Source organism: Candidatus Magnetaquiglobus chichijimensis (genome assembly GCF_045865675.1).
GTDB classification, from domain to species: Bacteria; Pseudomonadota; Magnetococcia; order Magnetococcales; family Magnetaquicoccaceae; genus Magnetaquiglobus; species Magnetaquiglobus chichijimensis.
On sequence record NZ_BAAFGK010000002.1, the window covers coordinates 1 to 115,343 of the forward strand.

Sequence of the window (115,343 nt, forward strand, 5' to 3'; positions counted from 1 at the left end):
AAAATGCAATCGATGTGATTTTTCCTGTTGACCTGCACGCTGGAATTTCCTATATTCGGGTTTCCCTGGAGGGCATGGTCCTGACAACGGGAATCGATCTTTGACAATTCAATAACGATCATCGGCGTGGACGTTGGAGTCGCGAATCGGGTGTCATCGGCAAGCTGAAAGTTTGTCGAGGATGTCTGGGGAAGCGCAAGCAGATCCAACATCACGCTGAATGAATCACGCAAAACAAGTCAGCGCAAGCAACAAGCTTGAAGCAAGCCTGGAATACAATTCCAAAATCAAGCAGTAAATAAAGTCACGATTCAACAGAACCGTTGATTCAGATCCGGAAGGATCTCGAAATATTCGGAGAGTTTGATCCTGGCTCAGAACGAACGCTGGCGGCGCGCTTAACACATGCAAGTCGAACGGCAGCGGGACCTTCGGGTCGCCGGCGAGTGGCGAACGGGTGAGTAACGCGTGGATACCTGTCCTGTGGTGGGGAATAACGTTTAGAAATGAACGCTAATACCGCATAAGCCCTACGGGGGAAAGATTTATCGCCACAGGAGGGGTCCGCGTCGGATTAGCTAGTTGGTGGGGTAACGGCCTACCAAGGCGACGATCCGTAGCTGGTCTGAGAGGATGATCAGCCACACTGGGACTGAGACACGGCCCAGACTCCTACGGGAGGCAGCAGTGGGGAATATTGCGCAATGGAGGAAACTCTGACGCAGCGACGCCGCGTGGGTGAAGAAGGCCTTAGGGTTGTAAAGCCCTTTCAGTGGGAAAGATTATGACGGTACCCACAGAAGAAGCCCCGGCTAACTCCGTGCCAGCAGCCGCGGTAATACGGAGGGGGCCAGCGTTGTTCGGAATTACTGGGCGTAAAGGGCGCGTAGGCGGTTGATCAAGTCAGGAGTGAAATCCTCGGGCTTAACCCGGGAACTGCTCCTGAAACTGGTCGACTAGAGTACGGTAGAGGATGGTGGAATTCCCCGTGTAGAGGTGAAATTCGTAGATATGGGGAGGAAGACCGGAGGCGAAGGCGGCCATCTGGACCGAAACTGACGCTAAGGCGCGAAAGCGTGGGGAGCAAACAGGATTAGATACCCTGGTAGTCCACGCTGTAAACGATGAGTGCTAGTCGTCGCGGGTATCGACCCCTGCGGCGACGAAGTTAACACGTTAAGCACTCCGCCTGGGGAGTACGGCCGCAAGGCTAAAACTCAAAGGAATTGACGGGGGCCCGCACAAGCGGTGGAGCATGTGGTTTAATTCGATGCAACGCGAAGAACCTTACCTGCTTTTGACATCCCGCGAATCCCTCAGAGATGAGGGAGTGCCCTTCGGGGAGCGCGGAGACAGGTGCTGCATGGCTGTCGTCAGCTCGTGTCGTGAGATGTTGGGTTAAGTCCCGCAACGAGCGCAACCCTTGCCTTCAGTTGCCATCATTAAGTTGGGCACTTTGGAGGAACCGCCGGTGTCAAACCGGAGGAAGGTGGGGACGACGTCAAGTCATCATGGCCCTTATGGGCAGGGCTACACACGTGCTACAATGGCGAGTACAGAGGGGGGCGAAAGGGCGACCTGGAGCAAATCTCAAAAAGCTCGTCTCAGTTCGGATTGCAGTCTGCAACTCGACTGCATGAAGTCGGAATCGCTAGTAATCGCGGATCAGCACGCCGCGGTGAATACGTTCCCGGGCCTTGTACACACCGCCCGTCACACCATGGGAGTTGGTTTGACCCGAAGCCGGCGGCCCAACCCGCAAGGGAGGGAGCCGTCTACGGTCGGATTAGCGACTGGGGTGAAGTCGTAACAAGGTAGCCGTAGGGGAACCTGTGGCTGGATCACCTCCTTTCTAAGGAGCCCCGATCGTCACCTGACGATCCATCAAGGTTCATTAGAGGTCGAAACACCCAACAAGAACACACGATTGCGTGTCGTGTTCTTTCTTGAAAAACGCTTTTCGAAGCGTATCTCGGACCCCAGCGTCCACACCGATGATCGATTGTTGAATGACAGAGGACACGAATCCGACAACGGGTCTGACAAAGACTCCGGGAGATGTGATCTTTGACAATTGAATGGAACAGGCATGCATGTTCGTAAGGACATGTCGAAGTGTGAAATGAAGAGGACAGATGAGAATCTGTCCACCTTGTAGGTTATAAAGCAATCAAGGGCACACGGTGGATGCCTTGGTGTCGAGAGGCGATGAAGGACGCAGCACGTTGCGAAAAGCTTTGGGGAGCCGCGAGCAGGCTTTGATCCAGAGATGTCCGAATGGGGAAACCCGGCGGCTCATGTAGCCGTCATCACATTCTGAATACATAGGGATGTGAAGCGAACGTGGGGAACTGAAACATCTCAGTACCCGCAGGAAAAGAAATCAACCGAGATTCCGTAAGTAGCGGCGAGCGAACGCGGACCAGGCCAGCGTCATCAATCTTGTTTCGTTAGTTGAACAGCTCTGGAAAGGGCGGCCATAGACGGTGATAGCCCGGTAGACGAAAACCAAACAAGAGGAACGCTAAAGAGTAGGGCGGGACACGTGGAACCCTGCCTGAAGATGGGAGGCCCTCCTTCCAAGCCTAAATACTCCTCGACAACCGATAGTGAACCAGTACCGTGAGGGAAAGGTGAAAAGTACCCCGACAAGGGGAGTGAAATAGTTTCTGAAACCGTGTGCCTACAAGCAGTGGGAGGGGGTTCGTCCCCTGACCGCGTACCTTTTGTATAATGGGTCAGCGAGTTGATCTGTGCGGCGAGCTTAAGTCGATAGACGTAGGCGTAGCGAAAGCGAGTCTTAAATGGGCGCCAAGTCGTGCGGATCAGACCCGAAACCGGGTGATCTATCCATGATCAGGGTGAAGGTGCGGTAACACGCACTGGAGGCCCGGACCCACCCAAGTTGAAAATTGGGGGGATGAATTGTGGATAGGAGTGAAAGGCTAAACAAACCCGGAAATAGCTGGTTCTCCTCGAAAGCTATTTAGGTAGCGTCTCGTGCATGTTTATCGGGGGTAGAGCACTGGATGGGCTAGGGGGACTTCCCGTCTTACCAAACCCAACCAAACTCCGAATACCGATAAGATGATAGCACGGGAAACAGACGGCGGGTGCTAAGGTCCGTCGTCAAAAGGGAAACAGCCCAGATCGCCAGCTAAGGTCCCCAAATCAGGTTTAAGTGGGAAAGGATGTGGGAATGCATAGACAGCCAGGAGGTTGGCTTAGAAGCAGTCACCCTTTAAAGAAAGCGTAATAGCTCACTGGTCGAGTGGATCTGCGCCGAAAATATAACGGGGCTTAAAACCTGTACCGAAGCTGCGGGTGGCCGACGGTAGTCGGTCGCGGTAGAGGAGCGTTCCGTAAGCCTGTGAAGCTGTGCTGTGAGGCATGGTGGAGGTATCGGAAGTGAGAATGCTGACATGAGTAGCGAAAAATCAGGCGAGAAACCTGATCGCCGTAAGCCCAAGGTTTCCTGCGCGAGGCTGTTCCGCGCAGGGTTAGTCGGCCCCTAAGGCGAGGCTAAAGAAGCGTAGTCGATGGGAAGCCGGTCAATATTCCGGCACCGTTGTTCATTGCGATGGGGGGACGGAGAAGGGTAGGTCTACCGGGCGCTGGTTGTCCCGGATTAAGCGTGTAGGCGTGGCCTCGCAGGCAAATCCACGAGGTCGTTAAGCCAAGGCGTGATGACGAGCCGTAAGGCGAAGTGATTGATCCCATGCTCCCAGGAAAAGCCTCTAAGCTTCAGATGAATGACGACCGTACTGCAAACCGACTCAGGTGGGCGAGGAGAGAATCCTCAGGCGAGTGAGAGAACCCGGGTGAAGGAACTCGGCAAAATTGCCCCGTAACTTCGGGAGAAGGGGTGCCCCCAATACCGTGTAACACCTCGCGTGTGAAGCGGCTGGGGGCCGCAGTGAAAAGGGGGGAGCGACTGTTTACCAAAAACACAGGGCTCTGCGAAATCGAAAGATGACGTATAGGGTCTGACGCCTGCCCGGTGCTGGAAGGTTAAGAGGAGAGGTGCAAGCTTCGAATTGAAGCCCCAGTAAACGGCGGCCGTAACTATAACGGTCCTAAGGTAGCGAAATTCCTTGTCGGGTAAGTTCCGACCTGCACGAATGGCGTAACGACTTCCCCGCTGTCTCCACCCGGGACTCAGCGAAATTGAATTCGCAGTGAAGATGCTGCGCACCCACGGCAAGACGGAAAGACCCCGTGAACCTTTACTATAGCTTTGCATTGGCGCTAGGAATGATTTGTGTAGGATAGGCGGGAGACTGTGAACAGGGGGCGCCAGCACCCTGGGAGTCAACCTTGAAATACCGCCCTGATCCTTTTTGGCGTCTAACTCCGGCCCGTGATCCGGGTTGAGGACAGTGCATGGTGGGTAGTTTGGCTGGGGCGGTCGCCTCCTAAAATGTAACGGAGGCGCGCAAAGGTCCGCTCAGGTTGGTCGGACATCAACCGAAGAGTGCAAAGGCAAAAGCGGGCCTGACTGCGAGACTGACAAGTCGAGCAGGGACGAAAGTCGGCCTTAGTGATCCGGCGGTTCCTTGAGGAAGGGCCGTCGCTCATCGGATAAAAGGTACTCCGGGGATAACAGGCTGATCTCCCCCAAGAGTTCACATCGACGGGGAGGTTTGGCACCTCGATGTCGGCTCATCGCATCCTGGGGCTGAAGTCGGTCCCAAGGGTATGGCTGTTCGCCATTTAAAGCGGTACGCGAGCTGGGTTCAGAACGTCGTGAGACAGTTCGGTCCCTATCTGCCGTGGGCGTTTGGAGAATTGAGAGGGGCTGCTCCTAGTACGAGAGGACCGGAGTGGACATGCCTCTAGTGTGCCGGTTGTCCTGCCAAGGGCAGTGCCGGGTAGCCACGCATGGAAAGGATAACCGCTGAAAGCATCTAAGCGGGAAACCTGCCTCAAGATGAGTTCTCCCTACGAGACCCGTGGAAGACCACCACGTTGATAGGCTGGGTGTACAAGTGCGGCAACGCACGTAGCTTACCAGTACTAATTGGTCCATTGGCTTTATACACCCGCTTCGACATGCTCCTCGAACCTACATGCCCGTTCCCTTCAGTTGTCAGAGTCTCATCCACCGATTTGAAATTCACGAATCTTCCTGGTGGCGATGGCGAGGAGGAAACACCCGATCCCATGCCGAACTCGGCAGTTAAGCTCCTTTGCGCCGATGATACTTCGTCTCAAGACGCGGGAAAGTAGGTCACTGCCAGGAAGTTTTTTTCAACTGTTTGCGCAGAACTCCGTAAGGGGGTCTGAGATGGTGTCGAGACAGACTCCACCATCAGGCAAACATGGTAGGGCGCGGTCAACGCGCAACGCGGGTATCGCGGGATGGAGCAGTCAGGTAGCTCGTCGGGCTCATAACCCGAAGGCCGGAGGTTCAAATCCTTCTCCCGCAACCAAGATGTCAGGGGCAGCCCCTGAAACGATCAAGCCGGTGGACTTTTGTCCGTCGGCTTTTTTTGTTTTTGGCGGTTTTGGCGGGAGCCCTCCGTAGATCGGGGCAGCCCCTGAAACGATCAAGCCGGTGGACTTTTGTCTATCGGCTTTTTTTGTTTTTGGATGTAGCCCTCCTGGATCGGGGCAGCCCCTGAAACGATCAAGCCGGTGGACTTTTGTCTGTCGGCTTTTTTTGTTTTTGGATGTAGCCCTCCTGGATCTCCGTTTTTTTGGACAACCAGTCGTGCAAGAAGTTCGGGATCGCGTCAAAAGGGATGTCGCTGGTCGGGTTGGAGAAGAACCCGGCATTGAGTTCAATGTCGAAGAACCTGGCATTGTGAACTCAATGTCGAGTTGTCGGTCCGGCCAGCCATGGGGATTCATCCCCTCCAGGCGGTTCTGGGCCTCTTTCAGTCGGCTTTTCGGAATCTTGCCCTGTGATGCCAAGGTGTCGTGTCAAGGTGCCGTGGAACTCCTGTCGGGGAGGTTCACGGGGGGCAGGGGGGAGAGACCCCCCATCCTTCTGAATCCGGCTGTTGCGGGTGATTGAATGTGCGAACAGGTTGGTCGAGGGTGAATCGTCGCCTCATCGCCTCCTGGGTAAGAGACCGACGTGACTTTTCTGGTGATGAGGCATTCTTTCCGATCTGCCATGGCTCAAGAGGTACCATGGGGATGGGGGCTTGCGCCGCCGGAGCCGGGATTACAGCTGCTTTTTGCGGCGGTAGTAATCCAGCAGACCGTGCAGGGTGACGAAACCGCGAAGCACGCCGTGGTGGCTCACCACGGGCAGGGCGTGCAGGCGATGCTCCATGATCAGATCCGCAGCTTCGGCGATGCTGCCATCCAGGGAGATGGTGACCGTCCGCTGGTTGGCGTTGATCTTGCCGAGGGGCAGGTTGCAGAGTGCCTTGTCGCGCTGCGTCATCGCCTTGGTGCCGAAGAACGGCCCCATGATCTGACGCAAGTCACTGTAGCTGACCACCCGCAGTAGCTTTCCACCCTTCTCGATGCCGATGTAGCGATAGCCATCCGTGCGCATGGCCATGATGGCCACAATCACCCGTTCATCGTCCCGCAGGGTGAAGGGGAATTCGGTGATCAGGCTCTTGACGCTGCCCTTGTCGTTCGGTATGGGCAGGGAGTCCTTGGCGTACTGGATCTGGGGGAGTGGACCGAACACCTCGCCCATGGCGATGGAGGCCTTGCCGCCCGACTTGCCACCAGGGGAGCGACCACCGCGCGTCGTGTTCACGCCGTCGTCGTCGAGCACCGCGTTCATGACCTCCCGACCGGTCTCTTCCGGTTGATAGGGGTCCAGGAAGGTCAACTCCCCTTCGTCCGAGTTTCCGCTCGCCATCCCTTTGACGCCACCCTTGCCAGTTCCGGCAGAGCCCTTGCCCGCAGGTTTGGCCGGCGGCGGGGGAGGCGGCGGCGGTGGAGGCGGAGGCGGCGGCGGTGGAGGCGGCGGCGGAGGCGGCGGCGGAGGTGGAGGCGGCGGAGGCGGCGGAGGCGGCGCTTCCACGGGCGCGGATTTGGTCGCCTCTGCGGCACCACCGGCACGTTGCGTGTCCGCGGCGATCTCGGCGTCGGTACCCGGAATTTTGACCTTCAACAGGGTCTCGGCAAATCCCCGTGACAACACCCAGTAGGCGGTCTGGGGCGGAAAATCCGACACCTGGATCTGAACGGCCACCGAAAGATAGGTGGTCCCTTCCTTGAAAGTCTTGGGAAAGTCGCCGTAGGTGACGTGGGTGGTGCTTTCGAGAAACAGATGGCCACCCTCGGGGAGTTTCTTCTCCACCAGGTCGTTGAGCGCGCCAACCACCTGGTTGGCGACCTCTTGGAAGCCCTCCTGGATCTCTTCGTTGTATTCGCGGTTCTTGACCTGACTCTGAATGACGGAGGCACCCATCATCATCATCAGGCCGCTCAAGGCAATCGAGGTGGCGATGTCGAAGATGAGGTGGATGTCGCCGGAGTGCAGGCCATCTTCCGTGACATACGCCACGCTGCGATCCGATTCGAACAAAAGCTCCAGGTCATCCCGACCTCGGTTGAGCTCGATCTCCTGGAGCGTGCAGACCACGGGAGCCGCGGTAAGCGTGTTCAGGTCGTTGCCCAGTTTCGTGAAATAATTCAGGAAAAAGGGTCGTGTCCGTTTGGCGATATCCGGAGGGGTTTCCATTGCTTAAAGCTCGCTCGCATCTATCAGCATGGGTTTTGACCAAGGATCTGGCGAGTGTTGTTCAGCAATTTTTGCGCCATGATGGTTGCTTAGGCGCATTTTGACACCTGTGGGGGATGCGGGCATCAGGATTTGATCCGACGCACAAACACCCCGGAATGCGATGCGATCGACACTCCAGGGTGTTCGTTCTGTGGCGTTTCACTGAAGTTGTTTGATGAGAGAAGATCTCTCATCCTCCACCGTGGAGCGCTTGGGAGCGTTCCACGACGTTGTGTGGAGGCTCTACTTCAGAAAACGCTCGAGTTCGGCTTGCAAGGTCTCGGGCGTGAACGGTTTTTTGATGTGGCCGTTGGCCCCGGCTTCCATGGCCGCGCCGACCTTGGTCTCGCCGCCTTCGGTGGTCACCATCACGATCGGAATGTTCTTGATCGCCGGAGAGCCGGCACGCACCGACTTGACGAAGTTCAAACCATCCATGACCGGCATGTTCCAGTCGGAGAGGATGAGTTTGAAATTGGTGTCGGTCGCGAGCAGATCCATCCCTTCCTGGCCGTTGCCCGCTTCCAGGATGTCCGTGATCGTGAAACCGGCCTGACGCAGGCCGCGAGCCACGATTTTCCGCATGACGCTCGAGTCGTCAACGATCAGTACGCGCATATTTCCTCTTATTGAAATCGATCAGGCTGGTTGAAACAATACACACATGAGTAAACATTCATGATGGAGGACGAACCGATTCACCCCCATCCGTGACACCCGCCAGGGATGTTTCACGGTAAAAACGTAACCATCGCAAAAAACGTCTCTGGGTTCAAGGTTTTTTTCGCGCAACAGCCATTACAGGCTTGCGTAGACCTTCAAAATGCCCTCTTCCATCTGAAACGTGAACAGCGTGGTCGGGCGATTGGTCTTCCATTGGGCGGTGTACTCCTGTCCGACGACGGCAACCGGTGGCGACAGATTGACGTCTCCGATCTGGGCTTTGGTCTTCATGCCTCCGCAAACCATGTTGGCCAACTCTGCCGCGCCGTCGAGCAGATCCTCCATGAACAGCTCCTCGGGCGTCAGGCCCACGATGCGCGACACGATTTCGCGTAGCAGCTCCTTGCTGCATGAAACGCCCACCATGCCATGCATCTTGCCATCCAGACGAACCAGTCCTACCACCTCGCTGGAGATCGAAAAGGCATTCACGCTCTCCTGCCCGGCAAAGACCACCTCGGACATGGCCATGGCGGTCATCATCTCCGTGACCGCCAGGCGCAGACCGTTCAACAGTTTGTCCATCAATTCTGGGGCGTTGGCTACGCTCATGCGCGGCTCCATGTCGTGGGTGTCGGTGGAAGGGGTGGATCGATCCGGCTCACAGACCACCCATTCCCAGGGCTTCCATGATGCGGCTGGCCATCTCCTCCTGGGTGAAGGGTTTGGTCTGGTAATGGATGGCTCCGGCCTGGATCGCCTTGATGATGTAATCCTTTTCACCCTCGGTCGTGACCATCATCACCGGGATGTGCATCCAACGAGGATCGGCTTTGATCAGCTTGAGCACCTCCAGGCCGTTCATGCCCGGCATGTTCCAGTCCAACAGGATCAGCGCGACCTCTTCGCCCTGATTTTCGAGGACCTTGATGCCCACGTCGCCGTTTTCCGCCTCGAGGACCTCGAAGCCGATCATGGCGCCGACGCCGCTGATGACACGCCGGATGGTTCTGGAGTCGTCAATGGTGAGTAGTTTCATGAGGTTTCACTTTAATTCAAACGTGTATCCGATTTGCGACTCAGCCTGTCCTGCCTGCATGACGGTTTTTTCACCCGTCTCCCTGCGCGTGGAGTCTCCGATTGGGGCGTTCCACGAACAAGGGAATCAGCTGGGTTTGTACATGGCGGCAGAGCCCATCATCACCTGTTGAAACGAGGTGGTGTAGCCACGCGGCGATTCCGAGGCCCCGATGGCCAAAACGCCATCCTTGTTCAGGCTGTCGTGCATCTTGCCATAGATTTGACGCTTCAATTCATCCGAAAAGTAGATCAGCACGTTGCGACACATCAGAAAATCGAACATCCCATGTTCCTTGAAGGAACTCATGAGATTGAACTGCTGGAACTTCACCAGATTGCGCACCTCGGGGACCACTTCGAAGACCATGCCGTTCTTTTTGAAGTAACGTTCGAGAAAGTCCGGACGCATGCCACGCGAGATGGCCAACTGGCTGTAGCGTCCCGACGAGGCGAGCACGATCGCCGAGGGGGAAAGATCGGTGGCCAGGATGGAGAACTTGGAGATCGGGGGAGGCGCATCCACCTTGCGCAACTCCTCGTGGATCAGCATGGCCACCGAGTAGGGCTCCTGACCCGTGGAGCAGGCCGCCGACCAGATGCGTATCTGGGCGGCGGTGCGAGCCTTCTTGACCAGCATGGGCACGACATGATCGCTTAACGCGGAGGCAAACGAATCGTCGCGAAACCACAACGTTTCGTTGGTGGTCATTGCGTCGATCACTTTGGCGCGCAACGGGCCGGTATCGGCCTTGAGCTTGTCGTGGAGCTGGATGAAGTTCTCGCAGCCGTTCTGCACCAGGAGAACCGTCAGTCGGTTTTCGATCAGATACTCCTTGCCGGGATTGATCTGAATGCCGCTGTGTTCGTTGATGAAGTGGCGGATGAGGTCGAATTCTTCTTGTGTAATGGCCATGGTCAGCGGGCCACGGATGGGTTGCAGAGTTGAATGATCCTGGGCCCGATGGTTTCCAGAGACAACGATTCGTCAGAAAGACCTTTTTCTTCAACGGATCTGGGCATGCCGTACACCACGCACGAGTTTTTATCTTGGGTGATACACCAGGTTTTACCGCCCCGCTTGAGAGCATCCACGCCATTGGTGCCGTCGCGTCCCATCCCGGTGAGAATAACACTCAATATGTTGCCCGTAAAGGATGCGGCGACGGACATGAACAAAACATCCACCGCCGGGCGACACTCGTTGACCTTGGGACCGTCATTGAGGATCAGTTTGAGGCTTCCATCGCGATTTTGCAAGGTCATATGTCGTCCGCCCATGGCAATGGTGACGCTTCCGGGGGTCAGGGGTTGTTCGTCCCGCGCCTCCTTCACCATCAGTCCGGAGGCTCGACTCAGTTGCGCGGCCAGCGAGGTGGTGAAGACCGGTGGCATGTGCTGCACGATCAGAGTTGGGATCGGCAACTTCTCACGAAGCATGGAGAATATGGTTGTCAGGGCCGCCGGTCCACCGGTCGAGGAGCCGATCAGGAGCAGATCCGGATGGGGCGGTCCCTTCATCGAGATGGCACTGCGGGTCGGGGCCACGATGGGTGCGCTGGGCAGAGGCGCCATCCGACCCGGAGGCGGGGGCATGGGCGAGGTGCGCGGCGGTGTGGACGGCATCGGCATGCGCGCTCCCGGCGCGGGCATGGCGAACGCCTGTGGCGCATGGGAGACCGGGGGCGGGGAAGAGGGGGCAGATCCCGACCCGCCGGATCCTCCCTTGTCGTTCTCCAGATTCTGCTGCAAAACGGTCAGGATCGGCTCCAGACTCTGCCGCAGCGTGGTCTTGGCCTTCTCGACGTTGTTTTCCAGAGGCTTGGTGATGAAATCCAACGCCCCGGCATTCAGACACTCGACGATGATGTTGGCATTCTGCCGCGACGTGGAACTCACCATCACCACGGTCAGCTTCGGATAGCGTTTGCGCAGCTCCTTGAGCGTGGTCAAACCATCCATGACCGGCATCTCGACATCGAGCAGCACCAGATCCGGACGCTCGGGATCGTTGGCGGTGAATTGCGCCACGATCTTGTCGAGGGCCAGCTTGCCATTCGAAGAGGTAGCCGTGACGCGAATGCCCGGAATGCTCTCCGCCACATTCTTCATGATCATGCGATAGGTGATGGTGTCGTCCACCACCATGGCCTTGATGGGCTCAGCCATGCATCCGCTCCATCATGATTTCGCCTCTCCTAAAGGGACCATCGGTAGATCGCCTCGGCCCGGTTGCCGCGGCCATGATATTCCAACGAATGGCACAAGGAACGCAAGAGCGCGATTCCCCGGCCTCCATGTCCAAGATTTCCCGTCAATTGGGAGTGGATCTGTTCCAACTCGAAACCCGCGCCGCTATCCTCGATGGCGATGTGGATCTCTCCACCTGCCGGTTCGCCGTTCCCCGGATTCTCCGCACGCGGCACATGGTCCAGCTCGATGCGGATGCTCCCCTCTTCCAACCGCGCCAGACGCTCTTCCCTTTGGGTGTAATACTGGACGAACCCTTCCGGTGTCTTTTTGGTGCGCGTGTCCAGCTTGAGCAGACCATGATCCAGCGCATTGGAGAAGAGTTCCGCCAGAATCGTGTAGAGCCGCTCCCGATGACCGATGGGCGCCTGGAGATTCATCACCGCGTTGATGATCGTGGGCAGGGGATCCACGGACTTCAAGGTCTGCGCACTGAAAAAGAACGAGGCTTGCCAGGGGTTGGGGGCGATGGCGGCATGCTGACGACCTCGGGCGCTCTCGCGCGGTTCCTGACTGGCCTGCTCGCAGACGATCTCCAACAGACTCACGTCATCCGATTGGCGTGCATCCCCCCGGAACGCTTCCAGATCGTCCAGAATGGCGTGGAAAAGGGTTCCTGGAGCGTGCGAACCATCGAAATGGGCCTCCAACCGCTCACTGCCGTACATTTGATCCTCGGCGTTGGTCGCCTCGGTCACCCCATCGGAAAACAGAAATACCCGGTAGTCCGGGTGCATCTCCAGAATTTCCACCTTGCGATCTTCGCGGGTCATCGGCGCGATGCCCAGGGGCATCCGGGTCGAGACGACCCGATGGGCCAAACGTCCCGATCCATCGATCACCAGTACGTCCGGAAGACCGCCATTCCAGATGTTCAGACTCTTCTGACGATGGTCCACCTCGATCAGACAGGCGGCGCAGAACATCCGCCGCGGCATGATCGAGAGCAGTTTCACGTTCATCGCCTCGGCCATGTCGCCGATGGAGAATCCTTGGGCGGTCATTTCGTAGAAGATGTCCGCCACCGGCATGGCCGCCACCGCCGCCGACAACCCGTGCCCGGTGAAATCGCCGAGCATGATGTGCAGTCCGCCCGCCGGGTTGTAGCTGGCCACCAGCAGATCCCCGTTGAACAGCGTCATCGGGACGGTCCAGTGGTTCAGGCAGGGGGCATCGAGCAGATTGCCGGAACGCACGATGTTGGCGAAGATGTGCTGGCCGACCTCGAGTTCCTGATGCAACCGCTCCTGATGCTGCTCAAGCTCCTCCTTCTGTGCGCTCAGGCGCGCATGCAGACGCCGGATCCGCTCCATGGCGCTGATCTTGGCCTGGAGAATGGTCCGGTTGAAGGGCTTGGTCAGAAAATCGTCGCCACCGGCGTCGATGCACTGCACCAACCCCTCTTCGTCGGTCACCGCCGTCAGGAAGATGATCGGCGTGAACCGTCCGGCGTGGCTTCGTTTGATCTCCTGGGCCGCCTCGTAGCCGTTCATCATCGGCATGCGGATGTCCAGCAACACCAGATCCGGTTGGTGCAGACCAAATTGTTCCACGCCGTCACGACCGTTCACCGCCGTGAAGACTTCATGTCCCTCCTTGCCCAGCAACCGTTGCAGGATGGTGCGGTTGATCGGGTCGTCATCGACGATCAGAATCTTCATGCCAATGAGGTTGCCTCTTCAATCCGCGGGCGTGCTGTTGCCAGACTTGCCTGATGGGGCGGGAACCCTCACCCCTCCGAGCGTGGAACGTCCTGACGGGCGTTTCACGGTAAACTTGTCAACCCTCTTCCCCCTGACCGTGGAACGTTCTGACGGGTGTTCCACGGCCTGTGAGCGTCGTGTCAGGCAATCTTGAAGAGGCGTTGGAAATTGGCCGTTTCCAGGATCTTGCGGATTTCCGGACGGGTGTTGATGATCTCGATGTCCGACTCGTTGGCGCCGGCCTCTTCGCGCAGCAACAGCAGCATGCCCAGGGCAGAGGAATCGATGTACTCGGTGCCGGCCAAGTCGATCACGAAACGCCGACCCTGGTTGTCGTCACCACCCGCATCGTTCTGATAGGCGGCACGGAACTGGGAGTGCATCTCGAAGTTGAACCGCCCCTTGACGCCGATGATGGTCTCCTTGTCGTTGCGGGTGACGTGAATCGTTCCTGACATATCGTTCTCCTGTCTTCAAAGAAGGATGTTTGAAAAACAACAATCAATTCCATGCCGTCAGACCAAAGCCATCAAGACCTGCATGGAGATCAGAACAGCTCGATATCCCCTTCGTCCATGTTGGTCTGCTGCACGGCCTGACGATCGGCGATGTCGAACCGCTCCACCTGTTCAGCCAGGGAGGTGCGGATGTGCATCTCTCCCTTGGCATCGAAATCGGGCGGAATGATGGAGGCCATCTGCTCGAGCACCGCGAACTTTCGCTCCATGCTCTGGGTCAACTGGGTCACCATGTCCTCGAACTGCAACGACATCACCGCGATTCCCACGCGCATGTTGATGTCTTCGGTGATCGCCGCGACCTGGGTGATGGTGCGGCTCGTCATCTCGTCGATGGCGTTCACCTCGTCCATCATGAAATCGACCCGCCCCTTGGATTCGATCGCGAAGCTCATGTCCTTGGAGGCCATGTGCTCGATGATCTCCTTGGTGCTGACGATGTTCTCCCGTGCCTGATCGATCACGTCGCTGATCTTGCTGGAGAACTCGTGAGAGTTTCCGGCCAGCTTGCGCACCTCGTCGGCCACCACCGCAAACGAGCGTCCCGCCTGTCCGGCGCGCGCGGCCACGATCCGGGCATTCAGGGAGAGCACATGGGTCTGCTCCGCGATGCCGTTGATGTCCTTGATCAGCAGGACCACCTCCTGCATCTGCGTGGAGAGCGCATCGATCCGATGGACCATCTCCATGCTTTGCCGGCTGACCAGAATGATGTGATCCACGAAGGTACGCAAGATTTTGTCGGTTTCGGAGACGAATTTGCGCACGCTGATGGTGGACTGCTCCGACTCCTTGTTGGAGACATCCATGGAATGGGTGAGCGAGGCAACCAGATCGTGCTGTTCGTTGGACTTGTCGCGCAGACCGTTGAAGCTGTCGGTCAGTTTGACGATCGCGTCCTGGACGAGCGAGCGGATCTGATGCATCTCATGACGCATGCTATCGGTTTCGCGCGAAATTTCGGCGCGAATATCCCGGATCAGTTGTTCGTTCCCGCCGGTCATTACACTCAACTGGATGCCTGGTTGTTGAGCCCCAGAACCGTGGCGACGTCGAGGATGATCAGAAGGTTGCGTTCAAACTCCACCACCCCATGCACGAAGTCCGCGGCGATACCGGTCAGATTGGCGGGCGGCGGCAGGATGTTGTCGTCCACGATGTCGCGCACGTCCCCCAGTTGATCGACCGCCAGACCGACCGGATCCTCCCAGGGACACTTGGTCATGGCCAGTTCGTGATCGATCTTCATCACCTCGTCACGGGTCTTCATGATGACGTTGTACTGTTTGACCCGTGCTTCCCCCGAATCGGGCTTGGACCAGCAGAGTCGGGAGCGCAGATCGAACAGGGTGATCACGCGACCGCGGATGTTGAGCATGCCGCGAATGTAGTCCGGCGAGCCCGGAACCGGGGTACACTCCATGGAGCGGTTGATCTCCCGGACCAGGAGAATGTCGATCCCCAGATAGAGGTCGCCCAGGGTGAAGGTGCTGACGAGCATGGCGCAAGATTCTCCGATGGCTCAAAGGCGTTCGGTCGGGACCGAAGCGCCGGCGCGGGTCAAGTGTGGCCCGCCAATGGGCAAAGCATGGCGCGACCCGGGCGCGAAGGCGATTCGAACCGGGGTCGTCGGGTGACCCGGCGGAGGCGTCACCCGATACCCTCGCGGGTGTTGTGTCGCGTGCCCGATCCTCAACGAGGCCGCAAGGTGGAGACCACCTTGAGCAGGCGATTCTTGTCGATGGCCGGCACGCAGCTGACGAACCCGGCACGGGCGCAGCGATCTTCCAGCTCCGAGGAGATGGAAGAGGTGGTGGCGATCATCGGGATTTCGGCGTGGGGCGTGCCATTGAGTTCGTTGGCAAGCTCGAAACCATCCATCACCGGCATGTTGAGGTCGGTGACCAGCAGGTCGTAGTCGCCGCGGTTGAGCATGCCGATGGCCGCCTGACCATCCTCGGCCTGATCCACGTCGAAGCCCACGGAGCTGAGGTAGTTGCTGGTCAGCACCCGCAGGAACGGGGTGTCGTCCACCACCAGGGCGCGGAATCCGGCCCCCTCGACTTGCGGCGGCATCCATGGCGGACGGATGCCGGCCATTTCGAACACCGCGTTGACATCCGGGAAGAGCACCACCCGGTCGTCGATCTGGGCGGATCCGAACAGTCCCGGCGCCTGGATGGCGCGGCAGTCGAGATCGATGTTGGTCTCGCGGGTGTCGATGATGCGCGAGAAGATCAGACCGGCCTGGATGTCCGGGATGTTGGGCACCACCATGCAGAGGTTGAGATCCTCCTCCTCTTCCGGATCCATGGTGTTGCGGGAGAGTCCCATCCCCTCGAGCCCCAGGACGTGATCCGGGTAGATGGCACGGAAGGTCTTGCCGTCGTAACGGACATAGGGGAGACCACCGATGGTGTCGAGCAGCTTCGGGGAGATTTTTTCCACGCGCCGCACCATGGAGTGGACGATGCCCATGATGAGTCCGGTGCCGGTCTCGAGGAGGATGATGTTCTGACGTTCGCGCAGCGCGGCCCGGCGCTCCTCGTCGAGGTCCATGCGCGTGGCCCGTTCCACGTTGCTGAAGTTGATCTTGGCCTGCTCCATCAGACCGGCGTAGTCGATGATCAACGACACGCTGCCATCGCCGAGGATGGTGGTGGCCGAGAAACAGGGGTTGTCCTTGAAGAACGAGGGGAGCGGCTTCACGACGATCTCTTCGCTGTCGAGCACCTCGTCCACCACCATGCCGAACTCGTTGCCACCCACGTTGAGCACCATCACGTAGGCGACCAGGGTGTGCGGATCGCGGCGATCCGAGGCGGGCGGTATGTCGCGACGACCGTCCTTGCCGTCCGCGGCGTCCTGGGCCTTGCGCTGGCCGTTGCGGCGATCGGAGAACCGTTCGCGGCGGTCAGGCGAGGCGCCGTCCGGGAGGACGCGGGGGATGTTGAGGACGTCGGTGAGATCGACCAGGGGCAGCAGCATGTTGCGCAGCCGCAGCACCGGGGCGCTGCCGACGATCTCGATCTGCTGGGCGCGCTCGGATTCGGCCACGCGCACGATCTCCACCAGACCGATCTCCGGAATGGCGAAGCGTTGATTCCCCGCCGAGACGATCATCGCCGGGATGATGGCGAGCGTCAGGGGGAGCTTGAGGATGATGTTCGTGCCTTTGCCGACCTTGGAAAGGATCTGCACCGTGCCACCGAGTTTTTCGATGTTGGTGCGCACCACGTCCATGCCCACGCCGCGCCCCGAGACGTCCGAGACCTTCTTGGCCATGGAGAAGCCGGGGGCGAAGATCAGGTCGAGGGCATCCTCCTCGCTCATGGTATCGGCCTGGCGTTCGGTGATCAGACCGCGTTCCAGGGCCTTGGTTTTGACCCGTTCGGCATCGATGCCCGCGCCGTCGTCGGCCAGCGAAATGTTCACCATGCCGTTTTCGTGATAGGCGGCCAACTCCACCTGACCGGCCTCCGGCTTGTTGCTGGCCAGACGATCCTGGGGCATTTCGATGGCGTGGTCGGCCACGTTGCGGATCATGTGGGTCAACGGGTCGGAGAGGTGCTCGATCACCGATTTGTCGAGATCGACGTCGCCGCCGCGCAGTTCCAGATCGATTTTCTTGCCCAGCTTGTGGGCCAGGTCGCGCACGATGCGCGGGAACTTGTTGAACACCACCGACACCGGCTGCATGCGGGCCTGCATGACCCGTTCCTGGATGCGGCTGGTGATGGAGTCGAGGTTTTGCACCAGGGGGCCGAAGTGGGGGAACTTGGCCTGGACCTCGACTGCGGCGCGGGAGAGCTGGTTTCTGGCCAGCACCAGCTCGCCGGCGTTGTTGATCAGTTCGTCGAGCAGCGAGACGCTGACGCGCAGGGTCTCCTCGACCGTCGGACTCGAACTCTTGTTGGCCGGGGTGCCGGGCTTGGCCGCCGCGCCGCGCTTGGCGGACGGGGCGTATTTGGGCTTCTTGAGGCGTGGGGTATGGGCCTCCTTGGAGTGAGGACCGGCGTCGTCGTCATCGTCGTCGTCGTCGCGCGGCTTGGCAGAGGCCACCGCCTTGACCGGAGCCGGAACGGGCGCGCCCTGCTTGGCCGCCTGGGCCACGGAGGCGGAGATCGCCTGTTTCTGGATGTGGTCGTTGTCCACCTGCAACAACGAGAGCAGCAGGTCATCCTCGAGCACCGTGGAGAGCAGTACCGACAGGGAGTTGGCGCTCAGGGTTTCGAGTTCCTTGTTGCTCTGGAACGGCGGATCGGTGGCCACGATCGAGCCCACCGACTCCATCAGCGACTTGGTGGTGTTGAACAGATCCACCCGCTCGTCCTTGCCCTCGGGCAGGTCGATGGCGATCGAGAAGAAGCGTCGGCCATGGGTGACCGCCTCGTTCACCGCGTCGGGATGACGGGTCAGATCGAAGGTTTTGATTTCCGACTTTTTGGCCGTGCCACCGGATGCGGATGCGGCATGGACTTCCGGTTCGGGTTCGGGCTCCGGCTTGGGCGGGGGAGGGGGAGGCGCGGCAGGCGCCGGGGCTGGGGGGGGCGCTGCGGGCTTGGGGGCCGCGCCTCCGCTCCCCTCCAGGATGGCCTGGATGGTGGCGATCTGTTCGCTGGCATCCACCGATTCGCTGGCGGAAACGTCGTGGATCATGGTTTGCAGCTTGTCGAGACCCGACAGCAGGCTGTCCGTGACCGCCGGCGTCACCGTCATGGATTTCTCCCGGACCTTGCCCAGAAGGTTTTCCATGGTGTGGCTCAGCTTGGTGATGCTGGAGAGACCGAAGAATCCGGCGGAACCCTTGATCGAATGGACGCTGCGGAAAAGCCGGTTGATGATCTCCGGATCCGTGTTGTCGCCTTGTTCTTCCAGGGTCAGAAGATCCGGCTCGATGGTTTCCAAATGCTCGGTGGCTTCCTGCACGAACATGCCCAAAAGTTCATCATCTTCCTCGGCCATGACGACATTTTCCCCTGAACGGCGACAGGTGTTGCGTAAGTTGTTACGGCCTTGCCAACTGGCGACGGCACATATCAGTGTATCGGGAACGGGCCCGATAAATCAAGACGAACGAAGGAGGAATCCTCCGTTCCGCGCCATGGCGCATGAAAATGGATCGGAACGAAAATTTCTATATCATTTTTGCTTGGATTCGGCTATGATTAACGCGCTTTGATTGCATTTTTTCCCATTGACGCTATGTTACAAACGGGGTGCGGAGACGGAGCCGGATTTTTCCATCGTCATGACCGCTCCCTCCAGGGTTCGCCGGAAGGATGCCGGAATGCTTGCGGGCTTCATGGTGTCGCGCTTCCCATCGGGCGTTTTCTTGTTCAATACTTCTATAAAATGGGCCTTCCGGTCCAACAGGGAGAGTTGCACGATGAACAAATCGGTCGTTTCCGAACTTTTGCATGAGCCTGCCGTGGACAACAACGACACCCACCTCTGGATGGCGGTCATGGATCGCGCGGTCCGCGACCTGGTTGCCCTGGAGCGCTACCGTCAGGATCCTGCCGTGATGGAGGATCCGGTCTTTCGGTACGATTATCGCACGCTGCGGAAATGGTTTCACTCTTCTTCCATGGAGCCTGGTTCGTTCAACTGGATCTGTTCCCTGGTCAACATCGATCCCAAATGGGCCCTCAATCGTCTTGAGGAGCGTCTCAAGGTCTGCATCGGCCCCTCCTCCGGCAAAAAGACCGTTGCCCGTGGCGCCATCTCTCTGCCGGACGACGCGGATGATCTTGATGACGACCTGGATGCCATCGCCGCCGCCGCATGATCTCGGTTCGAGAAGTTAACGCAAGAAACGTGCCTTGACTTTTTGACACCGTGCTCGCGCCGTGGCGTCGGGCAGGTGGCATGATCGAAAAGGGACCGGGCCTGAGTGCCCGGTCTTTTCGTGTCAACGGGGCGATATAACGTTGAACCCGGTCGATAGGACCGGCGTTCATCACGTCGGTGGATCGATCATCGTTTTGTTCGTGGGGAGAGCGCAAGTATGACCAACGCGGCAGTTTCCGACTCCTGGAAGCGAGGGAGGGATTTTCTGGGTGTCCGACAGGCCGTTCTGGGAGGGGCCATGTCGTGGCTCTCCGAGCGTCATCTGGTGGCGGCCATCTCCAATGCCGGCGGATTCGGGGTGCTGGCCACCGGGAGCATGCCGGTCGAGCTGGCCCGCGCCGAGGTGCGCGCCACCCGCGCCCTCACCGACAAACCGTTCGGCATCAACCTCATCATCATGCATCCCGCCCTGGCCGACTATGTGGCCATGGTCGTGGAGGAGAAGGTGACCCACTGCGTGCTGGCCGGTGGAATGCCGGGTCGCGAGACCGTGGAGACGTTGCGGGCCGGTGGGGTGAAGGTGATCCTGTTCGCGCCGTCGTTGGCCCTGGCCAGGCGGCTGATCCAGCGCGGGGTGGATGCGTTGATCATCGAGGGGCACGAGGCGGGTGGTCATGTGGGGCCGGTATCGACCCTGGTTCTGGCGCAAGAGATTCTTCCGCATGTTCACGAGGTGCCGGTTTTCGTGGCGGGCGGGATCGCGGACGGGGTGATGACCGCAGCCATGGCCTCCCTGGGGGCCGCCGGGGTGCAGGTGGGAACCCGCTTCGTCTGCGCTGGGGAGTGCGTGGCCCACGCCAATTTCAAGCAGAAGTTCATTCAGGCCCAGGCCCGCGACGCGGTGGTGACCGTGCAGTTCGACCCTGCTCTGCCGGTGATCCCGGTGCGGGCGCTGGTCAACAAGGGGACCGAGCGGTTCAACCAGTTGCAGTTGGATCTGGTGCGCCAGGTGCGCGAGGGAAGCAAGCCGCGCGCCGAGGCCCAGCTGGAGTTGGAACACTTCTGGGCCGGAGCCCTGCGTCGCGCCGCCATCGACGGGGATGTGGAGCATGGTTCGGTGATGGCCGGGCAGAGCGTCGGCATGGTGCGCGCCATTCAGCCGGCGGCCACGATCATCGAGGATCTGGTCGCGCGGCTGGAGGGATGATGCAGGGCGGGGGTGGGAAGCGCATGCATCCGACCCGTTTCGAAACCAGGCCGTTTGTGATGGGCGGTCCGTGGTCAGTACCCCTCCTGCAAGCGGTGGATGGCCTCCGTCACCTGGGAGGGTGGTTCGGTAAAGTATGGCCGCAGCAAGGGATCGCAATCCATCCCGATGAATTTTTCGCAGAAGGTGCGCAGCAAGGGGTTGCTGGATGGCGGAATGGGCGTGCGTCCGATCCAGAGGTCTTCAGGCGTGTCGCCACTCTTTAAGTCCCACCAGAAGATGGGATAGGAATCACCGCCCAGGACACCCTTGAGCGGTGCGGATCCTTCGTGAAACAAGGGAAAGAGCTTTTCTTCCGGGTCACAGGCCAAGGCCCAGACCACCTCAGCCGAGAGCACGAATTTGCGGCTGGTGGCAAAGGCGCCAAGACGGAATCCGGTATCGATGGCTTTTCCGGCAAAATCGATGGTTTCGTTTGCCCAGGGTCGCTCAGGGCGTGTTGGATCGAGGATGCCGTCGGGGATCACCATCTCCAGATTGTTCAGGGGGAAGTCCGCCAGCCAGGCGCGCGGTTTGAGTCGCAGCCTGAGAACTTCTCCTGCCGGAGAAAAGATCTGCTGATCTGATTGTGCCAGTTCGGCATTGTAGGCTTTGACCGCCTTGCCGAATGCCGCCAGATAATGTTTGAGATTCGGCAAATCGCCTGGATTGACGGTCAGAATGATTTCGTCGCCGAGCGCCTTCCAGACCCTGGGTTGATCCCTCCTCCTTGACGCGCTCAACAGGTTGATTTCCTCGACGAAGTTCCGGATCAGACCTTCATGGAAATTGCGTAACATTTTTTTCCACTCAGGCATTTTATTGCGTGAAAATCGATATTTGATCGCGGTTGAATTCTGCATGTCCGCTGCCAGGAAGAGCAACAGGCGATACTCGGTTTTTCTGTCCCGGGGTTCTGATGGGGGTGGTGTCGGTGGGTATTCTTGTTTTTGGAGTAAGTCTTGCATATTGGTCTCCATGAGTGAAGTGAGGAATATGGTGTCGTGTAGGCCATGCCTGTCAACGTGGTTCCACGGTTGGGCAGAAATCACGGATTGGAGAATAGTCTGTTGATTGCTTGCGGTGGCTGTGATAAGTTTTAAGCCAAGGCATGGTGGCATGGTGCGCGTCATGTTCCGGTTCGTCAAGGTTGAAGCGGAGGTCGCTTCGTTGCTTTGGACGCGGGATGGACACGATGGAAGCGATGTCAGCCGTAATGCGCTGGACCAGGAGTCAATCAGATGTCTGAAAATTCGAAACTCAAAAGCGATACCGTTGTGATGCCGCGTGTGCGTGTGGGCCGGCAGGTCACTGCGTCGTCTGAATGGCGCAAGCCGATGACGGAAGAGGAGTTTGCGGATTGGATGTATCTTTCCAATACGGGTCTCGATCCCAGCAAGGTCACCCCGCGTCGTGCTGGCCGCTCGTCCTTGCTCTCCTTGACCGAGGCGTAAACACGCCCCACCCGTATGTTTTTTACCAATTCTGGTCCGAGATCATCCCAAGGCTGCTTTGGGTATGATCTCGGATTTTTTTTGCCTTGGGCCAGGGGGTGTTGTTGTGATCAAGGGTTGATAAAAGCAATACGATCGGTTATGCTTGACTGTTTCTTGTTTGTTGGATCGAGATTAGGGTTAGGGGACAGGCATCAATGAGCGGCAATCACGCCGGGGTTTTGCAACTGTTTGATCGGTTCTGGAAAGGGTTCGTTCAAATCGAGGCAGACGAGTTGATTGCGAGAAGCGATAAAAGACTGATGTTTGCTCTTGATGCCGAACGGAATGTTCGTGAGGCATTTGAGGGCTTTTGTGAAGACATACATAAAAGAATGCAGAAAATTCATCGAGATGTGTCTCCGTCTTCCACGGTTGGCTGCAAATTGATGGATCGGCATAAGATCGCCGCTTGTTTGGCAGCGGCGATTCTGCAAGCCGGAATATGCGAACGTACACGGGATGTCCCGTCGGACCGCCAGTCTGTGGAAGTGCGGCTTGCCAACGAAATTCTGGCTTTCATATGTTCCTTGCATGTTTTGTATTCGTATCTGAGTCATGAAAATGGTTATCGGTTGGATGATGTGGCGCAGTTGGACAGCAAAGTGCTTGAAAAAATCGGACAGGAGGGTTTTCTGATGCCGTCCACCTACGAAGGGGCGGAATCCTATGAAATGCATCTTATCAAGGCCATGCGCATCTCCAAAGGCATGAGACCTGACGAAAAGATTCCTCCGATGGATATCTTGTTGTATTCTGCAATTTTATACCATATCGAACTGCATAATTTTGAGAAACCGTTGTTGCCGCAGGTGCTCTGAGAGCGTTTTCGGAACACGAGGTTCAGAACCATCGCCATCCTGACGCGCCATCCCGTACCGTGGAACTCCCGCCAGGGAGCCCCACGGTACGGGGGTGAGGGGGTTCTCTCCCCCCCATCATGCACGTTACTTTGGATCATTCGGCAAAAACGCCCGAGGCCTGATCGGGCAGAAACTGCCGGGCAGGGAGCTTCTTGCCTGCTGTTTCACTCCGTGACATTCCGCGATAAAACCCGCAATCCTCCTTCCTGCCCCCTTTTGCCCCCCTGAACGCCTCTTGGCGCTTCATACTGGTCTGGCACGACGCTTGAATGCATGGGTTTCGGATGCTTTATCCTTCATGAATCCGAACCGGATGCGGAGTGTTACAGACCATGACCTTGTCGCAACTGTTCATGCCCCGGGTGGAGTCCCGTCCGCCCGCGTCCGCCGAGCGACCCTCGGTTGCCAAGAGTGCCGAGGAGGGGAGCCGTAGCTTCTTCGAGGAGGCGTTGCAACGGGCCGAAACGCGCAAATCCACCCTGAACGCCGAGCGGGAGGAGGCGCGTGCCGAGACGGTCCGCACCCGGGCCGAGGATGCGGACCGCGAGGCCCGCGAGGCCGAGGAGACCGCCGAGGTCGCCGACGCGCGCGAGGCGGGTCAGGCGCGAAAATCCCAGGAGTCCCAGAAGAGCGATGCCGAAGCGGCCAAGAGCGATGAGGAGTCCGGCGCCGCGGATGCGGAAACGTCCGAGTCTGCCGTGACGGTGGGGGAAAAAACGCTTCGGGAGTTGGCCAATGCCAACGGCAAGGGGCGTTCGACCCGCAAGAAGGGAGAGGAGTTGGCCTGGCTCGCCATGCCCCATGCCGCGCTTCTGGCCGTCAACGCCAGTGCGCATGCGCCGGTGATGGCGGCTGGGGAGTCGCTGCCGCAACCTCAGGCCGGCATATCCGCCAATATCCCGTCGCAGGGCGGCCAACCCGGCATGCCGATGCCGCCGGTGGTCGAGGCGGGTGGCAATCCGGGTCAACCGGGTCAACCGGGTCAACCCCTCCTTGAGGCAACGGTGGCCGGCAACAATCCGGCCCGTGGGCTGGCGGAGACGCTGGCCAGCCGGACCCAGGCGCGAGCCGATCTTAATCTTCCTTCTTCCCTGACGCCAACGGACGAAAAAAACGATTTTGCCATGGCCATGCGTCTGGTTTCCGACGGCGCGCGGGGCGTGGGGGAGAAGCCGGGCGTTACCTCCGGGAACACCCTTTCGCCCCAGTCGCCGGCGTTTGGCGACGAGTTGGCCGGGGAGGTGGGGCGGATGCGTTTCATTTCCCGTGCCGGTGGCGCGGAGCAGATGCGTATCTCCCTGAATCCGCGCGAATTGGGCAATCTCGATCTGCGCGTGGCCGTGGACAACGATCAGCGGGTGCATGTGATGATCACCGCCGAGTCGGACGCGACGCGGGATCTGCTGAACAAGCAGATCCCGCAGCTGCGCGAGGCCTTGGCCCGTCAGAATCTGGGCATGGGCGAAGTGATGGTGCATGTGGACGATGGACGCGGTGGCGACGCGGCGGCGCAATGGGGTTTCCAGGGGGGCAATGGCGCCACCGAGGAGCGGCGTGAGGGGCTTGCCTGGCGCGCGTCAGGACGTGGCCAGTCCGAGAGTCCGGTCCCGATCGCGGAAACGGTGCGTTCCGCGCCGGCTGCGAGCGGAGGATTGTCGGGATTGAGTCTGTTCGCCTGATGCCGCCTGATCGTGAAGGGCCCGACGTGAGGCCCACGGTTGGGAGGTGAGGGGATGTCTTTCGTGCGGGTTTGGCGCGAATTTTGAATAAAGTGTTTCAGGGGTCTATCCGTCGCATGGGCGATGACGCCTGAATGGTTCGGACGTTTTTTGGGAGTACGATGATGACCACTACCGCGGCTTATGGCGTCTCTTCGGCAAGCACCAGCACCTCGACCGCCAACAAGACATCGGCGCAGAGCGCTGAGGAGTTGCGGACCGACTTCTTGAAGCTCCTGACCGCCCAGTTGCAGTATCAGGATCCCCTCGAGCCGGTGCAGAACACCGAGTTCACCAGCCAGATGGCCCAGTTCACCGGCCTTGGCGAGCAGCAGAAGAGCAATACGCTTCTGGAAAAACTGATCGCGGCCCAGGGCGTCAATCAATTGAACCAGGCGGTCTCCTACATCGGCAAGACGGCGGTGGTGGATGGCGATCAGACCATCCTGACCGGTGGAGCCGGCACGGTGCGCTTCGATATGCCGAGCGCCGGCAAGGCGACCATCAACGTCTACGACGCCAATGGCCGGGTGGTCGAGTCCATGGAGCAGACCTTCACCAGCGGCACCCAGAAGGTCAGTCTTCAGGGTTCGGATCTGCCGGATGGCACCTACCGGTTCGCCGTCACCATGACCGACGCCTCCGGAAACGTGAAAGCGGTTCCCACCCTGGAGGCCGGGGTGGTAAAGGCGGTGATCAACGACTCCAGCGGCGTGGTTCTGGAGATGAACGGGCGCAAGGTCAACATCGCCGACGTTCGCCAGGTCGAGCAGGGCTGATCGCGAACATCCATACCAAAATATCTATAAGACCACTGGGTCGAATTTTCACGGAGAGCCATTCATGTCCATCTTGCAAGCGATGTATTCCGGTTCGAGCGCCTTGATCAACTTCGGCGAGGCCATGACCGTGATCGGCAACAACCTGGCCAACGCCAACACCACCGCCTTCAAGGGGAGCACCTCCTCGTTTCAGGACGTGCTGATCCAGACTGTGGGCACCAACGGCCTCGGCAGCATGAATCAGGTGGGTACCGGCGTGGGTCTGGCCGACATCCAACAGAACATGAAGCAGGGGAGTTCGGTCTCCACCGCCAATGTCACGGACATGAGCATCGACGGTCGCGGATTCTTCAAGGTGCGCGACAACGCCCTGTCGAGCAAGCTGAACTCCCTGGCTCTGCCGATGGATACCTTCTACACCCGTGCCGGCGCCTTCGAGAAGAACAAGGACGGCTATCTGATCACCTCGGGCGGCGGTCTGCGCCTTCAAGGTTGGAAACTCGACGCGGATGGCAACCATCTGGTCTCCGGCGAGGCCGGGGTGCAGGACATCCTGTTGCCGACCGCCGACGAGAATCTGGCCGCGGCCAGCACCAGCGTCACCCTGCCGGTCAATCTGGACGATCGTCCCACTGCGTCCCTGCCGTTCCACACCTCGGTGCGCGTGTACGATTCGAAGGGCAACCCGCACAGCCTGCGCATGGAGTTCAACCGCACCGCCAATGCCAACGAGTGGTCCTGGAGCGCCCAGGAGCAGGATATGTCCACCGGTGATTTGATCGGCACGGCCACCACGGCCAGCACTCTGAAGTTCGACACGAGCGGTCAGTATCTATCCGGAAGCCCGGTGAACCTGGAGTTTGCGCTTACCAATGGCGCCACCACCCCCTTGAAGCTCGCCTTCGATCTTTCGGCCAGCACCCAGGTGGCCAGCGAGTCCTCCACCGGCAACTGGACCGCCGATGGTTATCCGCCGGGGAATCTCGATACTCTGGCCATTGATCGCGATGGCATCGTTTCGGGTCACTACACCAACGGGCAGACCCGCAAGATGTATCAGATCGCGCTGGTGGATTTCACCAACGAGAACGCCCTGGAGCAGATCGGCGCCAATCTTTACAAGCCGACCGTCCAGTCCGGACAGCCGATGATCGGCATTCCTCAGAGCAGTCGGTTGGGCAGCATCGCCTCCAACTCGCTGGAGCAGTCCAATGTGGACATCTCCAACGAGTTCATCCGCATGATCACCACGCAACGCGGCTTCCAGGCCAACTCGCGCATCGTGTCGGTTTCGGATGGCATGCTCGAGGAGTTGATTTCGCTCAAGCGGTGACGCGATTGATTGAAACGTCATCCGGGTCAAAAGGCTTTGTGCATGGCGTCGCGGTTTGTTAACGTAAAACCGATCCCAACACACTCGGTATGAAAACAAAGGAAGGGTCTCATGGCGGACGAAGCGGAACAGGAATCGGGGGGAGGCAAAGGGGGAATGTTGAAAATCATTCTCCCGGTGGTTGCCTTGTTGTTGGGTGGTGGTGGCGGCTATTTTCTCGGCTCGTCCATGGGCAGCAAGCAGGTCGCGGAGACCGAGAAGCTGGAACCCACGCCCGAACAGAAATCCAAGAAGCCCGAAGAGATGGTGGGCGCCATGTTCAAGCTTGACCCGTTCGTGGTCAACCTGAACGAGCCCAAGGGCAATCGCTATCTCAAGACCACCATCCAGTTGGAGATGGATGATGGTGGCAAGAAGAGCGACAAGGGCGAGAAGAAGGATGCCGGTGGCGGTGGCGGGGGACACGGCGGTGGTGGGGAGGCGGCGGGCAAGGAGGCCGCCAAGTCGCCGCTGGAGATGGAGTTGGAACGGCGCAAGCCTCAGTTGCAGGATGTGATCCTGGCGCTCCTCACCTCCAAGTCCTCGCGTGAACTCCAGGCCCTGGAAGGCAAATTCCGTCTGCGCGAGGAGTTGCTGGCCCGGATCAACGCGCTTTTGGTGAACGGATCCATCACACGGGTCTATTTCACGGAATTCGTCATTCAATAACCGCCGGGCCTTTTGCTTCGGATTGGAAACACGATGACTCAGATCCTTTCCTCAGAAGAGATCGACGCCTTGATGGCGGGTCTGGACGACGGATCTCTCAATTTCGAAGAACCCGAGGATGCCAAGGAGGAGAAGGAGGAGAAGAAAGTCACCTCCTTCTTCTTCGGCCAGAAGACCGCCATCCGGGTGGGTGCGCTGCCCGGTCTGGACCTGATCAACGAGCATCTGGCCTCGCAACTCTCCTTCAAGCTGACCCAGAAGGTGGGACGGGAGGTGCATGTTCAGCCGAAATCGACCACCAACCAGATTTTCGGTCGGTTTCTGCATGGTCTGGATCCGCCGATCTTCATCAACATCCTGCGGGTCGAGCCCTCCCAGTCGATGAGCCTGTTGGCCATCGATGGCGAGGTGATGTACCACATTCTCGAGGGTTTTTTTGGCGGGTCGGGGGATTCGGAACGACCGTTCCGCAACTTCTCGCCCTTCGAGATGAAGGTCATCGACCGCATCATGGACGTGACCCGCGAGCAGATCGAACTGTCGTGGAAGAAGCTCGACAACTCCTTCAAGCTGGTGTTGACCCGCTGGGAGAATCAACCGCAGTTCGCGGCGGTGATGCCGCTCGACGAGACGGTGTTTTTGATCTCCTTCGCGGTGGAGGTGGGCGACTCGGAAGGGACGTTGACCATCTGCTACCCGGCGGTGATCCTGGAGTTGTTCAAGCAGCAGTTGAAGGTCGGCTTCCAGCAGAAGGATCTGGTCGAGGGTTCGACCGCCTGGATCGATGCGCTGCATCATCAGCTGGGACTGGTGCCGCTGGCCCTTTCGCCGGTGGTCTCCCGCGAGCAGATGTCGGTGCGGGAGATGCTGGATCTCCAGATCGGCGACGTGCTGCCGCTCTCCCACGAACTCTCCGAGGAGATGGACGTGGAGGTGGAAGGCGAGGCCAAATATCGATGCCTGGCCGGGATCGTGGACGGGAAGCGGGCCATCCGCATCACCCAGATCCTGCCGCTCGACAAGTGACGCGTTAACTTACTCGATGGGGAGAGGCTCCCCTCGCCCTCCTTGACGTGGAAGGCTCTTCGAGTGCTTTGCGCCAAGAACACGGATCATGATTGCAGACGAGGTGGCTATGGACGATACGGGTGCGTTGTTGGATCCCAACATCCTCAAGGAGCTGGAGCTGGGTGGCGGCGGTGGCGGTGAGCGCGCCTCGTCGGGCTCGAGCAGCACGGTGGTCAATGAGAAGAACATGGAACTTCTCATGGATGTCTCTTTGGAGATCTCCGTGCGTCTTGGCCAGGTGAAGATGCAGATCCGCGATCTTTTGAAACTGAACAAGGGATCCCTGATCGAGTTGGGCCGCGAGGCGGACGATCCGTTGGAGATCCATGTGAACAATCGCCTGCTGGCCTACGGCGAAGTGGTGATGATCAAGGATAAGCTCGGCATTCGCATCACCGACATCGTGTCGTTGAGCGAACGGCTGGAGAATCTGCGTCGATGAGACCGGCGCTCGGTGCCATGTGGACCGGCGCGGCTGTCGCGCTGGTCTGGATCGGTGTCGGAATTTCGACGGTCTGGGCCGGAGAGGGGGCGGAACCGGTGGATCTGCTCGGCGAAGCGACCCGCGTGGCCGGATATCTGCTGCTGCTGATCGCCCTGGGCGCGGTGGCCGTGCGGGTGGGGCGCAAGTATGTCCCGCAGATGGGCGGCACGGGTCCGATCCGGGTCGAGGATGGTCGCAATTTCTCTCCGGGTGTCGGGGTGCGTCTGGTGCGCGTCGGATCGCGCGCCTGGCTGCTCGGCGTCTCCCGCGATCGGGTGACGCTGCTGGCCGAGATGACGCCCGAGGAGCTTGTCAATCTGAAGGGGTCGCAACCGTGAAATCCAGGGCGCGCATTCTGGCGTTGGGTACGCTGCTGGTCGCGGCGGCAGGCGTGTTGGCCTGGCCGGGTCTGGTCGATGCGGCCTCCATCGCCCTGCCGGGGGTGAAACTCTCCACGGGTGACGCTGCGGGTCGGGCCGATCCGGATCAGGTCGGGGTGGGGCTCCAGATCCTGGGGTTCATGACCCTCTTTTCGCTGGCCCCGGCGCTGCTGATCATGGTGACCTCCTTCACCCGCGTGATCGTGGTCATGTCCTTCGTCCGCCAGGCCATGGGCTTGCAGGGACAACCCCCCAACCAGGTGCTCATCTCCCTGGCCCTCTTCATCACCTTTTTCGTGATGGGTCCGGTCTTCGACAAGGTGAATCAGGAGTCCATCCAGCCCTACATGGCCAAGTCCATCAGCGAGGAGCAGGCGTTGGAGAGGGCCATCGCGCCGGTTCGTTCCTTCATGCTGCGTCAGACCCGGGCCAAGGATCTGGAGTTGTTCATGCGTCTGTCCGGGATCAAACAGGCCCCGAGTCCGGCGGATACCCCGTTGCGCCTCATCGTGCCGGCCTTCATGATCTCGGAGTTGAAGACCGCCTTCCAGATTGGCTTTATGATCTATCTGCCCTTTCTGATCATCGACATGGTGGTGGCCAGCGTGGTCATGTCCATGGGCATGATGATGCTCCCGCCGCTGGTGATTTCCATGCCGGTGAAGCTCATTCTTTTCGTCCTGGTGGACGGGTGGGCGCTGGTGGTCGGTTCGCTGGTGCAATCGTTTAAGTGATGGCGAGCCGTCAAACGTCCAAGTGGTTTCGTGCCGGTGACGTGGGGCGACCGGTCGGGTCGTGATGGGTGTGAATGGGTTCTGAATGAAAAAGACCGCCGCGAGGCGGTTTTTTTCATGGAACGTTCCAAGAGAGGTTCACGGTCGGGGGGGAGGGGGTTCCTTCCCATTCTGAAGGTCTGTTTTCGTATCACTACTCAGGACTTCTCTGTTTGGCGGGGTTCTGGGGCCAATGGCCCCCGGTGGGATCCAAAGTCAACAGCCAAACCTGGGAGAGTCTGTCTCCGCACTTAAGCCGGGAACCTTCGGTCCTTCGTCCCCTGCCATGGTGGGGGTCGTGAATCGTTACGTTTTTGTTCACCATGCCGGTTGTCCCGGATTAGTCGGCGCGCGGACAAACAAACGTTTGCGTGCATACTCGGGTGGTGGTAGCATGCGCCCCATTGTTGAAATAACTTTGGGGAGCGTTTCGCATGGCAATCCGCACTCATCTTCACATTCACAGCAATAAATGCACAACATTGCATGAAGATGTAATCGTTTTGATGACGATCTTCTTGTTCGTCCTGCTTGCTGGTGTGCCGTTGGCCCGTGCGGCGAGCCTGTCAGACTCCAGTCCCAAAGGAAATATTTCTTTGTCCGGGCAACAGGAGAAAACCAACAACGATCCTTTTTTCATCCTGCACAACCGGCCCATGTCCGAAAACGGCGTGCTGATTCCCCGGCTCGAGGCCGACGCCAACACACTCCCTCCGCTCTACATCGTCGAGCTGTCCCGGCGCCTTTGGCCCACCGACAAGTCCAAGGCCATGGAGTGGTTCGTGGTGGGCATGGCGCGCGCCGAATACGATGCCCTGCGCTGCCGGGACAAAAGCGCCCGTCAGGGGGTCGGACTGCTCCCGGCATTCGCCCATGAGGTGGCCTCCGGTTCCCGACAGAATCGCAAGGTCTTCAGCGAGGCCGGCAGACGCGCCTTGCAACGCGCGGATCTCTATGTGGACGAGATCTCCCCGATGTGGGTTTGCAAACAGGGAGCCGGTCTGATCGATGCGGCTCTCAACGACAAGAGAGTCTCGGAAGGCGAACTCATCCGATCCGCATCCGAATGGGCGCCGTTGCGCGAGGAGGTCAGCCAGAAGATCGAAAAACACCTGATGGAGCAGGAGAAACTCCCCGATGAACCACCGCCTGTCAGTCAGGATGCCTTGACCGCGGTGGTCGTCAAGGGGGAGGTGGATGCGCTCGCCAAACCGGACAAGGGGTTCGCGCACGACGGATTGCTCAAGATCGGCATCGAGTCGCGTACCATCCGTACCATCGACAGTCTGATCCAGCCGGACGGGAAGATCGTCGTGGCGATGCATCTGACGGACAAGAAGTTTCAGTCCACCATCGGTCTGGCCCGCATCCGGCCTGACGGCAGACTGGACGGGACGTTCGGAACGGGTGGGATCGTCGCCACGCGCATCGGACCCACGGGCAGTCCGAAGGATATCGCGGTGCTGAACGATGGCGCCATCGTCGTGGCCAGTCATGGATACCTCAGCCACGAAAAACAGGGCATGGCCCTGGCCCGGCATCGGCCCGATGGTTCCCTGGACGAGGGGTTCGCGGAGCAGGGGGTGTTCATTCAGTCCACGGGGAGCGGATCCTTTCCGCACGCCCTGGCGATTCAGCCGGATGGAAAGATTCTCATCGGCGGAAGCCACCTGATCCAGGTGCAACGACCGGATCTGGGGGCGGGATTCTTCTCCAACAAGGGGCACTTCTTTTTGCTGCGCCTCACCGCAGAGGGATTGCCGGATCCGAGCTTCGGCGAGCAGGGCATGGTGGCCACCGATGTGGGCGGCAGTGCCGAAATCACCGGAGTCGCGGTTCAAGCCGATGGCAAGATCGTGGCCACCGGGACCCGAACCGATGAGAGCCATTCCGGGTTGGTGGTGGCCCGTTACGCCGCGGATGGCGCGTTGGACAAGGGGTTTGGCAAGGAGGGTCTGGTGATTCGTCTCATGGAGAAGAAGCGGGTCTATGATCGGCCAACGGTGTCGATCCTGCCTACGGGCGGCGTGCTGATCAGCGTCGCGATCCGTCCAACCCCCAATCAACTGCTCATCCTGCGTCTGCTGCCCGATGGCGGCGCGGATGGCGCCTTTGGAACCGATGGCACCCTGATGCTGGCCACCGGTCCTCTGCGTCCCCAGACGCCGCCGGTGCCTCTGCCGGATGGCAAGGTGCTGGTGGCCGGGGATGTGGACCGTGAGCGCAAGGAGGGGCGGATTGCTGGCGGGGGATCGTCTTTCTACGCCATCGGCATCGCGCGATTTTTCGCCGATGGCCGGCCTGACACCAGCCTGGGTCCCGAAGGGCGACGGGTGGTCTCCGTCGGCGCGGTGACCGACCATGTGGCCAGGGTGATGGTGGAGAAGCGTGGACGGATCATCGTGGTGGGCAACTCGAGCAATCACGAGGATCCCCATGCCAGGGACACCCATCTGGTCGTGCTCAGGTTGCTTCCCTGATACTCCGTCCGGGACGTTCCTTTCCCATGGAACGCCCGAAGGGCGGGCCATGGGAAAGGGGGGGTGAGGGGGTTCTCCCCCCATCCTGTCAAGTTTCCATGGAACGCCCGAAGGGCGGGCCATGGGAAAGGGGGGGTGAGGGGGTTCTCCCCCCATCCTGTCAAGTTTCCATGGAACGCCCGAAGGGCGGGCCATGGGAAAGGGGGGGGTGAGGGGGTTCTCCCCCCATCATGCAAGTGACAGCGATGTCTGCATGCGCTACAGCGATGTCTGCATGCGCTCCCGATGAAACGCCTCCAGACGTGCCGGCAGCCCCTCGACGCGCGGATGGAATCCCCAGGCGATGCGCGGGAAATCGTGTCCCAGATAGCCCGGATGCATGCGGATGAACTCGTGACTCAGCCGACCCTTGAGCAGATAGCTGGCCATGAAGGGGTAGTGGGGATAGTGGTCCGGGGTGAGGGTGTGCTGACGCCACAGATGGGCCTTTTTTTGGATCTGCTTGACCCGCGCGTGGGAGAGTTCCGCCTCGTCGCGGAACGGATAGCGGTCGTTGAGCCGCGACTCCATCTCCCAGACCGCCGCGAAAATCTCGGTGGAGGCGTTCTCGATCACCTCGATCTCCGACTCCTGATAGAGATAGAGCCGATTGAAGTCGAGGATCGGGCTCATCAGGATCTCCTCATAGGTCAACATCCGTCCCAGTTGGTGCGAGTAATACTTTTTGGGGATCATCATGTCCCCCTCGTTCTCCTCCGAGGCGCAGGAGAGCGGGACGTTGGTGAGCAGTTGCGGCACGCCGAAGGCGCCGGCCAGAGTGTTCGGTCCGGAGAGCATGCCCAGATAGAAGTCGCTGCTGGCAATGAAGTAGGGGTCGAAGAACGGCTCGTACTCGGGATGGAAGGGGGCGTCGATCAAATGGTTCGGAAAGTCGCTCAAGGGGCGCATGGAGCGATCCCCGAGACGGACCACCCAGTAGCCGCGCTTGATCAGATAGATGAGGGCGTAAAAAAAGTTCTGGATGTCGGCGTTGCGGTAGCCGTGATAGGACATGTCGGCCTTGTGATCGAGATAGCCGGCCTCGCGCACATGGCAGGTGACGATCCGGGCATTGCGCGGCATGCCGAGTTTCTCGCGCAACCGCCACCCCTTTTCCACATCTTCCCGGCCCAAGGAGGCAAAATAGCTCCTGGGCTGGTCGTGAAAGCGGTTGAGGTATTCGACGTAGTTGGCCGCGGGATCCGGATCGACCCAGACGGCACGCGGATCCTCGGCCTTGGCCTGTTGGTGCATCGCGCGCGCCTCTTGTTCGCTGGCGACATGCTTCACCCGAACCCCTCGACAGAGGATATCGATGACCGCCTGATTGGCGGTGGGAATCTGGGTGTCGGGCAGCAGGATGGTCAGGTCGTATTCGCTCTCCGGATAGAGGTTGCGCGCCTTGGGAATGCGCATGGCGATCTCGCCGATCCGTCCGACCTGGAAAAAGGGATAAAAGGCCTGGGGTTTCGACATCGGGCGCACTCCGATCAGCGGGCGGGAAGAGAGAATCGGGCCGGGAGATCGGGCGGGCAGCGGGGTGCAGGGGATCCGAACGGTGCCTACAAACGCAGATCGGTCTGGTCCGCGTCAAAGAGGTATTTCAGATCGTAGATCACATGTCCCGGCTTGCCGAAACCGCGAATCGTGGCGATGCCCATCTCCTGGAATTGACGGTGAGACACAGCAAGGATAATGCCATCGTAAGCGTGCGGTTCCGGATGGGCGATGGGCGCGATGCCGTATTCGTGATGCGCATCCACCTTCGAGACCCACGGATCGAACACCTCGACCTGGCATTGGTAATCGTGCAGCTCGCGCACGATGTCCACCACGCGGGTGTTGCGCAGATCGGGACAGTTCTCCTTGAAGGTCAGTCCCATGACCAGGATCCGCGCGCCGCTCACCTGAAGACGGCGTTTGGTCATGGCTTTCACGAACTGGGCCACCACATAACCGCCCATGCCGTCGTTCAGGCGCCGACCCGCCAGGATGATTTCCGGATGGTGGCCGACGCTTTGCGCCTTGTGGGTCAGATAATAGGGATCCACGCCGATGCAGTGTCCGCCCACCAGACCAGGCCGGAAGGGGAGGAAATTCCATTTGCTGCCCGCGGCCTGGAGCACGGCTTCGGTATCGATCTCCATCTTGTTGAAGAGGATCGCCAGTTCGTTGATCAGGGCGATGTTGACATCCCGTTGGGTGTTTTCGATCACCTTGGCCGCCTCGGCGACCCGGATGCACGAAGCCTTGTGGGTGCCGACCGAGATGATCTCGTTGTAGAGGGCATCGACCAGATCGGCGCAGGCGGGGGTGGACCCGGAGGTCACCTTGCGGATGTTGGTGACGCGATGGGCGTGATCACCCGGATTGATGCGCTCGGGTGAGTAGCCGGCGAAGAAATCGATGTTGAAGCGCAGTCCGGAGAACTTTTCCAGGATGGGCACGCAATCCTCTTCGGTGCAGCCGGGATAGACGGTCGATTCGTAGATGACCAGATCACCGGGTTTGAGCACCCGGCCCACGGTTTCGCTGGCCTTGATCAAAGGGGTGAGATCGGGACGCTTGTGGTCGTCGATCGGGGTGGGCACGGTGACGATGAAGGTGTTGCAGGCGGCAAGCGCCCCGGTTTCCGTGGTAAAGGTCAGATGTTTGGCGGCCAGCAGATCGTCGCGGGTGGTTTCGAGGGTGCTGTCGTGGCCGGCCCGCAGCTCGTCGATGCGCGCCGGATTGATGTCGAACCCGACCACCGGGCGCTTTTTGCCGAACTCCACGGCCAGGGGCAGGCCCACATAACCGAGACCGATGATCGCCAGTTTGATCCCTTCGATGCTCTGCATGGTGTGATCCGAAGCTGCGTGGTTGAAGATTCGTTGGCGGTCCGGTCAACCCGTGTCCTGGATCCCGGTGGAACGCACCGGACGGGACGCCACGAAGGGGGAGGGGGGGACGTTCTCCAACAGGCCCAGGAGTGGATCATGCCTTTTGCCATGGCGTGGTGTCAAGCGTCGGGAGAGGGGGGCGCGGTTCGGTGTCCGAATGGGCTGGGACGGGATGCGGGCGCTTGCCGCCACAGGGTTCGTCTCCCTCGCAATCGGACGCATCTTTGATAGAAAAATGGCCGGGTTGTCTTGTCTTTGTTTCAGTTTTCCCCCCTTTCTCCGCTCAATGGCGGGGGAAACCGAGCTGGGATCGCGCCGGATCAATCTAAGGATTCAAGCCGCGCGAAGATGGCCAAACGGTGGCGCAAAAGCCCAAAGTGCGGCACAATGTCCGCTCCACCTTATACCCATGCAACGGAGATCACGCATGTCCGAAACGTGCATTTTTTGCAAGATCATCAAGGGCGCCATCCCCGCGAAGAAGATCTATGAGGATGAACAGGTGCTGGCCTTTCACGACATCCAGCCGCAAACCCCGGTGCATGCCCTGGTGATCCCCAAGCGGCATCTGGCCAGCCTGGATGATCTGACGGTCGAGGATCGCGTCGTGGCCGGGCATCTGTTGGAGCGGGTGGCGCATGTGGCGCGCGAATTGGGCGTGGCCGAGAGCGGTTACCGTCTGATCGTCAATACCCGTGAGCACGGCGGCCAGGAGGTGGATCACCTGCATGCCCATATCCTCGGCGGACGTCGGGTCGGCCCCATGGTGAGTCGCTGAGATTCTTCCGCCATGGAAGATGTCCGGGTCGAAAAATCGGGTCCGGGACTTGACAAATTTTCTCTGGCGTTGTCAAATAAAATGTTATGCCGAAACGTCCGGATCCCATGGGTTCGGATGGTTCGGCATGGGCATGGAGGACCGCTGGCGTACCCAAGGTGGACGACGGCAGGGGGAAACAAGCCTGTCCTCCCGCCCACCTTTCGTATCATGATTGCATGGCGTCCGTGGATGGCCCGATGGCCCGGTATCCCGACTCTCTCATCGATCTGATCCGTGACCGGGTGGATCTTTTGGATCTGATCGGGCGTCGCGTTCCTTTGAAAAAACAGGGGAGCGCGTGGCTGGGTCTTTGTCCGTTCCACAACGAAAAGACCCCTTCGTTTTCGGTGCGACCGGACAAGGGATTCAAGTGTTTTGGCTGTGGGGAGGGGGGCGACGCCTTCGGCTTCGTGATGAAGACCAGGGGGGTCGGCTTCAACGAGGCGGTCGAGGAGTTGGCCGCCCTGACCGGCATCCCACTGCCGCGCGAGACGCATGAGGATCCCGAGTCCCTGCGACGCGCGGAGCAACGGAAAAAACTGTTCGAGACCCTGGCCGCGGCGCGGGAGTTCTATCGCGCGGCTCTGCAGGCTCCGGGAGGAGCCGCGGCCCGACGCTATCTGACCGGACGAGGCTTGCAGCCCGAGATCGTGCAGCGCGAGGGGTTGGGATACGCACCACCGGGTTGGAGCGCGCTTCTGGATCATCTGGGGGGTGGCGAGGCGGCGGGCGATCTGTTGGAATCTGTCGGACTGGTGACCCGCAAGGGGCCAGGGGAACGGCCCTATGACCGTTTTCGGGACCGGGTGCTGTTTCCCATCCACGATATCAAGGGGCGCTGTGTCGGCTTTGGGGGACGCCTGATGGTGGCGGGCGAGCCGAAATATCTGAACTCGCCGGAAACCGAGCTGTTCCAGAAGGGCAAGCTCCTCTACGGACTGGATCGGGCGCGCGCGCCGATCGCCAAGGCCGGCGCGGCCATCGTCGTGGAAGGGTACATGGATCGCCTCGCCCTGGTGGAACACGGCATTGAGGCGGTGGTCGCCACCCTGGGCACGGCCATGACGGCGGATCACCTGCGGCTGTTGTGGGGACAGACACGGCGCGTCGTCTTTTGTTTCGATGGCGACACGGCGGGCGAAAAGGCGGCCTGGCGGGCGTTGGAACTCTATTTCGATGGCCTGGAGGCGGATCACCATGCCAGTTTCCTGTTCCTGCCCAAGGGCGAGGATCCGGATGAGGTGGTACGACGCGAAGGGGCGACGGGTTTCAACCGGCGCATCGAAACCGCCATCGCGCCGGTCGATTTTCTGATCCGCAAACTCGGCGATGGCTTGAACGCCGCCGACCCGGAAGGCCGAGCCGCCGTGCTGCATCGGGCCAGGCCGCTCGTATCCAGGGTGAAAGACCCGTTATTGCGGGAACTTTACCTGGAAACACTCAGTCAACGGCTGCATATCCCGCTGTCATTCTCCCAGGCCGGAGAACACGCGGAAGCCGCCAGGCGTCGTGTCGCCACTCCGGTGCCGTCCATGCCGTCGCGTGGACGATACCCGTCCTCTTCCGCGCCGAGGGCGCGGGTCACGACGCAACGGGATCACGAACAGGCCTTGTTGGCGTTGGCGTTGCGTCATCCGCGCCTGGTCCGGGAACGCGAAGAGGCGTTGAGTCGCCTGACGTTGGAAAATGCTCAACTCGGCCTGCTGTTGGCCGAATTGATCGAATGGAGCCATCTCTTCGAGGAGTCCCCCAAGGCGTGGCCCATGGAGTGGATTTCGACTCCCGGCCTGGCCAGCCTGGCCCGGGAGATCCTGGTCGCGGAGGAGATCGCCCTGGAGCGGATCGACGAAGAGTTCGACGGTTGCCTGATCAGCGTGCATGTGCGCGCCCTGCGTCGTGAACGGGATGCGTTGATGCGTCGCATCGAACTGGAAGGGGATCCGGACGATGGTCTGACGAGCCGTTGCCGCGCCTTGAAACTCGAAGAACGCCGGGTTCTGGAACAAAAGGTGCCTGGCGCCCGTTAGAGCGTGTTGACACAGGAAGGCAGCGAGCCTTCAGAACAAGGCGCGATGACCCTTCGCAGCGCAGCATACACGGGAGTATGTGCGCAGCGAAGGGGCGTCGCAACGCCGTATCAAGGCCGCTGACGCACAGGTCAACACGCCCTGGGGCTCTGTTTGGCAAAGGCCAAACAGTCTCTTAAGATCGATTCGATCTCGGTGGGTGGGGCGTAAGGGGTGGTGGCGTCACGGTCGGTCACGGGCCGAATCGGATGGCCATGCCTTTCAGGTCGGGGATGGGACGGTGCCGCGCGCGCCGTGCGGGGGGAATGAGGTCGGCATCACGGATATGAACGCTCGGGAGATGGATGCATAGCATGGGTGATGATTCCAAGCTGGACCAGATGAAACATCTGATCGCTCGGGGCAAGGAGCGTGGCTTCTTGACCTACGACGAAGTCAACGACGTGCTCCCGCACAATGTCAACATTCCCGAACAGATCGAGGACGTGGTGAACGTGCTCGATGATCTGGGGATTCATCTGGTGGAAGAGCCGGAGGTGGTCTCCTCCATCAAGTCGATCCCCCTGGGCGACGTGGACGTGGATGTCGAGATGGATGTGGATCTCGGCGACGTGGACGTGGACGACGTGGACGATGCCGACGATCTGTTCGGCAAGCGGGGCGGTTCGGATAGCGGCATCGAAGATATCGACCTGGGCAAGACCGACGATCCGGTGCGCATGTATCTGCGTGAGATGGGGTCGGTGGATCTTTTGACCCGCGAGGGTGAGATCATGATCGCCCAGAGGATCGAGGCGGGTCGCAATGAGGTGATTTCGGCGATCTGCGATTCGCCGGTGACCTTCCAGGAGATCATTCTGCTCGCCGAGAAGCTGCGCAACGGCCAGGTGAGTCTGCGGGATATCCTCGATATTCCGGCGCCTTCCCACGAGTTGGGCGAGGACGAGGAGGGAGATGAGGACGAGGACGAGGATGATCTGGACGAGGACGACGATCTGGATGACAAGTCCGATGAGCTGTTGGATGACGAGGATGGTCCCGAGCTGGAAGGGGCGGATGGGCTGATCAAGAAGAGTGTGGAGGAAGAGAATCTCCGCATTCAGGAGTTGCTGGAGCAGACCCAGGCGGTCTTCGATTCGATCGCCGCGGACAACGTGGTTCTCAACGAGATCCGCGTCGAACAGGAGAAGAGTCGTCTGGCCGGCGATGCCGCCGGGGTGAAGCGGTTGCGGCGTCGTTATCGGGATCGGCGCGAACGGATCGTCAAGGCGGTGGTGGGGATCAAGTTCTCCTTCAAGCAGATCGATCGCATGGTACGTATTTTGAAGAAATACGTCGAGCGGGTGCGCGAAGTGGAGATGGAGATTCTTAAAATCTCCGAGATCGCCGGCGTGCCGAAAAAGACCTTCTTGAAGGAGTATCAGGGCAGCGACGGCAACAAGGCGTGGGTGGACAAGTTCTCCACCCATCCGTCCGCCTCCTGGCAGCGTTTTTACGAGCGTCGCGAGGAGCTGTACGCCCTGCGGGATCGCATCACCGAGATCGAGGCCGAAGCGGGGCAAACGGTCACGGATTTGAAAAACACCAACAAAAAGATCATCTCTGGCGAACGCAAGGCGAGCTGGGCCAAGAAGGAGATGGTCGAGGCCAACCTGAGGCTGGTGATTTCGATCGCCAAGAAGTACACCAATCGCGGCTTGCAGTTTCTGGACTTGATCCAGGAGGGGAACATCGGCCTGATGAAGGCGGTGGACAAGTTCGAATGGCGGCGCGGGTACAAGTTTTCGACCTATGCCACCTGGTGGATCCGTCAGGCGATCACCCGTTCGATCGCCGATCAGGCGCGCACCATTCGTATCCCGGTGCACATGATCGAGACGATCAACAAACTGGTGCGCACCAGCCGGCAGATGGTTCAGGAGATGGGTCGCGAGCCGACCCCGGAGGAGATCGCCGAGCGCATGGAGATGTCGCTCGACAAGGTGCGCAAGGTGTTGAAGATCGCCAAGGAGCCGATCTCCTTGGAGACCCCGGTGGGCGACGAGGAGGATTCGCATCTGGGAGATTTCATCGAGGACAAGTCCATGCTCTCTCCGTCGGAACTGGCGATCATGGCCAATCTGCGCGATACCACGGGTCGGGTGTTGAAGACCCTGACCGATCGCGAGGAGAACGTGTTGCGCATGCGTTTCGGCATTGGTGTGCATACGGACCACACGTTGGAGGAGGTGGGCAAGCAGTTCCACGTCACCCGTGAGAGAATCCGGCAGATCGAAGCCAAGGCGTTGCGCAAACTGCGCCATCCGACGCGCTCCCGGAAACTCCGCAGCTTCCTGGAGTCATGATCTCCGCAAGTCAGGGCCTATAGCTCAGCGGTCAGAGCCGCCGGCTCATAACCGGTCGGTCCCAGGTTCGAATCCTGGTGGGCCCACCATTTTGATTTTCATAGGTTTTCTCGTTGTCGGGAGTGAGTTTCGGGGTTGCCTGAACAGGAGCGAAAAAGTCCAATGTTTCCAATGGTTACGCGGGACGGTTCGAAAACGCACTTGGTCGAATTTCGGACTTGCGGGAGTCGAAATGGGCGGTTTCCATTCTCTCTCCGGACCCATTCTCCAAAACCTGTGGACCCGCTATGGGTGGGTCCGGAAATTACGGACCCACTTAACGACATGATATTGGGAGAATATTATTGACTCCTGATGTTGGACTGGTTCGATGTGAAAGTTGGTTGCGGAGAATGGCGGAAAGATTCGAACCTGGGTCCACACTGGGTCTATGGCATTTCCGAGGGTGCGTTCTGGTAAAAGCAGAGAAAATTTTTGTAGATATATTCTGAGTTGTTATGACGATATTGGTGAAGAAATAAAAATACATTCAATAGCCTTGGATTGTAGCTGCATGTACTGCACCCAGATTTCGGCGTACTAAATATGTTATCACAGAGCTTTCCTATAGCAGATCTTGCTGTAGCCAGCAACAGACACGATGTGCTAGATTTGCAGTCCCGCATTGCGCGCATTGATTGGAGCTTTGCAGACAGACAGCACGCACCGGCTATCGAGGCTATTCATCCATATCCAGCAAAGTTTATCGGTGATATCCCGCGTGCACTGCTCGACGTGCTTCCAGTACCAGTTAACACTTTCGTATTCGATCCGTTTGTCGGCAGTGGTACTACTTTGCTAGAAGCGCAACGTCGCGGTATACCATCAGTTGGTGTTGATCTTAATCCAATTGCTTGTCTTATCTCTAGGGTTAAGACGGCGAAAAATCCGGTTGGGCTTCTGGATAATGCGGAGTTAGTGAACGCCGCAGCACAAAAAAATATATCTCCTACACGATCGAGCATCTCGAACATCGATCACTGGTTTAAGCGAGACGTTCAACTCGCCATCTCAGCGTTGCTCGAAGAAATCAACGGCATCCACACAGGAGAAATCCTTGACGCTTTACGCCTAGCGCTCTCGTCGATTTTGGTGCGAGTCTCAAACCAAGATAGCGATACTAGATATGCCTACGTTGAGAAGGAAGTCTCTAAAGAAGATGTTTTTGAGCAGTTTATTGCTGCTGTGAAAAAATTGAACAAAGCCCTTCTCGCCAGGAACTGGCCACAGTCATCGGTTACGGTCATTGAAGCGAATACGCTCAGATTGAAGCCAGAAGACTTGCCCGGACGTATCGGCTTGGTTATCACATCTCCACCGTACCCTAACGCATACGAGTACTGGCTCTATCATAAGTATCGGATGTGGTGGCTTGGGTACGATCCTCTAGCGGTTAAAGAGCAGGAGATTGGCGCACGAGCGCATTTCTTTAAACGTAAGTGCCACACTGAAGAAAACTTTTGGGAGCAGATGCGAAGCACCTTTGATCTAATAGACCAAGTACTAGTGAAGCGCGGATACGCTTGTTTTGTTATAGGACGCTCTAAAATCCACGGTCGCATCATCAATAACGCCGACATCATTCAAGCTGTCGCGGGCGAGCATGGCTTCGGCGTTGTTTCTCGGGTTGAGCGCGTCATCTCGTCGTCTCGCAAGTCATTCAATCTGGCACACGCCAATATTAAAACAGAAACAGTACTTATCATGCAGAAAAACGAGGCATGAGATGGTGGAGCTTGTCCGGCACTCTTACCGCTACTACCCCTACGAACTTGATTTAGCACGTCGCGAGGTGAGTACCCTTATTCCTAAGGCAGAGCTGTTTGACACAGCCAGGGGAATCTTGCTGCAGGGAAGTATTGACATGACCGTTGCTGAGCGCTTGGTGTACTTCGCAGCAACCAAGGAGGGTGATGAACTTTCCCCCACGATGCAGGCAAAGCTTGAACGTATGAACGGCAATGGGATGAACCGTCAATCTACCCGTTATTCAGCCCACGGGATCCATGAATACAAGGGCAAGTTTAATCCGCAGATAGCTAGAGCTATTTTGAACATTCTCAATGTGCAGTTAGGGGCCCGTGTCATTGATCCCTTCTGCGGTTCCGGTACTTCGTTGCTGGAATGTGCACACATGGGAATGCAAGCGGTTGGGACCGATATAAACCCGCTCGCTATTTTTATTGCTAATGCCAAACTTGATGCGGTGCGTTTGCCTACAGGTGAGTTGCGGCGCGAGTTGGCAAGCGCAGTGAAGCGGCAGTTATCCTTCAAGATATCAAAGACGTCACCGGATGATGCACGCAGGGACTATTTACTATCGTGGTTCGATGTCGAAATTTTTTATGCCATCGAAAGTCTGCGCTTGGCCATTGAGTCAGTAGCTGAGCCAAGTAGAGCAATCCTGTTGACCATTGCAAGCAACTTACTCCGCGAATACTCGCTACAAGACCCGCACGACCTTCGCATCAGGCGGCGGAAGACGTCTCTCCCTGAGAAGCCGTTTATCGAAGCTTTCGAGGAGGCCGCACTGCAGTTTCTAGCCAAGATCGATGATGCACAGTCGATCCTGCATCGTCCATCTGCCGATTGCAAAGCTATACTTTTGGACAGCAGGGTACTCAATACCAAAAAACTGCATGTTGGGGGGGGGCTGTTTGACTGTGCGCTAACGAGCCCGCCTTATGCCATGGCTCTCCCATACATCGATACGCAACGTCTTAGTCTGATCTGGCTTAGGCTTGTATCTCCCATGGAGATACTTCCACTGGAGGCTTGCCTTGTTGGTAGTCGAGAGGTGCGCGGCTCAAAGCGAGTCCTTCTTGAAAGCTTGATGGCGAATAACTCCAATCTGCCATTGGCACAGTTGAAGTGTTGCCAGATCCTACAAGAAGCATTATCAGAGAGCGATGGTTTTCGTCGTCAGGCGGTTCCTCTCTTGCTTTATAGATATTTTGCTGGAATGGCTGATGTTTTTAAATCTCTTCGTTCGATCATGAAGGATGGAGCGCCTTTCGCTCTCATTGTCGGCAAAAACCACACGGTACTGAGTGGGAAACGTTTCGATATTGACACCCCGCAGCATCTGGCTGATTTAGCGGAGGTCAGCGGGTGGAAACACATCGAAACAATTCCACTACAGACATACCAAAGGTATGGCTATCACATAGGGAACGCTGTACACTCTGAAGGGCTAGTCATCGTGAGGGCCGCATGAATGAGTTAACGCTACATCCTAACGTTTACGCTACAGGCCACAGTAAAGGTTTGGTCAACCTCTTGGAGCGTGTTTGGGTGCGTGAGCACACTCCTGGTGATGGCACTATTTTCGTTGTATCCGGTTTCGGTAATTATAATGGGGGGGTTCGATTTTTTGAAACCTTCCGAAATCACAATCTGCGAGGGGGTAATATCATCGCTGTTTTCTCCGGGAGCACGAACTCCCGGCTCACCAGCAAACAGGTTGTCCGTGAGATGTTGGAATGTGGTGCAGAGGTTCATATAGTCAATCGAAAACGACTGCTGCACGCGAAGTGCTACGGAGTATACAGCAAGCGGGGCGATTTTCTTGTGGTTACGTCGGGCAACTTCACCGGCCCCGGTATGTCCCAGAACGTTGAAATGTCTGTGCTCCTTGATCAGGCTTCGACAAAAGCGATGAACTTTTCTTGGCACGCATTGTTACAAAGTATGCTCGCCCAACAATGGAAGATGTATCAGCCTACACTCGCGGACCTTGATGCACCAGCTTGGCAGCTTCTTTACGACGAACAATCCGCAGACATCGTTCTTGACGACACGGACGAAGTGACCTTGCTTCTTCGGCTGAGCCACTCTGACACGGCACGTGTCAATGCGGATAGAGGCACTAAAGCGGCTAAGGGCACGCAATACTTTTGGCTGAGCAAGGACTGCTATGACTTCTTTCCTCCGTTGACTATTAGGAATAGAAGAGGTCAAAAAGCAACTTACTCTTGCTTGGTATCGATGACATACATCGATCTTGACAGTGTGGTCGAAGAATGCCGCGTGACATTTGAGGCCGAGAACAATCTTGATTTCCGGCTCGGTACTGGATCACTTAGGCACTCTGGTCTTGCGAGGGAAGGCGACCTTGCGGCGATAAGTCGCGTTGGTGAAGCCAGTTACGAACTTAGGCTTTTTCGCCAAAGATCGCCTCAATACCAGTCTCTCTTCCCTTATGCAGTCAACTTTATAGGTCATCAGGGAAAGCAGTACGGTTACATGTCAAATACAGAGTTCAATGCAGTTGCTGGCGTGCATGCAGGCATTAAAACTAAATTAAAATAATTTTAATAACATCTAAAGTTAAAAATTGGACGTATATCAATTGCCAAGGTAAGTCCCGCAACGTCAGCATCCTGCAAGAATTGATTCTACCCGACAGGCATGCCCGGTCCACTCCTGAGCGAACTCATGACCTCCTCGATCTTTTCGAGTTCATCGACGATCACCTGCATGACCATGAAGAGGGATGCGACGGGCGGCAGATCATCCGGGGCGGGCCGGGCGGCGCTACCGCACTCGGCAACCATGCGTGCCACGGCCAGGGATTTGTCTAGGCTCAGGTTGATGGTGTCAACTTGTTGCAAACTCAGGGAATGTGTGCTGTCCATGGTGAGCTTCCTGTGCGACTGGGTTACGGGAACGCACACCATGGACCGGCTTTTTAAATGACTCAAGTAAATTAGCTCGGACGAGCGGTGGGTTGGCAGAAACCCCACTTCTCCCTTTGCTGCTCCCATTCCATCGGAAACGGGTTCTTCAACTCCCGCCACGTCAGCACGTCCGGTTGCCGTCCGTCCAGGATCGCGACGATGATGTCCGGAGCGAGCAGTGTCAGCCGCAGCACCCGGGCAAGATAGGAGTCGTCGATCTGCTCCTGAGCCGCCAGATCCTTGATGGAGCGGTACTGGCCGCTCTCCATCATCCGCAACCACCGGTGCGCCTTGGCCACCAGTTTTCCCAGTGTCTCTTCCCGTGGCGGTGCCTCCACGGCACCTTCCGGCGCGATGATCAATTTACGACCGCCACGCCGTTTCAATTGCAACGGGATGGTCACCACGATGATCTCGCCGTTCTGCCTCATCTCTGTCTTCATGCCACAGCCTCCTGAGTGCCGATGTCGTTGAGTTCGCGGGCCAGGGTGTCGAGGCCCGCCGCACGCAAATGAACCTGAACGTCGCCTTTGCTGTATTAGGCAAGACTTAATCTGACATTTCTGGTAGGATGGTCTCAAACCAACCAAGGAGGATGTCAGCGATGAATGCCGAAGAGAAGATCATCAAGAACAAGGTGGGATTGTTGAATCTGGCCGAGATGCTGGGGAGTGTGTCGCAGGCGTGCAAGGTGATGGGCTACTCCAGGGATAGCTTTTACCGTTTCAAAGCGCTTTACGACAAGGGCGGCACACGTGCACTCCAGGAAATCAGCCGTAAGAAGCCTATTCTGAAGAACCGTGTTGACCCAGATGTCGAACAAGCGGTGGTACGGATGGCTATCGAATTTCCGGCCTATGGACAGTTCCGCGTATCTAACGAATTGAAGAAGAGAGGAATATTCATCTCTCCTGGCGGGGTTCGGTCGGTCTGGCTGCGGCACGATTTGGAAATTTTCAAGAAGCGTCTCAAGGCTCTGGAGGTCAAGGTAGCCCAAGAGGGCGGCATTCTGACGGAAGATCAACTGAAGGCTCTGGAGAAGGCCAAAGATAGAGAAGGAAGCCCATGGTGAGATCGAGACCGAGCATCCTGGCTATCTTGGTGCCCAGGATACCTATTACGTCGGGACGATCAAGGGCGTGGGACGCATCTACCAACAGACATTTATCAATACTTACGCCAAGGTAGCATTCGCCAAGCTCTATGACCGCAAGAACGCTCTGGTGGCGGCGGACATGCTCAATGATCGCGTGATTCCGTGGTATGAAGAGCAGGACGTGCCTCTATTGCGCATTCTGACAGACCGAGGAACCGAGTACTGTGGCAATAGAGAACACCATGAATTTCAACTCTATTTGGCTGTAGAGGATATAGACCACTCCCGAACCAAAGCACGATCACCGCAGACCAACGGTATCTGCGAGCAATTTCATAAAACGTTACTGGATGAGTTCTACAGCGTCGAGTTTCGTAAGAAACTCTTCACCAGCCTTGATGAGTTGCAAGCGGACCTGGACGCCTGGATCGATCTATACAACAATGAAAGAGTCCACTCTGGTAAGTACTGCTACGGCAAGACCTCGATGCAGACATTTCTGGATAGCAAGAAACTGGCCCAGGAAAAGATCCTGGAACGACTTCACCAGACAGACAAACGAGCTGTCGTATAGGTCGAGTTTGTCAGATCAAGTCTTGACAAGTACAACGCAGAGATTGCCGAATTGACCCGGCAATCCGCGTAGCGTGGTTTGCATGAAGCGGTTTCCTCTGTGCGACACCCACACGCCAGGGATCAATGAGCCCGAAAGATTTTATGGCATGAGTCGCATGAATTGCGCACACTCTTGATGGCACCGGCAAGCGGTTCGCGGTTGCCTTTCATCCACTGTTCGGATGCCTTGACCAGTTCCTTGGTGGCTTTCAGACTTTGTTCCACCTGGGCATCGAAGCTTTTGGGATCGTTCCAAGGGGCATCGACGCCGGATTTGGCGATTCGGTTACCCGGTGGGTCTGGATAGACGTGATCCAAGAGTTGGGCACTCGATTTCAAGGCGCTAGCGTGACGTAACATATTCTCTGAGTATGGATGTTTCTGGTTGGCTGCCAAGGTTTCGATCGCCTTGAGATGCAAGCGAAGAATCGACATGACAGCCATTTGATATTCTCCGAGATCATCACCAAATTCTGAAGCTGAGTTTGCGTATCCTGGAATAGACAGAATTGAAATCAATGCCAATGTTGCTCCGATATTCTTCATAATGACACCTCAAGCATGTAAAATTTGATAAGGTCTGATTGAATCATCAAGATCTTTTCTTGATGTGCTCAACACTACCATGCTCGCGGAGCCGAGAGAAATAATTAATCATCATTATATAATGACAAATTCGTTTTCAATATCTGGATTTGGTATTATATTATCTCCAATCATCTTGATTGTTGAGTTTGTTTGATCCTGTCTGAATGCCCTGGGGAGATCCAGCCGAATTGATTCTCAGATCAAATTGATGATGTTTTTTGACAGAATGCCTGAATATGATGAACCAATTCGTCCGAGACTTTGGATCGAATCCGTTTGGCATCCAGAACCAAATGGATCGAGCGTGTGAGCCTGCCTTCATGGAGGCGTCGAATGACCAATGCGTGCAGAAGTTCCTCTTTTCGAACCGACAGACGAGAGATCAGTGAAAAGCCAATCCCGTGCTCCACCGCGCATTTGGCTGCCTCTGCGGTATCCACCTCCAGCACCGTTTTCAACTGCCCGAGCTGCAATCCTGTCTGCTCCAGAAACGCCGCGATCACCGCGCGCGTCCCGGATCCCTCCTCCCGCGAGACGAACGGATAGGCCAATAACCGCTCCAGGGGGATGTTCTCCTCAGCCGCCAGGGGATGGCCTGGAGCCAAGATGACCACCAGTTCATCCTCCAGACAGGGGATGACCTCGATGCCGGACTGGTGGACCGGTCCTTCGACCATGCCGATATCAATAGTGGTGTCACGCACCTTCTGGACCACGGTGCAGGTGTTGTGCAGGCTCAAACGGACTTTCACCCCTGGATAGACCTCCCGATACCCGCACAGGATTCCAGGCAGCAGGTATCCGCCGGGTGTGGTCGTGGCCCCGAGTCGGATCATCCCGCGTGACAGCCCGGTCACCTCATTGAGCCGTTTTTCCGTCTCCTGGTACAGATCGAGAATACGACTGGCATAAAGATAAAAGAGCCGTCCAGCATCGGTCATGGAGATGCGATTGTGCTGACGCTCGAACAGACGGGTGTTGAAATGCTCCTCCAACTGCCGGATCTGAAAGGTGACGGCAGGTTGGGTCAACTCCAACTCCTCGGCGGCGCGGGTAAAGGAGAGATGCTTGGACACGGTATGAAAGACCAGGACGCGCGTAGAATCGTAGAAACTCATGGCACACTCGCTAAGTTCATGGCGTGACGACAAAATCGGGAACCGTTTCCGCTCGCGGAGGGCACGGGGTCGCCGCAATCGCCGAACCCGGCGCAATCGTCGTACCCGGTGCTTCGGACGGATTCAGCAGACAGGCCTCGATGGTGGCGCGCGTTTGACGCGGGGCCAGAAGTTCGATGAAATCGATCACATAGCGCGCCGGATGCGACCCCTTCTTGATGCCGACACGGGTGGTATGCACGCCGAACAGCTCCCCGGCGCCGATCGCCTCGATCCCCTTGTCGCGCATCGGATCGTAGGCGATCTCGGCCACGATCCCCACGCCCATGCCCAACTCGACATAGGTCTTGATCACATCCGCGTCGATGGCCTCCAGCACGATGTTCGAGGTCAGACCATGCTCCTGGAACACCCCGTCAATACGGCGACGACCGGCAAATCCCTGATCGTAGGTGATCAGCGGATAGCAGGAGAGCATGTCGATGCGTAACGGCGATTCGCGCGTCAGCGCATGACCGACCGGGGTGATCACCACATGTTGCCACTCCAGGCAGGGGATGCTGACCAACTCCTTGGATTCGGCGATCGCTTCCGTGGCAAAGCCCAGGTTGGCCTGTCCCGAGGCGACCATCTCCACCACATGGGTGGGATTGCCCTGATGCAGGCGCAGACGCACATTGGGATATTTTTGCGCGAACGCCGGAAGCACCCGCGGAAGGGTATAGCGCGCCTGGGAGTGGGTGGTGGCGATGGTGAGACTGCCCCGGCTCTCGGTACTGAACTCCCGTCCCACCATGCGCAGGCTTTCGGTGTCGTGCAGGATCCGTTTGGAGATCTCCAGGATCATCTGTCCGGATTCGGTGACGCCCACCAGACGTTTGCCGTTGCGCACGAACACTTCGACTCCCAACTCCTCCTCGAGCAGTTGAATCTGCCGGGAAACCCCGGACTGCGAGGTATGCAGCCGTTCAGAGGCTGCGGTGACATTCAGTCCGCGCCGGGCAACTTCACAGAGGTATCGCAATTGATGGAATTTCACATTGCCTCCTTGTTTATTGTTGTGGCGGTTTAGCACGAAAAACGATTATATAATAATTTTATATTGTTATTATTATATTTTGCCTTGAGGTATGCTGCAAGCGAAATTTGTGTGCGGTGCAACAATTTTGTTGAACCGACCGGGTGAGGTGCTTTTTAACCACATGCAATGATTGTTAAAATGGAGGTCAGGCATGCAGCAACCGCGAATTCAAGCCGTGATGGCGGAAATCGACCGTCTGGATCAGGCTGTCAACCTGTTCGAACAAGGTGCGTTGAGCGAGGACCGGTTTCTGGCCTTGCGGATGTCGTTGGGTGTCTACACCCAGCGGACCCAGGGCGCCTATATGGTGCGGCTGAAGCTGCCCGGTGGTCGGATCACCCCTGGTCAGATGGTGGCCGTGGCCGATCGGCTGGAGCGGTTGCCCCACGCGGCGACCATCCATTTGACCACGCGCCAGGACATGCAGCTCAAGCCGGTGTTCGGGGATCGGCTGGTGGAGTTGTTGCGGGGGTTGCATCAGGACGGCTTGTGTACCGGCGAGGCGGGGGGGCCGACGGTACGCAACATCGTGGCCTGCCCCATGGCCGGGATCTGTCCCATGGAGGAGCGCGATGTGCTGCCGATCGTCGATGGCCTCAAGGAGCGTTATTTGGGCAATCCTCTGACCCGATTCCTGCCGCGCAAGTTCAAGATCGCGGTTTCCGGGTGCGCGGCGGGTTGTGCTCAGGAGGGGGTGCATGATCTGGGCATCACCGCCTGTCGGGACGAGGATGGGCAAGGGGGGTATCGGGTGAGCATGGGTGGTGGACTGGGGCACAAGCCCAGGCAAGCTCGGGTGATCGAGCCGTGGGTGGCAGAGTCGGAACTTTTTCCGGTGGTGGAGGCGGTGTTGCGAGTTCATCACCGCTACTCTGACCGGGAGAAGAAGTCCAGGGCGCGTCTGAAATTTCTTTGGGAGCGCTTCGACGAAGAGACCGTGCTGGGTCACTACCAGGAGGCGTTGACCCGTACCCGCCGGATCGCCGGGTTTCCGAACGCGTTTCCCGGCGCATGGTCCGAGGTGTCCGAAACAAAGGAGATCCAGTGCGCCTGGGGCCGGGAGACAACGCCACAGCGGCAGCCGGGACTTTGGTCTGTGCCGGTGCGAGTGCCGCTCGGCGATCTGACGCCGAGTCGGCTGCGTGGGTTGGGGGCGTTGGCCGGGGAGTTGGGGCTCTCCGAGGTGCGGGTCACCACGGATATGAACCTGTTGATGGTCGGGGTTCCTGTGACACGGGCGCTGGAGTTGGAGGAGCGATTGACCGGCTTGGGACTGTCGCGTCCGCGGGTTGGAGAGGATGTAACGGCCTGCGTGGGCTCGGAGGTCTGCAATCTCGGTTTGACCGCAGCACCGCTGCTGGCGCGCCAGTTGACCGGAGGGGTGTTCGACCTGAAGGTGCGAGTTTCGGGCTGTCCGAACGGGTGTGTTCATTCGGATGTGTGCGACATCGGCCTTTCCGGCGAGATCCGGCGTCCGCACGGCATTCCGTTGCCGTTCTACCGGTTGCTGGTGGGGGGGCTGGGAAGCGGTTCAGGTCTGCTGGGACGGTGCATTGCTTCCATCCCGGCGACCCGTGCGCCCAGGGCCGTGGCGCGTATTCAGAAGGCCTTTGCGGAGTCCGGGATGACCGGGGATGGGTTTTCCTCCTGGATCGGCCAACAAAACGATGCCGCGTTGATGGCACTGGTCGGTGATCTGGAGGAAATTACGCCGGATGAGGCGACAGACTTGGCCGAATTTGAACAGGCACGGTGCGGATTCGAGCTTAAGACCGGTCTGAACGAGTGCATGGGCAGTCGGCGCGTCCATGTGGAGATGGCCTTTTCCCGTGCCGCCCATGAGCGGGACTGTTGTCATGCCCATCTGGAGGCGGGCGAGGCAGGACCGTTCCTGAAGACCACGCGGGAGATTCTGACCGGATTGGGGGTCACCTTGCTGGCACCGACCCCTATGCCGGTGGCGCTTACCGAGTTGAGCCTGGAGCAGTTGGCCGTGAACGCCATGCGCAAGCCGGCTCTGACTACCCCCCTGGTAGAGGCGTTCACGCTTCTGACCGAGCGTCAGCGGCAGTTGGAACAGGGGGCCGAGTGGCGAGATCTGACCCGCTTTCTGACGGATCTGGACCGCTGGATCGGTCTGTTGGCCGAACAGTGGTGCCGGGAGGATCCGACGCTCTATTTGATCGCCTATCTGTCGGCCTCCTTCCACTCTTTGCCGATGGTCGATGATGGGAACAACATTGCTGGAACCTTTGGGCCAAGGGTTGGGCATGCCGGGGAGAGTTGGAGGGAGGTGGCGTAAGGGTTGATTGGAGCTGCGATGTTGATGTTTGCGCCATCAGGCGCGTGTTGGAAAGAGACCACCATTTGGAATCAAGGAGTGTTTGTGTCATGAGTTCGCTTGAAAAAATTCAGGAGTCGGTTCAATGGTTGCGTATTGCGTCCGAAAAGGCGGCTCCGGCGCGATTTTCCACCAGTTTCGGGGCCGAGGATCAGGTGGTGCTGGATCTGATCGCCCGCCACGAATTGGCGATTCAGATCTTCACGCTGGATACCGGTCGGCTGCACGAGGAGACCTACGACGTGATGAACCGGTCGTTGCTCCGTTATCGTCGTCCGATTCTGATCTACTCCCCGCGTCACGATCTGTTGGAGGCGCATCTGAACCGTCATGGACCGAATTCATTTTACGAAAGTATCGACCTGCGCAAGGCCTGCTGTCAGGTCCGCAAGGTGGAGCCACTGCAACGGGCCCTGGCTGGGGCCAAAAGCTGGGTGACCGGATTGCGGCGCGAGCAGGCGGTGACCCGTGCCGGACTGGAGATACGGGCCTGGGATCCGGTTCACCAACTGGAAAAATTCAATCCGCTGCTTGAGTGGAGTCAGGAGGAGATCTGGGCCTACCTCCATACCCATCAGGTGCCCTACAATGGTCTGCATGACCAGAATTTCCCCAGCATCGGTTGCGCGCCCTGCACGCGCGCGGTCGGGGCCAACGAGGATCTGCGCGCCGGGCGCTGGTGGTGGGAGGATCCGGTCAGCAAGGAGTGCGGCCTGCACGTCAAGTCGGCATGAGTCACGAGATCGACATCAGATGCTCCGGTGGTTGCCATCTGGATATATGGTTATCGTGAACGGTTATTAAACAAATCGGGACAATCATGCTAGACTTGTGTAAGGAGTGATTGTCAAAGATGACTACAGGAAATATGGCGAGTCTGGCCATGGCCAGATAGCCCATACGAACCATGGAAAGTCCGGCAATCGGGGGGATTTTCCGTTTGTTCGGTTGCCAGACGTGGGAAGCGGACGCATTGGAGGTGCATGGATGGCATGGGGGAACAATGCGTGGCATGTCCGGAGATGAGCTCTGACGGACGGATAATTTTCCGTGCGTGGATCGCCATCTTGCTGCTCGGGATCATCCCACTTGGCGCGGAGTGGGGCCCGACGGCACGGGCCGGGGAGATCAGGGTGGGGAGCTCCTCGGCCCTCACCGGACATGCGTCCGCCCTGGGCATCGGCATGCGGCAAGGGATCGAAGCCCGTTTCCAGGAGGTCAATGAAGCGGGCGGCATCCACGGTCACCCGTTGCGCCTCATCGCCCTCGACGATGGCTACGAACCCCGGCGAACGGCGCCCAACGTGCGACGTCTGATCGAGCGGGAGGAGGTCATCGCGCTGATCGGCAACACCGGCACCCCCACGGCGGTGGTCACCGTTCCGATCGTTCAGAAATACGCCATACCTCTTTTCGGCACCTACAGCGGGGCCGCCCTGCTGCGGCGTCAGCCTCCCGACCGTCATGTCGTCAACTTCCGCGCCAGCTACCGGGAGGAGACCGCGGCCATGGTCCGGGGGCTCCTGGAACAGGGCATCCCTCCCGAACGGATCGCCTTCTTCACCCAAAACGACAGCTTCGGCGACGATGGGCATCACGGCGCCATCGAGACCCTGCGCGCTTCCGGTTATGCGGAGGCCGATGCATTGCCGCATGGTCGCTATACCCGCAACACCCTGAATGTGGAAGAGGGGTTGAGCGTCATCCTGGCCGCGCGCACGCCGCCGCGCGCCATCATTCTGGTCGGTTCCCACAAACCGTGCGCGGCCTTCATCCGCCTGGCCCGCAAGGAGTTGCCCGACACCCTGTTCCTGGCCGTTTCGTTCGTGGGCGGCGAATCCCTGACGCGCGAATTGGGCGAGGAGGCCGAAGGGGTGATCGTCTCCCAGGTGGTGCCCTCCCCGGAGGACGATGCCCCGGCCTTGCGGGACTATCGCCAGCTCATGCGTGACAGGGGGCTGCAACCCGGTTATCTGTCGCTCGAAGGCTACCTGGCCGCCCGTCTGTTCACCACCGGACTGGAAAAGGCCGGTCCCGCGCCAACCCGGATGGAGCTTTTGGAAGCGCTCGAAGGGTTGGGCAACGTGGATATCGGCATGGGATCGCCCCTGCACCTGGATCGCGAGAGCCATCAGGCCAGCCACCGTGTCTGGCTCACCGTGATTCGCGCTGGTCGTTTCGTGGCCCTGGATTGGAAGGAATTGTGATTCATGGCCATGGAACCGGAAAGAAATGCCGGAACAGGGAACGAATCTTTCCAGGCGCGGGGAGTCACCTGGACCATTCGCCGCATGCTGCTGGGAATGGGGGCGTTGAGTGTCGCGGCCATTCTGCTGTTGACCACCGTGGCTTGGCTCTCCAATCAAAGGCTCGCGCACTATCAGGAAGAGCTGCTCGAGGAGGCGTTCCCGGTCAACGAGGCGGTGCGCGGCATGGTGCTGATCGTGATGCGCATCGCCGACCGACGCCATGCGCCCATCACGTCGGACTCCCATGTCGAGCCGGGTCGCACCCCTTCCCGCGCTGCTCTGGAGGCCGAGTTCCGTGCGGCGCGGCGTGATCTGGATAAGCTCTTGGAACGGTTCCCGGCCTCCCGGGAGATCCTCGGGGAGTTGGATCGCCATTTCGAGCAGCTGCTTGCAGCCGACGCGATGCTGTCCTTGCTGCACGAACGTTGGCGGGCGCTGAGCGTGACCTTGGAGTCACGCATCGGACAGTTGGAAAACGAAGCCGGGGAGATGATCCGCACCGCCGAGGCGTTGGCAGGCCAGGCGCGTCTGGAGAATCAACGGGCCAGTCGTCGTCTCGAACCCCTTCTGCTGCGGGAGAGCTGGGACGAGCAGACACGCGCGCTGATTCGCGAACAGTGGTTTTCCACGCGCTTCGATGTGCGCGAGGCCACGGACAAGATTCGCCAGGCCAGCCTGACCCTGGCGCTGTTGAGTCGGCAGTTGATCATGGAGCGGGAGCAGGATCAACTGATCAACATTCGCGACAACGGCATCGAGCAGGCTTTCGGGGTGATGCGCGAAGCCTTGGCACAGTTGGAGAAGTCGGTGCGCGTCGATTCCGGGGTGACCCCCCTTTCCGAGGCCTTGCGGGACCATTTCTCACGCATGCCGCCGCTGCTGACCGAAGGAGCGGATGCTCTCTACAGCCTGTTGCACACCCTGTTCGACGAGAACGCCGCCCTGCGCTCCGCGCGCACGCAGATGGAATTGGCGGCGACCCGGATGCTGCGCGACGTGGAGCGTCTCTCCTCGCCAGCCGGGTTGCTGCGCGGGGAGATCGCCGCCGATGCCCGGCGGGTGGTGGATGCCAATCACGCCATCCTGATTCTGGTCACCATCCTGGCCCCCGTGATGCTGGCCGGCGCGATCCTGTTCTCCCTGCGTTGGCTGGTAGGACGCTCGCGGCGGATCGTCCATGCCCTGCAGGGGTGTGCGGAGGGGGACTACTCCCGGCGCGTGACGGTGTTGGGCAATGGCGATCAGCTGGACGAGATCGGTTCCATGGTCAACCTGTTGGCCAGCAACCTCAACCGGCTCGAAACTGCGGATCTTCGGGGCATCATGTCGCGCATTGCGCTCAATGCGTTGTTGGAAACCTCGTTGATTCCGATGTCCCAGCAGGCGTACCTGTTGACCGCGTTACGCATCATCCGCGCCATTCCCTGGCTCAAGGCATGGAACAACGACGCCGCGCTGTTCCTGGTGGATCCGGAGAGCGGAGGATTGAGACTGGTCGCCCAGATCGGTTTTTCCGATCTCGAACAGGAGCGGTGCGCCTTGATCCCCGAAGGGAGATGCCTGTGCGGTACGGCCTTGAAGAGCCGGGAGATCCTCTTCGCTGGCGACGATGATCCCCGTCACGTGATCGATCATCCGGATCCCCAGCCGCATCGTCACTATTGTGTGCCGATCTTCTCCTCCGAACAGCCCCTGGGGGTGCTGCTGCTGCGGCTCGATTCCGGACATACGCGCAATCCAGACGAGATCGCCCTGCTCTACACCATCGCCAATACCCTGGCCGGCGTGATTGAACGCAAACGCATGGAAGAGGATCTCCAACGCCTCGCCCATCATGACGCCCTGACCGGCCTGCCCAACCGCATGCTGTTCCGCGAGCATGCCTTGCAACTGCTCGCCACGGCCCACCGTACCGGTGGCACCTTTTCGGTGCTGCTGCTTGATTTGGACCGCTTCAAGCAGGTCAACGACACCATGGGTCACGCCGCCGGCGATCGGTTGCTCCAAGAGGTGACGTGTCGAATCCGCGCCACCATGCGCGCCTCGGACCTGCTCGCGCGCCTGGGCGGGGATGAGTTCGCCCTGTTGATCGATGCGCTGCACGATCCGCTCAACATCGCCATCGTGGCCGAAAAGATCGTCCACGCCCTGGTGGAGCCGTTCGTAATCCTCGATATCCCCTGTTCCATCGGCGTGAGCATCGGCATCGCACTCTATCCGGAGCATGGGTCGTGCATCGACACCCTGCTCGAACAGGCCGACATGGCGATGTACACGGTCAAGCAGAACGGTCGCAACGGCTTCGGCTTTGCCCGCGTGGCGGGGGAGACGGATGCATCGCCACCCGCGCCTGGGATCTCCGCGCCCGCCTGACAGATTTCCGACCGGCTCCACGATCCCTCTTCCGCGTGGATCCAGAAGGCTGCGCCCATTTTTTTCGTCCTGTCCGCGTATTCCCTCTCAATTTAACAATACAAACATGTTAAAATATACCATTTTAGCATTGTCGGAGATTATAATATATTTTTATATTATTATCATTTATTTTTTGTTTCTGTTATCTTGCATCGCACAATAAATGCACAAGCCCGGCCATACCATTTTTGGGTTTCGGGTACGTATTGACCACTCGATTCTGGATAAGGAGAACGAACGATGACGAGTCTGACGGTGCAAGGCCATGCCTATCCCCTGAACATGAGCGGCTTTCTGGAAAATCCCAACGACTGGTGCCCCGAGGTGGCGATCGCGATCGCCCGGCGCGAACAGTTGGAGATGACCGAGGAGCATTGGGCGATCGTCGAAATTCTGCGCGACTACCATGCCAACAACCGGGTCGTGCCGATGATAAGGGATCTGCTCAAGAAGGTGGGGGAGCGGTTGGGCAAGGAGCGGGCCAACGTGCGCTATCTCTACACGCTCTATCCGTGCGGACCGTTCATGCAGGCCTTGAAGATCGCCGGTCTGCCGATGCCGTGTCGATGCGACTGATCATCGGGTGATGCGGATGCCCTTTGGCGCGGTGTGCGCGTGTCGCGTCGAAGGGCCTCGCCTCATCCCTGGCCGATAAAGGAGGCGTGATTTGACAACTTAAATAATTCAATTTTCCGTCGGAGGTGTATCATGAGGAATCAAGGATGGTTCAGGCAGGTTGACCGGTTTTGGGTGTGGGTGGCGCTGTGGGGCCTGGTTCTTGGGGTGGCCGAGGCGCTGGCCGGCGAGGTGACGCTGCTCAACGTCTCGTATGATCCGACGCGCGAGCTTTACAAGGAGTACAACGGTCTGTTCGTCGAGTTCTGGAAAGCCGACAGTGGCGACACGGTGACCATCAACCAGTCGCACGGCGGCTCGGGCAAACAGGCCCGGGCGGTGATCGACGGGTTGGAAGCCGATGTGGTCACGTTGGCGTTGGCGTACGACATCGACGCGATTGCCCGCAAGGCGAAGCTTCTGCCCGAAAACTGGCGCGAACGGCTGCCGAATCGCAGTGCCCCGTACCATTCGACCATCGTGTTTCTGGTGCGCAAGGGCAATCCCAAGGGGATCTCCGACTGGAACGATCTGGTGCGCGAGGGGATCCAGGTGATCACTCCGAATCCGAAAACCTCGGGGGGCGCGCGTTGGAACTATCTGGCGGCCTGGGGCTATGCGCTGGAGAAGAATCAGAATGACCCGGACAAGGCGCGCGCCTTCGTGACCCGACTCTTCAAGAACGCACCGGTGCTCGACTCCGGGGCGCGGGGGGCCACCACCACGTTCGTGGAACGCAAGATCGGCGATGTGCTGTTGACCTGGGAGAATGAGGCGTATCTGGCGATTCACGAGTTGGGCGCGGATCAATTCGAATTGGTGATCCCTTCGGTGAGCATCCTGGCCGAACCGCCGGTGGCCCTGGTGGACCAGGTGGTGGACAAGCATGGTACACGTCGGGTGGCCCAGGCCTATCTGGAGTATCTCTACGCGCCCGAGGGGCAGAAAACCGTGGCCAAACACCACTATCGACCCGCCTCCCCGGAGAAGGCGGGGGAGGAGGCCAACCGTTTCGCCAAGATCCGCCTGTTCACCATCGATGAACGGTTCGGAGGGTGGGACCAGGCACAGCAAATCCATTTCGCCGATGGCGGCGAATTCGATCGGATGATCGCGCCGTAAGGCCGTGATCGAAAGGACCGGGGCCATGACCAGCATCGAGCCAAATCGCCAAACAGCGACGGTCGTCAAAACGAACAGCTCCCGCGTTCAAGACGGCAGGCTTCAGAAGGGGCCGAACGACGTACCGCAAGCGCATGGACGGTGGTGCGTTCGGCGTCCTGGTCATGGTTCCCCGGTTCCACTCACGTTGGGAATCAGTCTGTTCTACATGGGATTGATCGTGCTCTTGCCGCTGACTCTGGCCTTTGCCTGGAGTCTGCGGCTGGAGAGCGATTCGTTGTGGGAAATCGTCATCTCGCCGCGGGTGCTGGCGGCCTTCAAGGTCAGCTTCGGCACCGCCTGCGTCGCGGCGGCCATCAATGCGGTCTGCGGACTGATGACCGCCTGGGTGCTGGTGCGCTACGACTTTCCGGGACGAAAGCTCCTCGATGCCCTGGTGGATCTGCCGTTCGCCCTGCCGACTGCGGTGGCGGGGATCACCCTGGCGGCGCTGCATGCCAAAAATGGTTGGATCGGCGCGCTGCTCGATCCATTCGGCCTGGCCGTGGCCTACACCCCGGCTGGTATCGTGCTGGCCTTGACCTTCATCGGTTTGCCATTCGTCGTGCGCACCGTGCAACCGGTGCTGCAAGCGATGGACGGCGAAATGGAAGAGGCCTCCGCCAGTCTGGGGGCCGATCGCTGGCAGACCTTCCGCCTGGTCACCCTGCCCGGATTGACGCCGGCGCTGCTCACCGGTTTCACCATGGCGCTGGCGCGCGGGCTGGGAGAGTACGGATCGGTGATCTTCATCGCCGGGAATCGCCCGTTCGTCTCGGAGATCGTGCCGCTTCTGATCGTCACCCGGCTGGAGCAGTACGATGTCGTCGGGGCCACGGCCCTGGCCATGCTCATGCTGACCGTCTCCTTCATCTTTTTGCTGCTCATCAATCTTCTGCAATCCTGGATGCGTCGTCGTCGTCCCATCGGCTGACTGGCAAGGGGGTCCATCATGAGTCACGGCGCGGAGCGGCAACAGAAACGTCCCAGTCCGGTTACCGACGATCCCCTCTGGGTGCGGATGCTGTTGAGCGGCCTGGTCGTGCTGTTTCTGACCTGTTTTCTGCTCCTGCCGCTGCTGTTCATCGGCGTGCAAGCCCTGGGCAAGGGGGCTGACGTCTGGATGGCCGCGCTCTCCCACCCGGACACCCTGGCCGCGTTGCGCTTGACCCTGTTGACCGCCCTGATCGTGGTGCCGCTCAATCTGATCTTCGGGCTCTGTGTCGCCTGGGCCGTGGCGCGACACGATTTTCGCGGCAAGAATCTGCTGATCACCCTGATCGATCTGCCGTTTGCGGTCTCGCCGGTGATCTCGGGATTGATTTTCGTGCTGCTGTTCGGGGCGCAAGGGTGGTTCGCCGAGCCACTGGCCGCTTCTGGGGTGAAAATCATCTTCGCCGTGCCCGGAATCGTGCTGGCAACCCTGTTCGTGACGCTGCCCTTCGTGGCCAAGGAGTTGATTCCCATCATGATGGCCCGGGGCCGGGGCGAGGAGGAGGCCGCGCGGCTGCTGGGAGCCAGCGAATGGCAGAGCTTTTGGCATGTCACCCTGCCCGGCATCCGTTGGGGAGTGTTGTACGGGGTGATTCTGTGCAACGCCCGCGCCATGGGGGAGTTTGGCGCGGTATCCGTGGTGTCGGGACACATTCGCGGCATGACCAATACCCTGCCGCTGCATGTGGAGAACCTTTACAACGAATATCAGGGGGTGGCGGCGTTTGCCGTCTCCTCGATCCTGGTGGGGCTGTCGCTGTTGACCTTGATCAGCAAGGCGTGGATGGAGCGGCGGGGTCGCGAGGAGCCTGCCGTGACTGTGGTGTATCCGGAGGAGGAGAGACAATGAAGATCGAAGTGGTCGATGCCGTCAAACGATTCGGCGCCTTCACGGCGCTCGACGGGTTGAATCTGACGATTGCCCCAGGAGAAATGGTGGCGCTGCTGGGACCGTCGGGATGCGGAAAAACCACGCTGCTGCGCGTCATTGCCGGGTTGGAGTACCTGGATTCCGGTCAGTTGCTCCTGGAGGGGGCGGACGCCACCCGCGCGCCGGTTCAGGAACGTCGGGTGGGCTTCGTGTTCCAGCACTACGCTCTGTTCGGACATATGACCCTTTTCGAGAACGTGGCGTTCGGATTGCGGCTCAAGCCGCGTCGGGAACGCCCGAACGAGACGACGATCCGCAAGCGGGTGATGGAGCTTTTGGCGATGGTGCAACTGGAGGGGTTGGCATCCCGTTATCCGGCGCAGTTGTCTGGAGGACAGAGACAACGGATCGCCTTTGCCCGCGCGCTGGCCCCGGAACCGAAAATGCTGCTGCTGGATGAACCGTTCGGCGCCCTGGATGCCCGGGTGCGCCACGATCTGCGCCAGTGGTTGCGGCAGATGCATGCCCTGGTGCCGGTGACCACGCTGTTCGTCACCCACGATCAGTCCGAGGCCGTGGATGTGGCCGAGCGGGTGGTGGTGATGCGTCAGGGCGGGGTGGAGCAGAGCGGCACCATGGAGGAGCTGCAGGGCAATCCCGCCTCGCCGTTCGTGGCCGACTTCATGGGCGGGGTGAATCTGTTTCAGGGGCGGGTGGAGAACGGTTGGACGCGCATCGGGGATGTGGTCGTGGAGGTGGCCCCACCCGGCAAGAGTTGCGTGGAGTCGATGCCGACCGTGGTGTGCGTGCGTTCCCACGAGTGGCAGATTCGGCGTGTGCCGGATGGTTACCGCGCCTGGAGCACCGTGGTGCGGCATGTGCGACCGCAGGGATCGATCGTGCGACTGGGATTGGAGTCCCTGGAAGGCGCGGGTCGTTTCGAGGTCGAAATGACGCGCGAACAGTACGATCCTTACGGGTTTGAATCCGGAGAGACGGTGTTTGTCCGACCCAAGCGGGTCAAAATTTTCGCCGATCCGCCCCACGACGTGGCTGCGGCGGCTTGACATCGTTCCAAGAGGAGACCAGGGCATGGAGATCGATCAAAAGGATGAGATCGGGATTTTGGCCTCGGCTCTCAACGAGATGGTGGACAAGCTCAAGAGCGTGCTCACCGAGGTGCGCGGCACTGCGGATATCGGAGCAGGCACCGGGAGGATCAAGGCACTGCCGACCCCTGCGGTTCTGATTGGACCATCCGACATCCATGCGCATCGGGGCAGCGGCAGTTCCGATGATGCGTTCGAACGGTTCTGACCGGCCTTCGGGATCAAGCCCGTTTAACGTGGCGAGACGGTGCGCCAGGGAAACTTCAACGACCAGTCACGCATGAGAACGTCACCCCAGGAATGAGAGCGGTCATGCCTGGGGTGACTCTCCTGGAAGATCTACAGCAGTTGCTCGATCTTTTCCAGAAGCACTTTCGGTTCGACCGGTTTGTCGAGAAAGGCCTCCACGGGCATGAAATCCGGGCTGATGTCGTGCTCCGAGAAGCCGAACGACAGATTGCTGCGTTGATTGACCGCCGAGAGGATCAACACCGGAATGCGACCCAACTCCGCATCCTGATTGAGCAGGCGAGCGGCCTTGAAACCGGCCTGGGCATCCTCGGGCAGCATGATGTCCAGGATGATCAGATCCGGACGCAAGGCCCGGACCTCCTCCAACAACCGATCCGTGTCCCCCTTCACCGTCACCTGGTATCCTTGACTCTCCAGGATCATGGAGAGGTTGTCCGTGATGTCCTGGTCGTCGTCGATCACTAAAATTTTGGCCATCTTCATCTCCTGAAAGCCTGATTGTTCCTGATGAGGTGCCTTATGCCGGCAGGGTTACGATGAATCGGGATCCGGCGCCCAGTTCGCTTTTCACCCGGATCTGCCCACCGTGCAGACGCACGATCTCGCGCACCAGCGCCAATCCCATGCCGCTGCTGTTGGGATTGAAACGCACCGCGTTGTTGGAACGGAAATGCTCCTCGAAAATCTTCTCCAGATGCTCGGTTGGAATCCCGATGCCGTGGTCGCGAATCTGAATCGCCACCTGACGATCCCGCCGCTCCAGAGTCACCTCCACCGCCCCTTCGAGATGGGAGTAGCTGATGGCGTTGCGCAGCAGATTCGAGAACATGGTGCTCAGATGCTCCTTGGATGCCTGAATCAGGCACGGAGCCATGTCCAACGAGGCCAGAATCCGCACGCCGCGCGGCTCGCCGATCAACCGGGCGTCGTCGATCTCCTTGGCCAGGATGGGCAGCAGATCGGTTTCGCTTAAAGCCGTATTGGCCGGGGTGGCGGTGCGAAGGTTGCTCAAGTGGATGATGTCGGAGATCTTCTCCATCAACAGATCGCACCGTTCGCCGATCCGGTCGACCACCTGTCTGGCCTTGTCCGGCAACGGTCCGCAATAGCCGTCACGCAAGGTGTAGACATAACTCTTGATGGCCGCAAACGGTGCCTTGAGTTCATGGGTGGCGCGCAGGGTGATCTGTGATTTCTCCCGATCCAACCGCTGCAACTGCTGCAAGGCCAACTCCAACTGCCGTTCGCGCAACAGCAGGATGGCGGTGATGCCGCCCACCAGATACCAGCAGATCAGAAACGCGGCGATAATGCCGAGGACGTAGCTGGAGGTGATCACCAGGCTGGAGGTGACATCGATCATCTTGCGCGTGGCGTCGAAGATCGACACCACCGGAAGGATCCCCAGGTATTCGAGCAGAATCGGCAAACTGGCGAAAAGAATGCCCACCCAGGTCATGATGAAACTGTAGGCACGGGAGAAGAACAGGGTCAACAGGATGATGTGGGGCAGAAAGAGAATCAGGATCGGGGTTTCGATGCCGCCCAGGCCATAGGTCAGCAGCGACAGGTTGGCGTAATCGGTTAACACCTGGAGGCTCAAGAAACGACAGAGCCGGGTTTTGGCATGCGGATCGGCTGTCAAGTTCCGGGCCATGCGGGTATACAGGTGATTGCTGGCCGCCAGCAGCCCGCCGACGATCAAAAAGAAACGGTAATCGACCATGAACAGGGGCGGATCCCGCACCGGCGGGAGCATAGCCCAGAGCGCGCCGAGGAAACAGAGCGCGGTGGCGTTCCAGCGGGTACGGATGAACCACCAGCTCCGTTCGGACATTTCGGTGGTGCGCAACCCCTTCTCGCAGACGCGGGCATGCCAGCTCTGGCGGGGCGTATCGATCAAGGAGGGGGAAGCAGCCATGCGCGATCACCCCATCGTCATGCGACAAATCAAGGTTCGGTCCCAATCGCGGGCGTTGGAACGGGAGCTGGACAGGCCGTGGTCCGGTTCGCCTGCATGATTGCAAGTATAGGCCATTTCCATCTCCACATCATTTCAAAAAGGCCGCGCGGCTCGACGGAAAGGGTCGAATCCCGGCAATCAGGGCGGTGACGATCCCCTGCAAGGCAAAAACCAGCTCCGGCAGACAGGTCCGCATCTCCGGGGTCAGGTCGCGACCCGGCCTCAGATCGAACGGTTGCACGCCCAACACCGCGACCGGCTGGTCAAAGCCTAAGGCTTCGGCGATCTCCAGGGCCTCGGCGAGCCCCAGGCCGTGGGTCGAGACCGAATCCCAGGCCAGATGCGTCCGTGGGCGCCGCGGATGGAACAGCCGCCAGGAACCTGGTTCAAGTCGCATGTCCGCGCAATCGACGATCAGAATCGGTTGTTTGAGCTCCAGAAGTTCGCCAGCCAGGCTCAAGGCGTCGGCATCCTCCCACACCAGCGACGTCAAGGCGGGCGAAGGGTGCAACCCGGCCAACCGTTCGACCAGCTCCAGACCGATCGCGTCATCCCGTCCGGCACGGCTTCCCACCCCGATCAGGGTCAATGGCAAGGGCGCACGGTCATCCATGCTTTCAGTCGAGAAACTCGACATCGAGCATGTGCACCGAACAGGAGATGCACGGATCATAAGCGCGCAGCAACATCTCCATGTGCAAGGTCAGCTCCTCCTTGGACATCACCGGCAGCATGCGTGGCACGAAGGCCTTCATGTCCTGTTCGATGTTGTTGATGTTCTGACTGGTGGGGATGATGGCATTGGCGTCGCAACAGCGCCCCGCGTCATCAAAGGCATACTCGTGGAAGAGAATACCGCGCGGCACCTCGACCGCGCCGGCGCCGCGTCCGGCGCACGGGATATGGATGATCGGCTCCTCCTTGAGGCCGCCGTTCAACGCGGTTTCGATCATGGCCAGGCTGTTGTGGGCGCAATGGATGATCTCGACCACCTGGGCGACATTGTTCATGTAGGGATTGTAGCAGGGGACCTTCAACCCCAACCGTTCGGCAACGGTTTGTGCCTCGGGGTGGAGTTGCTCGAAATTGTTGTTGACCCGCGCCAAGGCCCCGACCGCATAGGAGTCGCGGTGCCAGCGCGACCACTTGGTGGTGGAGTGGGCCACCGTGAACTCATTGGTCACCGAACGGTACTCAGCGACCGGCACGCCGGAACGGGTGTCGGAACTGTAGACCTCGCCATCGTAGAGCGCATATTCGTCCGGATGCTTCAGCGAGACGAATTCGGTCTCCCGTTCGTAGGGCGGGATCTTCAAGGAGCGGACCACGGCGATGGTCTCTTCCAGATCCGGCAGGGCGGCGATGAGGCGGGCGCGGATCGCTTCCAGTCGCTCGGGATCCGGCAATTTGCGCCACCCCTTCAATGTATTGCTCATGGGATGGAGGGTGCGACCACCCATCACCTCGGTGTAGTCGTTGGCCAGTTTTTTCAAGCGCAGGGCGCGACGCACCACTTCGGGATGGGTTTTGGCCAGAGGCAGCACGCTCGGGGCGCCGACGAAATCCGGCACCGCGAGAAAATAGACATGCAGTACATGGCTTTGCAAGAATTGCGACTCGTTGAGCATCTTCCTTAACAGCACGGTCTGCGGCGAAACCGTGATTCCCTGAGATGCCTCGACCGCCTTGGTGGAGGAGAGTTGATGTCCAACGCAGCAGATGCCGCAGATCCGTCCGACGATCCACGGGATCTCCTGGGGTTGCATGCCGCGGGTGAAGCTCTCGAAGAAGCGGTTGGCCTCGACGATGCAGAGTTTGACCTCCTCCACCACGCCGTCGCGGGTGTTGATGCGGATGTTGCCATGTCCCTCGACGCGGGTCACATGGTGCACGTCGATCCGGTAGGTCTTGGTATCAGGGTTCATGCGAGCACCTCACGAGTCGTCCCGGGGGTTCCGCGCTCATAAAGAGGCGATAGCGGTTGGCGATCTGGGCATCACTCAGGCCCAGGCGGCGCAATAGCGCCCGATGCGCCTCCAGATTGGCGTGGGGCACCAGCCCGCGACAGCCGTCACAGCGGTAGCCGTGGGTGACGCAGACCGCCTTGCAGCCGCCCCGGGTCAGCTGTCCCATGCAGATCTCGCCCCGTTCGAAAGCGCATTCGTTCTCAAATGCCTTGCATTCGACGCAGACCGGGTGGGGGGTGAAACGGGGTGCGGTGCCGGTGACCAGGGCCTTGACCAGTTCGATGAACTCCTCGGGCACCAGGGGACACCCACGCAGTTCGAAATCGACAGGTACGATCTCCGCCACCGTGCGTACCCGGGTCTGGGACCAGAGCGGCCAGAACTCCGGATCGGTCTGTACCCGGTTGCGATCCTCGGAGCCGTAAACCCGTTGGTAGTTCTCCGCCGGAGCGAGAAAATTGGCGCGCGCCTGGACATTGCCGATGCAGGCGCAGGCGCCCATGGCCACCAGATGGGTAGTGCGCGCCCGAATGTCGCGCAACCGTTCGGCATCCAGTTCGCGATGGATGCTCCCTTCGATGAAGGCGACATCGTAGCGGGAAGCGGTCTCGGAGATGGCCTCGCGGAACTCCACGATATCGACCCATTCAAGCAGATCCAACAGGATATCCTCGCAATTGAGCACCGCGAGTTGACACCCTTCGCAACTGGCGAAGTCGAAAAAGGCGACTTTGGGTTTCATAGCAATGCCTCCGGCAGCTGCGCGATCCGATCGAATCGGAAGACCGGTCCTTCCTGACAGCAGTAGACCTGATTGATCTGGCAGTGTCCGCATTTGCCGACGCCACACTTCATGCGCCGTTCCAGATCGACGAAGATGTGCGCATCGGGAATGCCGCGGCTTTTGAGTTCCATGATCGCGAATTTGTACATCACCGGCGGTCCGCACAAGGCAACACGGGTATTTTCGGGATCGAGCGGCACCTCGGCAATCGGAGCGGTCACCAGTCCGACCCGCCCGTCCCAGGGCAGATGGTCGGTGCGGTCCACCAGACGGATCACGCGGATCTTGCCGTTGGAATCCCCCAACCGTTCCAGGGCGCGCATCTCGTCGCGGAACAGCTCTTCGGCGGGCGAGCGGCAGCCGCTGATGATGGTCAGCGAGGGAAACGCATCCAGCTGCGCGAGAACCGCCTGAATCAGCGCGCGCATCGGGACCAGCCCCAAACCGCCGACGATGCAGACGATCGCTTTGCCGCGCAGTTCGTCGAGGTCGAACCCGGAACCGAACGGACCGCGCACGCCGAGTGTCTGCCCCGGCTTGGTGGCATGCAGGGCGTGGGTGAGAGAACCGGCATCGCGGATCACCATTTCCAGCGTGGTATCGTCACGCGGACCGCAGGTGATCGAGATGGGGGCCTCCCCGACTCCGAGCAGGGAGAGCATGACAAATTGACCGGGGCGATGGTTCAGGGGTTTCTGGAGTTCCAGTCGGAAGAATTTCTCCCGCGCCGTCATGGGGATGATTTCGCGAATGCGGGCCAGTTGCGGCAGATAGAGCGTCGGATCGAACGTCGTCGTCATCGTTGTGCCTCCGCGTGGTCGATCAGATCGCCGACGATCTCGAAAATGTCGATGTCCGCAGTGCATTGACGACCGCAGCGACCGCATCCGGTGCAGAAACTGGTCGTATCGAACCGGACGTTCAGGAATTCGAACTTGCGTTTGACGCGGTGCTTCTGTCGCGCGGCGGCGGTGGGACGAAAGTCGTGTCCGCCGGCCACCTGGGCAAAGGTCGGGAGCATGCAACCGTCCGCGGTACGCATGCGGTGTCCGGATTGAAAATCGGGGAGATCGCGGGTGTCGTGCAGATCGAAACAGTAACAGGTGGGACAGACCAGGTTGCAACTGCCGCAGGAGAAACAGGCTTCCACATGTTTGTCCCAGATGTGGGACGGTCCGCCCGAGGCGAGAATCGGCTGGATGCGGCTCACATCGGCGGACCATTGCCGTCCGAAGGGACGGGCGCGGCGCGCTTCGATCCGTTCCTTCACGGCGGAAAGATCCGGACAGGGAGGGAATCCACGCCCTTTCATCAAGTCTTCTCCGGCTGAGGATTGGATTTCGATGAGGATCTCATCGTCGAGCGGCGTCAGGAACAGATCGGCATTGTCGCGCCACCCCAGGGAACCGACCGCCGCGCAGAAACAGCGTTCGTCACAAGGGGCCAGACAGTCGCAGCCGATAAGGATGGTATGTTCGCGACGGGTGAGGTAGTGGGGATCCGGCTGTCCATCCTGATGCACGCGATCCAGCAGGGCGATCCCTTTCAGATCGCACGGTCGCACGCCGGCCAGAATCCGATCGCCGTGATCCAGCATAGGGTGGAGTTCAGGCTGGGCCGCATCACGACCGCGAAAGAAGAAGAGCGGATCCTCTGCCGGGGAGAGCTTTTTGCCGGGCGGAGCCAGGGTGGGTCGGTAGCCGTGAAATGCGATCACGGAGGCTGGTTTGACGGGCATGAAGCGAAAGTTTTCCTGGCCGGCCCGTTGCGGGAACAGGACGCTTCGTTCATCCGCCAACTGTCGGATCCAGGTCGTCACCGCTTCTTCGGGGACAAGAAATGCGTGCATGATAGATCTGTTTACCCCCCTTTCTTTCTTCTGCTTTAGGATTCCACGCAGCCGTAAAATCCGTGAACCCCGTCGCGGAACACCCGGTACTCTTGACCGCAATGATCAAAAGCTGCCGTCCATGGAATCAGCGGGCAGGCCTGGTTCGGTGTCCATCTGAACCACATCTGCTGACGGCCTATGCGTTGCCTGACCGGGTCATTTCGCAGCGCTCAGGCTGGCTTCGTTTGTGATCCTGTTTTGCAATAATGGAGCATAACAAAATCATCAAAGCGGTGATAATAACAAATTGTGCTAACATAAGCACAAACCAACATAACAGAATAATTTCAATTGTATTGTCGCCGTGCAGTGTCGGTGATTCTGGATGAAATCACGCAACACACTGGGTGAAGTTGCTGATTTAATTGTGATGGATGGTAAATTGCAAGCGGGGTTGTCCCTCCCAAAACCTCATCCGACCCGATTCTGGCCTCGTTGCCGACTGTTTGGCGAAGGGGCCGCTGGATTTCGCTGGACACTGAGACGGATTCTCACGAAAATCAGAGACAAGATGGATGGTCCGGCGGTCGTCATGGCCCGAATTTTCATGCAGCGGGCAAGAGGTATCAAAACCTCACCCTTTTGGATGTGCTCTTTGACAATCCGAAACCGGAGTTGGATCACCGTTTCTGGTTTGGCGATGACCAGGGCTTCACGCCAACCTTGCCAAATGCGTGACAGCAAAACCCATAACAGGCGATCCAACAGATGGATGTGTAACCGACGAGGTTGAGTCCTTTGCAGGATTGCCAGTTGGTGACGCAGGGCCAGAATTTTTATTTGTAGGGCCGAGCGGCTGCGGAACAGGTCGATAAGGCCGTTGCCTGCGATACTGAAAAGTGATTTCATCCTGGTGTTCCTCCAACAGGTTGCGCATGGTTGACATGATTCACCCGCACGACCGATTCCTGAAGGCTTTGCTCTCCAATCCGGCAACGGCGGGAACTCTGTTGCGGGAGCGGTTGCCAAAGGAAGTGGTGGAGCTGTTGTCCAGCGATCCGCCAGAATTGGTGGAGGGTTCGTTCGTCGATGAGGAGTTGCGCGCCCACCTGACGGATCGGCTCTATCGGGTCAGGACGGTCACAGGTCGGACGGCTCTGTTGTACGTGCTGATTGAGCACAAGAGTTTCCCTGATGTGCGCATCGGCTGGCAGTTGACGAAGTACATGGTCGAGGCATGGAAACAATGGGAACGTGAACATCCGGAGTGGGAACGTCTTCCGGCCATCGTCCCCTTCGTGTTCTACCATGGCGCGGCCATGTGGCGGATACCGGATGAATTTTTGGCTTTGGTGGATGCCGAATCAGGCTGGCGCCCGTATCTGCTGAACTTCCGGTTCACGGTTTTGGATCTGGGCCGGATCGATGACCGGCAGCTATCCCATCAACCCACTCTTCGGGCATGGCTGCTGGCGGCGAAATATGCGACTCGGGATGGACAGCAGATCGAGGTGAAGGAGTTGTTGGTCGAGGCACTGGTTGAAGTTCCGGATGAGGATTTCCGGTTTCTCATGCGTTATGTGGTGGAGACCTACCGCAGCTACGACGAACCGACAGTACGCGAGATCATTCGCAGGGTACGTCCCGAGGAGGAAGAAAAGATGATGTCCATGTTCGCGCAGGATATGATTGCCAAGGGTGAGCAAAAGGGGCGGCAGATTGGCCGCCAGGAAGGCCGCCAGGAAGGCCGCCAGGAAGGCCGACAGGAAGAAGCCTCTTCCATGCTCTTGAAACTGATGTGGCGCAAGTTCGGCGCAATACCAGACTGGGTGACCGAGAAGGTGCGGTCGGCGAACCTGGAACTGATCGAGGCATGGGGCGAAAACGTCCTGTTCGCCAACTCGATGGACGAGGTATTCATCGACCGGCATTGATCAGGAAAACACCCTGAAAATTCTTTGATTCTCCGTTTACGTGGCAAAAAGTTTCCCCTTCCCTCAACTTGCCGACCAGGCAGGAGTCGAACCCGGGTCCATAGGTGTCATTCTTTTTCAGAAGGCGCGTTTGAGACGAGGCAAAAAGCATTTGAAAATCAGATTCTCTGGTGGATGGTTGGATAATCGGTAGGCAAGACGCTTTCAAACTCTTTTTTGTGCTGCATTGCAACAAAGCGTGGAGAATGAGTTCGAAACCGTATCACTTGCGCCACCATTTTTTTTCAACAGTTTTGTTCCCCCCGCCGCCGCCCTTTGGGGCGGCTTTTTTTGTCCCTGAAAAACCTAAATATTTTCAGTGGTTACGCGGAGCGGTTCGAAAACGCATTCGGTCAAAACTTGGGCTTGCAGGATTCGAAAAGTTCGGTTACTATTCTCTCTTCGTCCATATTCTCCAAAACCTGTGGACCCGCAAGGGTTGAGTCCGCAAATTACGGACCCACTTAACGGTATGATATTGGGCGACTATCATTGATTCCTGATACTGTACTGGTTCGATGGGGAACTTGGTTGCGGAGAATGGGGAAGGATTCGAAATTGGGTTGGGGGTGGGACTATGACATTGCGTATGGTGTCCCCCGATTTCCACTTTCGATTTAGATCGATTTAGACGTGTCCCCCGATTTAGACGATTTAGAAAAACAGGTCACAGAATAACAAATATTGACATCTGATTTCTGGTGCTTGATAACGATATGATTTTTTTTGTTTTGTAAAATATTCATTTAAGTTTTTATATTTCGTTAATTTATAAATCTAAGTTTGAAAGGTTAGGTTCCATGAGCTATGAACTGCAAAAAGATCTCTATTCTTTTGAATGGGAGCGGCGTAATCAATTATTCACCGCCATGCGGCTGCCACAGGCCGTCATGCTGGGGGTGGGGGGAGCGATCCTGTTTGTTCTCCGCGATATCTCTCTTAGCATGCTACAACATTACCCTGTCAAAAGTTTTTTGCTTGCCTTGGCAGTGATCGCCTTGCTGCTTGACTTGGTGCTTTATACCATGGTATTTGTATCTCCAACCTGCACAACCTACCAACAGGTTGGTACCCCTCTTGCCTTATTCAAGATGTATGAAGAATGGAGAGAGTACCATCTGGCTATTATTGAAGCGCGGGATACCACGGATGACGCGCCCGCAAAACCTACATGGAACGATCTTCCCGACAAAGAAAAAAAACGTTACACTGATCTTGATTTTAGAAATGTCGAAGACATCGCCATAAAAGATTTTCAACTCGATGTAGCCCGGAAAATGGCCGAGGCATCTTCCTGGAACCTGGATGCCAACAGTAAACGATGGGAGTTGATGAATTGGGGAAACAAAATTCTCACGATCGCCGCAGTCCTGACCCTGATAACTGTCGCCCTCCACCATTTTGATACCTTTAAGGTAACCACATGAGCAACAATAACGAAAAACCCGCCAAGCCTGCGCCCAGCACTCAGGTCTACACACCTCCAAAAAAGCCGGTCCCCCCTCCCACATTGATGGTACGCAGTGGCGTTGTCATCTCCGAGTCTGAAAGCAACAAGCCGCCACGCAACAAAAGGTGAAATCCGGGGACACCATACTGATTAAATTTATAGCCATAAGGGAAATGCGTATGGTGTCCCCCGATTTCTGATCCGTATGGTGTCCCCCGATTTCTGATCATAAGGGAAATGCGTATGGTGTCCCCCGATTTCTGATTTCGATTTCTAATGACGTACAATGATTTCTCGAATACATATAAATGTAAGGAGGTTGCTATGTCTTGTCAAAACGAACAAAAAGAATCTGATGAAAATGTGTCTATAGAAGAGTTTATTAGTAATAGTCTTATAGGAATTATGCGGGGAATTGAAAAAGCGCAGAAAAATCTCGGGAGTTCTGGCTCGAAAATCAATCCTCGTATTTTTTATCTTGATGAGCCTGCAAAAGCAGGGAAATTATTGGTAACCGATGGGCAAGATTTGGCAGAGTTTGTTGAATTTAACTTATCCGTTTCAGTGAACAGGATAGAAGGAAAAAAAGCAAATATCAGCATGAGTATTTTTCGTGTTAATGCAAATGGAGGGGTTGAAAACACAGGAAGAACAGATAGCTCAAGTCGAATTATATTTAAAGTACCTGTCGTATTTCCAAGGCTATAAATCCTAAATCCTTATAAAATCCGGGGACACTATACCTATTTCCTTCAGCATAAATCCGCGCAAATCCGGGGACAAAATCCGGGGACAGGACAAAATCCGGGGACACTATACCTATTTCCTTCAGCATAAATCCGGGGACACCATACCTGAGTCCCCCGCAAAAAACCATTTCTGGCAAAAAGTTGATTTTATAACAGATTGATTTTGCTAAATTATGTCTGACATGAATGCTATGTAAAGGGGCTTTTTGCGGGAGAGTCATCCTTGCCTTTCACCTACAGAATCAAATGGCCAAAGTCGAGCAGAAGCCATGCCATCATGACAGAACCAGGCGATAGCCGACACCCGATTCGGTCAGGATGTGTTTGGGTACATTCGGATCCTCTTCGAGTTTGCGACGCAGGTTGGACATGTAGATCCGCAAATAGTGGGTATTGTCGGCATGTCCTGGTCCCCAGACATCCCGAAGCAGAACACGATGCGTCATGACCCGCCCGGCGTTGGCGATCAGTTGTGCCAACAGCCGATATTCGATGGCGGTCAGGTGAACGGGCACTTGATTGCGGGTCACCAGGCGTTGCACCAGATTCACCTCCACGCAGCCAAACGTGACCACCGGTGTTTCATCCCCATGCGTGCGGGTTGAACGACGCAACAGGGCGCGGACCCGGGCCAGCAGTTCGGGAACGCCGAACGGCTTGGTGAGATAATCGTCGGCTCCGATATCCAGGGCCTGCACCTTGTCGGCTTCATGATCCCGTGCCGAAAGAATCAAGATGGGAAGATTGGACCAGGAACGCATGTCCCGGATCACCTCGAGACCATCCATGTCCGGCAGGCCAAGATCCACGATGACCAGGTCGGGACGGCGCGTCCCGACGTCGATGAGCCCCTGTTTCCCGGTCGCGGCATCCGTCACGTGATACTGCTCCGCTTCCAGAGCGGCCCGGATGAAACGACGTATTTGCGGTTCGTCCTCGATCAACGCGATCAGCGTCGTGGAGGAGGAGGAGGGGGCATGGCCCATCAGAACTCTCCCGGAAAGGTGAATGGACGCTGCGGCAACTGGAGCGGTACGGAAGAATTTTTCCACCATCGGCACAGGGGCGCAAGCCACAACCTGACAGCCCGGATCGATCGGCTTGCCCGCCGCAGGAGTTCCGGCCCCTGAAGCGTCGGAGCGGATCGGAGGCGTGAATCCGCGGATTCGTGCATTCACCCCGTTCATCGCTCCCCGAGGGACACGCGACAAGCCCGCATGGGTCGGCATGCGTCGGGTGTCGTTGATCAGGCGTGCCATGGATTTGATCCGATCGGGGGCAGGGGATCCGGGAGAGACCATCAGGGCTCTTCAGGTATGTGCGGTGGATTGCCCACAGGCAGCAGGAATGTGAAACAGGCTCCGCCGTCCGGGCCGTTGTGCGCCCATACGGATCCGCCATGCGCTTCGATGATGGCGCGCACGATGGCCAGTCCCAACCCGAAACCAATCACCGAGGATTCGGTTTTCCCGCGTGTGAATTTGTCGAACAGGGTCTCCTCCAGGCCTTGTGGAATGCCTGGTCCATTGTCGCAGATCGAGATTCTGACGCGCTCCTCTTCGTGTCGCGCGGAAATGAGGATCACGCTGCCCGGTGGGGTGTGCTTGGCGGCGTTCTCCAGAAGATTGTTGAAAACCCGCTCCATAAGTCCGGTATCGAGCTCAAGCAAGGGCAGATCCGTGGGGATTGCGATGCGCACCCCATGACGGGAGAGCAGCGAAGCGCAGTGATTCATGGACAATCCGATCACCTCTTCCAGAGTCTGCCAACTCCTTTTGAGCACGATATGTCCCATCTGCATGCGGGCCATGTCCAACAGATTGTTGACCATGGTGACGGTGCGCGACACCTCATCCCGAATGGCGTCCGCCAGACTCAGATGGGGTTCGGACAACGGAGGAGTGGCCAGGCACATGGCATCCGTCAGACCGGTGATGACGGTCAGGGGGGTGCGCAGATCATGGGAAATGGCCGACAGCAGGGAGTTGCGCAACCGTTCCGACTCCATTCTGACCTGGGACTCCTGGGACAGGATGACGTAATGAACGCGCTCCAGAGCGATGGCGATCAGGCTGGCGCTGGTGTCCAGGAGTTGCTGTTGACCGGGAGGAAGCTCCCAGGTCGCGGTTTCCGGCACCAGGGCCAGCACGCCGCACAAACGGGACGGAGCCTTGAGCGGCACATAGAGGGCATGGGCCGATGGCAGTGTGGTGGTGCCCAGACCGGCGTTTTCCCCATGATCGAAACTCCATTGGGCGATGCCGCTGTCCACCGCGTCCGATGGGGCGGATCCTTCGGCCCATTCCAGGTTTTCCTGGGTTCCGGGAACGAACACCGCGACCGAGGCGTTGAACCCTCTTTGGATGAAGCGCCGGCAGATGCCGATGATCTGTTCCACGCTCAGTGCGCTGGAGAGATCCTTGGACATTTCGTAGAGCGCCTGCATGCGCTGTTCCCGTTTGCAGGCCTCGGATGCCTGGAATCGCAAACCAGCCGTCAGTTGTCCCACCACCAGAGCCACGATCAGCATGACCGTGAACGTGACCAGATATTGAGCGTCATGCACGGCGAAGGTGAAGCGGGGCGGGACGAAGAAAAAATCGAACGCGGCCACGGAAAGGAACGATGAGAGCACGGCGGCGGCACGTCCGAAGCGGATGGCCGTGAAGACCACCGCCAGCAGGAAGATCATGACGATGTTGGCCAGATCCAGCAGGGCGTGCAGAGGCTCGCTGACCACGGTAACCAACGCCACGATCAGAAAGGCCATCAGATACGGCGACCATTCTCCGTTTTTTGGGGCGGGTTTGTCCGGAACCGGAGAACGTTGGGGGGATTCACGCTCCTGCTTTTCGATCGCCACCTGGAGGAGTTCCAGATCCGGGGCCAGACGGGCGACCTTTTCGGCGAAGCCGTGCTGCCAGGGCAGACGTCGGTAACGATCCCGACCCACCAGCAGGGTGCCCAGGTTGTACTCGCGGGCATAGGCGATGGCGATCTCCACGGGATTCGGACCCGACAGATTGGCCGTCTGGGCACCCATCTCCCGGGCCAGTTTCAGAATGCCAAAGATGCGTGCCCGCGCCGCATCCGGCAATTGCTGCATGGATGGGGTCTCGATCACGATTGCGTGCCATGGCGCGCCGGTCAGGTTGGCTCTGCGGGCGGCGCGCCGGACCAGACTTTCGCTGTCCGGTCCGGGTCCCACGCACACCAGCACCGATTCACGGGTGGGCCAGACCGTTGTCACCGATTTTTCCCGGCGCCAGGCGCGCATGTCGCCATCCACCCGGTCTGCGGTGCGCCGCAAGGCCAACTCGCGCAGCGCCAGCAGGTTGCCCTTGCGAAAGAAGTGCTCCATGGCCCGTTCCGCCTGACGCGGCATGTAGACCTTGCCTTCACGGAGACGTTGCAGCAACTCCTCGGGGGGCAGGTCCACCAGCACCATTTCGTCCGCCCGATCGATGACGTGATCCGGCACCCGCTCGGTCACGCGGATGCCGGTGATCTTGCCCACCACGTCGTTGAGGCTCTCCACATGCTGCACGTTGACCGTGGTGAGCACGTCGATGCCCGCATTCAGCAGTTCGTCGATATCCTGCCACCGTTTTGGATGACGGCTTCCGGGCGCGTTGGAGTGGGCCAACTCGTCTATGAGGATGATCCGCGGATTGCGTTGCAGGGCTGCGTCGAGATCGAACTCTTCGAGCAGATGGCCTTTGTATTCGATCCTCTGGCGCGGCAGAATTTCCAGGTCGTGCAACAGCTCTGCGGTTTCGTCACGGCCATGCGTCTCCACCACGCCGGCCACCACGTCCATCCCCTGGGCGCTCAGACTCCGCGCGGCGCTCAGCATGGCGAAGGTCTTGCCGACGCCAGGACAGGCGCCGAAAAAGATCTTCAGCCTGCCGCGCCGCTCCCGGTGCTCCTCGGCCACCAGTTGTGCCAGGATGGCATCGGGGTCGGGACGGTCGGAACGGGAATCGGTCGCCATGCATCGTGACTCCGGAAGGTGTTGTCGGTGCGGATCAGAATGTCTTGGCCACGGAAAACACGCAATGCGTACCACCGGGATTCCGGGATGCCCACAGAATCGAACCACCGATCACACGGATGCAACAGGTTTGTACGGGTTTGTTCATCGAAGGTTCCTTACAGGGTGACGTCGTGACGATCGGACTGGATGGCAGACTACTTCGCGGCCAGGGTGTCCAGATCGAGATTCAGGGCCAGGACGTTGACGCGCGCCTCGCCGAGAATGCCGAAGGTGCGTCCCTCGGTATGTTTCCGGACCCGCAGCAGCACCTCCGCTTCGGAGATATTGCGGGCGCGCGCCACGCGCGGCACCTGCCAGATGGCCGCATCGGGCGAGATGTGCGGGTCCAGTCCACTGCCCGAGGTCGTGACCAGATCCACGGGAATCGGCTGCTTTTGGGTGGGATCGCTCTCCTTGAGCACCATGATTCTCGCCTGGACCGCCTCTTCCAGGGCCGGGTTGAGCGGTCCGAGGTTGGAACCGCCGGAAGCGGCGGCGTTGTAGGGCATGGGCGCGGTCGCCGAGGGGCGACCCCAGAAGTAACGCGGATCGGTGAAGGGTTGTCCGATCAGCGCGGAGCCGATCACCTGGCCGTTGGCCCGCAACAGGCTGCCGGTGGCCTTGCCGGGAAAGAGTCCTTGCGCGATCGCCGTGACCATGGCTGGATAGAGCAGGCCGGTCAGGAGGGTCATCACGATCAGCATCCGCAGGGAGGGGAGCAGTTCCTTGAACATGGATGTATCCTTATCATACCAGATGAAGAGCGACCAGGATCAGGTCGATCGCTTTGATGCCCACGAAGGGGACCAGCAATCCACCCACACCATAGACCAGCAGATTGCGTCGCAACAGCAGCGCCGCGCCCACGGGCCGATAAGCCACCCCCTTGAGCGCCAGGGGAATGAGGGCGATGATGATCAGGGCGTTGAAGATCACCGCCGACAGGATCGCCGAGGCGGGCGTGGCCAGCCCCATGATGTTGAAGATGTCCAACGCCGGATAGGTGGCCGCGAAGGCCGCCGGAATGATGGCGAAGTATTTGGCCACGTCGTTGGCAATCGAAAAGGTGGTCAGCGCGCCTCGGGTCATCAGCATTTGCTTGCCGGTCTCCACCACCTCGATCAGCTTGGTGGGGTTGGAGTCCAGATCCACCATGTTGCCCGCCTCCTTGGCCGCCTGGGTGCCGCTGTTCATGGCCACGGCCACGTCGGCCTGGGCCAGGGCCGGGGCATCGTTGGTGCCGTCACCGGTCATCGCCACCAGCCGTCCCTCCTGCTGATACTCGCGGATCAAGGCCAGCTTGGCCTCCGGCGTGGCCTCGGCGAGAAAATCATCCACGCCGGCCTCTGCGGCGATCGCTGCGGCGGTCAGGCGGTTGTCACCGGTGATCATCACCGTCTTGATCCCCATGCGTCGCAGTTCCGCGAAACGCTCCTTGATCCCACCCTTGACGATATCCTTCAACTCCACCACCCCCAGCACGCGATTCCCCTCCGCCACCACCAAGGGGGTCGAACCGCGTCGGGCGATCTCGTCCACCGACGACTGAATCGCCAGCGACCACACCCCGTCGCAGGACTCCACATGGCGATGCACCGCCTCCGCGGCCCCCTTGCGGATCGAACGGCCCTGCCAGTCCAGACCGCTCATGCGGGTCTGTGCCGTGAAATGGACGAAGGTCGCGCCATCGGCATGGATGTCCCGACCGCGCTGATGCAACGACTCTTTGGCCAGAACCACGATCGAACGCCCCTCCGGGGTTTCGTCGGCCAGCGAGGCCAGCAACGCCGCCTCGGCCAACTCCCGCTCGCTCACCCCGTGCGATGGGACAAACAACGACGCCTGTCTGTTCCCGAGGGTGATGGTTCCGGTCTTGTCGAGCAGCAGCACGTCCACGTCACCGGCGGCTTCGACCGCCTTGCCCGAGGTGGCCAGGACATTCCGCTCCATCATGCGGCTCATGCCTGCCACGCCGATGGCCGAAAGCAGTCCGCCGATCGTGGTCGGAATCAGGCAGACCAGCAACGCCACCAGTACCGTGACCGTGACCGGTGATCCGGCATGCGCGGTCTCCACACCGTAGATCGAGAAAGGCAGCAATGTCACGGTGGCCAACAGAAACACCAGCGTCAGCAGCACCAGCAGGATGGTCAGGGCGATTTCGTTCGGCGTTTTTTGTCGTTTCGCCCCTTCGACCATGCCGATCATGCGATCCAGAAAGGTCTCGCCCGGATTCACCGTCACCCGCACCACCAGCCAGTCCGAAAGCACCCGCGTGCCGCCGGTGACCGCCGAGAAGTCGCCGCCCGATTCACGGATCACCGGGGCCGATTCGCCGGTGATGGCCGATTCGTCCACCGAGGCCACCCCTTCGATCACCTCGCCGTCGCCGGGGATGATGTCGCCGGTGGAGACCAGCACCACATCCCCCTTGCGCAAACTTTCCGAAGGGACGTTTACCGAGAGGGCGTCCCGTTTCGGCTCTTTGAGTTTCTTGGCCATGACCGTCTTGCGCAACCCTTTCAGGGCAGCCGCCTGCGCCTTGCCGCGTCCTTCGGCCATGGCCTCGGCGAAGTTGGCGAACAACAGCGTGAACCACAGCCAGAGCGTGATGCTCAGGATGAACCAGGAGGGCGATTCTCCGGTTCCGATCAGCGACTGGAGATAAAGTCCGGTGGTCAACAGGCTCCCGAGCCAGACCACGAACATCACCGGATTGCGGATCTGATAACGCGGGGAGAGTCGTTTGAAAGAGTCCAGCACGGCCTCCTGAAGCAGTGCCGGATCGAGCAGTGAACGTGATTTTTGCATGGAATTCTCCCAAATCAATGTCCGTGGACCATCTGGACGTGTTCCACGATCGGACCCAGGGCAAGCGCGGGCAGGAATGTCAACGCGCCGACCACGATCACGGTGCCGATCAGAAGGATCACGAACAATGGGGTATGGGTGGGCAGGGTGCCGGCAGAGGGCGGTATGCTTTTCTTGGCGGCCAGGGATCCGGCGATGGCGAGCACCGGCACGATCACCCAGTAGCGGGCGAGCAGCATGGCCAGGCCGAGCAGGGTGTTGTAGAAGGGGGTGTTGACCGTCAGTCCGCCGAAGGCGCTGCCGTTGTTGTTGCCCGCCGAGGAGAAGGCGTAGAGAATCTCCGAGAAGCCATGCACCCCCGGATTGGCGATGCCGGCCACGCCGGCCTCGCTGACCACGGCGATCGCCGTGCCGAGCAGGACGGCCAGACAGGGGGTGAGGATGGCGACCGCGGCCATTTTCATCTCGAAGGCCTCGATCTTTTTGCCGAGATACTCCGGCGTGCGTCCGATCATCAATCCGGAGACGAACACGCCGACAATGGCAAAGACGATCATGCCGTACAATCCGGAACCGACGCCGCCGAAAATCACCTCACCAAGCTGCATCATCCACATCGGCACCAGTCCGCCCAACGGGGTGAAGGAGTCGTGCATGGCATTGACCGAGCCGTTGGACGCGGCAGTGGTGGCTGTGGCCCAGAGCGCCGAATTGACGATGCCGAACCGGCTCTCCTTGCCCTCCATGTTGCCGCCGGGGGCCTGATCCGAGGCGTGAGTCGCCAGACCCAACCGGTCAAAGAGCGGATTGCCGCGCTGTTCCGACCCGACGCAGAGCGCCAGCAGCCCCACGAAGACGATCGTCATGGCCGCCAGGATCGCGCCACCCTGGCGCACATCTCCGACGAAACGGCCAAAAGTGATGCAGAGTGCCGCCGGAATCAACAGAATGGCCAGAAGTTCGAGAAAATTGGACCATGGCGTGGGATTTTCCAGGGGATGCGAGGAGTTGACGTTGAAGAACCCCCCGCCGTTGGTGCCCAGCTGCTTGATCGCCACCTGGGAGGCGGCGGGTCCGATGGCGATGAGTTGCTCCTTGGCGATCTTTTTTTCCGTGACCGGTTGATCCTTGTCGTCCTTGATCGGCTGGCCATCGGGACCGTTGACCGGTGCGTCGTACTCGACCGGTTGGAGCAGTTGAGCGTTCTGGTAGGGGGAGAAGCTCTGCACCACCCCCTCTCCGACCAGCGACACGGCGAGCAGAATGCTCAACGGCAATAGGATGTAAAGCGTGGAACGCACCATGTCCACCCAAAAGTTGCCGATGCCGGGCGATTCACGCCGGGTGAAGGCCCGCATCAGGGCGGCCAGCACCGCCATGCCGCTGGCCGCAGAGACGAAGTTCTGCACCGTCAGGCCAAACATCTGCGTCAGATAGGAGAGGGTGGTTTCGCCGCCGTAGGCCTGCCAGTTGGTGTTGGTGGCAAAGCTGACCGCGGTGTTGAAGGCCAGATCCGGCGTGGTGGCGGTCATGGCCTGCGGATTCAGGGGCAGAAATGGTTGCAGGCGTTGCAGTGCGTAAACCGCCAGGAAACCGAGCAGGTTGAAGGTCAGCACCGCAAAGGCATAGCGGGTCCAGGACATCTCTTCGTGCGCCCGGATTCCGCACAGGCGATAGACGCCTTCTTCTGCGGGAGAGAGCCAACGCACGGCGCGAGGGAGCGTCCCTGCGTAGATTTTGGCCATGAACAGTCCAAGGGGCCAGGAGAGCAGCAGCAACACCAGAACATACACGACAAGTTGGAGATATCCGTTGCTGTTCATGGGGCATTCCTCCGTGGAAACAGGGGGGAATCCGAATCCAGTCCCATGCGGAACGCCTGGATGGTTTGTTGAGATGGCGCATGGGGCAGAGGATCCTGTTCGACATGTCGGCGCGTGTCGGACCAGTCGAGCAGGGCGTGTCGATGATTCCGGGCACTCTCCTCCGATGTTGAAAGGCAGGCAACGGGCCAGGCAAGCGCCAGCAGGGCGGCCAGGGCGAATCCTTTTGAGCGGATGGCGTGACTCATGAGAATTTCTCCGGCACAAACAGGACAACAACCAGATAAACGAACACGAATGCTGTTGCCAGCAATCCGATCAGGTAGAGAGGGTTCATTCATCGCCTCCGGAGTCGTTCGAATAGAGAGACCATGGCCCCGGATAGGGCAAAGAAACCGACAGCCATAATGAGATGGAAAACGTCCATGACGACTCCTTGTGGATTGGATTGATCGATGGACAAAGATGTTAGACAGTGAAAAGTAAAAACAGGAAAAAAGGTTGGAATGCGGATGTAAAAAAAACGTAAATATTTTCAGGCGGGCTTCGTGATTGGTTTTATACGGTTTGAGAGGCTTTTTGCGCCGTCATCATGACGGCGCAAAAAAGCGGCAAGCGTGTTGGTCGATGGTGGAATGGTGCAGGGTTTCGGAAAAGTCCGAAAGATCATTCGGCTCCGCCCAGAACGATTCGTGTGCCCAGATCGACCACGCGGATGGAGGGTAAATTGAAGAAGCGCGTGGGACTCTCCGCATTGCGGTACAGATTCAAGAAGAGTTTCAAGCGCCAACGGGCCATTCCCGGAGCGTGTCCCGCCACGAAGTTGGCTTTGCCCAGAAAGAAGTAGGTATCCTCCATGACCACGCGCTCCCCATCTTTCAATCGACAATCGACCAGCATGCCGGGGACATCGACGGTTTCCATGAAGCCGTGTTTGATCCGGATGCGGTAATAGTTGTCGAGCAGAGTATCCATGACCAACCGTTTGTCGTGGTCCACATACGGGATATTTTCGGTTTGGACGCTCAGGAAAACCACCCGTTCATGCAGGGTCAGGGTATGCTTGAGCAGTTCGACCAGGGCAGGCGGGGCCAGGTCGAAGTTCTGGGTCATGAAGACGGCGGTGCCGGGGATGCGGTTGATGTCGGATGGATTGAGTTGCCGCAGGAACGGTTCCAGGGGGATCTCCTGTTTGCGCACCGCGCACTTGACCATCTCCTGTCCCTTGCGCCAGGTTGACATCAGGAAGAACAGCAGCGCCCCCAGGATGACCGGGAACCACCCGCCGTCCATGAACTTGAGCGCATTGGCCCCGAAGAATCCCAGATCGACGCTCAAGAAGATCAGCAACAGAGGGATGGAGAACAACAGGCTCCAGGAGAACAGGTGACGCAACACGATACCAAAAGCCAGCGTGGTCACGGCGATCATGGTGCCGGTCACGGCGATGCCATACGCTGCCGCCAGATTGGTGGAACTCTTGAAGCCCAGCACCAGAGCGACGACCGCGATCAACAACAGCCAGTTGGTCAGGGGGACATAGATCTGTCCGAACTCCGACGAGGAGGTGTGAATCACGCGCAAGCGGGGCAGATACCCCAGTTGCATGGCCTGCCGGGTGGCGGAAAAAGCGCCGGAGATCACCGCCTGCGAAGCGATGATGGTCGCCGAGGTGGCCAGAACCACCATGGGGAGCATGCCCCATTCGGGTACGCTCATGTAAAAGGGGTTCTTGACCGTGCCCGGATCCCCCAGGATCAGGGCGCCCTGGCCCAGATAGTTCAACATCAGGGCGGGAAACACAAAGAATCCCCAGGACCAGTTGATCGCCGATCTGCCGAAGTGCCCCATGTCGGCATAGAGCGCCTCGGCCCCGGTCACGGCCAGAAACACCGAGCCCAGGACGATGAAGGTGTTGCCACCGCCGGACCCGAGCAGAAAGTGGATTCCATGCATCGGATTCAAGGCTGCCAGAATTTCCGGATGGCGCAGAATCTCCTTGATCCCGACTGCGGCGATGGCCAGAAACCAGAGGGCGCAAACGGGACCGAACAGACGTCCGATCTTGGCGGTTCCGTTGCTCTGGACGAGAAACAACAGGAGGATCACCATCAAGGTGATTGGAATGATGTACGGTTGAAACGCCGGGGTGATCACCTCCAGTCCTTCGACCGCCGACAGAACGGAGATCGCCGGGGTGATCACGCCATCCCCGAAAAAGAGGGATACGCCGATCATGCCCATGATCATGATGGCCCTCTGCATGCGGGGATGGCCCTGGGTGAATTTCCGTGCCAGGGAGACCAGCACCAGATTGCCCCCTTCGCCCTGTTCGTCAGCGCGCATGATGAAGAATTGATATTTGATCGTCAGCACGATCAGCAGGGTCCAGAAGATGAGGGAGATGATGCCCAGAACATTATCCGGAGTGGGCGTGGCGGAATGTTCGCCTCCAAGCGCCTCCTTGACGGCATACAATGGACTGGTGCCAATGTCGCCGAACACCACGCCGATGGCGCCGATCATCAAGGTGGGCAGTGAACTTCCTTGTTTGTGTGGCAGAGTCTGACTCATCATGAACACTCCTTGGGACGGGTTTTGTTGCAAATATTTTGTAAAGAATGCAGTCGTCAACCGTAAGATGATTTATAAAAACGGGTTGTTTTGATGTAAAATTGGTATAAAAAGAAGATCTTATAAAAATGTTAAACAATATTCGCAATTCAAGGCAAATCAATGCTGAGTCATCCGTTCCTAAAGGATTAAGCTTAGCGAACAGGAAATAAAGATTGGCAATAAAAAGGAGTCTGCACTGTAAAAATAATATAAAAATGGCACGCCGTTCCGGTTCCATGTCCCCCTGGGCCAGTGAACGGATCGCCGGGCCGATTCCCCCTGGCTGGAGGAGGGGAGAGTCGGACGGGTGGGTGCAAGCGCTTGTGGGGAGGTGTTTTTGGACGGAATCAATCCAGCACGGGTGAACCAGCAGGCTGTAAAGCAGGATGGTAGAGTTTTTTTATTGCAATTTTTGAATAATTGGCAAACAATGCAGGGCGTTCTCGCCGTGATTCTCGGTTCGAATGGTGTTTGAGATTTTTGGGTCGCATAAGTTGATTTTGTTGCGAAAGGGTGGTTGGCGCTGTTTTTTGGCGCCTTGTGTATAATAAAAGTTGTTGATTGCTATGATGTTCCTGGTCGGGTCCGGTTGAATCATTCTGGAGGTTTGCCTGCATGCCCAAGTCACAATTTGTCCATTTTCTGCTTGGTGGTGCCGAATTCGAGGAGGATGAGGAGTATTTGCAGTTTCAGTTTCGGTTCCTCTACATCCTGATGCTCAACGGTCTGGTTTTCAATTCCGCCATTCTGGTGTCCGACGGGTTGGGGGTGATGAAACTGGGCACCGCCCATCTGATCATGACCCACGCCTATTCTCTGGTTTCCCTGCTTCTCATGGTGTTGGTTTGGGGGCGCAAGGAGCGTTTCTTCCGGGTGGCCTGGAGCTATGTGGTGCTCAACTTCTTGCAGTTCGTCTCTGCCCTGTTGTTCGTGACAGCGGACGAAATGCGCGTGGTCTGGTTTTTTCTGCAAATCAGCGGAGTCTACATCCTGTTGGGGGCGTGGCCGGGGATGGTCAATACCCTGGTCACCATCCTGGCCATCCATGGGGTCAACCAGTATCTCCAACCACCGTTGTCCTCGCATGCGTTGTCCACCCTGACGTTGAGCCTGGGAGCGGCGGGCGTGGTCTTTCATGTCTACAGCAGCCGATCGGTATCGTTTCATCGCCGGATGGTGGAATCCAACATCCAGTTGCGCAAACTCTCCACCGAAGATCCCTTGACCGGACTCTTGAACGCCCGCGCCTACTATGCGTTGGTGGATCGACTGATTCGTCTCTCCACGCGCAGCGGTGCGTCATTCGCGGTCTTGTTCATCGATCTGGACCATTTCAAGTCGATCAACGACCGATATGGACACGAGGCCGGGGATACGGTTCTCAAGGAGACCGCCGCCTGTCTCAAGCGACTGATCCGTCACAGCGATGCGCTGGGGAGGATCGGTGGCGAGGAGTTTTCGATCTTCCTCTCCACCATCACGCCGGAAGAGGCTCTGAAATTTGCCGAAAAGTTGCGCAGTGATATCGAACGGCTGATGCCTCGCATCGAGGCCATGCCCTTGCGGATCACGGCCAGCATTGGCGTGGCCATGAACCAGGCGGAGCCGCTGACCTTTGCCGAGATTCAAGGACAGGCGGACCAGGCGATGTATCGTGCCAAGGCGGCAGGTCGCAACCGGGTCACCTTGTTCGACGGCCAGGCCGTCTCCCACGCCACGACGGTGGTGGCGCATTGATTCGGATCAGAAGCCGGACATGAATCGGTCTGTCCGGCCCATCCGTCCTGCCTTCCCATCCCCGGTATACCCCCCCCACGTCTCCCTCTGCCGTTTCCATTCCATGCGGCGCGATCGTGCGCTTTTCGCCAGGTCGGCCTGACCGTGGCGCTGTTTGAATCGTGCAACATCGGATGGATGCATGTTGCATTCATGAAACGCTCGCCAGGTGTCCGGGTCTTTGGTTTTCCGGTTATTGAATTGATAAATAAAAATAATTTGTTCTGGCTCGTCAATTGCTGAAATCCAGGTGAACGTATCTGTCACCCTTGAAGGACTGTTTGGTGATTTCAGCCATGGCCAAACAGACTCCAGACGAATGGCAATCTTCGGGAACCGAACCATGAACTATGCGCAGGCAAACGTCTTGATCACCGGAGGAGTGGGACTGATCGGTTCGCACCTGGCAAGACAACTGATTCGTCAGGGCGCCCGTGTGACGATCGTGGATGCCCTGCTTCCAGGACAGGGGGGCAATCTCTGGAACATCCGGGATATTCGGGGGCAGGTGGAACTGCACCAGGTCGATATCCGCGACACGTATGCCATGCGCGAATGCCTTCCAGGCCATGACGTGATGTTTAACCTGGCGGGCCAGACATCCCATTGGGATTCCATGACGGCTCCCCATGCGGATCTGGATATCAATGTCCAGGCGCAATTGAAATTGCTTGAATTGTGTCTGGCTTGCAACCCATCGCTCCGGATCGTCTTCACCAGCACGCGCCAGGTGCACGGTCGCCCCAAACAACTCCCGATCGATGAATCCCATCCGGTTCAACCCGTGGACATCAATGGCATTCACAAAGCCACGGGTGAACACTATCACCGTTTGTTTCATGCCTTCCATGGCATGCCGGTCACCATTCTGCGACTGACCAACACGTATGGAAATGGCATGCGCATCATGGATTCCCGTTTGTCCTTTCTCGGCTTCTGGATTCGTCTGTTGATCGAAGGCAAACCTCTGCCCATCTATGGCGATGGCCGGCCACTTCGGGATTTCAATCATGTGGATGACTGCGTGGCGGCTCTGCTGCTGGCGGGCATGCATCCCAAGGCCATTGGACAGACCTATTTGCTGGGTGGAAACGAAGTGATTTCGATGCTGGAACTGGGCAAACGCATGGCGGAATGGTTTGATGGCGCCTACAACCTGGTACCGTTTCCATGCGATCGGCGCAAGATCGATATCGGGAGCGCCTATTGCAACTTCCAGCGGATTTCGGAAGATCTCGACTGGCATCCGCGCATGGATCTGAAAACCGGCCTGACCAGGACGGTGGATTACTATCGCCGCCACTTTTCGCTGTATCTGGGAACACAACGGGTCCAGTGATCGGATCGTTATCGCGACGAGGTTGCGCCATGTCACTCAAGATCTGGATGAACGATTTCACGCGAGAACCCGCAGACCGGCAGCAGGCCCTGTTGGCCGATTTGAAGCGGGTTTTGCATTCCGGACGTTACGTTCTGGATTGGCGGGTGAAGTGTTTTGAAGCGCTTTGGGCCGGGGCCTGTGGCACGCGGTTCGGGATTGGCGTGGGCAACGGCATGGATGCCATTGAAATCGCGCTGCGCGCCAGCGGCATCGTGCCTGGCGATGAGGTGATCGTGCCGGCCATCACGGCGTTTGCCACCTTGTTGGCCGTGCTCAGGTCCGGCGCCACCCCGGTGGTGGCGGATATCGAGCCTGGAACCGCGCTCCTCGACAGGGAAAGTGCGCGCCGTGTTCTCTCCGCGCGCACCAAAGCCGTTGTCCTGGTCCATCTTTACGGACGCCTGGCCGACATGGACGCCTGGGTTGCCTTTTGCAACCATCATGGTCTGATCTTGATCGAAGATGCCGCCCAGGCCCATTGGGCGAGCGTTCAGGGAAGAGCGGCGGGATCTTTCGGGCTGGCTGGCGCGTTCAGTTTTTACCCCACCAAGAATCTCGGCGCCATCGGGGATGGTGGCATGGTCGTCACCAACGATGAAGCGATCGCGGCAACGGCGCGACAATGGCGGGATTATGGGCGCGACAGTGGTCGCCTTGGATCGCCTCATCTCGTGCCCGGACTGAACAGTCGGTTGGACGAACTGCAGGCCGCTTTCCTGACCACCCGTCTCGCCTGGTTGCAAGAGTGCAACGACACCCGGAGGAAAATCGCGCGCGCCTATCAGGAGGGCATCCGTCATCCCCTGGTTGCCTTGCCCGCCCTGCCTGCGGACGAGGCTTCCCATGTGCATCATCTGTTTGTCGTCAATTCACCCGTGCGGGATGCCTTGCGTATCTGTCTGGAGGAGCGTGGCATCCAAACCGCCCTTCATTACCCCCTGCCGGTTCATCGCCAACCGGCGTGCGGCGCCACGGTCCGCATCGATCCCGCCGGGCTCGCCAGGGCCGAAGCGCATGCCCAAACCTGTCTTTCCCTGCCCTGCCATCCGTTTCTCACCCCCGAGGAGGTGGAAACGGTGGTGGAGGCCATCAACGATTTTTCCGGGTGGGAGGTTCGTGTGTGATGTCACGACAACTGGCCTCCTCCCAAATGGGCGATTTGCAGAAGTGCCATGCCACGGGGTTGACCACCACCCCGATCCGGATGTTCAGGCCAACGGTCGATTGGTGGAAACGCGGGCTGCAAGCCCATCTGAAAGGGGATCTGGTCACGGCGGAGTCCTGTTATCTGCGGATCACCCCGGACCGACCGGAGTATGTGGGCGCCCTGGGCAATCTGAGCATCATTCGCAGCACGCAGGGACGGTTGTTGGAAGCGGAAGGGTTCTGCCGCCGCGCTCTGGAGATCGAGCCGGATTATGTCAATGGCTACGTCAATCTGGCCAACGCTCAACTGAGCCGGGGATGTTTGTCGGAGGCCGAACGGAGTTGCCGTCAGGCCTTGCTCAGGCAGGCGGATTCGATTCTGGCCCTGGCCACGCTTGGGAGCGTTTTGCAGGTTTCCGGGCGACTGGAAGAGGCGGAACAGGTGTACCAGACCGGGCTGAGCCACGATCCGAATTCACGCGATCTCTGGATCGGCCTGGGCAACATGCTGTTCAACAGCCGGCGTTTTCAGGAGGCGGAAGTCTGTTTCCAGAAGGTTCTGACAGCCAATCCGCACGATACCGCCGCCATGAACAATCTTGGTTATGTGCTCATTTCGATTGGCAAGCTCGGATCGGCGCATGAGATCTTGCAACGTGCGCACGCGAAAAAGCCGGCAGATGTCCAGATCCTCACGAATCTTGGATTGGTGCATACCGAACTCGGCCAGCACGCACAGGCGGACCAGTGTTATCGAAAGATCCTTTCCATGCATCCGCGGCACTTCGATGTGTGGGGCAATCTCCTGTATCTCCAGAACTATTATCTTGAAGATCCTGCCGCGGCCCTGCGCGAGGCGCTTCAATATGGCAAGGCGGTTGCCCGTCTGGCCCAGCCCATCGTCCATTGGCCCGACCCTGGGCAAGTGGACAAGAAATTGCGGATTGGCCTGGTTTCCGGGGATTTTCTTCAGCATCCGGTTGGGTATTTTCTGGAAAATGTCCTGTCGGTCATGGACCCGAATGTCGTGGAATTTTATGCGTACTCCAATCGGACTCTGGAAGACGATCTGACCCAACGGTTGAAGGCGCGCATGGCGCGCTGGCAATCCGTGGTCGGGCTTGGGGATGAAACGGTGGCCCGCATGATTCATGCGGATGGCGTGGATATCCTGCTGGATCTGTCCGGACACTCCGCGCTCAACCGATTGCCGGTATTTGCCTGGAAACCGGCGCCGGTACAGGTCAGCTGGTTGGGCTATTTTGCCACGACCGGGGTTCTGGCCATGGATTATATCCTGGGTGACCCGATCAATCTGCCGGAAGAGGAGGCGGGCCATTTTTGCGAGAAACCCTGGAGATTGCCGGATTGTTACCTGTGTTTGACGCCTCCCGATCCCTCGCCACCGGTATCCGAACTTCCGGTGCTCACCCATGGTCATTTCACCTTCGGCTCGTTCAACCATCTGGGGAAGATCACGGACGAGGTGATTCGTTGCTGGAGCGAGATTCTGCGGCGGGTTCCGAACAGCCGTCTGATGTTGAAGGGGCGCTCGTTCATCGAGCCGCAAGCCAGGGAGTTGATGACCCGGCGGTTTGCCGCGTGCGGCATCGACGCCGACCGCCTGCTGTTGGAAGGGGCCTCATCGAGGGAGCTCTACCTGACCCGCTATCACCAGGTCGATATGGCCTTGGATACCTTTCCCTATCCTGGCGTGACCACCAGCGTGGAAGGGTTGTGGATGGGCGTGCCCTTCGTCACCCGCAAGGGGAGTCGCTATCTTGCGCACCAGGGAGAGTCGATTCTCTCCTGTGTCGGACTGTCCGAATGGATTGCCGAAGATTGCGACGCGTATGTGGAAAAAGCGGTTGCCTTTGCCGCGGATCGGGACGGACTGGCGCGCTTGCGGTCGGAGTTGCGCGCGCGCGCCATGCATTCGCCTTTGTTCGACCACCGGAGATTTGCCTGGAATCTGACCCAGGCATGGCGACGGATGTGGCGCATCTGGTGCGAATCGCGTCAATGGCCGTAAGCATGGCAACAATGATGACAACAGCATAAGGACAAAGAACATGCCGCGCGCTCCTTCCTTGCTTCAACGCATCCGACCGACCCTTGAGACGATCATCGTGGATGCCGGCGCCAATCCCATGGATCCGACCGGGCACTATCGATCCTTGTTGGGAGAGATTCCCAGCCGACTGTTTGGATTCGAGCCCCAGGCCGAAACCACCGCGCGGTTGAACGCCCTGCACAAACACCAGGAGATCTATCTGCCTTATCTGCTTGGTGACGGACGGTTGCATACGCTGCGCATTTGTCGCGCCTCGGTGATGACCAGTCTGTTGGAACCTGATCCGGTCGCTTGCGGGCTTTTCCACCGTTTTGATCAGTTGACCGAGGTCGTGGAGCGCAAGAACGTGTGGACGCGGGCCCTGGACGATATCGAGGAGATTCCTCGGATCGACCATTTGAAAATGAATGTGTGCGGATCCGAGAAGATGATTCTCGCCCATGGTCGCAACAAGTTGTCCGATGTTTCGGTTGTTCAGCTTGAAGTATCCTTTATTCCGCTGTATCAGGCGCAACCGACCATCGGCGAGCTGGATCTTCAACTTAGGTCCATGGGGCTGATTCCGCACGCCATGCCCCTGATCAAGACCTGGGGCGTCAAACCGCTGATCATCAACAACAGTCCTGGCTGGCCGGTCAGGCAGTTGCTGGTCGCGGAAATGGTATATGTGGCGGACTATCGGAAAGTTGGACAGTTGCCGACCGAATTGCTGAAACAGATGGCCCTGATTCTTCATTATTGTTACCAATCCATGGATGTCGTCCTGCTTTGTTTGAATGAATTGGCCAGCAGGAAGGAGGTGGATAACAACCCAGGTAAATGGTATGTTGATCATCTCGAGGATTGCCTGACCCCCGCCGCATGACGGGTCCGACGGGTCACGCCGATCATGATGCATGACGATGCATGGGCGGCTGTTTGGCCATTGCCAGACAGCCGCCAAGGCGGATTGGATGGCGATTCCGTGCAAGAAGCCATCACGCCTTGTCTCAACCAGAGGAGCTCGAACGGTTTCGGGTCGCTCCTGGAGAATCGCTGAACCACGCTTCCATCAACACAAGGAAAAATCAAAGAATGCGCAAAATTCCATCATTGAGCCAGATGGTGGTGGTTGGATTGGTCATCCTGTGCGTTGTGCTGATTTCGATCTCCTTTTTCCTGTTTCGGGAGACCGGTCGGATCCATCAGCAGGCCATGAACGATCATGGGTTCCTGAGTCTTCTGAATACCGTGCTGGAGGTGAGAAGATACGAAAAGAACTATTTCATCTTCCGGGATCGCGGCGCATTCGAGAACGCCATAGGCTATCTGGATCAGGTGGAGCGGCAGGTGCGCGAACATCGAAGCGCCATTCTCTCCAGGGAGCATGGAGACCGCATTCTTCAGGGCATGGGGCAAGTCACCCTGGAGTATCGGGAGGCTCTGTTCAAACATCTCAACGCGCTGGAACAGGATCCCCATTCCACCCAGGCGCAAGAGGTGGCGATTCATCAACTGGGCAAGAAACTGATCGGCTTCTCCGAACAGTTGGCGGCAGATACCGAGGACAATCTCGTCGCCATCCTGGACAACACCCGCACGTCGATTGTCTTCATGGATCTTTTCTTCATCATGTTGATGGTCTTCTATGGTGTTCTGTTCTTGCGCAGGGCCTGTTCCCCCTGGTGCGATCTGCGTCGCGAGCTGGAACGGGTGCTCGAGGGACAACAGGATCGGGTGCGCATGACCACCCCCGATTCCGAGGTGAACCATGCGACCTCGGTGCTCAACCAGGTGCTCGAACAGGCCAATCTGCAACGAAAGGAGGCGATGCGTCGCTCACCCTTGGCCTTTTCCGATGAGGTGCTCTCCAGGCTGGTCAAGACGCTTGAAAAACCCATCACCAACATCTCGACCAGTTGTCAGATTCTCATGGAAGAGTCTTCCGGGTGGTCGGGAGAGACCAGGGAGATGATCGGATGCGTGCAGCAGCAGGCCGAACAGGGCAGTCGCCTGCTGGCCGATATTCGCGAGTATGTTCAAGAGCAGGATGGCAACAACCGTCCCGTCAATCTCAAACATCTGCTTGAGAGAGTCCTGGTGAATCTGCACGAATCTCATGGAATATCCGGTGCATGGAAGATGGATATCGCCTCTGGCCTGGAAGTGTCGGGCAATCCGAAATCTCTGGAACGCGGTCTGGTCGATTGGATGATGCAGGCCTTGCAACGCAACCCGGCATCCACGGACGCAAGCCTTCAGGCCCGTCGCGTCGGCCCGGATGAGATGCAGGCGCTGGTGAATCGCTCGGTATTGCGCCCCCTTGTCTGGCTGCCCGCCAACTGTCGTGACGTGGTGGAACTCTCCTTGCCCTGGCGCGAAGAGATTCAACCCATCCTCTCGCAGACCGATCCGGATGTCTCCTGGCTCTGCCTGCCGGGTGAGGATGGATCTCCCGGCATCTCCCTGCTGCCGGGCATCGTTCGTCGTCATCAGGGCGCCATGCTGCTGTTTGACGGGGAAGGGGATGCCGGTTGGCGATTTGCCTTGTGGCTGCTGGCTTCCGAGGGGGGGAGGGTTGACCGGATGGTGGAGATCTGACCCCATGTCGGAAGCCGCGCAGATACTCATCGTGGATCGCGACAAGATGGCTGTGCAGAATCTCGAACACATTCTGCGCAAGGAGGGGCATCCTGTCGCGGTTGCACCCGGAAGCGCCGCCGCCTTGCGGTATCTGGAGGAGTCATCCCGTGGAACCGGGCGGATGGTCCAGGTCATTCTCGCCGATCTGGGGCTCGATCCCATGGACGCGAATCAATTCCTGCGTCGTTGTCTGCGTCTGTGTCCTGCATGCGCCCTGATTCTCATTTCCGATACCGTGTCCGTCAACTCCGTGGTGGAGGCCATGCGACTGGGGGCGTTTCACTATCTGATCAAACCGATCCGACCCCAGGAGTTGCGCGAGGCGATCACCCATGCCTTCGCGAGGCGCGTGGCGGATGGAGAGGTCAGGGCCAAACCATCCCCAACGCAAGGCCGATCGCTCGCCACGTCGCTGATCACGCGGGATCCGGCCATGTTGAAGATCCTGGAGCAGGCGACCATCTCGGCATCGCTCGAACTGCCGGTGTTGATCACGGGAGAGACCGGAACAGGCAAGGAGATCCTGGCGAAATATCTCCATGACATGGGCAATCGTGCCGCCCAACCCTTCGTGGCGATCAACTGCGGTGCGTTTCAGGAAGAGCTTCTGACCAACGAGCTGTTCGGCCATGCACGGGAAGCGTTCACCGGCGCGGTGCGCGATCGCAAGGGGTTGCTGGAAACCGCGCATGGCGGCACCGTGTTTCTCGACGAGATCACCGAAATGTCGCTATCCATGCAGGTGAAGCTGCTGCGGGTGATCCAGGAGAAGGAGTTGTTGCGCCTGGGCTCGACCCGTCCGGTCAGCGTGGATGTGCGTTTTATGGCCGCATCCAATCGGGATGTGCGCGCCGCGGTGGAAGCCGGCCAATTCCGTCGCGATCTCTATTACCGGTTGAATGTCATCGAGTTTCATCTTCCGCCCCTCTCTTGCCGGTTGGGAGATCTGCCGCTGCTGGCTCAACACTTCATCGACAAGCATGCCAAGGCGTTGCAGCGCTCCGTGACGGGCATTTCACGGACCGCCCTGGAGCGATTGAGCGGTCACCCCTTCCACGGGAACATTCGCGAACTGGAAAACATGATTCTGCGCGCCGTGGCCTTCGCCCCTGGTGATCAGGTGGAGGTGAGCGATCTGCCCACCTTGGAGAAGAGCGCACCTGTCGGAATGTTCGCATCGCTCCAGGAGGGCGCCTATCCCTCGCTGGAACAGATGGAACGGGACTACATCCTCTGGGTTTGCGAACAGTTGCAGGGCAACCAGGGTGAGGCGGCGCGCGTCCTGGGAATGGATCGGGTCTCCTTGTGGCGTCGATTGAAGAAAATTCACGGGCGATCCGAACCTGTGCCGCGTCTTGACGGAGCGTGATCACCGCATGGCGTGCGCTGGAGCGGAAAGACCAGGACGGGAGTCCCGGTCCGGGTTGAAGGTCCATATGGTTTGTGATGCGGAGTTGTGCGATGTCGAATGGTTTACCTCTGTTCAGCGTTATCATGCCATGTCATAGACAGCACGATTATTTGCACGGTGCCATCTCTTCGGTGCTCGCCCAAACAGAATCGCGCTGGGAATTGTTGCTGGTGGATGACTCCCCTCGGCAGGATTTGATCATTGCTCATGAGGATCCGCGCATGCGTCGTCTTGCCAGCGGCGGTATCCGAGAAACGAGCTGCGGATCAGCGATGATTCATTGAAACGGTTCTCTGGATTGCTCGGAAGGGCGCGCCCTGGGGCGGGAGCGCCCTTCCGTATACGGTCATTGGAATGATGTTTGTAAACGATTTTTTCGTTGGACAAAGAACGGAACATGGGGTCGCGTCAAGCAAGCCGTGTCCGATGATCCAGATCTTGAAGAACGGCTGATAGACAGCATGCTGCTGGCGCTTGTCAACACGCACTAGGCTGTGATGTTGTCAAAATTGTCTTTTCCCAGCAGACCAACATAACCTGTTATCGTGAGAAGATCGTAAATATTACGATTAATGTTGATGATCTTGATGCAATCTCTCTCTTTGACGAGTTCTCTCAAACGGAACAGGGTGGCGATTGCTGGAGAATCGATATATTTTGTATGCTTGAAGTCTATCACAATGGATTCGCATTCGGACAAAGTTTTTGAGCTGTTCAAAAACTTTTCCATAAGATAATAATCAAACACCTCTGGAAGTTCAATTCTTGCAGAATTGTCAATCATTTCCACGTTCAGTTGCGCCATTATAACCATCTCCTGACAACATGAATCAATCCAAACACGAGGCCGACCGATCCTCATCTACCCACCGTGCCGTTTCCAGACACAATCCATGGAAACGGTACGGCCCATATTCGATGAATATGGGGTCCATTTTCTACCATATTTTAAATTTTGCAAGAAAAAAAGATCGCCAGGCCCCATTCAAACCGTTCGGTCCGTGTGGCATGTGGCGTTTCCGGGACGGGTTCCGGGTCGATTGAGCCGCCAGTGCCACAGGGTGAATCCCAGCAGGGCCACCCCGGACACCAGATGCACCTGTTTGAGGACGCGCCCGCCGATCAGGGCGGTGCCGACCAGCGTGGCCAGGGCGGTGCCCATGCCCACCTTGGCCCATTGACGATCCCGACGCTTCCGATTGGCTGAAACGCGTTCCACCGTCATCAGGGCCTGAGTCATGGTGCCTCTCCTGTTTTATCCAAGGCGGACAGAATGTCCGTCGTGATCTGTTCGAACCGCAGAAGTTTCCGTCCTCCGTGGTCCTGCATGAACTCCCGTGCCTCCTGCTCATGGGCCAGGGGGATCAATTCGTGTCCCATGGGACCATGCACGTCCGAACCTGCGACATACCAGGCCGAACGGGCCGGAATGCGCTTCAGGCCATAATAGTCGGTCACGTACAGCTCACCGATGCCCGCCGGATCGCGTCCAGGCGCATGGCGCTCCGGATTGGCCAGAAACCGGAACAGATCCTTGGCGCCATCGAAATAATGTACTGTACCATCCGACCAGCGCGCCAGGGCCACCCATTCCGGATATTTGGCGACGAACATGCCGCATACCGGGCATTTCGCCCCAGACGGAACTTCCCGGTCGGTTGGGGACTCTCCGGCGCTGGCATTCCAGGCGCCGATCCAGAGCGCCAGGGCGAGCCAGACCGGCCAAAGGTGACGATTGTTTGTTGGTTGTCTCATCCGCCCTGACTCATCTTCTGGCGTCGTTCCAAACGACGTTTGCGGATGGCCACGGTATCCTTGGCCATGTCGGCATAGGCGGCGGTCAGGGCATCCTCGAACGCCACCAACTCTCCGCCCTGCTCCTTGCGCATGCCTTCGGCCACACCCCGGTCGGCAAAACCGGGTTTGCCGCGTGTGGTCATGGCCGTTTTGATCGTCGATCCCAGCAGATAGACCGCCTTGTCGCTCTCGACCAGGGGACGAGGCTCGGATTTGCTGCCGAAGTCGGCGACATGAATCGCCTTGGGAACCCGATCCAGATTGATCGCCAGACTGATCGCGGCACAATGCAACGAACAAACCCCATCCACCAAATCATCCTCGAAGTGGATCAAATGGCGACTGGCATGGTGTTCGCGCCGATTCATGCCGCAATAGGGACAGGTGGGATATTTTTCCAGCTCATTGTCCAAAGGATTGGGATCCTTGGGCTTTTTTGGGGTGAACTGCTCCGGGGTGCCATCGGTGGGGCAAGCGGAGGCTGCGGCTTCCGGAATCAATCCACCGACCACCGCCGCGCCCACCAGCAACGGCGTGCCCAGAATCCATTGACGACGACTCGTATTCATGAAATGTGTTCTCCATGTCAAACGGGGGTTGAATGCAACCGAAAAAAGAGCAGGCTAACGATCCGCCAGATGCCGCATGACATTGAAATAAGCCACCCCCTGCATCAGGGTGCCCACGCCCAGCACGATCACCACCAACGCCGCAGCCTTGAGCAGATAGCCGCGCACCGTGGCCCCCAACCGTCCGAACAGGGTGCTGACGAACAGCATGGCCGGCAGGGTGCCGATCCCGAAGGCCAGCATCAAAGCTCCGCCGGTCACGGCGCTTTCGGCAGCCGTGGCCTTGACCGCCATGGCGAGCGTCAGCGAACAGGGCATCAAACCGTTGATCATGCCGCCGATCCAGGCACCCTTCACCGGTCCGCTTTCGCCCGCCCGCTGGAAGAAACGATACAGACGGTTCATCGGCCAGAAATCATAGTTGACCCGAAACCAGCTCAAACCGAGCAGATCCAGACCCAGGGCGATCACCACAACGCCGACGACGATCTGCAACACCCCCTGCACCTTGCCGATCAGGCCGGTGGAGGTCAAGGCCATCCCCAGAGCGCCGGCCAGGAGACCGACTGCCGCATAGATGCCGATGCGCCCGCCGTGATAGGCGATCATGGCCCCGATCCGGGCCTCCGGCGGGACAAAGCGGATGAAAAAGGCCGAAACCAGACTGCCGCACATCCCCAGACAGTGGCCACTGCCCAAAAGGCCGGCCAGAAACGCCATGACGAGACTCTCAGCCATGCGCCGCGCTCCCGGAAGCGGCCAACTCTTCCTCTTCGGTTCCGTTTTCCATCTCCTCGGGTGGCACATGTTGCAGCCGCAACGCGCTCAACACCACCGAAACCGAACTCATCGCCATGGCCGCCGAGGCGATCATCGGATTGAGTCGGCCCCGTGCCGCCTCGGGAATGGCCACCAGATTGTAGATCAAGGCCCAGAAGAGATTCTGTCGGATCACCGACAGGGTTCGGCGACTGAGCAGGATCGCCTCGGGAAGTTTCAACAGTTCCCCCCCCACCAAAGTCATGCCGGCGGTCTCCATGGCCACGTCCGCGCCGCTGCCCATGGCAAAGCCCACATCCGCCGCCGCCAGAGCCGGCGCGTCGTTGATGCCGTCGCCCACCATCGCCACCCGCAACCCCGACGCCTTGAGCCGTTGGACCACCGCCACCTTGTGATGGGGACGGGCCTCGGCCAGGATCTCCCGGATTCCCACCCGCTCGGCCACATGCCGGGCCGTGGCGTGCAGATCGCCGGTCACCATCACCACCCGCAACCCCATCTGTCGCAGCCGTCGCACCGCCAGCCGCGCATCGGCACGCACCGGATCGGCCACCGCGAACACGGCAGCCGCCGCGCCATCCACGGCCATCAGCAAAGGCGTCATCCCCTGCGCGGCCCAGCGATCCGCCCAAGCCTGCAAGGGCGCGGTATCGATGTCGGATTCGGCCAGCCAGGCGGCATTGCCGATGGCCACCGAATGCCCCGCCACGCGCGCCTCCACCCCCTGTCCCGGATGGACGACAAAGGATTCGCAATTCTCGAGGGTATGACCGAGCGAGCGCGCATGGCTCACCACCGCCCGCCCCAGAAAGTGTTCCGATGGCAACTCCGCACTGCCTGCCAGGGTCAGGATCCGCTCATCGGACCAGGGCGAGCGCGCGTGAAAATCGATCACCCGTGGATGGCCGGCGGTCAGGGTGCCGGTCTTGTCGAGGATCACCACCTGCAACCGCGAGGCGACCTCCAGGCTCTCGCCGCCGCGAATGTAGATCCCGCGACGGGCCGCGTGTCCGGTTCCGGCCATGATCGCCGTCGGCGTGGCCAGTCCCAACGCGCATGGGCAGGCGATCAGCAGCACCGAGACCGCGTTGGTCAACGCCACGCCGACCGGCCTGCCGCGTCTCAGCCAGTACAGGGCGGTCATGCCGGCCAGAAGCAGCACGCCGGGCACGAAGCGGGCCGACACCCGATCCACCAGTTTTTGCACCGGCAACCGGCTGTTCTGCGCCTGCTCCACCAGGTGGATGATGCCGGCCAACACCGTATCCGCCCCCACGGCCCGCACCTCGACCTGCAAGGAGCCGGCGCCGTTGATGCATCCGGCCACCACCTTGTCGTCCGGCGACTTGCCCACCGGCAGGCTTTCGCCGGTGATCAGGGATTCGTTCACCGAGGAGTCGCCGGCCACCACCACCCCGTCGGCGGCGATCCGTTCGCCGGGCCGGATGCGGATCCGTTCGCCGACCCGCAACGCATCGATCGGGACCAACTCCTCCCGACCGTCCGGCAGGATTCGGGTGGCGGTTTCGGGTTGCAGTTCCATCAGTTGTCGGATGGCGTCGCCCGCCTTGCCCTTGGCTTTCTCTTCCAGATAGCGTCCCAACAGCACGAAGGTGACGATGCTGGCCGCAGCCTCGAAGTAGAGATGATGCCCGCCGCGCAGCCAGACCGGCACCGAGTACACATAGGCCGAACCGGCGCCAAGGGCGATCAGGCTGTCCATGTTGGCGCTGCCCTGGCGCGCCAGGAGCCAGGCCCGCTTGAAGATCGAGGCCCCGGCCCCGAACACCACCGGCGTGGCCAGCAGGAACTCCACGGTTTTCCAGCCCCAACCGCGCGGCATCAGCATGCCCAGCACCGCCACCGGCAGGGTCAGTGCCGTGGCCAGCAGCAGGCGTCGCCGTGCCTGGGCCAGCAACTGCCGTTCCCGCTCGATCACCAGCCGGCGCTGGGTCGGGGTGTCGAGCGGGCGCACCGCATAACCCAACGTGCCCACCACGCGGGCCACCTCGCCCCGGTCGAGTCGGCCCGCCACCTCCAGCATCCCGGTGGCGAAATGGACCTGGGCCCGTGTCACGCCCGGATGGCGTCGCAGACGCATTTCGATCAGCATGGCGCACGAAGCGCAGCTCATGCCTTCCACGGCCAGGGTGGTGCAGGCCCCGCCCGCCGCCGGAGCGTCGGGATCGACCGGTTCGATGTCGCCCGCCGACGGCATGCGCGCGGCCACCACCTGGGCGAGCATCCCGCCGAGCAGCCTCGACAGCCACGCCTCGGCCATCGACTCCGGATCGAAATGGATTGCCAGGGAGCCGATGCGCGCTTCGACCCGCACCTTGCGGATGGCGGGGTGTTTCATGAGCAGCACCGCCACCAGCGCGCAGCGCTCCTCGTCGCGCCGCAATCCGGGAATCACCACCCGCAGACGCCGGTTGAGCCGATGCGCCACCTCGAAGCGGGCACCATCAGGCGTCGTCATCGTCCTCTCTCCGCCGCGAGCGCACCAGCAGGAACACCAGGTAACCAAGGGCCAGCCACTCCTTGTAGTGGCCCAGGGGATTGCGCAACCAGACCTTGGTGATCCGGTCCCAGTGGACGCGGATCAGGTAGAAGGTCACCATTTCGTTGATGAAATTGATGACCGCGGTTTCGGGACGCTTGCCGAAGATCTGCAACGCCGGTCGGTTTTCCATTTGCTGCCCGATCATCCGCCGGATCACCAGCGCCTGGGCGCGCCACAGCGGGACCCGGCCCAGCGTGTTCTTGAGCGCCGGAATGGCCAGCAGTCGCTCCTTGAGGCTCCGGGAGGCCGACGGACGGGAAACGCCGAGGGGAATCGGCGCGCGGATCGGGGAGGCGGACGACGGCGACTTGAGACGGACCAGGAGTTCGGCCAGCAGTCGGGCAATCCGTCGGTCATCGGTCATGGTGGGCAGATAGTGGATCGCCAGCCGTCCGCCCTCCGGATCGAATCCCACGCGCCGCACCCCGAAGCCCGCCTGCAGACCGGCGGTCAGATAGCGTCCCACGGCGGGATGGCGCAGAGAGGGGGGGAGTTCCAGTCGCAACAGCCCCTCGCCCCGATGGCGCACCGCCACCTGGGAGAACAGCTCCATCGGATCGCTCATGAATCGTGGCGGGGCGTGGCGGCGGTATTGCCCGTCGCTTCGGCCTCACGCGCCTCCTCCAGCAGGTCGTTGAGGGACTCTTTCTGGTGCAGCATGAAATCGCGGCCCGCGTCGCTGGCGCGCGAGACGGCGCCTGCGATCTCCTTGCGGTATTTGTAGGCCAGGACACCGGTGGCCGCGCCCAGCGCGAACATGACCAGGGGATGACGGAGAAACGTGGGGCTGATGGCCATGATGGCTCCTTCGTAGATTTAAAGTGAGTGATGATCGGTGTGCGTCGTCCGCGTTCCGCCGTCCGCCGGAATGCCTGCGGGATTCATCAGGGGTCCGGGTCGGGGGCCTGTCCGCCTTTGCGCCCGATGGGCGTGGTTCCCGGATTGAGCATCTGATGGATCTGTCGGCAACTGTCGCAGCAAAAGCTGAACAGCCGACCGTCGTCCGTCCTCACGGTGGGCGGGTCGGCGGGCAGGGGCAAGCCACACAGATGGCAAAGAGCGGATGCAACGGACATCGCACGTTTCTCCCCTGAACAATCAGGTGGATTGGAACCCATCATGAACCGGATGAGCCTTCGGATCAAGTCAGCGCCCCCGCACGGCGGCTTCCATCAGTTGGTCCAACTGGCCGGCGAGGATTTTTTCGTCGATTTCCCCGATGATCTTGTTGATGATTTTTCCGTCCGGCCCGATCAGATAGGTCATCGGCAACGCATTCACCCCGTAGCGACGCGCCACCTGGGAGGAGCCATCCAGCAGCACGTCGTAGGTGAGCGCGAATTCGTCGGCAAAGCGTTGCGCCGTGGCGCGATCCTGTCCGACGTTGACCGCGACCACCCGCAATCTTTTTTCCTTGCGCTGTTGGTACTGTTTTTCCAGCACCGCCATCTCGGCACGGCAGGAGGGGCACCAGTCGGCCCAGAAACGCACCACCACCGGATGTCCGGTCACGCCCTCGGGAATCGCGAGCGCTTCGCCGCGCAACGCCTCGAGCTTGAACGGGGGGGCGGGATCGCCCTTGGCCAGCACCGGCGCCTTTTCGCATCCGGCCAGCGCGCCGGCCAGCAGGACGGCGGTGATCATCCGCATCATCCATCGTTTTGTCGTGGAACGCCCGACAGGAAGGGCCACGGTCGGGGGGGGAGGGGGTTCTCCCCTCAGCAGACACGTTTCAGCTTTCATCCATCACTCCATCATCAAACGCAGGTGCGAGCGTTGCACCACCCAAACCAGCACGAGCGCCAGCAATCCGGACAACCGGATCACGACATGCGCCAGGCGACGGGCCAGAGGTCGCGCCGGATCCGGAATGTCGCGCGTGGCGTTCAAATGCGCGGTCAGGCCCAGACCCAAAGACAAGGCCGTGGCCAGGAACAGAGGCCCATGAATCCCATAACCGATGGCCTGATAATCGACTTTAAGCAGGCAGAACGGGCAGTGGTGGTTGGGGTGCTCGTAGACATACGGCGACACGAACGACACCACGCCCGCCTCCGTCACCAGCAGGTTGATCACGGCCAGCAGGGCCAGGAGTCGTGCGCCGTTGCCGGAGAGGGCCACCCGACCTGCGGCGGCGGTGAAGGTGAGCCAGGAGATTCCCACCGCCCACATGGCGGGCCGCACCGGCCAGCCGCTCAACTCGGAGGAGAAGCTCTCCCCGCGCGCATCGAACAGTCCGCCGCAACACGAGGTGATCACATCGCTTTTGAGTCCCAGGAAATAGACTCCCTGCCACCAGGCCGCCAGAAGCGCCAGCGGCAGCACCGCCAGCAGCAGGCCGAATTTGGCCCGTGTCAACGGATAATCCGGACACTGCCCATCCAGAAGATGCACCACCAGCCAGGCGGCGGCCAGGAAAAACAGGCCGATGCGCAGATCGAGGGCGATGAATCCCCCCGGCGCGGCATTCAGCGTGCCCACCGCGCACATCGCCCCGGTGAACAGTTCCGACAGGGCATCCGCCGTATGCACCAGCAGCAGCAGCGACACCCCCTGGGTCAGACAGGCGAAGGAGACCAGGGCGCCCGCCAGCACCGTCTGCCGTTCCAGCCGCACCTGCAACGCGGTGGATCGGTTCACGTCCCAGTGGCGCACCACCCGCCAGGCCAGCACCAGGGTCCAGCCCAGCAGCAGGATGGCCACCAGGTCGGCGAACAGCAAGGCCAGGATCGCGGGTTGAAAGATCATTCACCCGCTCTCCACGATGCGCCCATCGCGCAGCATCACCACCCGTTCGACCACCGGCGATCGTACCACCAGCGGATCGTGACTGGTCATCAAAACCGTATGCCCCTCGGTTCGCAACTCGGCGATGATCTCAAGAAACGCTCCGGCCAGTCGCGAATCGAGGTTGGCCGTCGGTTCGTCGGCGATCACCACGCGGGGGCGGTTGATCAGGGCGCGCGCCATGGCGGTGCGCTGCGCCTCGCCTCCCGAGAGCCACGCCACCGGGCTGTCGGCCCGGTGGGTGAGATCGAGCCTCTCCAGAATCTCCAGGGCCGAGCGTATCACCTGCTGCCGGGGGATTCCCAGGGGAGCCGCCGGCAGGATGACATTTTCCAACACGCTCAAACCGTGGATCAGGTTGAAGCGCTGGAAGATGAACCCGAAGGTGGTGCGCCGCAATTCGGTGAGAAACCGTTCCGGCAAACCGGAAACCGGCTTGCCGTCGAGGTGGATCCGCCCTTCGCTGGGTCTGGCCAGACAGCCGATCAAGGTCAACAGCGTGGTCTTGCCCGATCCCGAGGGGCCGGTGAACAGGGTTACTTCGCCGGAACGAATCTCCAGATCGATGCCATCGACCGCAGCAAAGGCGTTGGGTTGCCCCTCGTTGAAGATCTTGCGCACACCGTCGAGCTGGATCATCGCATGACTGCGTCCGGATCGGTCACCGCAGCCTTCCAGGCGGGGATCATCATGGCCGCGATGAAGGGGAAGACCGTGAAAAAGAACAGGGTCAGAACCTGCAAGCCGTCCACGCGCGGCGGCAGGACGAACGCCGGATAGAGGACCGCCCACCCCTTGAGCATGGCGGCCAGAAGTGGCGCCGGGGCCACGAAGATATGCACATAGGCCAGCACATACCCCACCAGAAAAGCGCTCAGCGACAGGATCGTCCCCTCCCAGAGCTTCATGGCGAGCACCTCGCCGGTCTGCCAGCCGATCGCCTTGAGAATGCCGATCTCGCGGCGCTCCTCCGCGCCCAGACCGCTCGCCTTGTCCCACACCAGGATCACGAAGGCCAGAAGCACCACGCTCAACAGCGTCAGCAGAATCCCTTCCCGCCAGTCGAACAGGGCGTGATAGGTGCGCAACAGTTCGGCCCGCAGAATCGGACGCGCCTCCGGCAAACGTTGCAGCACCTTCTCGGCCACCTTGCCCACCTCGCGGGGTTGGGCCACGGTCAGGGCCAGATCGGTGTACCACCCTTCCGGGATGCCCAACAAGGGGCGCAGATCCGCCTCGTTCATCAGGATCAGATCGCTGCTGATCAACTCCGAGGCCGACGAAAAGGTTCCCTGCACCGTCAGGGAGCGGGAGTGTCCGTCGCCCCCTTTCAAGGAGAAGAGATCCCCGACCGCCAACCCGCGCACCCGTGCGATGCCGGCGCCGATGATCATCCGACCGGGTGGCGGCGGATCGTCGTGCGGGGTCATCAGGGTGTAGTTGGCGCGGGAGATGGGGTCATAATGATACCCCCAAAGCCGGGGAAAGAGCTGTCCTACGCCCCGGATGCCCCGCAGGCGCTCCAGATGGTCCGCAGAGAGCAGCGCGTGCCGTCCCCCTTCCATGCGTTGCACCACCAGTTCCGGGGCATCGCGCAGCAGTTGACGGGCCTCGTGACGCAGGGCGTGCGCGAACAGCATCACCGAGGCGAGCAGAAACACCAGCAGGGTGTAGACGAGCCACAGCCCGATCTGATGGGCGCGGCGTCTGCCCATGGCGCGTACCGCATGGTCGATGAAGGCCGCCTGACGTTCAATCCACGGGGACATCATCGCCCTCGCTTGTCGCATCGTGCGTCGGGATCCGCGCCGGCTGCACCAGGGAACCGCTCGGAAAATGCTCCAGGGCCACCGGATGATCCTGAAACGGGGTGTGACGATCCGCCTGGGTGATGTGGCGCGTGTAGCGGGCCTCGGTGAACAGGGCCAGATCGGTGAGGAGCAGTTTTTCGACCAGTTGCCGCGCATCGGCGTTGTCGTGATGCGCGCCGCGCCACCCGAAGCTGTCCAGCAGGGTGACGCCAAAGGCGATCAGACAGACCGCTCCCAGCCGGACCACCGTGCGTGCCGGTCTGCGGGCGTGGATTGTCATGCCGCCGTTGCGAGATGCGAAAGGGGTGCTCATACCTTCTGGGCCGCGCGCGTGGCCGCCACCCGCAAGGCTCCGGTCAATCCGGCGCCTACCCCCCAGCGTTGCGCCATGGCCGGAATCAGGATGAGCGCGGTCAGGGTCAGCCCTGTACCCAGCAACAAGGAGCCCAACGAAACCGGCTTGTGGCGCGTAACGGATGGCGAGGGCGACTTCATGCGTGACTCCCGGAGCGCGAGCAAGGGTTGGATGGTATCCCGACACGCTTTGCATAATGCCATCCAATTCGCATCGAATTGATTCTGAACGGTTCTTACCTTGCGGGTGCGTGCGTACTGTGTCAATCGCAACAGTTACTGTGTTATTTGACACGGTACACACACGTTTTAGGCTTCTTATCCCCAAGTGACACAACAGAACGGATTCAAGAGCGGCCTGATCGAGGCGCGCCTTTCACGCCTGGTCATCGCGCAGTGGCACGAGGTGCAACTGGCCATGCCGCACGCCGGGTTCGGCGATGATCGATTGCGAAAGCCGTTCCAGGCGACCGATCCCGCCGCGCAGCACCACGCTTTCCAGACAACGGTCATGGTCCAGATGGACATGCAGCGTTGCCTGGATCAGATCATGCCCGTCGTGCTGCTTCCGGGTCAGACGACGGGAGAGATCGCGGGCCTCGTGATCATAGACATAGACCAACACCCCGATCCCCTCGGACTCCTCCGGGCCAGACAGACGCGCCTCGGCCAACTCCCGATGCAACAGATCCCGAATCGCCTCCGAACGGTTGCGATAGCCCCGCTCCTGGATCAGGGCGTCGAACTGCCGCGCCAGCTCCGGTTCCAGCGAAATGGTGAAGCGCTCCACATTCCGGCTCATGCCGCATCTCTCCTTTGACAAGCGAAACGTCGATCCATTAAACTCCGGACGATGTTATGATCTTTTTTTAATTCTTCATACCATTCCCGGGAGTCTTTGTCATGCACATGTCCGATGCCTTGTTGTCCGCGTCAGTGGGTTCCGCCTTCTGGTTGGCCTCCGGTGCGGCGGTGACGTGGGCCGCGCGACGGGTGCGCGCGATCTCTTCTCATGCGGCGCCCATGACCGGGGTGATGGGGGCTTTTGTCTTTGCGGCGCAGATGGTCAATTTCACCATCCCTGGCACCGGGTCCAGCGGTCATCTGGCCGGAGGCATGCTGTTGGCCATCCTGCTCGGGCCCTATCCGGCATTGCTCGCCATGACTTCGGTGTTGACCATCCAGGCGCTCTTCTTCGCCGATGGCGGCCTGCTGGCCCTGGGGGCCAACATCGTCAACATGGGGGTGATCCCCTGTCTGGTGATCCACCCGCTGCTGTTTCGTCCTCTGGCCGGCCCGCAACCGGTGGTGGGACGACGGTTGCGGGTCGCGGTGTTCCTGTCGGCCTGGCTCGCCTTGCTGGTCGGCGCGTTGGGCGTGGTGCTGGAAACCTGGCTGTCCGGAATCTCCGAATTGCCGTTCACGCCCTTTCTTCTGACCATGGGATCGATCCATCTGGCCATCGGGCTGGTCGAGGGCGCCATCACCGTGGCCGTGGTCGAACTGCTGCTCAAGGCGCGTCCCGACTGGCCGTTGACCCGGCAGACCCAGACCCCTCGTGGCTGGGGCAAACTGCCGGTGGCGGTGGGCCTCGCCGCCCTGCTGACCGGTGGCGTGCTCTCCTGGTTCGCCTCGGCCTCACCCGACGGGCTGGAGTGGTCGGTGGCCCGCCTGACCGGCAAGGCGGAATCCCTGGATGGCAACAGCGCGTTCCATCACATGGCGGCGCGGATTCAGGCCAGCCTCGCGCCCATGCCGGATTACGCCTTTCGGCCCGCATCCGATGCGCCGGAAGAGAAAAGCGAAAAAGGTTGGGGTACGCCGGACGGCGCCTCCTCCCTGGCCGGCATCGCGGGTGGACTCCTCACCCTGCTGATTCTAGGATTGCTCGTTGGCATTCCGCAACGGCGGAAAAGCCCGGACGATCCGCGATCGGTTTGAACCCGCCATGTCCGGCACGACCCATCCTCTGGCGACGCTCGCGCGGGTGGATGAACTGGCCTTGGGGTGCTCTCCGGTCCATCGGCTGGACCCGCGCGTCAAACTCGCCACGACCCTGCTTTTTGTGCTGTGCGTGACCTCGTTCGACGCGCATGCCGTGGCTGGTCTGCTGCCTTTTGTCTGTTTTCCCCTGGTCGTGTCGAGGATCTCCGGGATTTCACCCGCACGCATCGGCAAGGCGCTCAGGCCGGCGCTGCCGTTCGTGCTGGCGATGGGCTCTCTCAATCCGCTCCTGGACCGTGCGCCGGTTGCGTTGATTCCGGGTGTCGAGATCGCCGGAGGCTGGTTTTCGCTGACCTCCATTCTGCTGCGGTTTTTGTTGACCTTGAGTGCCTTGTTCCTGTTGACCGCCACCACCGGCATGCCTGCCCTGGGCGCGGCGGCACGACGTCTCGGCGTGCCGGCTGGGGTGGTTTCCGTCCTTCTTCTCACCTGGCGTGCCATTTTTTTGATCGCGGAAGAGGGCGAACGCATGCGGCGCGCCCACGATTTGCGGGCCTTCGGGGTCAAGCGTCCCGCCTGGCCGGTCGCGGCCCGCCTGGTGGGACACCTGTTGCTGCGTTCCCTGGAGCGGGCGCAACGGTTGCATCAGGCCATGCTGGCCAGGGGATTCGATGGAACGTTGCCCGCGCGGCCTCTCTTGCGTTTCCATCTGCGGGACGGGGTGTTTCTGATGGGTTGGACGGTGCTGTTTCTGCTGTTGCGCTTCGATGATCCGGTCCTGCGCCTGGGAGTCTGGCTGATGGAATGCATCCCGTGAGCGCGCCGTTGCTCGAAGCCATCCAACTGACGTTCACCCACGACGACGGGACGCGGGCACTCTCTGAGGTCTCCCTGCGGGTGGATCCGGGCGAGCGGATCGCGCTGATCGGGGCCAATGGCGCGGGCAAGTCCACCTTGTTGCAGCTTCTGGCGGGTGTCCGGACCGAGCGGATCGGTACGCTCCTGCTGGATGGGGAGCCCATCCCGGCCTCGGCCCCGGAACGATTGCGACACCGCGTCGGGCTGGTGTTTCAGGATCCGGACGACATGCTGTTCATGCCGACCGTACTGGAGGATGTGGCGTTTGGTCCGATGAATCTGGGGTTGCCCGTCGAACGGAGGGATCGGCAGGTTCGGGAGGCCATGGAACGCCTGGAGGTGTGGGAACTGCGCCATCGTCCTCCGTATCGTCTTTCGGGCGGGGAGAAACGCCGGGTGGCCATTGCCGCGGTTTTGTCGCTCCGTCCGGATTTGTTGCTTCTGGATGAGCCGACCTCCGGACTGGATCCCAAGGGACGGCACGCACTGGAGCGGATCCTGGCAGGGCTCTCCTGTGGCTGGATCGTGGCCACCCACGATCTGGGTTGGATTCTGCCCCGTTGCCAGCGGGTCGTCGTGCTGCATGAGGGCCGGGTGTTCGCCGATTGGCCCGTGTCGGCCTTGCGGGACAACCTCGAAGCGCTGATCCGATGCGGATTGCTGGTGTCGCCGTCGGATCATGCCTGCCCCTGGTGTGGCGCGGGTTGGTGACGAATGCGGGCATGACAAGGGCGCCTTGCCGCGCCGCATGATCCGTTTGTTCGTCTCCCCCGCTCCCCAGGGAGAGGGCGGATGGATGAGCCAGAACCCCGTGCATCGCCAAACACTTTTCGTGGATCGTTGAAGCGCCGGACCATCTCACCTCCGTGCATTGCGTGGCGGATTTGTGCTAGAGTGTCCACATGGCGTGACGGAAGGGGTCGCTTTGGGGCCACCGTGAATCGCCTGACCCCGGAAAACTCCGAATCCAGCCCATTGCTCAGGTTCGCGTCACGCTTTTCCATGCAGCCACGGCTTTCCCGTGGGACACTCACGCTCGAATAAGAACCATGTACAAACAAAATCAATATATTGCGATCGCACTTCTTCTGCTGGTTCTTTGCAGACCGATGCCTGTTTCCTTTGCCGAGGAGATACAGGATTATGTGAAAACCGATGCCATGCAGGGGCGAGATGCCCAGACATCGTTCGTCAACTTCATGAATGACAAGTATGGCCATAATCGTGACATGCTCAAATTGCGTTATCAGCGTTTTCTGGCGCTGGTCAACAATAAAGATGTGACCAGAGACAAGGAGAAAATTGCCTTTCTGCGCACCGAACGCGAGGCGTTCGCCCTGGATCGGAATCAACGTCGCGCCTACGAGCATGCCTTTCTCGATATCGGCTATGGCGTCACCATCTCCGGTCCCCATCTGGTGATGCGCATGACCTCTGCCCTGGATGTGCAACCTTCTGATAAAGTCCTGGAAATTGGTACCGGGTCCGGCTATCAGTCCGCGGTGCTCGCCCACCTTACCAACCAGGTCCACTCTGTGGAAATCATCGAACCGCTCCACAAACGAACCAGGGACGTGTTCGACAACCTTGTCAAGAACGGTCGGGCTGAATTCGAAAACATCAAACTCAAGTCAGATGATGGCTACCATGGGTGGAGCGAATTTGCCCCCTTCAACAAAATCATCGTCACCTGCGCCGTCGATCACATTCCTCCGCCGCTGTTGCAGCAATTGGCACCCAACGGCATCATGGTGATTCCCGTGGGGCCTCCTGGTAAACAAACCCTGCTCAAGGTCACCAAAGAGGTCGATGAACAGGGCAAAACCACCATCACGCGCCAAGATGTCTACAATGGCAGGCTTTCCGTCTCATTCGTGCCCTTCACCAAGGCGGATGGCGGTACATGGAACGGGAAGGGCCCCCATTGAGCCGGCATCCATCAGGCGGTGTCTTGACAATACAGACGCATCGGTTCTCTTTTTTTGTGGCGGTTGCCCTGATTGCAGGGGCCATCATCTCGCTACAAATCATCGCGATGCGTCTGTATGCCATTTCCGGTTGGGCCCATTTCGGTTCCACGGTGATCAGCGTCGCCATGTTTGGCTTCGGGTTGTCCAGCACCCTGTTGTGCCTTGGCAAAAAATGGCTGGAATTCCGCATGGAACTTCTGGCCCGGATTGGCTGGCTGCTCTTCGGTCCCCTGAGCGTGTTGGGTAACGTGGTGGCCCAGGAGGCCCAGTTCAACCCGATTTTCCTGCTGACCGACAACCATCAAATCGTCAATCTGTTCATCAACTTCCTGGCCTATGCCACCCCATTTCTCGCCGGGTCGCTTTTGCTGGGGATCGCCTTTTTTGCTGGCCGTCACCGCTTCGAAGCGACGTATGCCGCAGACATGCTCGGTTCGGGTGTCGCTGGCCTTGTTTGCCTGAGCGTCATGCTCTGGGTACCACCCGATTATCTCCTGGTCGTGCCCATTCTGTTCTGGTGGGCTGGTGCCATGGCGTGGTTCCACGCCTGGGGTGACAAACGCTTTTCGGGGTGGGTCTCTCTTTCCGGAATTATTACAATTGTTTTGCTTGTTTGGTTGCCCCAGATTCAGGTTTCCCCCTACAAAGGGGTGAGCTATGTCACCAAATTCCCGGACGCGAACCGTCTGTACCAGGCAACCGGTACGCACGGTCTGTTGGAAATTTATGCAAGTTCATACTTTCATTTTGCACCGGGCTTAAGCGACATGGCATCCCTGTCCATGGGAGAGCTTCCGAAGAACACCTATCTGGGCCTGTTCATGGACAGCGACGGACCTGTCGGCATCATGAAGCCGATTCCGTCAGACAAGCAGGATTATTTTCGCTTTCTCCCCATGTTCATGCCTTACCTGATCAACCCCCAACCTGAAAACCTGTTCGTCGTTCAGTTCGGCGGAGGAATCTCCACGCGTGTCGCATTGGCCGGTGGTGCGCATCACATCACCGTGGCAGAGGGCAATCCCATGATCCAGACTGCCCTGGCCAGTGAAACGATGCGTTCATTCACGGGGGATCTGTTCACGCACCCCAGGATCTCTCTGGTGCCGATGGATGGGCATCTGTTCATACGCAACACTGACCAGAAATTTGATGTCATCGATTTGAGTCTGCCCGACTCTTCCGGACTTTCCAGCCCAGGCGGGTTTGCCGTCACGGAGAAATATCTTTATACGCACGAGACCGTCACGGCCTACATCAATGCCTTGAAACCGGGTGGGATTCTGGCGGTTACGGTGTGGAATAAAGAGGATCCGCCCAAATCGACCCTGCGTCTTTTATCGACGTTGGCCTCGGTCGGGCGAACCGTGGCAGGGGAACAGGTCACCGACTCTTTCTACGTCGTGCAGGTTTTTCTATCCACGGTGACCGTGCTATACAAGAAAGGGGGCTTTCTTCCGGAAGAGATCGCCAGGCTCGATCGTCATGCCAAGGAGATGGCTTTCGACGTGGTATACCGACCTGGAGAACGGTTTCAAGGGAACGCATCCCTCCTTCTGGCCGGTGTGCGCCAGAACGTTCTGGGGGTTGCGCCCACGGATCAGAACGAAGGAGATGCCCAGCTCCCTGGCGTGGACGATGGCGAAGATTTCTCGATGGCCGCTGTTTATCGGCTCCTGCTGGATCGTATGATCCGTGGAGAGCATCCGGAGGATCTGGCCGCGTATCCATTCGATATCGCACGCCTCACGGACGACCGACCCTATTTCAGCGGTTTCATTCGGCTCAAGGATATTCCCGCCTTTGCCAACAGACTGGAGACCATTTCCGACGAGTGGGGTTATCTGTTGTTGTGGTTGACCTTGGGGCAATCGGTTCTGGCGGGGTGCATTCTGATTTCGCTGCCTCTCATCTTCGCCTGGAAAACGATCTTCGCGCCACAACCCGGCAAACTTGGAATCTTTGGATATTTTTTCTCGCTCGGGTTGGGGTACATCCTGGTCGAGGTGTCGTTGATCGGGAAATTCATCAGTGCATTGGGTAACCAGGTGATTTCAACCAGCGTATTGATCACCGGGATGTTGATCAGTACGGGTCTGGGATCCTTGGTGGCGGGACGCTTTCTGGCGCGTTCCCAGACGGTCATGCCTCTGATCTTTTCGTCGATCGCGGCTCTTCTGGTTTTGTACGGAACCCAACTGGGGGTGTGGTTGCCGGCGATTGGAACGCTCTCCTGGCGGATTGTCGCCTGCATCTTGTTGATTTTCCCGTTGGCGTTCTTGATGGGCTTTCCATTTGCCACCGGCATGAGCTGGTTGGCCAGGCTTGGCAAGGAACATTTTTTTCTGTGGGCCTGGGGCATCAATGGCATGTTTTCCGTGATGAGCGCGGTTCTCGTGCCACTCATCTCGGTCAGCGTTGGTCTTTCGGCCAACCTCTATCTGGCGGCAGCTCTCTACCTGATGGCCTGGCCCTGTTTCTTCGCCTTGTTGCGTCCATCCCCTTCAACCTGATTCCGATAGTCCCCTCCGCACCCGACACGCGCGTCGATCTCCGCATTGAAATTTTTCTGGCATGGTAACCTACCCTTGCAGGGGATGGGGGCAATGGATCACGCATGGGGCGAATGGAATTCGCCCCCATGCGTGTTTGGTGGTTCCAGGGATGGAAGCATCCAACAGTCTCTGTGAAAGAGGGCGGTCTCGTGCGGTGAATGGAAGGCGCTGAGGCAATCGGTGTAGAGAACTTCAGAAACACAATGCACGCAGCTTATGGCGAAGCAGATACCCAAATGCCGCAGTCAATACAGCATAGGTGCTTCCGGATAGCAGGATCACAAGAATGGGTTGGTGAAAGGTGTTTCTTGCGAAGTTCACGGCAATAAAAGAGAACAGAATCGCCCCGCCCCCGATCAATGCTGCCCACTTGAATACAGTTTTTACAAAACCGGAATGATCCTCCAACCCGGAAAGCGCAATAAGCAGAGAGATGCAAGAATTGATGGCCTGCATGAAGACTATGCCGTTAGCTCCAAGTTGCATATCCTTGATCAAGATCCATCCCAATCCAAAGGTGAGCGATGCACTGGTGATGGAAGAGATCATGAACCGATTGTGGTGACCCGACAATTGCCTGGTGCGCCATACGAGTGCGGAAAGCGTGGCCGGAATGGTCGTGATGGCTCCAAGTGAGAGTAGATTGGCGATCAGAACAAGATCCTTGTTGGAAGTGCGACCATAATTGAACAATACCGATGTGATCTCTGGGGCTATCCATGCGATGAAGTTGCATGCGCTGATGGAAATCAATAAAACACCCATCAAAAGACGTCGCAAACGTTCTTCTCTTCCCTGTTCCTGTGCAAGTGGCACCAGATAGGAGTCGCGCATGCTCAATAGAGAACTCAAGCCCATGATCAGTTGCTGAACGGTTTGGATGGAGGCAATCCCGCCTTCCGGAATGCTTGACATCCAGAATCTCTCCGCGAATCCGTAAAGGGTGCTGGTCATCAGAGCAGAATAGTGCTTGACGATACGGCGCATCAGAACGGGTAGAGCGACCCAGGCATATCTGAACCGGCCTTTGGCCTCTTTCAGCAATCGAATCCATAACCAGATGGTCGCCAACCAATATCCGGCTCCGTAGGCCAGAGGTAGCATATGGATGGAATCATGCTGGAACAGAATGAGTGTGATCGAGACCATCATGATCAGCACCTCTCCAACAAAAGCCCAATTGAAGGCCCATATTGTTTTGACGGCAGCCGACAGGCCATAGTATGCAATCAAACCAACAATCCATGGCAAAGAAGGATAAATCAAGGACTCGACAACAGCTCGATCCTCATCGCTGAATCCGGCGCAATAGATCAACTCAAGCGCAGGAACGACCGTTATGAACAGTAGTCCAGCGCAACAGCCTAATACAACCGATGATGCGGCGTATGGTAATAACGCTTCCTGTAGTGCCTGGTTGCCTTGTTCGTCCCGCAATTGAACAAGAAGCGCTGTATGGACGGTTTCAACGATGATGCCGATACTGAAAACAGATACGGAAGCCATGGCATAGATGGTCCAGAATAAATCCAGATCTCTGCTCAAGCCATAATAGGAGATTGTCAAGGATTGACGAAACAGCCCCAACATCTGGAGCAGAATCGTCAATCCCGTTGCGGATAGAATAACCTTGTAGAAGGAGTTATGCACTGGATCTTTGGGTTGTTTGAGAGTGGAGCTTTCAGTCAACAGACGAATTCATGCGCTTCTCTGGAGCCGTTTTTTGAGGTTTTCTCGATATGTTGATGGAGCGCATGCAAGAGCCTTTCAATGTTTTCATCTCTCAGGATGGGTTCCCCAACGGTTCCAGGGGAAGAAAAATTGCAGCAGTGACGTACACTGAAAATTTCCGCCAATCCTTTGATGATCGTTTCATCGGGAATTTCCTGTCCGAGTCGTTGTTGAATCGTCAGGGGCAAGGACGATAACGTCGTGATGCCACCCAGTGCATGGGCAATCAGGTTACTCCCCAAGGCAATGGCGCTTTTTCCGAACAGGAAAGCCTCGAGAATGGAGGTTCCGGTCACTGAGATTGTCAGCAAGGCGTGTTGGATCAATAAGCTGCTCTTCATGTTGACTGAAGCGATCACGACACCTGGCAGTTTTTTCAATTGACGATAGAACGGAACAGGCCGAAGACCAAGACATGCCGGATGCTCCTTCACGACGAGTCGAATGTTTCCGGGTAGGGAGAAGCGGATGGCATCGAGGACTCGGAGTTGGTCTACAAAGTATGGGGCAGGGGTGTTGATGGAAGATTCAGGAGAGTACTGTAATGGATAATATACAAAACTCTCCGGAAGGTCAGCTTGAAATTCAATATGCGTCGAGAGTCGATTGATTCGCGCACGCACCCCCCAGATGGAGTCACGCAACACGGGGAGATTGTTGAGAAGTGCAATACGGAATGTATCGGGTTCAAGGAGTTCAGGATGGCGTAGTCCCCGTTTGATTCCTTGCCACGCTCTTGATAAGAAAGGTTTTTGGAAATCAGGGAGTGGCTCGCCTGGGAAGTGAATGGGAGAATTGGCAGGCGTTGGACTCTTGCGGAATTGATGCAAGAATTTTTCAGCCTC

At 58.9% G+C, this 115,343-nt stretch carries 98 protein-coding genes, 2 tRNA genes, 3 rRNA genes and 1 pseudogene (1 of these 104 running past the window's edge); 51 read left to right on the forward strand and 53 right to left on the reverse strand.

Annotated elements, in window-relative coordinates; translation table 11 throughout:
* Positions 1-351: 351 nt before the first annotated feature.
* The 4 genes from ACOY6C_RS02020 (at position 352) to ACOY6C_RS02035 (ending at position 5,432) form a co-directional block, all read left to right on the forward strand.
* Positions 352-1,852, forward strand: a 16S ribosomal RNA gene (locus ACOY6C_RS02020).
* 308 nt (positions 1,853-2,160) lie between these two features.
* Positions 2,161-5,041, forward strand: a 23S ribosomal RNA gene (locus ACOY6C_RS02025).
* Between the two features lie 86 nt (positions 5,042-5,127).
* Positions 5,128-5,242: ribosomal RNA gene (gene rrf / locus ACOY6C_RS02030) — 5S ribosomal RNA — on the forward strand.
* The 16S, 23S and 5S rRNA genes sit together here with 1 tRNA gene alongside, the layout of an rRNA operon.
* 113 nt (positions 5,243-5,355) lie before the next feature.
* A tRNA-Met gene (locus ACOY6C_RS02035) sits at positions 5,356-5,432 on the forward strand.
* A 740-nt stretch (positions 5,433-6,172) separates the two neighbouring features.
* Here ACOY6C_RS02035 and ACOY6C_RS02040 read toward each other — a convergent pair.
* The 11 genes from ACOY6C_RS02040 to ACOY6C_RS02090 all read right to left on the reverse strand — a co-directional run bounded on the left by ACOY6C_RS02040 (position 6,173) and on the right by ACOY6C_RS02090 (position 18,875).
* Complete coding sequence (locus tag ACOY6C_RS02040) at positions 6,173-7,657, reverse strand: CBS domain-containing protein (protein WP_420903816.1); 1,485 nt, start codon at positions 7,655-7,657, stop codon at positions 6,173-6,175.
* A gap of 285 nt (positions 7,658-7,942) precedes the next feature.
* Positions 7,943-8,317, reverse strand: coding sequence for a response regulator (locus ACOY6C_RS02045; protein ID WP_420903817.1), 375 nt, complete (start codon positions 8,315-8,317; stop codon positions 7,943-7,945).
* 180 nt (positions 8,318-8,497) lie between these two features.
* Positions 8,498-8,974, reverse strand: coding sequence for a chemotaxis protein CheX (locus tag ACOY6C_RS02050; protein ID WP_420903818.1), 477 nt, complete (start codon positions 8,972-8,974; stop codon positions 8,498-8,500).
* A 49-nt stretch (positions 8,975-9,023) separates the two neighbouring features.
* Positions 9,024-9,401 (reverse strand): response regulator, encoded by a 378-nt coding sequence (locus ACOY6C_RS02055; RefSeq protein WP_420903819.1) that lies wholly within the window; start codon positions 9,399-9,401, stop codon positions 9,024-9,026.
* A gap of 126 nt (positions 9,402-9,527) precedes the next feature.
* The gene (locus tag ACOY6C_RS02060) at positions 9,528-10,355 is read right to left on the reverse strand and encodes a CheR family methyltransferase (protein ID WP_420903820.1); all 828 of its coding nucleotides are present in this window, start codon (positions 10,353-10,355) and stop codon (positions 9,528-9,530) included.
* A gap of 2 nt (positions 10,356-10,357) precedes the next feature.
* Entirely contained in the window at positions 10,358-11,608 is a 1,251-nt protein-coding gene (gene cheB, locus ACOY6C_RS02065; protein WP_420903821.1) for a chemotaxis-specific protein-glutamate methyltransferase CheB, read from the reverse strand.
* 29 nt (positions 11,609-11,637) lie between these two features.
* Positions 11,638-13,350 (reverse strand): ATP-binding SpoIIE family protein phosphatase, encoded by a 1,713-nt coding sequence (locus tag ACOY6C_RS02070; protein ID WP_420903822.1) that lies wholly within the window; start codon positions 13,348-13,350, stop codon positions 11,638-11,640.
* Positions 13,351-13,532: 182 nt separating this feature from the next.
* Complete coding sequence (locus ACOY6C_RS02075; protein WP_420903823.1) at positions 13,533-13,850, reverse strand: STAS domain-containing protein; 318 nt, start codon at positions 13,848-13,850, stop codon at positions 13,533-13,535.
* A gap of 89 nt (positions 13,851-13,939) precedes the next feature.
* On the reverse strand, positions 13,940-14,914 hold the full coding sequence (locus tag ACOY6C_RS02080; RefSeq protein ID WP_420904245.1) for a methyl-accepting chemotaxis protein: 975 nt from the start codon (positions 14,912-14,914) through the stop codon (positions 13,940-13,942).
* Positions 14,915-14,919: 5 nt separating this feature from the next.
* Positions 14,920-15,411: a chemotaxis protein CheW gene (locus ACOY6C_RS02085; RefSeq protein WP_420903824.1), complete on the reverse strand. Its 492-nt coding sequence runs from the start codon at positions 15,409-15,411 to the stop codon at positions 14,920-14,922.
* Positions 15,412-15,602: 191 nt separating this feature from the next.
* The gene (locus tag ACOY6C_RS02090) at positions 15,603-18,875 is read right to left on the reverse strand and encodes a hybrid sensor histidine kinase/response regulator (protein ID WP_420903825.1); all 3,273 of its coding nucleotides are present in this window, start codon (positions 18,873-18,875) and stop codon (positions 15,603-15,605) included.
* 424 nt (positions 18,876-19,299) lie between these two features.
* Between ACOY6C_RS02090 and ACOY6C_RS02095 the strand changes: the two genes are divergently transcribed.
* Complete coding sequence (locus ACOY6C_RS02095) at positions 19,300-19,701, forward strand: hypothetical protein (protein ID WP_420903826.1); 402 nt, start codon at positions 19,300-19,302, stop codon at positions 19,699-19,701.
* 219 nt (positions 19,702-19,920) lie between these two features.
* On the forward strand, positions 19,921-20,910 hold the full coding sequence (locus tag ACOY6C_RS02100; protein WP_420903827.1) for an NAD(P)H-dependent flavin oxidoreductase: 990 nt from the start codon (positions 19,921-19,923) through the stop codon (positions 20,908-20,910).
* Positions 20,911-20,984: 74 nt separating this feature from the next.
* On the opposite strand, the gene ACOY6C_RS02105 is transcribed toward ACOY6C_RS02100, so the two are convergent.
* On the reverse strand, positions 20,985-22,082 hold the full coding sequence (locus ACOY6C_RS02105; RefSeq protein WP_420903828.1) for a hypothetical protein: 1,098 nt from the start codon (positions 22,080-22,082) through the stop codon (positions 20,985-20,987).
* Positions 22,083-22,190: 108 nt separating this feature from the next.
* Between ACOY6C_RS02105 and ACOY6C_RS02110 the strand changes: the two genes are divergently transcribed.
* The 11 genes from ACOY6C_RS02110 (at position 22,191) to ACOY6C_RS02160 (ending at position 33,031) form a co-directional block, all read left to right on the forward strand.
* Positions 22,191-22,403: a hypothetical protein gene (locus ACOY6C_RS02110; RefSeq protein WP_420903829.1), complete on the forward strand. Its 213-nt coding sequence runs from the start codon at positions 22,191-22,193 to the stop codon at positions 22,401-22,403.
* Between the two features lie 197 nt (positions 22,404-22,600).
* On the forward strand, positions 22,601-23,263 hold the full coding sequence (locus ACOY6C_RS02115; protein WP_420903830.1) for a hypothetical protein: 663 nt from the start codon (positions 22,601-22,603) through the stop codon (positions 23,261-23,263).
* A gap of 374 nt (positions 23,264-23,637) precedes the next feature.
* Positions 23,638-24,984: a flagellar hook-length control protein FliK gene (locus tag ACOY6C_RS02120; RefSeq protein WP_420903831.1), complete on the forward strand. Its 1,347-nt coding sequence runs from the start codon at positions 23,638-23,640 to the stop codon at positions 24,982-24,984.
* A gap of 161 nt (positions 24,985-25,145) precedes the next feature.
* A complete protein-coding gene (locus ACOY6C_RS02125) occupies positions 25,146-25,802 on the forward strand; it encodes a flagellar hook assembly protein FlgD (protein ID WP_420903832.1) in 657 nt (218 codons plus the stop codon).
* 64 nt (positions 25,803-25,866) lie between these two features.
* Entirely contained in the window at positions 25,867-27,138 is a 1,272-nt protein-coding gene (locus ACOY6C_RS02130; RefSeq protein WP_420903833.1) for a flagellar hook protein FlgE, read from the forward strand.
* 111 nt (positions 27,139-27,249) lie between these two features.
* The gene (locus ACOY6C_RS02135; protein ID WP_420903834.1) at positions 27,250-27,846 is read left to right on the forward strand and encodes a flagellar basal body-associated FliL family protein; all 597 of its coding nucleotides are present in this window, start codon (positions 27,250-27,252) and stop codon (positions 27,844-27,846) included.
* Positions 27,847-27,879: 33 nt separating this feature from the next.
* On the forward strand, positions 27,880-28,872 hold the full coding sequence (fliM, locus tag ACOY6C_RS02140) for a flagellar motor switch protein FliM (RefSeq protein WP_420903835.1): 993 nt from the start codon (positions 27,880-27,882) through the stop codon (positions 28,870-28,872).
* A gap of 88 nt (positions 28,873-28,960) precedes the next feature.
* Positions 28,961-29,356, forward strand: coding sequence for a flagellar motor switch protein FliN (gene fliN / locus ACOY6C_RS02145; RefSeq protein ID WP_420903836.1), 396 nt, complete (start codon positions 28,961-28,963; stop codon positions 29,354-29,356).
* Complete coding sequence (locus ACOY6C_RS02150; RefSeq protein ID WP_420903837.1) at positions 29,353-29,736, forward strand: flagellar biosynthetic protein FliO; 384 nt, start codon at positions 29,353-29,355, stop codon at positions 29,734-29,736. The genes fliN and ACOY6C_RS02150 overlap by 4 nt, the downstream gene beginning before the upstream one ends.
* The gene (gene fliP, locus ACOY6C_RS02155; RefSeq protein ID WP_420903838.1) at positions 29,733-30,512 is read left to right on the forward strand and encodes a flagellar type III secretion system pore protein FliP; all 780 of its coding nucleotides are present in this window, start codon (positions 29,733-29,735) and stop codon (positions 30,510-30,512) included. The genes ACOY6C_RS02150 and fliP overlap by 4 nt, the downstream gene beginning before the upstream one ends.
* A gap of 545 nt (positions 30,513-31,057) precedes the next feature.
* The gene (locus ACOY6C_RS02160) at positions 31,058-33,031 is read left to right on the forward strand and encodes an NHL repeat-containing protein (RefSeq protein WP_420903839.1); all 1,974 of its coding nucleotides are present in this window, start codon (positions 31,058-31,060) and stop codon (positions 33,029-33,031) included.
* A gap of 258 nt (positions 33,032-33,289) precedes the next feature.
* Here the strand turns inward: ACOY6C_RS02160 and ACOY6C_RS02165 are convergent, their stop codons facing one another.
* Positions 33,290-34,546 (reverse strand): TIGR04372 family glycosyltransferase, encoded by a 1,257-nt coding sequence (locus ACOY6C_RS02165; RefSeq protein ID WP_420903840.1) that lies wholly within the window; start codon positions 34,544-34,546, stop codon positions 33,290-33,292.
* 86 nt (positions 34,547-34,632) lie between these two features.
* A complete protein-coding gene (tviB, locus tag ACOY6C_RS02170; protein ID WP_420903841.1) occupies positions 34,633-35,910 on the reverse strand; it encodes a Vi polysaccharide biosynthesis UDP-N-acetylglucosamine C-6 dehydrogenase TviB in 1,278 nt (425 codons plus the stop codon).
* Between the two features lie 469 nt (positions 35,911-36,379).
* Between tviB and ACOY6C_RS02175 the strand changes: the two genes are divergently transcribed.
* From ACOY6C_RS02175 to ACOY6C_RS02205, 7 genes are all read left to right on the forward strand, one after another.
* On the forward strand, positions 36,380-36,730 hold the full coding sequence (locus tag ACOY6C_RS02175; protein ID WP_420903842.1) for a histidine triad nucleotide-binding protein: 351 nt from the start codon (positions 36,380-36,382) through the stop codon (positions 36,728-36,730).
* 239 nt (positions 36,731-36,969) lie between these two features.
* Positions 36,970-38,799: a DNA primase gene (gene dnaG / locus ACOY6C_RS02180; protein ID WP_420903843.1), complete on the forward strand. Its 1,830-nt coding sequence runs from the start codon at positions 36,970-36,972 to the stop codon at positions 38,797-38,799.
* Between the two features lie 353 nt (positions 38,800-39,152).
* Positions 39,153-41,144, forward strand: a complete 1,992-nt coding sequence (rpoD, locus tag ACOY6C_RS02185; RefSeq protein WP_420903844.1) for an RNA polymerase sigma factor RpoD — start codon at positions 39,153-39,155, stop codon at positions 41,142-41,144.
* Between the two features lie 13 nt (positions 41,145-41,157).
* Positions 41,158-41,233 (forward strand) — tRNA-Ile (locus ACOY6C_RS02190).
* A 553-nt stretch (positions 41,234-41,786) separates the two neighbouring features.
* Positions 41,787-42,908 (forward strand): RNA methyltransferase, encoded by a 1,122-nt coding sequence (locus tag ACOY6C_RS02195; RefSeq protein ID WP_420903845.1) that lies wholly within the window; start codon positions 41,787-41,789, stop codon positions 42,906-42,908.
* Position 42,909: 1 nt separating this feature from the next.
* The gene (locus ACOY6C_RS02200; protein ID WP_420903846.1) at positions 42,910-44,400 is read left to right on the forward strand and encodes a TRM11 family SAM-dependent methyltransferase; all 1,491 of its coding nucleotides are present in this window, start codon (positions 42,910-42,912) and stop codon (positions 44,398-44,400) included.
* On the forward strand, positions 44,397-45,494 hold the full coding sequence (locus tag ACOY6C_RS02205) for a restriction endonuclease (protein WP_420903847.1): 1,098 nt from the start codon (positions 44,397-44,399) through the stop codon (positions 45,492-45,494). The genes ACOY6C_RS02200 and ACOY6C_RS02205 overlap by 4 nt, the downstream gene beginning before the upstream one ends.
* Before the next feature lie 86 nt (positions 45,495-45,580).
* Here the strand turns inward: ACOY6C_RS02205 and ACOY6C_RS02210 are convergent, their stop codons facing one another.
* Positions 45,581-45,820, reverse strand: a complete 240-nt coding sequence (locus ACOY6C_RS02210) for a hypothetical protein (RefSeq protein WP_420903848.1) — start codon at positions 45,818-45,820, stop codon at positions 45,581-45,583.
* A 71-nt stretch (positions 45,821-45,891) separates the two neighbouring features.
* A complete protein-coding gene (locus tag ACOY6C_RS02215; RefSeq protein ID WP_420903849.1) occupies positions 45,892-46,305 on the reverse strand; it encodes a hypothetical protein in 414 nt (137 codons plus the stop codon).
* A gap of 161 nt (positions 46,306-46,466) precedes the next feature.
* Here ACOY6C_RS02215 and ACOY6C_RS02220 point away from each other — a divergent pair.
* Positions 46,467-47,532, forward strand: a pseudogene (locus tag ACOY6C_RS02220) (IS481 family transposase).
* A 122-nt stretch (positions 47,533-47,654) separates the two neighbouring features.
* On the opposite strand, the gene ACOY6C_RS02225 reads toward ACOY6C_RS02220, so the two are convergent.
* The 3 genes from ACOY6C_RS02225 to ACOY6C_RS02235 form a co-directional block, all read right to left on the reverse strand.
* A complete protein-coding gene (locus ACOY6C_RS02225) occupies positions 47,655-48,119 on the reverse strand; it encodes a cytochrome c (RefSeq protein ID WP_420903850.1) in 465 nt (154 codons plus the stop codon).
* 242 nt (positions 48,120-48,361) lie between these two features.
* Positions 48,362-49,279: a LysR substrate-binding domain-containing protein gene (locus tag ACOY6C_RS02230; RefSeq protein WP_420903851.1), complete on the reverse strand. Its 918-nt coding sequence runs from the start codon at positions 49,277-49,279 to the stop codon at positions 48,362-48,364.
* Positions 49,280-49,295: 16 nt separating this feature from the next.
* Complete coding sequence (locus tag ACOY6C_RS02235; protein WP_420903852.1) at positions 49,296-50,318, reverse strand: CysB family HTH-type transcriptional regulator; 1,023 nt, start codon at positions 50,316-50,318, stop codon at positions 49,296-49,298.
* 193 nt (positions 50,319-50,511) lie between these two features.
* Between ACOY6C_RS02235 and ACOY6C_RS02240 the strand changes: the two genes are divergently transcribed.
* The 10 genes from ACOY6C_RS02240 (at position 50,512) to ACOY6C_RS02285 (ending at position 62,322) form a co-directional block, all read left to right on the forward strand.
* The gene (locus tag ACOY6C_RS02240) at positions 50,512-52,662 is read left to right on the forward strand and encodes a nitrite/sulfite reductase (protein WP_420903853.1); all 2,151 of its coding nucleotides are present in this window, start codon (positions 50,512-50,514) and stop codon (positions 52,660-52,662) included.
* An 89-nt stretch (positions 52,663-52,751) separates the two neighbouring features.
* On the forward strand, positions 52,752-53,435 hold the full coding sequence (locus ACOY6C_RS02245) for a phosphoadenylyl-sulfate reductase (protein WP_420903854.1): 684 nt from the start codon (positions 52,752-52,754) through the stop codon (positions 53,433-53,435).
* Positions 53,436-53,768: 333 nt separating this feature from the next.
* Entirely contained in the window at positions 53,769-54,908 is a 1,140-nt protein-coding gene (locus tag ACOY6C_RS02250) for an ABC transporter substrate-binding protein (RefSeq protein WP_420903855.1), read from the forward strand.
* 3 nt (positions 54,909-54,911) lie between these two features.
* Positions 54,912-57,323 (forward strand): diguanylate cyclase domain-containing protein, encoded by a 2,412-nt coding sequence (locus tag ACOY6C_RS02255; RefSeq protein WP_420903856.1) that lies wholly within the window; start codon positions 54,912-54,914, stop codon positions 57,321-57,323.
* A gap of 282 nt (positions 57,324-57,605) precedes the next feature.
* On the forward strand, positions 57,606-57,941 hold the full coding sequence (locus ACOY6C_RS02260) for a TusE/DsrC/DsvC family sulfur relay protein (RefSeq protein WP_420903857.1): 336 nt from the start codon (positions 57,606-57,608) through the stop codon (positions 57,939-57,941).
* Between the two features lie 132 nt (positions 57,942-58,073).
* Positions 58,074-59,102 carry a sulfate ABC transporter substrate-binding protein gene (locus ACOY6C_RS02265; protein WP_420903858.1) on the forward strand — a complete coding sequence of 343 codons (1,029 nt, stop codon included), beginning with the start codon at positions 58,074-58,076 and terminating at the stop codon, positions 59,100-59,102.
* 187 nt (positions 59,103-59,289) lie between these two features.
* Positions 59,290-60,075 (forward strand): sulfate ABC transporter permease subunit CysT, encoded by a 786-nt coding sequence (gene cysT / locus ACOY6C_RS02270; protein ID WP_420903859.1) that lies wholly within the window; start codon positions 59,290-59,292, stop codon positions 60,073-60,075.
* An 18-nt stretch (positions 60,076-60,093) separates the two neighbouring features.
* Positions 60,094-60,984, forward strand: coding sequence for a sulfate ABC transporter permease subunit CysW (gene cysW, locus ACOY6C_RS02275; protein ID WP_420903860.1), 891 nt, complete (start codon positions 60,094-60,096; stop codon positions 60,982-60,984).
* Complete coding sequence (locus ACOY6C_RS02280) at positions 60,981-62,072, forward strand: sulfate/molybdate ABC transporter ATP-binding protein (protein WP_420903861.1); 1,092 nt, start codon at positions 60,981-60,983, stop codon at positions 62,070-62,072. The genes cysW and ACOY6C_RS02280 overlap by 4 nt, the downstream gene beginning before the upstream one ends.
* A 25-nt stretch (positions 62,073-62,097) precedes the next feature.
* On the forward strand, positions 62,098-62,322 hold the full coding sequence (locus tag ACOY6C_RS02285; RefSeq protein WP_420903862.1) for a hypothetical protein: 225 nt from the start codon (positions 62,098-62,100) through the stop codon (positions 62,320-62,322).
* A gap of 131 nt (positions 62,323-62,453) precedes the next feature.
* Here the strand turns inward: ACOY6C_RS02285 and ACOY6C_RS02290 are convergent, their stop codons facing one another.
* The 8 genes from ACOY6C_RS02290 to ACOY6C_RS02325 form a co-directional block, all read right to left on the reverse strand.
* Positions 62,454-62,843, reverse strand: coding sequence for a response regulator transcription factor (locus tag ACOY6C_RS02290; RefSeq protein WP_420903863.1), 390 nt, complete (start codon positions 62,841-62,843; stop codon positions 62,454-62,456).
* A gap of 40 nt (positions 62,844-62,883) precedes the next feature.
* Complete coding sequence (locus ACOY6C_RS02295; RefSeq protein WP_420903864.1) at positions 62,884-64,287, reverse strand: sensor histidine kinase; 1,404 nt, start codon at positions 64,285-64,287, stop codon at positions 62,884-62,886.
* A 130-nt stretch (positions 64,288-64,417) separates the two neighbouring features.
* Positions 64,418-64,942 carry a hydrogenase maturation protease gene (locus ACOY6C_RS02300; protein WP_420903865.1) on the reverse strand — a complete coding sequence of 175 codons (525 nt, stop codon included), beginning with the start codon at positions 64,940-64,942 and terminating at the stop codon, positions 64,418-64,420.
* 4 nt (positions 64,943-64,946) lie between these two features.
* Positions 64,947-66,254, reverse strand: a complete 1,308-nt coding sequence (locus ACOY6C_RS02305) for a Ni/Fe hydrogenase subunit alpha (RefSeq protein WP_420903866.1) — start codon at positions 66,252-66,254, stop codon at positions 64,947-64,949.
* On the reverse strand, positions 66,244-67,038 hold the full coding sequence (locus tag ACOY6C_RS02310) for an NADH-quinone oxidoreductase subunit B family protein (protein WP_420903867.1): 795 nt from the start codon (positions 67,036-67,038) through the stop codon (positions 66,244-66,246). The genes ACOY6C_RS02305 and ACOY6C_RS02310 overlap by 11 nt, the downstream gene beginning before the upstream one ends.
* On the reverse strand, positions 67,035-67,880 hold the full coding sequence (locus ACOY6C_RS02315; protein WP_420903868.1) for an FAD/NAD(P)-binding protein: 846 nt from the start codon (positions 67,878-67,880) through the stop codon (positions 67,035-67,037). The genes ACOY6C_RS02310 and ACOY6C_RS02315 overlap by 4 nt, the downstream gene beginning before the upstream one ends.
* The gene (locus ACOY6C_RS02320) at positions 67,877-68,929 is read right to left on the reverse strand and encodes a 4Fe-4S dicluster domain-containing protein (protein WP_420903869.1); all 1,053 of its coding nucleotides are present in this window, start codon (positions 68,927-68,929) and stop codon (positions 67,877-67,879) included. Before ACOY6C_RS02320 ends, ACOY6C_RS02315 begins: the two co-directional genes overlap by 4 nt.
* 453 nt (positions 68,930-69,382) lie before the next feature.
* A complete protein-coding gene (locus ACOY6C_RS02325; protein WP_420903870.1) occupies positions 69,383-69,820 on the reverse strand; it encodes a hypothetical protein in 438 nt (145 codons plus the stop codon).
* 35 nt (positions 69,821-69,855) lie between these two features.
* On the opposite strand from ACOY6C_RS02325, the gene ACOY6C_RS02330 reads away from it, so the two are divergent.
* From ACOY6C_RS02330 to ACOY6C_RS02340, 3 genes are all read left to right on the forward strand, one after another.
* Complete coding sequence (locus tag ACOY6C_RS02330; RefSeq protein WP_420904246.1) at positions 69,856-70,845, forward strand: Rpn family recombination-promoting nuclease/putative transposase; 990 nt, start codon at positions 69,856-69,858, stop codon at positions 70,843-70,845.
* An 839-nt stretch (positions 70,846-71,684) separates the two neighbouring features.
* Positions 71,685-72,311 carry a hypothetical protein gene (locus ACOY6C_RS02335; RefSeq protein WP_420903871.1) on the forward strand — a complete coding sequence of 209 codons (627 nt, stop codon included), beginning with the start codon at positions 71,685-71,687 and terminating at the stop codon, positions 72,309-72,311.
* A 347-nt stretch (positions 72,312-72,658) separates the two neighbouring features.
* Complete coding sequence (locus ACOY6C_RS02340) at positions 72,659-73,042, forward strand: hypothetical protein (protein ID WP_420903872.1); 384 nt, start codon at positions 72,659-72,661, stop codon at positions 73,040-73,042.
* A 316-nt stretch (positions 73,043-73,358) separates the two neighbouring features.
* Here ACOY6C_RS02340 and ACOY6C_RS02345 read toward each other — a convergent pair whose 3' ends face one another.
* From ACOY6C_RS02345 to ACOY6C_RS02380, 8 genes are all read right to left on the reverse strand, one after another.
* Positions 73,359-74,069, reverse strand: a complete 711-nt coding sequence (locus tag ACOY6C_RS02345) for a response regulator (protein WP_420904247.1) — start codon at positions 74,067-74,069, stop codon at positions 73,359-73,361.
* Between the two features lie 314 nt (positions 74,070-74,383).
* On the reverse strand, positions 74,384-77,077 hold the full coding sequence (kdpD, locus tag ACOY6C_RS02350) for a two-component system sensor histidine kinase KdpD (RefSeq protein WP_420903873.1): 2,694 nt from the start codon (positions 77,075-77,077) through the stop codon (positions 74,384-74,386).
* Between the two features lie 197 nt (positions 77,078-77,274).
* Positions 77,275-77,853 (reverse strand): potassium-transporting ATPase subunit KdpC, encoded by a 579-nt coding sequence (gene kdpC, locus ACOY6C_RS02355; protein ID WP_420903874.1) that lies wholly within the window; start codon positions 77,851-77,853, stop codon positions 77,275-77,277.
* Between the two features lie 13 nt (positions 77,854-77,866).
* Entirely contained in the window at positions 77,867-79,930 is a 2,064-nt protein-coding gene (gene kdpB / locus ACOY6C_RS02360; RefSeq protein ID WP_420903875.1) for a potassium-transporting ATPase subunit KdpB, read from the reverse strand.
* 14 nt (positions 79,931-79,944) lie between these two features.
* Positions 79,945-81,753, reverse strand: a complete 1,809-nt coding sequence (kdpA, locus tag ACOY6C_RS02365) for a potassium-transporting ATPase subunit KdpA (RefSeq protein WP_420903876.1) — start codon at positions 81,751-81,753, stop codon at positions 79,945-79,947.
* Positions 81,750-82,001 carry a hypothetical protein gene (locus ACOY6C_RS02370; RefSeq protein WP_420903877.1) on the reverse strand — a complete coding sequence of 84 codons (252 nt, stop codon included), beginning with the start codon at positions 81,999-82,001 and terminating at the stop codon, positions 81,750-81,752. The genes kdpA and ACOY6C_RS02370 overlap by 4 nt, the downstream gene beginning before the upstream one ends.
* Positions 81,998-82,090 (reverse strand): potassium-transporting ATPase subunit F, encoded by a 93-nt coding sequence (locus tag ACOY6C_RS02375; RefSeq protein WP_420903878.1) that lies wholly within the window; start codon positions 82,088-82,090, stop codon positions 81,998-82,000. Before ACOY6C_RS02375 ends, ACOY6C_RS02370 begins: the two co-directional genes overlap by 4 nt.
* Positions 82,091-82,419: 329 nt before the next feature.
* Positions 82,420-84,327, reverse strand: coding sequence for a potassium transporter Kup (locus tag ACOY6C_RS02380; RefSeq protein WP_420904248.1), 1,908 nt, complete (start codon positions 84,325-84,327; stop codon positions 82,420-82,422).
* 657 nt (positions 84,328-84,984) lie between these two features.
* Here ACOY6C_RS02380 and ACOY6C_RS02385 point away from each other — a divergent pair.
* Positions 84,985-86,106 (forward strand): GGDEF domain-containing protein, encoded by a 1,122-nt coding sequence (locus ACOY6C_RS02385; protein ID WP_420903879.1) that lies wholly within the window; start codon positions 84,985-84,987, stop codon positions 86,104-86,106.
* A gap of 6 nt (positions 86,107-86,112) precedes the next feature.
* Here the strand turns inward: ACOY6C_RS02385 and ACOY6C_RS02390 are convergent, their stop codons facing one another.
* Positions 86,113-86,490: a hypothetical protein gene (locus tag ACOY6C_RS02390; protein ID WP_420903880.1), complete on the reverse strand. Its 378-nt coding sequence runs from the start codon at positions 86,488-86,490 to the stop codon at positions 86,113-86,115.
* Between ACOY6C_RS02390 and ACOY6C_RS02395 the strand changes: the two genes are divergently transcribed.
* The 7 genes from ACOY6C_RS02395 to ACOY6C_RS02425 all read left to right on the forward strand — a co-directional run bounded on the left by ACOY6C_RS02395 (position 86,489) and on the right by ACOY6C_RS02425 (position 95,063).
* Positions 86,489-87,484 carry an NAD-dependent epimerase/dehydratase family protein gene (locus ACOY6C_RS02395; protein ID WP_420903881.1) on the forward strand — a complete coding sequence of 332 codons (996 nt, stop codon included), beginning with the start codon at positions 86,489-86,491 and terminating at the stop codon, positions 87,482-87,484. The genes ACOY6C_RS02390 and ACOY6C_RS02395 overlap by 2 nt on opposite strands.
* Positions 87,485-87,513: 29 nt before the next feature.
* On the forward strand, positions 87,514-88,650 hold the full coding sequence (locus ACOY6C_RS02400) for a DegT/DnrJ/EryC1/StrS family aminotransferase (RefSeq protein WP_420903882.1): 1,137 nt from the start codon (positions 87,514-87,516) through the stop codon (positions 88,648-88,650).
* Positions 88,650-90,704, forward strand: a complete 2,055-nt coding sequence (locus ACOY6C_RS02405; RefSeq protein WP_420903883.1) for a tetratricopeptide repeat protein — start codon at positions 88,650-88,652, stop codon at positions 90,702-90,704. Before ACOY6C_RS02400 ends, ACOY6C_RS02405 begins: the two co-directional genes overlap by 1 nt.
* A gap of 40 nt (positions 90,705-90,744) precedes the next feature.
* Positions 90,745-91,611, forward strand: coding sequence for an FkbM family methyltransferase (locus ACOY6C_RS02410; protein ID WP_420903884.1), 867 nt, complete (start codon positions 90,745-90,747; stop codon positions 91,609-91,611).
* Positions 91,612-91,820: 209 nt separating this feature from the next.
* Entirely contained in the window at positions 91,821-93,326 is a 1,506-nt protein-coding gene (locus ACOY6C_RS02415) for an ATP-binding protein (RefSeq protein ID WP_420903885.1), read from the forward strand.
* Positions 93,327-93,330: 4 nt separating this feature from the next.
* Positions 93,331-94,737 (forward strand): sigma-54-dependent transcriptional regulator, encoded by a 1,407-nt coding sequence (locus ACOY6C_RS02420; RefSeq protein WP_420903886.1) that lies wholly within the window; start codon positions 93,331-93,333, stop codon positions 94,735-94,737.
* 92 nt (positions 94,738-94,829) lie between these two features.
* Positions 94,830-95,063 carry a glycosyltransferase gene (locus ACOY6C_RS02425; RefSeq protein ID WP_420903887.1) on the forward strand — a complete coding sequence of 78 codons (234 nt, stop codon included), beginning with the start codon at positions 94,830-94,832 and terminating at the stop codon, positions 95,061-95,063.
* Positions 95,064-95,266: 203 nt separating this feature from the next.
* Here the strand turns inward: ACOY6C_RS02425 and ACOY6C_RS02430 are convergent, their stop codons facing one another.
* The 15 genes from ACOY6C_RS02430 to nikR form a co-directional block, all read right to left on the reverse strand.
* A complete protein-coding gene (locus ACOY6C_RS02430) occupies positions 95,267-95,584 on the reverse strand; it encodes an STAS domain-containing protein (protein WP_420903888.1) in 318 nt (105 codons plus the stop codon).
* A gap of 180 nt (positions 95,585-95,764) precedes the next feature.
* Positions 95,765-96,019, reverse strand: coding sequence for a hypothetical protein (locus tag ACOY6C_RS02435; protein WP_420903889.1), 255 nt, complete (start codon positions 96,017-96,019; stop codon positions 95,765-95,767).
* Positions 96,016-96,534, reverse strand: coding sequence for a nitrous oxide reductase accessory protein NosL (locus ACOY6C_RS02440; protein WP_420903890.1), 519 nt, complete (start codon positions 96,532-96,534; stop codon positions 96,016-96,018). The genes ACOY6C_RS02435 and ACOY6C_RS02440 overlap by 4 nt, the downstream gene beginning before the upstream one ends.
* Positions 96,531-97,145, reverse strand: coding sequence for a nitrous oxide reductase accessory protein NosL (locus tag ACOY6C_RS02445; protein WP_420903891.1), 615 nt, complete (start codon positions 97,143-97,145; stop codon positions 96,531-96,533). Before ACOY6C_RS02445 ends, ACOY6C_RS02440 begins: the two co-directional genes overlap by 4 nt.
* A gap of 54 nt (positions 97,146-97,199) precedes the next feature.
* A complete protein-coding gene (locus ACOY6C_RS02450) occupies positions 97,200-97,883 on the reverse strand; it encodes a sulfite exporter TauE/SafE family protein (RefSeq protein ID WP_420903892.1) in 684 nt (227 codons plus the stop codon).
* On the reverse strand, positions 97,876-100,404 hold the full coding sequence (locus ACOY6C_RS02455) for a heavy metal translocating P-type ATPase (protein ID WP_420903893.1): 2,529 nt from the start codon (positions 100,402-100,404) through the stop codon (positions 97,876-97,878). The genes ACOY6C_RS02450 and ACOY6C_RS02455 overlap by 8 nt, the downstream gene beginning before the upstream one ends.
* Positions 100,391-101,053: a hypothetical protein gene (locus tag ACOY6C_RS02460; protein ID WP_420903894.1), complete on the reverse strand. Its 663-nt coding sequence runs from the start codon at positions 101,051-101,053 to the stop codon at positions 100,391-100,393. The genes ACOY6C_RS02455 and ACOY6C_RS02460 overlap by 14 nt, the downstream gene beginning before the upstream one ends.
* A complete protein-coding gene (locus ACOY6C_RS02465) occupies positions 101,050-101,286 on the reverse strand; it encodes a hypothetical protein (protein ID WP_420903895.1) in 237 nt (78 codons plus the stop codon). Before ACOY6C_RS02465 ends, ACOY6C_RS02460 begins: the two co-directional genes overlap by 4 nt.
* A gap of 348 nt (positions 101,287-101,634) precedes the next feature.
* Positions 101,635-102,132 (reverse strand): TlpA family protein disulfide reductase, encoded by a 498-nt coding sequence (locus ACOY6C_RS02470; protein WP_420903896.1) that lies wholly within the window; start codon positions 102,130-102,132, stop codon positions 101,635-101,637.
* Positions 102,133-102,234: 102 nt separating this feature from the next.
* Complete coding sequence (locus ACOY6C_RS02475) at positions 102,235-103,236, reverse strand: hypothetical protein (RefSeq protein WP_420903897.1); 1,002 nt, start codon at positions 103,234-103,236, stop codon at positions 102,235-102,237.
* Positions 103,237-103,914: an ABC transporter ATP-binding protein gene (locus tag ACOY6C_RS02480; RefSeq protein ID WP_420903898.1), complete on the reverse strand. Its 678-nt coding sequence runs from the start codon at positions 103,912-103,914 to the stop codon at positions 103,237-103,239.
* The gene (locus ACOY6C_RS02485) at positions 103,911-105,044 is read right to left on the reverse strand and encodes an ABC transporter permease (RefSeq protein WP_420903899.1); all 1,134 of its coding nucleotides are present in this window, start codon (positions 105,042-105,044) and stop codon (positions 103,911-103,913) included. The genes ACOY6C_RS02480 and ACOY6C_RS02485 overlap by 4 nt, the downstream gene beginning before the upstream one ends.
* Positions 105,028-105,366: a hypothetical protein gene (locus tag ACOY6C_RS02490; RefSeq protein ID WP_420903900.1), complete on the reverse strand. Its 339-nt coding sequence runs from the start codon at positions 105,364-105,366 to the stop codon at positions 105,028-105,030. Before ACOY6C_RS02490 ends, ACOY6C_RS02485 begins: the two co-directional genes overlap by 17 nt.
* A 29-nt stretch (positions 105,367-105,395) precedes the next feature.
* Positions 105,396-105,581, reverse strand: a complete 186-nt coding sequence (locus tag ACOY6C_RS02495) for a hypothetical protein (RefSeq protein WP_420903901.1) — start codon at positions 105,579-105,581, stop codon at positions 105,396-105,398.
* Between the two features lie 235 nt (positions 105,582-105,816).
* Positions 105,817-106,242 (reverse strand): nickel-responsive transcriptional regulator NikR, encoded by a 426-nt coding sequence (gene nikR, locus ACOY6C_RS02500; RefSeq protein WP_420903902.1) that lies wholly within the window; start codon positions 106,240-106,242, stop codon positions 105,817-105,819.
* 101 nt (positions 106,243-106,343) lie between these two features.
* On the opposite strand from nikR, the gene ACOY6C_RS02505 reads away from it, so the two are divergent.
* The 5 genes from ACOY6C_RS02505 to ACOY6C_RS02525 all read left to right on the forward strand — a co-directional run bounded on the left by ACOY6C_RS02505 (position 106,344) and on the right by ACOY6C_RS02525 (position 112,725).
* On the forward strand, positions 106,344-107,381 hold the full coding sequence (locus ACOY6C_RS02505) for an energy-coupling factor ABC transporter permease (RefSeq protein WP_420903903.1): 1,038 nt from the start codon (positions 106,344-106,346) through the stop codon (positions 107,379-107,381).
* 7 nt (positions 107,382-107,388) lie between these two features.
* Positions 107,389-108,201: a cobalt ECF transporter T component CbiQ gene (gene cbiQ, locus ACOY6C_RS02510; RefSeq protein ID WP_420903904.1), complete on the forward strand. Its 813-nt coding sequence runs from the start codon at positions 107,389-107,391 to the stop codon at positions 108,199-108,201.
* Positions 108,198-108,953, forward strand: coding sequence for an energy-coupling factor ABC transporter ATP-binding protein (locus tag ACOY6C_RS02515; protein WP_420903905.1), 756 nt, complete (start codon positions 108,198-108,200; stop codon positions 108,951-108,953). The genes cbiQ and ACOY6C_RS02515 overlap by 4 nt, the downstream gene beginning before the upstream one ends.
* Positions 108,954-109,291: 338 nt before the next feature.
* Positions 109,292-110,170 (forward strand): protein-L-isoaspartate O-methyltransferase family protein, encoded by an 879-nt coding sequence (locus ACOY6C_RS02520; protein ID WP_420903906.1) that lies wholly within the window; start codon positions 109,292-109,294, stop codon positions 110,168-110,170.
* Positions 110,171-110,226: 56 nt separating this feature from the next.
* Entirely contained in the window at positions 110,227-112,725 is a 2,499-nt protein-coding gene (locus tag ACOY6C_RS02525) for a spermine/spermidine synthase domain-containing protein (RefSeq protein ID WP_420903907.1), read from the forward strand.
* Between the two features lie 234 nt (positions 112,726-112,959).
* Here the strand turns inward: ACOY6C_RS02525 and ACOY6C_RS02530 are convergent, their stop codons facing one another.
* Together ACOY6C_RS02530 and ACOY6C_RS02535 are read right to left on the reverse strand one after the other, a co-directional pair.
* Positions 112,960-114,456: a hypothetical protein gene (locus tag ACOY6C_RS02530; protein WP_420903908.1), complete on the reverse strand. Its 1,497-nt coding sequence runs from the start codon at positions 114,454-114,456 to the stop codon at positions 112,960-112,962.
* A protein-coding gene (locus ACOY6C_RS02535; RefSeq protein WP_420903909.1) for a capsular polysaccharide export protein, LipB/KpsS family crosses the window boundary here: on the reverse strand, positions 114,453-115,343 show its 3' portion. 546 nt of this gene lie beyond the right edge of the window; 891 of the gene's 1,437 nt are visible here — the last part of the coding sequence; its start codon lies beyond the right edge, outside the window; the stop codon is at positions 114,453-114,455. Before ACOY6C_RS02535 ends, ACOY6C_RS02530 begins: the two co-directional genes overlap by 4 nt.

Bases quoted from the DNA above. Each gene is read 5' to 3' on its own strand.
- ACOY6C_RS02495 (WP_420903901.1), bottom strand. From the start codon at position 105,581: ATGAAGTCGCCCTCGCCATCCGTTACGCGCCACAAGCCGGTTTCGTTG.
- ACOY6C_RS02225 (WP_420903850.1), bottom strand. From the start codon at position 48,119: ATGAAGAATATCGGAGCAACATTGGCATTGATTTCAATTCTGTCTATT.
- ACOY6C_RS02340 (WP_420903872.1), top strand. From the start codon at position 72,659: ATGTCTTGTCAAAACGAACAAAAAGAATCTGATGAAAATGTGTCTATA.
- fliN (WP_420903836.1), top strand. From the start codon at position 28,961: ATGATTGCAGACGAGGTGGCTATGGACGATACGGGTGCGTTGTTGGAT.
- ACOY6C_RS02490 (WP_420903900.1), bottom strand. From the start codon at position 105,366: ATGACAATCCACGCCCGCAGACCGGCACGCACGGTGGTCCGGCTGGGA.
- ACOY6C_RS02440 (WP_420903890.1), bottom strand. From the start codon at position 96,534: ATGAGACAACCAACAAACAATCGTCACCTTTGGCCGGTCTGGCTCGCC.
- kdpD (WP_420903873.1), bottom strand. From the start codon at position 77,077: ATGGCGACCGATTCCCGTTCCGACCGTCCCGACCCCGATGCCATCCTG.
- ACOY6C_RS02240 (WP_420903853.1), top strand. From the start codon at position 50,512: ATGCAGCAACCGCGAATTCAAGCCGTGATGGCGGAAATCGACCGTCTG.
- ACOY6C_RS02345 (WP_420904247.1), bottom strand. From the start codon at position 74,069: ATGGGCCATGCCCCCTCCTCCTCCTCCACGACGCTGATCGCGTTGATC.
- ACOY6C_RS02050 (WP_420903818.1), bottom strand. From the start codon at position 8,974: ATGAGCGTAGCCAACGCCCCAGAATTGATGGACAAACTGTTGAACGGT.
- ACOY6C_RS02385 (WP_420903879.1), top strand. From the start codon at position 84,985: ATGCCCAAGTCACAATTTGTCCATTTTCTGCTTGGTGGTGCCGAATTC.
- ACOY6C_RS02200 (WP_420903846.1), top strand. From the start codon at position 42,910: ATGGTGGAGCTTGTCCGGCACTCTTACCGCTACTACCCCTACGAACTT.
- ACOY6C_RS02395 (WP_420903881.1), top strand. From the start codon at position 86,489: ATGAACTATGCGCAGGCAAACGTCTTGATCACCGGAGGAGTGGGACTG.
- ACOY6C_RS02300 (WP_420903865.1), bottom strand. From the start codon at position 64,942: ATGGATGACCGTGCGCCCTTGCCATTGACCCTGATCGGGGTGGGAAGC.
- ACOY6C_RS02480 (WP_420903898.1), bottom strand. From the start codon at position 103,914: ATGATCCAGCTCGACGGTGTGCGCAAGATCTTCAACGAGGGGCAACCC.
- ACOY6C_RS02305 (WP_420903866.1), bottom strand. From the start codon at position 66,254: ATGAACCCTGATACCAAGACCTACCGGATCGACGTGCACCATGTGACC.
- ACOY6C_RS02415 (WP_420903885.1), top strand. From the start codon at position 91,821: ATGCGCAAAATTCCATCATTGAGCCAGATGGTGGTGGTTGGATTGGTC.
- ACOY6C_RS02255 (WP_420903856.1), top strand. From the start codon at position 54,912: ATGGCCATGGAACCGGAAAGAAATGCCGGAACAGGGAACGAATCTTTC.
- ACOY6C_RS02410 (WP_420903884.1), top strand. From the start codon at position 90,745: ATGCCGCGCGCTCCTTCCTTGCTTCAACGCATCCGACCGACCCTTGAG.
- tviB (WP_420903841.1), bottom strand. From the start codon at position 35,910: ATGCAGAGCATCGAAGGGATCAAACTGGCGATCATCGGTCTCGGTTAT.
- ACOY6C_RS02080 (WP_420904245.1), bottom strand. From the start codon at position 14,914: ATGACCGGCGGGAACGAACAACTGATCCGGGATATTCGCGCCGAAATT.
- cbiQ (WP_420903904.1), top strand. From the start codon at position 107,389: ATGTCCGGCACGACCCATCCTCTGGCGACGCTCGCGCGGGTGGATGAA.
- ACOY6C_RS02475 (WP_420903897.1), bottom strand. From the start codon at position 103,236: ATGATCTTTCAACCCGCGATCCTGGCCTTGCTGTTCGCCGACCTGGTG.
- ACOY6C_RS02430 (WP_420903888.1), bottom strand. From the start codon at position 95,584: ATGGCGCAACTGAACGTGGAAATGATTGACAATTCTGCAAGAATTGAA.
- ACOY6C_RS02045 (WP_420903817.1), bottom strand. From the start codon at position 8,317: ATGCGCGTACTGATCGTTGACGACTCGAGCGTCATGCGGAAAATCGTG.
- ACOY6C_RS02315 (WP_420903868.1), bottom strand. From the start codon at position 67,880: ATGACGACGACGTTCGATCCGACGCTCTATCTGCCGCAACTGGCCCGC.
- dnaG (WP_420903843.1), top strand. From the start codon at position 36,970: ATGGCCCGGTATCCCGACTCTCTCATCGATCTGATCCGTGACCGGGTG.
- ACOY6C_RS02520 (WP_420903906.1), top strand. From the start codon at position 109,292: ATGTACAAACAAAATCAATATATTGCGATCGCACTTCTTCTGCTGGTT.
- ACOY6C_RS02390 (WP_420903880.1), bottom strand. From the start codon at position 86,490: ATGGTTCGGTTCCCGAAGATTGCCATTCGTCTGGAGTCTGTTTGGCCA.
- ACOY6C_RS02380 (WP_420904248.1), bottom strand. From the start codon at position 84,327: ATGAGTCAGACTCTGCCACACAAACAAGGAAGTTCACTGCCCACCTTG.
- ACOY6C_RS02290 (WP_420903863.1), bottom strand. From the start codon at position 62,843: ATGGCCAAAATTTTAGTGATCGACGACGACCAGGACATCACGGACAAC.
- ACOY6C_RS02435 (WP_420903889.1), bottom strand. From the start codon at position 96,019: ATGACTCAGGCCCTGATGACGGTGGAACGCGTTTCAGCCAATCGGAAG.
- ACOY6C_RS02470 (WP_420903896.1), bottom strand. From the start codon at position 102,132: ATGATCACCGCCGTCCTGCTGGCCGGCGCGCTGGCCGGATGCGAAAAG.
- ACOY6C_RS02160 (WP_420903839.1), top strand. From the start codon at position 31,058: ATGACGATCTTCTTGTTCGTCCTGCTTGCTGGTGTGCCGTTGGCCCGT.
- ACOY6C_RS02485 (WP_420903899.1), bottom strand. From the start codon at position 105,044: ATGTCCCCGTGGATTGAACGTCAGGCGGCCTTCATCGACCATGCGGTA.
- ACOY6C_RS02135 (WP_420903834.1), top strand. From the start codon at position 27,250: ATGGCGGACGAAGCGGAACAGGAATCGGGGGGAGGCAAAGGGGGAATG.
- ACOY6C_RS02465 (WP_420903895.1), bottom strand. From the start codon at position 101,286: ATGGCCATCAGCCCCACGTTTCTCCGTCATCCCCTGGTCATGTTCGCG.
- ACOY6C_RS02150 (WP_420903837.1), top strand. From the start codon at position 29,353: ATGAGACCGGCGCTCGGTGCCATGTGGACCGGCGCGGCTGTCGCGCTG.
- ACOY6C_RS02265 (WP_420903858.1), top strand. From the start codon at position 58,074: ATGAGGAATCAAGGATGGTTCAGGCAGGTTGACCGGTTTTGGGTGTGG.
- ACOY6C_RS02285 (WP_420903862.1), top strand. From the start codon at position 62,098: ATGGAGATCGATCAAAAGGATGAGATCGGGATTTTGGCCTCGGCTCTC.
- ACOY6C_RS02210 (WP_420903848.1), bottom strand. From the start codon at position 45,820: ATGGACAGCACACATTCCCTGAGTTTGCAACAAGTTGACACCATCAAC.
- ACOY6C_RS02245 (WP_420903854.1), top strand. From the start codon at position 52,752: ATGAGTTCGCTTGAAAAAATTCAGGAGTCGGTTCAATGGTTGCGTATT.
- ACOY6C_RS02320 (WP_420903869.1), bottom strand. From the start codon at position 68,929: ATGCACGCATTTCTTGTCCCCGAAGAAGCGGTGACGACCTGGATCCGA.
- ACOY6C_RS02100 (WP_420903827.1), top strand. From the start codon at position 19,921: ATGACCAACGCGGCAGTTTCCGACTCCTGGAAGCGAGGGAGGGATTTT.
- ACOY6C_RS02055 (WP_420903819.1), bottom strand. From the start codon at position 9,401: ATGAAACTACTCACCATTGACGACTCCAGAACCATCCGGCGTGTCATC.
- ACOY6C_RS02040 (WP_420903816.1), bottom strand. From the start codon at position 7,657: ATGGAAACCCCTCCGGATATCGCCAAACGGACACGACCCTTTTTCCTG.
- ACOY6C_RS02090 (WP_420903825.1), bottom strand. From the start codon at position 18,875: ATGGCCGAGGAAGATGATGAACTTTTGGGCATGTTCGTGCAGGAAGCC.
- kdpA (WP_420903876.1), bottom strand. From the start codon at position 81,753: ATGAACAGCAACGGATATCTCCAACTTGTCGTGTATGTTCTGGTGTTG.
- cysW (WP_420903860.1), top strand. From the start codon at position 60,094: ATGAGTCACGGCGCGGAGCGGCAACAGAAACGTCCCAGTCCGGTTACC.
- ACOY6C_RS02295 (WP_420903864.1), bottom strand. From the start codon at position 64,287: ATGGCTGCTTCCCCCTCCTTGATCGATACGCCCCGCCAGAGCTGGCAT.
- ACOY6C_RS02205 (WP_420903847.1), top strand. From the start codon at position 44,397: ATGAATGAGTTAACGCTACATCCTAACGTTTACGCTACAGGCCACAGT.
- ACOY6C_RS02070 (WP_420903822.1), bottom strand. From the start codon at position 13,350: ATGAAGATTCTGATCGTCGATGACGACCCGATCAACCGCACCATCCTG.
- rpoD (WP_420903844.1), top strand. From the start codon at position 39,153: ATGGGTGATGATTCCAAGCTGGACCAGATGAAACATCTGATCGCTCGG.
- ACOY6C_RS02280 (WP_420903861.1), top strand. From the start codon at position 60,981: ATGAAGATCGAAGTGGTCGATGCCGTCAAACGATTCGGCGCCTTCACG.
- ACOY6C_RS02450 (WP_420903892.1), bottom strand. From the start codon at position 97,883: ATGGCTGAGAGTCTCGTCATGGCGTTTCTGGCCGGCCTTTTGGGCAGT.
- ACOY6C_RS02230 (WP_420903851.1), bottom strand. From the start codon at position 49,279: ATGAGTTTCTACGATTCTACGCGCGTCCTGGTCTTTCATACCGTGTCC.
- kdpC (WP_420903874.1), bottom strand. From the start codon at position 77,853: ATGTTCAAGGAACTGCTCCCCTCCCTGCGGATGCTGATCGTGATGACC.
- ACOY6C_RS02400 (WP_420903882.1), top strand. From the start codon at position 87,514: ATGTCACTCAAGATCTGGATGAACGATTTCACGCGAGAACCCGCAGAC.
- ACOY6C_RS02165 (WP_420903840.1), bottom strand. From the start codon at position 34,546: ATGTCGAAACCCCAGGCCTTTTATCCCTTTTTCCAGGTCGGACGGATC.
- ACOY6C_RS02330 (WP_420904246.1), top strand. From the start codon at position 69,856: ATGATTCACCCGCACGACCGATTCCTGAAGGCTTTGCTCTCCAATCCG.
- ACOY6C_RS02215 (WP_420903849.1), bottom strand. From the start codon at position 46,305: ATGAAGACAGAGATGAGGCAGAACGGCGAGATCATCGTGGTGACCATC.
- ACOY6C_RS02420 (WP_420903886.1), top strand. From the start codon at position 93,331: ATGTCGGAAGCCGCGCAGATACTCATCGTGGATCGCGACAAGATGGCT.
- ACOY6C_RS02370 (WP_420903877.1), bottom strand. From the start codon at position 82,001: ATGAGTCACGCCATCCGCTCAAAAGGATTCGCCCTGGCCGCCCTGCTG.
- ACOY6C_RS02310 (WP_420903867.1), bottom strand. From the start codon at position 67,038: ATGAAACCCAAAGTCGCCTTTTTCGACTTCGCCAGTTGCGAAGGGTGT.
- ACOY6C_RS02505 (WP_420903903.1), top strand. From the start codon at position 106,344: ATGCACATGTCCGATGCCTTGTTGTCCGCGTCAGTGGGTTCCGCCTTC.
- ACOY6C_RS02260 (WP_420903857.1), top strand. From the start codon at position 57,606: ATGACGAGTCTGACGGTGCAAGGCCATGCCTATCCCCTGAACATGAGC.
- ACOY6C_RS02455 (WP_420903893.1), bottom strand. From the start codon at position 100,404: ATGACGACGCCTGATGGTGCCCGCTTCGAGGTGGCGCATCGGCTCAAC.
- cheB (WP_420903821.1), bottom strand. From the start codon at position 11,608: ATGGCTGAGCCCATCAAGGCCATGGTGGTGGACGACACCATCACCTAT.
- nikR (WP_420903902.1), bottom strand. From the start codon at position 106,242: ATGAGCCGGAATGTGGAGCGCTTCACCATTTCGCTGGAACCGGAGCTG.
- ACOY6C_RS02105 (WP_420903828.1), bottom strand. From the start codon at position 22,082: ATGACGCGCACCATGCCACCATGCCTTGGCTTAAAACTTATCACAGCC.
- ACOY6C_RS02335 (WP_420903871.1), top strand. From the start codon at position 71,685: ATGAGCTATGAACTGCAAAAAGATCTCTATTCTTTTGAATGGGAGCGG.
- ACOY6C_RS02115 (WP_420903830.1), top strand. From the start codon at position 22,601: ATGAGCGGCAATCACGCCGGGGTTTTGCAACTGTTTGATCGGTTCTGG.
- ACOY6C_RS02085 (WP_420903824.1), bottom strand. From the start codon at position 15,411: ATGCTCGTCAGCACCTTCACCCTGGGCGACCTCTATCTGGGGATCGAC.
- ACOY6C_RS02425 (WP_420903887.1), top strand. From the start codon at position 94,830: ATGTCGAATGGTTTACCTCTGTTCAGCGTTATCATGCCATGTCATAGA.
- kdpB (WP_420903875.1), bottom strand. From the start codon at position 79,930: ATGCAAAAATCACGTTCACTGCTCGATCCGGCACTGCTTCAGGAGGCC.
- ACOY6C_RS02125 (WP_420903832.1), top strand. From the start codon at position 25,146: ATGATGACCACTACCGCGGCTTATGGCGTCTCTTCGGCAAGCACCAGC.
- fliM (WP_420903835.1), top strand. From the start codon at position 27,880: ATGACTCAGATCCTTTCCTCAGAAGAGATCGACGCCTTGATGGCGGGT.
- ACOY6C_RS02325 (WP_420903870.1), bottom strand. From the start codon at position 69,820: ATGAAATCACTTTTCAGTATCGCAGGCAACGGCCTTATCGACCTGTTC.
- ACOY6C_RS02095 (WP_420903826.1), top strand. From the start codon at position 19,300: ATGAACAAATCGGTCGTTTCCGAACTTTTGCATGAGCCTGCCGTGGAC.
- ACOY6C_RS02060 (WP_420903820.1), bottom strand. From the start codon at position 10,355: ATGGCCATTACACAAGAAGAATTCGACCTCATCCGCCACTTCATCAAC.
- ACOY6C_RS02075 (WP_420903823.1), bottom strand. From the start codon at position 13,850: ATGTCAGGAACGATTCACGTCACCCGCAACGACAAGGAGACCATCATC.
- ACOY6C_RS02130 (WP_420903833.1), top strand. From the start codon at position 25,867: ATGTCCATCTTGCAAGCGATGTATTCCGGTTCGAGCGCCTTGATCAAC.
- ACOY6C_RS02120 (WP_420903831.1), top strand. From the start codon at position 23,638: ATGACCTTGTCGCAACTGTTCATGCCCCGGGTGGAGTCCCGTCCGCCC.
- ACOY6C_RS02375 (WP_420903878.1), bottom strand. From the start codon at position 82,090: ATGAACCCTCTCTACCTGATCGGATTGCTGGCAACAGCATTCGTGTTC.
- ACOY6C_RS02405 (WP_420903883.1), top strand. From the start codon at position 88,650: ATGTCACGACAACTGGCCTCCTCCCAAATGGGCGATTTGCAGAAGTGC.
- ACOY6C_RS02445 (WP_420903891.1), bottom strand. From the start codon at position 97,145: ATGAATACGAGTCGTCGTCAATGGATTCTGGGCACGCCGTTGCTGGTG.
- ACOY6C_RS02460 (WP_420903894.1), bottom strand. From the start codon at position 101,053: ATGAGCGATCCGATGGAGCTGTTCTCCCAGGTGGCGGTGCGCCATCGG.
- ACOY6C_RS02110 (WP_420903829.1), top strand. From the start codon at position 22,191: ATGTCTGAAAATTCGAAACTCAAAAGCGATACCGTTGTGATGCCGCGT.
- ACOY6C_RS02175 (WP_420903842.1), top strand. From the start codon at position 36,380: ATGTCCGAAACGTGCATTTTTTGCAAGATCATCAAGGGCGCCATCCCC.